This is a genomic window from Sorangium sp. So ce204, assembly GCF_051526795.1.
GTDB classification, from domain to species: Bacteria; Myxococcota_A; Polyangia; order Polyangiales; family Polyangiaceae; genus Sorangium; species Sorangium cellulosum_B.
This window is the reverse complement of record NZ_CP150317.1, coordinates 576,714-692,056: the sequence shown is the minus strand read 5'-3', so window position 1 is coordinate 692,056 and position 115,343 is coordinate 576,714. Positions and strand designations below refer to the sequence as shown.

Below are 115,343 nucleotides of genomic sequence, written 5' to 3'. Positions count from 1 at the left end.
AGGCGCGCTGCCGGCGCTCTACGTGGGCCTCGTCTGGTGCGGCCTGCTCCCGGACACCCATCTCCGGCTCGCGCGGCCCTGGGGCGCGCTGCTCGCGCTGGGCGCCACGTCGTTCATCGCGCTCCGGTACCTCGCGCTCGCGCTCGCCTCGGCGCACGCCCGCCGGCAGGGGGCGTGGCGCTCGCGGCTCGGCGACTCCCTCGCCCCCTTCGCCGCGCTCGCCGCGGCCATGGCCGTGGCCGGGCCAGAGCTTGGCCGGCCACTCGACCGGCTCACCGTCCTGGTCGCAATCGATCGCAGCCGCTCGATCGACCTCGTACCGAGCGCCGATCGGCGCGTCGCGCAGGAGCTCTCCGTCGCCGAGCTCGGCATGCGCGAGGACGATCGGATCGCCACCATCGCGTTCGCCGCGGGCGCGGCGACCGAGGATCCGCCGCGCCCGCGCTCGCAGCTCGCGGCGCCGCAGCGGGTCGCGCTCGGCCGGGACGGGACGGACCTCGCCGCCGGCATCCGGCGCGCGCTCGCCGAGGTGCCGCCGGACTCCGCGGCGCGCGTCGTGCTGCTCAGCGACGGCGTCGCGACCCGCGGCGACACGATGGCCGCGGCCGCCGCCGCCGTCGCCGCCGGCCTCCCTGTCGACGTGATCCCGCTGGAGCAGCGGCTCGTCCCCGACGTCCGCGTGGTCGCCCTCCGCGCGCCCGCGCGGGCCGACGAGGGTGAGGCGCTCGATCTGCGGCTCGTCACCTCGTCTCCGTCGCCGGCCGAGGTCGAGATCCGCCTCCGCCGCGACGGCGAGCTCATCGCCCGCACCGAGGCCTCGATCGCCGCGGGAGAAGACGTGCTGCGCATCCGGGAGAAGGCGCCGGGGCCCGGGCTGCACCGCTACGACGTCGAGATCACCGCGAAGGATCCGAGGCTCGACGAGGCCGCCGAGGACAACGCGGCGAGCGCGTTCCTGCGCGTCCGCGGGGCCGCGGCGGCCCTCGTGCTGGAGGGCGACGCCGGGCAGGGCGCGTTCATCGCGCGGGCGCTCGCGGACGGCGCGTTCCGCGTGGACGAGGGCGGCCTGAGCCGCGTCCCCGCCGATCTCGGGGAGCTCGCCGGCTACGACGTCGTGGTGCTCAGCGACATCCGCGCGTCGGATCTCTCGCCGGGCCAGATCGACGCGCTCGCGAGCTACGTCCGCGATCTCGGCGGCGGGCTCCTCCTGATGGGCGGCGATCGGAGCATGGGGCCGGGCGGCTACGCGCGGACGCCGCTCGAGGAGATCTCGCCCGTCGCGTTCGACCTGAAGCAGGAGCGGCGGCGGGCGAGCCTGGCCGAGGTGATCGGCATCGACATCTCCGGGTCGATGGCGGCGACCGCCGGCGCCCACACGAAGCTCGAGCTCGCCAACGAGGCCGCGGCCCGGTCGGCCTCGCTGCTCGGCGCCGGCGATCGGCTCGGCGTCGCGCACGTCGACACGACGGTGCGGTGGAGCGTGCCGCTCGGGCCGGTCGCGAACGGCGCCGCGATCGAGAAGGCGATCCGCGCCGTGGGCCCGGGCGGCGGCGGCATCTACGTCGACATCACCCTCGAGGCGGCGTACCAGGCGCTCGACCGGGACACCTCGAGCCTGAAGCACGTGCTGCTCTTCGCCGACGGATCGGACGCGGAGAACATGGGGCCGTGCCGCGCGATGGTGGAGGCGGCGATGCGCCGCGGGACGACGACGAGCGTCGTGGCGCTGGGCCAGGGCAGCGACGTGCCCGAGCTCGAGGCGCTGTCGCGCATCGGCGGCGGCCGCTTCTACCTCGTCGAGGACGCCACGCGGCTGCCCGCTGTGTTCACGCAGGAGACCATCATGGCGGCGAAGAGCGCGATCGTGGAGGAGCCGTTCCACGTCGCGCTGGGCGCGCCGTCGTCGATCACCGCCGGCGTGCCGTTCGGCGAGGCGCCGCCGCTCGGGGGCTACGTGGTGACGGTCCCGAAGAGCCGGTCCACGGTGCTGCTGTCCGGGCCGGAGGGCGATCCGGTGCTCGCCGTGTGGTCGGCGGGGCTCGGCCGGGCCGCCGCGTTCACGAGCGATCTCAAGGGCCGCTGGGGCGCCGCGTGGACGCGCTGGCCCGGCGCGGCGCGGATGATCGCGCAGGCCGCGCGCGACGTGACGCGCAAGGAGGAGGATCCGCGCGTGCGCCTGGAAGCGGACGCGTCGGGCGGCGAGCTGTCGGTGCGGGCGAGCGTGATCGGCGACGACGGGCGGGCGCAGTCGTTCCGCCGGCTGGTCGTGCACGTCGCGGGGCCCGACGGCTTCTCGCGAGAGCTCCCGCTCGAGGCGACGGGCGCGGGCGCGTACACGGCGAAGCTGCCGCTGTCGCGGCCGGGGACCTACGTGGCGGTGGCCCGGGACGAGCTCACGGGCGAGGCGGTCGGGACCACGGGGGCGGCGATGACCGCCGGCGAGGAGCTGCGCCCGACGGGCAGCGATCTGTCGCTGCTCGGGCGGATCGCGGAGTTCACCGGGGGCAAGCGGCGCGACACGCTCGCGGGCATCTTCGAGGACCGGGCGTCGAAGCGCTTCGCGTACCGGGACGCGACGCCGAGCCTTGTGTTCTTCGCCGCGCTCGCGCTGCTGCTCGCGGTGGCGGCACGGCGGCTCGCGCTGCCGGAAGCCGCGGCGGCGTGGCTCGCGCGGGCGGGAGAGCGGCTGCGCGCGGCGCGGTGGGGAGCCGCCGTGGAGCCGGCCGCCGCGGGCGCGACCGTGGGGGCGCTGCTGTCGGCGCGAGAGCGGGGGCGCGAGCGGCGCGAGGGCGCGGAGGCGGGACCGGCGCCGCGCGATGACGGGCGCGGCGGGGGCGCGCAGGCGCGGGGGGCGCCCGGGGAGCCGGCGCAGACGGCGCGGGCGCCGGGACCTCAACCTGGGTCGGCGGCGTCGTGGCCTCAACCTGGGTCGTGGCCTCAACCTGGGTCGGCGGCGGGGCCTCAACCTGGGTCGGCGGCGGGGCCTCAACCTGGGTCGGCGGCAGGGCCTCAACCTGGGTCGGCGATGAGGCCTCAACCTGGGTCGGCGGCGGCGGGGCCCCAACCTGGGTCGGCGGTGGGGCCTCAACCCCCGTCCCCGGGGGGCGGACACGCAACGGGCGCGGGCGGCGCGGCGCGCGAGGGGCGGCCGCTCACCGCGGCAGAGAAGATCCTGGCGCGCCGCCGCGGGCGGCAGTGAACGTGTCGCGCAGGCCCCGCCTCGTGAGCTCTCGCCGGCGGCTCGCCCCGCTCGTGAAGGCGGAGGGCGAGCGCGCGCTGAGCGTCGGCGTGAAGGCGCTGCGGAGCGTGCTCGGGGCCGCGGAGGCTGCCGGGATCGACGGGGGCTCGCTCGCCCGAGCGCACGGGCTCACGCCGGAGGAGCTGCGCAACCCCGACTTCCGGCTCTCCTATCGCCGGTGGATCGCGCTCTGGGACGATGTCGTCGAGAGGGCCGGCGATCCGGGCGTCGGGCTCCGCGCCGCGGAGGCGCTCTCGATCGGCCACTGGGATGTGATGGATTACGTCGTCGCGTCGAGCGACACGGTGGGCGACGCCTTCCAGAGGTTCTCGCGGCACTTCGCCGTCATCAGCACGGCCGTGCGCCATGTCCTTCACGTCGATGGCAAGGAGGCCCGGCTCGTCCGGGAGCACGTCCCCGGCGCGGCCCCGCACCGGGTCGCGACCGAGTTCGGCTTCGCGAACATCGTCCTTCGCTTCCGCGCGCTCGCCGCCACGCCGCTATCGCCTTCCTCGATCCAGTTCCGTCACCCGCGCTGCGCCGAGCTCGAGGCGTACACCCGGATCTTCGCTTGCCCGGTTCGGTTTCGAGCGCCCGGCGACGCGATCGTCCTCCCGCGCGCGGCGCTCGCGACGCCGATGAAAGGGGCCGCCCCCGAGCTCTGTGCCGTCCTCGAGCGCCACGCCGCCCTGCTCGTGCAAAAGCTCCCGCCCGCCCACGCGAGCCTCGTGGAGCGCGCGCGGCACGCGCTCGCCCTCGAGCTGCACGGCGGCGCTCCCAAGCTGGCGACGGTGGCGAAGCGGCTCGGGCTGAGCGCGCGCACGCTGCAACGACGCCTCTCGGAGGACGGCTTTCCCTTCCGAGCGCTCGTCGAGAAGACCCGCGAAGAGCTCGCGCTGCGCTACCTGGAGGATCCCGCCATCGGGCTCGCGGAGATCGGCGCGCTGGTGGGCTTCTCCGATGTGAGCGCGTTCTACAAGGCCTTCCGGCGGTGGACGGGGAGCACGCCGGGCCAGCTCCGCGAGCGCTCCATGGCGTAGGGCGTAGCCGAGGGCGCCGCCGGACAATCGATTGGCGTGGCGGCACAATGCCGTGGGCGGCCCGGGTTCGTACGCTCCGGTCATGCGCTCCTTCGTCCGCCGCTCTTGTATCGCTTGCCTCGCGTGCCTCGGGCTCGCCTCGGGCTGCCTGGATCCGGACACGCCTGGAAACCTCGTCCCGAGGACGGTCGCGGAGGACGACTCGCTGCCTCGCTTCACCCTCCGCGACGGCGCCCTCATTCACCTTCGCACGCAAGGGGACCCGAAGAACCCCACCCTCATCACGCTGCACGGCGGCCCCGGCGGCGACATGCGCGGCATGCTCGGCCTCGGCGCGCTCTCCGAGCGGTACTTCGTCGTCCACTGGGATCAACGGGGCACCGGCCTCTCGGAGCGCGTCCCTTCATCGGACTTCACCGCAGAGACGTACACCGCGGATCTCCACGAGCTCGTCCAGCACTTCTCCCCCGACGCGCCGGTCACGCTGTTCGGGCACTCGTGGGGCGCCATGTACGCGGCCCTCTATATCCAGAGGCACCCCGACCGCGTCGGAGAGGCCGTCCTCAGCGAGCCGGGCTTCCTGAACGCGGCGATCGCGAACGAGACCGAGCTCTTCACGTTCGGCCTCACCGCCGAGGGGCTGAACGATCTCGGTTGGTCGGAATGGGCCATGAGCCCCGACGGAGACGCGCGCGCAGACTTCCTCCTCTCGTTGGGACAGGGCTGGTCGCAGCCAGGGTATTACGAAGACCCGGACGACCCCGACAACCTCAAGGCCTTCCGCCTGGGCGCGCGCGCGATGCGGGACCTGCAGCGCTCGGCGAAGACGGACGGAGAGTGGGACTTCGATTTCTCTTCCGGTCTCGATCGCTTCTGCAAGCCGGTGACCCTGATCGGGACGACGATCAACACCGTCATCGGGTTCGAGCAACAAGAGCGCCACCACGCCCCTCTTTTTTGCGACGTCGAGCTCGTCCGCATCGAGGGCGAGGACCACGGCTGGGTGAACAAGCACCCCGATCGTGTCATGGAGGTCCTGCGCGCCCATCTCGGCGCCTACGAGGGGGCGAGATGAGGGCCGCCGCCCTCGCCGCGGCGGTGGCCGCGACGGTGGTCTCCGCTGTCGCGTCGGCCGCGCCCATCAGCGGGTATCAAGGAGAGCAAGAGAACGCGACGCACGTCAATCTCGGATGGAACTCCGCGCCCGCGCTGGAGCTCGCCTACGGGCGGGCGATCCCGGTGGAGCGGCTCGTGCGCCGCCTCGACCTCGAGATCGGGCTGACGCTGCCGGTCTTCCTCGTGCCGGCGCTTGACTCCTTCCGCCTGGAGCCGGCGGCGCGCGCGACGCTCTTGCAGCACGGCGGCTGGGGGCTCGCCGGGCGCCTGGGGCTGCCGGTGCAGACGGGCGACAACCAGACGTTCCGGTTCGCGAGCGTGGGCGCGCACCCCGGGCTCGCAGGCGGGTATTTCCAGCGCGGCTGGTTCATCGCGCTGGAGGTGGAGTACACGGCGATCCTGAGCACGTACATCGCGGCGAGCGACCGCGCGCGCGCGACCTACGAGGGCATCCGCGACGGCTTTTATGCGCCCGCGGGGGGCTACCTCGACGCGAGCCTCGCGTTCGGGCTGTCGATCGGCCCGAGCGTCGAGCTCGGGCTGCGCGCGGGCTATCGCTCCACCCACGGCCTCGAGCCGCCCCCGCTCGTCCCCTTCCGCGCCGAAGTGGGCGTGTCCTACGCGTTCGGAGCGTCGGCGGCGGCGCCGCCCCGGGAGATCACGCAGTAGCGTGGCGCACGGGTGGCTCTCCCCCGCTCGCCTGCGACATGGATTCTCGGCCATCGAGAGGCCGACGCGACGTCGAGGGAGACCGTGTGCTTGCGGCGCCACCCGGGCGGCGGCCGCGCTCACGCCGCAAGGACGTCGGAGTAACGACAGGGGGCGTCCGAGGAGAACGCGTGTGCGATCCGCTCCGCTGGGACGCCGCCGCGGACCAGCGCCTTGCGGACATGCTCGTGCGGGTGAGCTCTGGCCCGCATTTCGCGGCGAAGGCTATCGCGCGCCTCGGCCAGGTCGGCTGCCAGCAACTCCCGGCGCCGTGCCAGCACATCCCGGCGCCGTGCCAGCACATCCCGGCGGCTCCCCAGCGACCCCGGGACGCGTGCCAGCACCCGCTGGTACGGCTCCCCGGTATCCGTCCTGTAGACCCCATCCTCGCGTGGTGCGTGGCGTCGCCGTAGATTCGCGACCCGATGCGAGAGGAAGAGCGGTCTGCGGCGAAGGGTGGCTGGGCCCAGCAGCGAGCGGAGGAAACGGCGGTCGACGCTGAGGTCACCGCCCGCGTGCACGTCGCCCGCAGGCGCGCGGCGGCGAAGCCGCGTGCCGCCGATGCCTCTGCCGGGCCCGAATCGTCGACAAGGCGCCGGAAGCCACGCGTCGACCGCGCAAGCGCCGAAGAGCCGGCACCAGCGCGCCAAAGCCGGCGAGCTGCGCGCCCGGCAGCCGGAAAGCATGCGTCCGTGCCCACGGCAGCGGACGGCGACGCCGACGATCGATCAGCTGGGCGTCGCGTCCGGCGCCCGGGGCCACGGACTGGCCGCGAGCCGCTGCCGAGCGTCGGCGTTCTCGAGGGTCTGCTTCCAGGACTTCGGAGCGAGCTCGATGACCCGCTCGGGAGGCCAGGTGGGCAGCATGATCAGCACGTCGCGCAAGTAGGCCCAGGGCTCGATGCCGTGCAGCGCGCAGGAGGCGATGAGCGACACGATGGTGGCGTTCCACTCGGCGCCGTCCTTGCTGCCCACGAAGAGCCAGTTCTTACGGCCCACGGCTTCACGGCGGAGCTCAAGCTCGCTCCGGTTGTTGTCGAGGCGGAGCCGGCCATCCTCGAGGAAGCGAGTGAGTGCGGTCCATTGGTTGAGCGCGTAGCCGATGGCGCCTGCGATGGGGCTCCTCGGCAGGACGAGCAGGTCCTCTGTCTCAAGCCACGCGCGGAAGGCCACGAGCACGGGCTCGGCATCCGTCCGGCGCTGCTCGGTTCGACGGTTCGGAGCCAGCTCCTTGGTCGCCTTGTCGATCGCGTAGAGCTTGCGAATGAAGCCGATGGCTACCGTCGCGCGGTCCCGGTCGGAGGTCATCGCCTCGAAGAACTTCCGCCGGCAATGGGCCCAGCAACCGACCTCGGTCACCCCCTCGGTGCGGAAGAGCTGCTCGTAGACGTTCGAGGCGTCGGCCTGGACATAGCCCTTGTAGCCGCGAAGGAACTCCTTCGGGCCATCCTGGTTGTGATGCGGCGTGAAACGGAACAGGACGTGATCTCGGTCCGCCACCAGGACCCAGAAGTGGCCCCGCCGACACTTGTCCTTTGCTTGCACGAGCACGCCGGTGGCGTCGATGGCGATGCAGTGCGCGTTCAGGGCGTCCTTGGCCATCGCCCCGACGAGGATCGCGAGCTTGTCGGCGCACGCCTCGACCCAGCCGCACAGCGTCGAGCGCGAGAGGTGAAGGCCCCAGCGCTCGAACATCTTCTCCTGCCGGTGGAGCGGCAAGTGGTCGGCGTACTTGCTGACCAGCACGTGCGCGAGCAACCCCGGACCGGCGAGGCTGCGCGGGACAGGGCTGTCGGGGACGTCGGCGATCGTGATGCCTTGCTCGGGCTCACCTTTGACCGCGAACTTCGGCCTCACGATCTGCAGTCGCACGAAGCTCGCGGGCCGCCACTCCAGCATCTCCGACACCTCCTCGCCGATGCGGACAAGCGCGGTCGCGCGCTCGTCCTGCGCCTCCGGCGGCAACAGCTCGATCCGCTCGACCGGCAGATGCTCGGGCAGCCGTTGCCGCCCGTGCGGGCGAGCCTGGCGCCCCTTGTCCCCGCCTCCGGAGGAGCCGTTCGGCGCCGCGCCATCGCCACCGTCGGGTGAGCCGGTCGCGCCCGCATCCGGCCGCGCCCCGGTGCCCGCGAGCATCTGCACGATCGCATCGAAGGCGAGCTGCATCTGCCCGGGGTCGACGTGCTCGGCCTTCTGGCCGAAGATGTGCCGGCGAAGCCGCTCCAGCTCGATGCTGGCGAGCTCGTAGAGCTTGCGGTACTCGTCCCGCTCGTGGGCAGCGCGCGCGAGCTTGTCCTTGAGCTCGCGAATCTGCTCTTCGACCGGCTTGCTCACGACGCGGTAAGTACTCGTGAGCTCTTGCTTTTTGAAGGGGCTTGTGGAGGAAAATTCATGTCGCTCGAGGCAATGCAACCGTGGGGGCTACCCAGGAGCGTGCGAGGCTGTCAGGCGAGATCAGGGGACCTGCGGCGGTGCGGTCTCGGCGAACGGGACCGCTCGCCGCAACTTCGAGGGCGACAGGGCGATGCCTTCCAGGATCTTCGCGAGCTCGGCGGCGTCAATAAGGACGCTCGTGGCTCCCGGAGTGACGGCACGTGGGGCTCGAAATGCCCCACGCTCGAGCCTTTTGTAAAGTAGACAGTATCCGCTGCGGTCCCACCAAAGGGCCTTGCAGCGATCGGCCGCCCGGTTGAAAAAGAGAAACAGCGCTCCGGAGAGCGGGTCTTGTCGCAGCACCTCGCGCACGACGGCAGCGAGACCATCGAACGAGCGCCGTAGATCGAGCGGCTCGGTGGCAACGTAGATCGAGACGCGGCCAGGGATCATCGTGCCCCCCCGAGCGCACGAACAACGCGCGCCAGCGTAACCTCGTCGAACGACGGCGGGACGCGGACGACCGCCCCGTCCGGCAAGACGATCTCCAGCGCCGCGCCCGAAGAGGGCGTCGTGGCTGCAGGCGGGGCGACCACCACGGGCAGCAGCGCCGGAAGCGTCGCCTTCTCCGAGCGCTGCCGGTGCTCGCTCCGCTTCATGCCCAGTCGGCGGCTCCAGGAGTACAGTGTGCCGGCGTTGACCCCCTCCTGCTCCGCGAACACGCGGGCGGAGTGCCCGCTCTTGTGCCAGCGCGCCACGCGGTCGCGCCAGGTGCGTGTGCTCTCGTCCATCGGTACCTCCGGCGCGGGTTTCTAAGCGGCGCAGAGGCTCGAAGACAGGATGTGGTCCGCAGAACGCGTACGCTCCCCGAACCTGCTGGTATGCTTCCTCGGATCTGCTGGTACGGCTCCCCGGATCAGCTGGTGTGCTCCCTCGGATCTGCTGGTACGGCTCCCCCGACCCGCTGGTACGCTTCCTCGGACCTGCTGGTACGGCTCTCCGAATCTGCTGATACGCCTCCTCGGATCTGCTGATACGGCTCCCCGAATCTGCTGGTACGCCTCCTCGGATCTGCTGGCACGATTCACGGCCGTCTCGGCGGCGCTGGACGCGCTCTCCGACCCGTTGGCTGCGCTCCACGCACTGCTGGGTTCGCGCCCCGGCCTGCTGGGCTCGCGCCCCGGGCACGCCGGCGCAGCCTCCCGGCGTTGATCCGCGCCCCGCGCCAGGCACCGCACGAAGTCGTCGATCCGCGCCAGGTTCTCATCGGCGCGCGCTGGCCGTTTCGGGAACGCCCGCGAGGGGCTGCGGCGCGGGTCTTCGGCCTGGGCGCGGCGCGGGCGGGAGCGGCGGGGAGACCGCGCCTGCGCCGAGGGCGCGCGCTGCGAGCGCGCTCGGTAGAAGCGGCGCGCCGCTGCGCGAAGGCTCGCGACTGCGCGCGACGGCGGGCGGCCGGCGAGCCACGCGCGCCGCGCCGCGGCCGCCTCCTTGTGCGGCCGCCGCGCTCGGATCACGAGGCGCGCAGTCGCCCGTGGCGGGCGCGGGCCGAACGGCCTGGCCATCACCCGCGGCGCGAAGCGCCGTCGGGTGCATGGCGTGGTTGGGCGGCGCATGTGTCGCTCAGCTTGCAGCCCTACTCGGGGCGGGCGACGAGTTCCCGAAAGCGCCGACCCAACTCGCGTCGCCCCTCACGTCGGGGATTGTATTGGCGAGAGAAGGGCCCGTGACGCACGATGACTCGAGGGCGGGCTCCGGTGGCGAGCGTGCCCACCGCGACGCGTGTGGCGAACGCGTCCCCATACAATCCACGCTCCGTGGCAGACATACTCAGGACGAGAGGTCGGAGATCGTCGAGAAGGTTGGCTCGCTCAAGCTGTCGGCGCACCGCGGACGCAAGAACCACGAACGTCGCGTCAGGCCAGAGTTTCACCAGCGCTTCCACACGAGCGGCAAACAGGTCCTTCAGAGCATGGCCGGCGGCCCGGGACGCGCGCGGAACGTGCTCGCATGCATGCATCGGGATGTACGGTAGTTCGATCATGAAGCCGCGAAATGACGCCCACGGTGAGGTCGGGTCAATGCGGGCTGATGACCACCCCTCGCCGAACTCCACCATGTTGCGCCAGTAGGGCTGCACGACGCCGCTGACGACCCGCGGGAACACGTCGAAGTACGACCAGTTCCAGTCGATGTACGACCGAACCGACGGCGCTGCTTGCGCGATCTGCGCCTCGAAGTGGTACGTCCGCAACGGCTCGATGCTGACGGTGATGAGAGGCACCGCCGTGGCGCCTACCCCACCGCCACCAATAAACAGCAACGGCGGGCAATCGGGCGAGTAGTAGCCCCAATCGAGGTCGAGGTGCTTCGGGTCTGACTTCCACCGATCGAACTGCTCGCGGAGCAGAGTCGTAATGCCACAAGGAGGTTCGTGATTGGCCTGCATCTGGTCACCCAGTGAACGCAAGGGAACCGCAGAGCCGACGCCGCGTCAACCGTGTGAAGCGGCCCGGGGTTGCGCGGGCTGACGCGTCTGCTTAGCTCTCATCGGCATCACGGCCCGCCCGCCCAACGCCCTGGCGCTCCCCCGCGGGGCGCCGCGCCGGGCGTAGCCTCGCACAGGTGCGCTGTCGGTGTGCAGCGCCTTGTTGGGCCACGTCTCACCTCTTTCGTGCCATCGTGCTCACCAGTCGCCTCCTCGCGCCGCCGTTGCCCGCTACGACGATGAAACGCGCTCCTCGGCGATAAAGCTGCGTCCCGCGAATGTTCGGTCACTCTCCGCGACTTCCCACCACTCCTGCTGCTCCATTGGATACCCGAGGCGACCAACCTCCCAGCCATTGATGGCGCCGCGGTAGCCGCTTGCCAGCCCAACCAGCGTCACCAGCATGGTTCGCACGAGCGCTACGCGGCGCAGGTCGGCGACCGTGTCATATCCGTTGGGGGCCATCAGTCCTTGATGCACCACGACATCTCGCCCACGCAATTCTTCACGAAGATCCTTGGTGAGCTTCAAGCCGTATGCAAGAAAGGCGCTCGGAACGACATTCCCTGAAGCGAGTCGGCACGCCCCCTTGACCTTCATCACGAGTGCGTCCTCGCGACCGTCTACGGCATGCCCCCGAATCGACTCCTTATTCTCTCGCACCCACGCCTCCCACGCATCCTTGCTCTTGACGTCCAGCGGATCTCCCTGTCCCTTTTGCTTGAGGAGCCAGAAAGCGAACGCTTCCAGTCCGATCTGAAGGTGCATGTAGTCAAAATCAAGATGCATCTGCATTGCATCAAGGTACAGGTCGAGCGCAAGCCAATAGCTCTTGTCCGAGTGAGGCAATTGTCGCCATGCGGCACTGATTCTCTCGAAGAAGAGGGAGGGCCAGGAGACGTCGATCCATTTGTCGTTGTCGCGCTCCAGGGGCACGGGCGGGAAGCTGTGTTTCTCGAGATGCCGTCGCCTGTCGAATCCGATCGTGCACGCGACGGTTCGCCGACTCAAGTCTAGCCCCACCAACATCGGCATGCACAGCTGGCGGCCGAGCACGAACTCGAGCACCAGGAAATCCCGGCCAACGGCCTCCATCTCTGGCATCCCCGTGCCGTTCGTGTCTATGACGAGATGCCAGACGATGCTGCTTCGATCACTACTGCGATGTTGAACAAAGTAGTAATTATACCGTCCGAACAAGGCAAAGTGACGCCGATATCCAGCAAAATGCCAATCCGCACCTCTGCGTTCAATGATGAGATTTCCGCTGGAATTGATCTCTCGCATGCCCTCGACGGCCCCGACCCACAGCGACGGCGCATCTCCTTCGGCAACGGTCCACGTTCCGGCTTCGATCGTGACAACCTCGCGCGTCCCGAACTCTTGGGAGACGCTCATGGACCGGCTTATCCTGAGAATCATGTGCCCGTGGACGCGAACGCCCCCGTCCAGCATCCCGTCAAGCTGGGCATCCATGGGGAAAGGCCTGAGCCCGGCCAATCCATCGCCGCCAACCGTCACTTTCAGCCTGTTGTTGTGCAGAACCAGGTCTTGCACCGAGTCGGAGAGATCGACGCCACCACATCGAAACTGCTCGACGCGCCCGAACTTCATAGGGACTGGCGTCCACCCGTAGGCGAGAGCGCACAGAAGACCGCGAACCCCATCCGGCACGGGAACGGGCGGGGTGAGGTCGGGAACGTTGACGTCTTCTACGTCGCCTTGCTGGTCCTTCATATCCTACCTCTCGACTATCTCCCCCACCATACGCCGGTCGAGACGCAAACACCAGCCACTGGATTGTCGCGGCCCAACGGGAAGGCGCTCATCCGCGGCGCGAAGCGCCGTCGGGTGCTGCGCCGGGTTGGGCGGCTCCTCTCGACTTTGGAGAGGGGCACGGTGCGTCGGGAGGAGAATCACAGCGTAAGATCGGTGAGCCCTCCCGCGGCGTCGCGCGCCCAGCATACCCGTCGCCGTTACTGACAAGCATAGTCACGCAGGACATTCTCCTCTCGTGCGTTTTGGCGAAACGATTCCATCTGTGGCTCAAGACGGGCCAGTCCGCCTACAGCCTCGGCGAGGCACGCTTTCGCGTCATCACGTTGACGCACAACCGCGGTCGTCTCGGTCATCGACAGGCCCGGCTCACGAAGCTTGGCGGTTGCCGCCGACTCGTCTTGCGAGCATCGCTCCGCCTTCGCCTTCAAGCGTTCCATTCCCGTTTCAAACATATCCAGCGTTTTTGATGTGTGCTCCCAACGCTCGGTGAGTTGCTGACATGTTGCTCGGCGCCGTGCGGTCCCATAAACTGCAAGCGCGCTCAGTCCGAGTACGCAAGCGCCTACAATTATCGCTACGCGCTTTGTCCGCGGTCCCATCGACGTCCTTCCGTCCAGACGTAATAACTGTCCGCTAGGGACCCCACGCCGTCAAGCGGTACGCGGACGAGAGTAGCGTCGCCGGGCCGCTGGACTGGTGGGCTGCCAGCACCGGAGCCAGGTCAGCGATGGGCCGACGGGGCGTGCGCGTCCGTCCCCTCCCCGTCGCATGCGGCTCGTGCACGACGAGGCATCGCCGCCGGTCGGGCCGAGTGCGCGGCAGTGCGCTACGCGTCGGTCCGCCCAACGCCTTGCCGGTCTGCCGCGGACTGGGCAGCCCAGTCCGTCGGCAGCACCGGCTTGTTCGGCGGGTGGTCCGGTCGGGGTGCCGTGCCGAGCATAGCGCGCTACAGGCGCACCGTCGCTCGTGCATGCCGGCACGGGTCCGTCCGCCACGGCGTGGGTCCGGTCGCACGGGCCCGGTAGCAATCGCCGCCAGCGGTCCTTCAACGTGGATCTTGGAAATCTCAAAAGCCCGGCCCCTTGTTCCTGTTGCACGCTTCGCACAACAATTGAATGTTTCTCGACGTATTGGATCCACCTCGTGCAGCAGGTACAATATGGTCGAATTCGAGGTCGGTCTTGCTTCCGCAATGCACGCACTGGCCCCCATCACGGTTCCACACAAACGCCTGAACTTCTCGGGGGACGGCCGTGCGCCGGCGATCCGTAGTTGCGTCAGAGCGCCCTTGCAACTCCTCCCTCATTCTTGACACTTGGCTGGAGGTCTTCATTACATGGTAACGAATGCGCGTTGCCGCCTCTTGGTCGGTCGGAGTCTCGCTAGTAAACTCATAGATCTTCCCGCGATAGGCGTAGAGACACTTCTCGTCAAACTGCAGGTACAGCTCACCAAAGTTCTCGCTGCATGCGTGAAACCGAACCACAGTCTTGTCGTCAGACTCTGCGGGAAACCCGACCGCCGAGTACTTGTACGTGTGTCGCCCGATCCGAATATACGAGTCTGAGTAGGTTCCTGGCACCTCCTTCGCGCCGAACGCCCGACCAATCCACGTCGGCGCCTTGCCAGGGGAATAGGTAGCGTACATCACGGTTCCACGCTCTTTCAAAGCCATATACGGCCAGTCTCCCCGTTCCAGTCAGTCGGGCATGCCGGGCACCTGATGTTTGGGGGTACTGTGCCGACCGATGCGCAGGTGCACCGCCGATCCCCGGTCGAACCGTCGCAGTGACCACGCGTTGCGAGGCGGGCACGATAAGCGGCTGCGAGCGAACGCGAGCAGCGGGGCATCCCTGAGCCACGAGCGCCTGGGTCTTGGCAGGACGAGCGCGTCGCGGGGGCGGCACGGCGCCTCGTGCGCATGGCTGGGGCGCCTCGCCACCACGCCCGTCCGCCGAACGATCTGCCAGTGTGCTGCGGGCAGGGCTGCCGAGCGGAGCGAGGCTGCCCGGACCGTCAGCACCAGCGGCTTGTTCGGTAGCGGCGGCGCAGGATGTGAACGTGCATACCTCATACCGGGACCTTGGTCTGCCAGTGCAGCAAGAACTTCATCCACGTTCGTTGGGCTTTGACCAGAACCCGTAGCGTCTCCTCGAAGTATGAGCCGTCGCCAGCTGTCCATGACTGTCCGGGGCGACGCGCAGCCAATCTTGAGAGTGCGTCCACGGCCATGGGCATACACCTGTTGAGTTCCTCGAATTGCGCGATCAGAACACCTGGACCACGTGATGCGTACAGTCCGAGGGCCTCGTTGCACTCGGCTCCGCATTGGTGAAGGCCCGAGATGATCCAGTCAATCCACCGGACGCCTGGTGCGGCGTCGACGTCCACGGCGGGCTCCAGCAATCGCGGAGTAATGATGTGCGCCGCCAGTGGCCTCACGATCGATACGTCAGGGTATTGCGAATAAGGGCCTTCGGGGGGTGTGGATAGCATGAGCCGCGAGAGCATGCCGAACGCGTCGGACCCCGCCGTGCGCGCCAGCATGGCCGCCATCGGCGACGTTGCCGCGATGAGGGCATCCCTCATTCGGTGCGCGATCATCTGCTCCAGAGGATCACGGACCAGAGCACTTGCCCCAGCCGACTGGCTGGGGCGGCCCTGGCGCTCCCTCGCATCAGCTTCGGCATACTGCTTCCACTGGCGCAAAAGGGAGACCGGATAGGTCACGACATCGTCGTCGATCTTCTTCGCGCAGATCTGACAGAGCCAGATGCCATTCTCAGCGGAAGTCCGCTCGGCCTCGGAGAGGGTCTCGTCGTAGCGAGGACCTCCAGGCGCCGCGGCGGTAATGTGGGCGGCAACGCCCACGTCTGACCGCGCCTGAACGGACTCGTCGCTCGGCCCCGCCGTCAGGGCTCGACACAGCGGACTCGAACACGCGTAGCCGGCGCGGTGCGCGAGGCTGCCGCGAACAAGAGAAGTGAAGTTATGCCGGCTCGAGGTCATGGCTGTGTTCCGCGTAGTTGTCGCTTACGAAGGGAAAGCTGCCGAACGATCTGCCCATCTGCTGCCGCACGAAGTGCGGCCAGCAGCATGGGCTTGTTAGACCGCTGGTTTACCAAGCTACTCTCCGGTGCCCTGCAACTGATGGAGGAAGCGCCTGGTCTTCATGAGCGATTCTCGATTCAACTTCAAATTGGCAATGGTGTACTCCGCAGCTCGCGTCCTGGGCCTCCACACGCCTTCGTCTGTTTCCTCGAAGTGGTCGTGGAACCGTTCAACAGGGTCTACGAAGCGATAGCCGGCTTGCTCTTCCCGCGGTGCCGGCCAGCCGGCAGCCTTGGCCGCGTTACATGATCGACATGCGTAAAGCAGGTTTTGGTATGACCACGCGAGCTGTGGGAACAACGCCCGAGGACGAAACGTTTCGATGCTAAACGCATCGATGCCACCGGCGAGCCGATCTGGGGTACGGCAGTACGCACATAGACCCATAAAATCCCGGCGCAGGTGCGCCAGCACCGCTCGTCTCATGCCGCGATCGTAGCTAAAATAGTCGACATCGCTCGGAAGCCCTGGTCCTGCCGAGCGAACAAACTCTACAGAAGTAGGATAAAGAAGGGCGAAGTCCTCAACCTGCACGAGAACCTTAAGCGATCCGTTTCCTTGCACCACGTGAGGTGAGATTGCCCAGCCGGTGACATCAGGGACGCGACGCCGCGTCCGCACATGACTGTCCGCGATGCCCAGCAACTCGTCCACCGTTGTGAGCCAAACGCCGTCCTCTTGCAGGCGCGCCTTGATCTCATCGAAGTGTCCCGGGTTCGAAGCGAATTCGGCGCTGGTGCCCATGACCAAGTACTGCTGCGGCACCCTGATGTCCCAGCCCAGTGTACGGAACAGGTCGCGGTTTTCAGGCACGCGCGTAAGCCAGTGCTTGTACTCGCGTAGTTGCTCCACGGCATGTCTTGCTTCTGGCGATAAGCGCAAGCCGTAGCCGCGTTCGGATATTTTTGTGGCGGCGCTCTTGAGTTCGATGATGTGTGCGGACTTATAGACTCCGCCGCCAGAGGGCGGTTGAATGATGCTCTTTTTGGCGGCGATCAAATCGGCGCGATCACGTTGCCGCGCATCCGTTAGAATGATTTCGTAGCTCTCGTTCAGCTTGTATAGGGGCTGCTCGGACGCGAATTCGCTGAATCCGAGCACCCCGACAAGCGCCGGATGCCGCTCAAGCAGTCTGTGTAGCGCGGCTTCATCGCCGGTGAGGCTCCCGTGAAGGAACTCTTTGAGTTCCCGCACGTCATCTTCAGACACCGGATCGGTTGCATCGAAGATGTTTACGACGGGCGGGGAGGCGGACGGTGCCATGCTCGGATCCTATCACGAGCCAGAGCGCTGCTGCTCAAGTTTGGGCGTCCTGTCTGGCCTCGGTCTAACGTCGCAATCATCTGTGCCGCGCGACATATCTTCGCATTTTTGCATGTAGGCTGCGAACCGCGGTGCCCGATCACCGTGTTCTCGCGGATGAGTCGCGGCACCCCGCAGCATATCTAGATATCCCCGCGGATAGGTCGCGATCTTCCGCAGGCTATCTGCGCATCTCCGGAGATAGGCCGCCGCTACACAACTACGTATCGCCGTTGATGGGCTTCGGACGGCAACGGTGTACCGAAAGGCAAGATGCGTGCCTGTGATTGATTGTCTCGGGCGACTGATGTGCATCCCAAATATCCGCTGGCCGCCACAACTCGCGCCCGCCCTGCGCCGATAAGGGTCAATGCGGGTCCGACGAACCGGCCCCGACCACTCGGAACCATCCCCATGACCCTCATCGAAGCCGTACGCGCCACCATACGACGCCTGCATTACTCTCCGCGTACCGAAGAGGCAATTGTCCACTGGATCCGGCAATTCATCCGCTTCCATCACGGCAAGCACCCACGGCAGATGGGCGCGGAAGAGGTCACGGCCTTCCTCAACGATCTTGCGGTCGCGCGCCGCACCGCGGCGTCCACGCAGAACCAAGCGCTGTGCGCGCTCCTCTTCCTTTCAGACGGGTCCTCGACCTGCAGATACCCCGGCTCGAAGCGCTCGAGCGTGCCCGCCGGCCGGAGCACCTCCCCACGGTCCTCTCGCGACAGGACGCGCTCACCTTGCTCGAGCACCTGATCCGACCTTTTCGACTCATCGGCGAGCTCCTCTACGGAAGCGGCCTCCGCCTCCTCGAAGCGCTTTCGATTCGCGTCAAAGACGTCGACCTCGATCGACGGCAAATCATGGTGCGCCGCGGGAAAGCACAGCACGACCGGCCGGCCTTGCTCCCCGCTCGGGCGCGCGACGAGCTGCAGGCCCAGCTCGACGCCGTGGCGCAGCGGCACAAGAAGGAGCTCGCGGTTGGCCGCGGCGAGGTCGACCTGTCCCACGCGCTGCGAGCGAAGATGCCAGGAGCAGCCACGAGCCTCGCCTGGCAGTACCTCTTCCCCGCCTCTCGCCCTTGCACCGATCCTGCGACGGGTCGACAGGTCCTCTACCACCTGCACGAATCGGCGGTGCAAAGGGCCGTGCACGATGCCGGACGGGCGGCGGGGCTCACCAAGCGCGCGACATGCCACATCCTCCGCCACAGCTTCGCGACCCACCTGCTCGAGGCGGGCACCGACATCCGGACGATCCAAACATTGCTCGGCCACAAGGATGTACGGACCACGATGATCTACACCCACATCGTCGACCGCGGTCCTCTCGGCGTGATCAGTCCTCTCGACCGCTGACCGCCGCTTCCGCGTGGAGCGCCTTGAACTCCGATCCCACCCCCACGTGCCGTCCCCACGCATCGTGGAAAGGTAGCGTAGCCGACGGCTGCCCCATCCTGTCAAGGAGGCCAGCGCAGGACCGTGCGGTCTCTACACCGGACGAAGGCGCGAGCGGGTCCTTAATGCCCTACCCCTCCGAAGCGAAGGAGTGCCCCTGCAACCTCCCGGCCGGTCAGCGACGGGGCTGTTCAGGTTGCCGCAGTTCGCCGAGTTCTCCACCACGCGGGACGGCGTCCGAAGCCGCAACAACGCACGCGCCGGCGATGCGCCAGGTGGAGAAGGGCGCGGATGGCCGCGGGCTGTCGAGGTGCGGATACTGGGGATTGACTGTCAGGTGCCGGCGGGACGTTTGCGCGGCCGACCTCGCTTGATCTCGGGCATCGCGGCGCTGCGGAGAAGAACCCCAGGCGACACATCGAGCGCGTTCGCGAGCCTGACAAGCGTGCCGAGGCTCATGCTCTGCCGCCCAACCTCGATCGCCTGCATCGTCCGCAGCTCGATCCCGGCCGCTTCCGCGAGCTGCTCCTGCGTGATGCCGCGCTGCTGGCGTAGCCGCCGCAGGTTCGCCGCGATGTAGAGCAGGAGGGTATCGAGCGTGAGCGTTCGCACGCCCTTCGCGTACTCCCGCGCCGGGTTCAGAATAACGATCCAGAAGATCGGATTTCCTTGACCTGCCGGCTGTCAGTTCGTAACGTGGCGAGACCACAAAAGTGCCGCCCGCGGGTGCTGCTAACACCCCGGGCGGCGTGGCCGAACCCCGCTTCCACGAGGTCCGACATGGAAACCGTACGTCTACGCTCTGACCAGGGCCAAGAGATCGATCCGTCCTCCCGTCGCCGTCCCCGTCCCGCTGCTCTCAGCCGGCTCGCCCGCCCGACCAAACCCCTCCGTCACCAGCCCCCTCACCCCGCCGTCTACCTCGACCCCACCGCGCTCCTCGAACAGCGCCCGCTCATCCGCAGCGCGCTGCGCGCCCGCGGCGTCCGCGCCGCGGATCTCGACGACGTCACGCAGGAGACCGTGCTCGGCGCCTTTTGCAGCATGCGCGCCGGGCGCTTCCGGCCGTCCCCCGATCAGCCGCCGGGCGACGCGTTGCGCGCCTGGCTGGCCGCGGTCGCCCTGCGGCAGGCTTCGCACCACCGCGACAAGGCGTACCGCCGGCACGAGGTGCCCGCGGTCGATCCCGATCGGCTCGCTCCCCTCGCAGCTCCCTCGCCGGAGGAGCGCATCGTCGCGCGCGGGCTGCTCCGCGCCTTCCACCGTCTCCGCGCGGAGCTCCGCGAGGTCCTGGCGCTCACCGCCGCCGGCCTGACGATGCGCGAGATCGCGGCGGCGCTCGCGATCCCGAGGCCGACGGTGGCCACGCGGCTCCGCCTCGCTCGCCGCCTCTTCGCCCGCTCGCTCACCCGCGCTCGGAGGTGGCCCCGATGAGCGGCGCACCCGTCGACGCCCCCGCCGAGACGGCGGCCGAGATCCCGACCGCGACCGAGGCCGGCCTGATCGAGATGGTGCTCGGCATCCCGGCCGTGGGACCGCGCGTTCTCGGCGCGGCCGCCCTGCCGTCCCTCGGTCGCCTCTCCCCGGCGGCCATCGCCGAGCGAACCCAGATCGCGCTGCTCGACGCGACCCGGCTCGCGGCGGCCTTCGAGCTCGGCCGCCGCGCCCATGCCGCGCGGGCTCGCCGAGGTGCGCTCCTCACCGACGCCGCCCGCGTGGCGCGGTACTTCGGCCCGAGGCTCGCGCACCTCGTCCACGAGGAGCTCTGGATCGCGGCGCTCGACAGCCACGGCCGCGTCCGCGAAGCGCGCATGCTCGCCCGCGGCGTCGACGACGCCCTCCACGTAGGCCGCTCGACCATCCTGCGCACGGCGCTGGACATGGCGGCCGTCGGCTTCGTCCTGGCCCACAACCACCCGAGCGGCGATCCGACGCCGACCGGGGAGGACCAGGCGATGACCCAGGAGCTGCGCCACCTCTCCTACGAGCTGAACGTCCCGCTCCAGGCCCACGTCATCGTCACGCCGAGCGGGCGGTACCACGCCGTCCTGGAGTAGCCATCGCGGAGCCATCTCCGCGACCACGTAGAACCGCGGCGAGCCGCGCGTCTCGCCGATCTCCTCGAGCCACATCTCGGCCCCGCGGCTCCTCGCCTTCTGTCGCTCCAGCTCCTCGAGGCGGTCCCTTCGCCCCCAGGACCAGTGAGGCCGGCGTCGTGTCCGCGTCGTGCGGGCCCCGATTGCATTCCCGGCGGAGCGTGGGTGAACCTGCTGTCGCCATGAGCAAGGTCACTGCGCTGGGTCTGGATACCGTGCACGAGGGCTCCGGCCACCAGATGACCGGCATGGCGGTGAGCGTGTGCACGACGCCGGCCGCGCCGAGCCCTCTTCCGATCCCCTATCCGACGATGGGCACGGTGGCCGAAGGGGTCATCGACGCGCCGATGCGGACGACGATCGAAGGAAAGAAGATCCTGACGGTCGGCGCGTGCATGAAGGCGTGTCACGGCAACGAGCCGGGCACCATGAAGGAGGTGCTGAGCCTCAACACGGGCGGCCCCTGCTTCCCGTGGCTCGGCGCGCCGAACGTGCTCATTGAGCTCGGGATGGCCGGGATCACCGGCAGCATGGGGCAGATGAACAAGTCGGTCACCGCCGGCGCCGGGACGACCGCGAGCGGGGCGGGCGGCGCCGGGGGTGCGGGCGGTGGCGGAGCAGGAGGCGGCGCGGGGGCGCCGGGCGGGCGCGGGCCGAGCGCGCCGGGCGGAGGTGGCGGGGGCGGCGGCGGGCGCAGCCACAAGGGGGCGAAGGCGGGCAAGTCGTCGTCGCCGCCGGTGGACCAGTGCACGACCGAGGGGCACCCGGTCGACGTCACGGACGGCGCGGTGGTCGACGCGGCGACGGACCTCTCGGTCCCGGGGATGATCCCGCTCGTGTGGGCGCGGCATTATCGCTCGTCGCGGTGCAGCGAGCGAGACGCGGCACTCGGGCCTGGGTGGGCTTTTTCCTATGATCAATGGATAGAAGAGGGGGAGCAGGTCCTCGCGCTGCGCGACGGCGAGGGGCGATGGATCTGGTTCGAGAAGGTGGAGCCCGGGGAGACGATGTTCCACCGGCGCGAGCGGATCGAGCTCCACCGCGACGGCGCGCGGGAGTACCGGGTGGTGGAGCTCGGGTCGCGGCAGGTCCGGGTGTTCGCGGCGGAGGAGGGCTCGGCGAGGGCGCTGTTGCGCGCGATCCGCGATGTGCACGGCAACGAAATCCGGCTGGACTACGAGGGCGAGCGGCTCGTCCGGGTCGTCGACACCGCGGGGCGAGAGCTCAAGGTGCGGTGGAGGGAGGGGCGGATCACGCGCCTGGAGCTGTGGGCGGAGCGGCGGCTGGGGCAGTGGGTGGACTACCGTTACGATCGCGCGGGGTGCCTGATCGCGGCCGTCGACGCGGTGGGCGGCGTCGAGGCGTACGAGGTCGACGTCCGGCACCGGATGACCGCGGCGACGCTGAAGAACGGCGAGCGGTTCTGGTACGCGTACGAAGACCACCACGGGCACCGGTGCCGGAGGACCGGCGGGCGAGACGGGCTGCACGAGGTGGAGCTCCGGCGCGACGCGCGAGCCAAAACGACCGAGGTCCGCGGCGAGGAGCCGCGGGTGTACACCTGGAACGCCGACGGCCTGGTGACGCGCGCGGCGCTTCCCGACGGGACGGTGCTGTGGGAGCGGGCGTACGACGAGGACGCGCTCCTCGTCGCGGAGGCGAACGGCGCGGGCGAGGGGGTGCAGCGCTGGTACGACGCGCGGGGCAACGTCATCCGCGAGGTGGACGCGCTCGGCAACGAGACGCAGTGGGAGAGCGAGGGCGACCTCGTGGTGCGCGAGATCAGCCCCGAGGGGCTGCTGACACAGGTGGTACGCGACGCGCGCGGCGAGGTGAGCGCGGTGCTGTTTCCGACCGGCGCGGCGTACTCGTACGCGCGCGACGAGCGCGGGCGGGTCACGGGCGTGTACGGGCACGGGGGCGGGGAGGAAGGCCTGCTGTTCGGTTACGAGCACGACGCGCAGCACAACGTGATCGCGGAGACGGACGCGCGCGGCGCGCGGACGGCGTACGCGCACGACGGCATGGGCCGGTCCGTGTCGCGGACCGACGCGCTGGGGCGGATCACGCGCGTGGCGTACGACCCGATGGGGCGGCCGATCCGCGTGGAGCGGCCCGACGGGACGAGGACCGTCGCGACGTACGACCGCATGGGCAACCCGGCGCGCCTGGTCGATGCGCTGGGGCAGACGACGCAGCTCGCCTACGAGGGCACGGGCGCGCTGGCCCAGGTCGTCGAGCCGGGCGGGGGCGTGTGGCGGTTCGAGTACACGAAGAAGGAGCGGCTGCGCCGCATCACCAACCCGAAGGGCGAGCGGTACGCCTTTCGTTACGATGAAGCGGGCAGGGTCGCGCAGGAGGACACGTTCGACGGGCGCACGCTGCGCTACGGCTACCACGGCTCGGGGCGGCTCGGGCGCATCGAGCAGGCGGCGGACGGGACGTGGCGCAATCTGTTTTACGACCGCGCGGGCAACCTCACGGGCGACGAGACCCCGGACGGGCTGATCGACTACGCGCGCGACCGGATGGGGCGGCTGCATGGGGCCGTGCTGGAGGAGGCGAGCGGGCAGCGCGTCGAGACGTGGTTCGAGCGCGACCGGTTCGGGCGCGTGGTGTGCGAGCGGCAGGGCGACAAGGCGGTGCGGTACGCGTTCGACGCGCGCGGGCGGCGCGTCGAGCGCGTGATGCCGGACGGGGCGAGGACGCGGTATGCGTACGACGCGCTCGATGCGCTGAGCGTGGTCGAGCACGAGGGGCAACGCGTGACGATCGAGCGCGACGCGCTCGGGCGGGAGATCCAGAGGGCGAGCGGCGAGATCGGCGAGGCGGGCGAGGCCGCGATCGCAGTGCGCAGCAGCTACGATGCGATGGACCGGCTCATCGAGCAACGGGCGACGGCGCCGGCGCCGTCGCCGTCGCCAGGGGTGCCGAAGGTGCTGGTCATGCGGCAATGGTCGTATGACGCGCGCGGGCGCGTCGAACGGATCGACGACGCGCGCTGGGGGGCGACGGCGCACCGGTACGACCGCGTCGATCGGCTCTTGTCCGCGCAGCGCGGCGGCAGGCGCGAGGTGTTCGCGTACGATCCGGCCGGCTCGATCACGCGCATGCTCGAAGTGTTCGTGGAGCAGGGCGGCGTGGGCCTGCTGGCGCAGGCGCAGCAGGCGCAGGACGGAATGCAGCCGTCGTGGCAGATCGAGCGCGGCGGCGTGCTGCGCAAGACCGAGACCGCGGCGTACGAGGTCGACGCGCGCGGGCGGCGGACGGCCAAGGTGGAGCTGGCGCGCTATCGGGAGAGCCACCCGAACGGCGGCGCCGTGACCGAGCAGGACATGACCCGCTACCTCTGGGACTGCCGCGACCGGCTGCGCGAGGTACGGCGGCCGGATGGCACGCGGGTCGTCATGACCTATGACGCCTTCGGGAGGCGCGTGCGCAAGGAGGTGATCGGCGCGGCCGCGGTTGGCCTGCCGCGCGTGGTGGAGTTCGTCTGGGATGGCGATGTGCTCGCGGCCGATGTCGACGGCGAGCGAGGGGCGCGGACGTTCGTGCACGCGCCGGGGACGTTCGTGCCGCTGCTCCAGCAGCAGGATGGGCGCGTGCTGACGTATGTCAATGACCACCTCGGCACGCCCAAGGAGCTGCTCGACCCGCGGGGGCTCGTGGCGTGGACAGCGGCGCACTCGGCCTGGGGCAAGGTCGCCGAGGTGTGGCGCGATCCGATCAGCGCCCTCAACCACAGGACTGCCATCGAGTCACCGTTCAGGTTGCTCGGGCAGTATGCCGACGAGGAGACGGGGCTCTGCTACACGAGGTTCAGGTTCTTCGATCCGGAGATGGGAGGATGGTGCAGTCCCGATCCGCTCGGGATACGTGGCGGGCTCAACCTGTTCGCGTTCGACGGCGCTCCCACCGTGAACGTCGACCCGCTCGGGCTGTCCTGCACGCCGACGCTCAAGGTACCTGCCGGCTCGGACAACATCGGTCGCGACATGAACCGAGAAGCGCTCGGTCACCTCGTCGCCGCGCGAAACGACGGAGCGACCGCGGGGGAGATGGCCGACATGTACCAGGGGATGGTGAAGCAGATCCATGGCGCTGCGAACCAGCACGGTCAATCATGGGGCGCAACGCGTCTGGATTGCAGCGATGGCTCGCACGGGTTCGCGGGTGACAAGGGAGGGCGGGAGCTCGTCATCACTCCCGACCGGCAGATCCATGTCGGGCCACCGGGGCTCATCAACAAGACTCCCACACCCCCGTTCATCAACAAGAGCGTTACGCCGCCACGATTCGTCGTAGGGCCGCCCAACCTTCCGGGGCCACCCGGAACGAGAACATTTTGATCCTATGAACGAGACAGACATCATCGTGCACGGACAGGAAGCGTTTCAGCACGCAGAGGCGATCGCCGATCGTTTTACAGGACACCTGGTCCATCAGGGGCTCATCGATCTGCTCGGAACATCTTCCCTGCTTCATACAGATTTTCCGCTTTACCTCGACCTGCTCAAATATGCGCGCTGCCTTGAAGCAATCTACGCCGACCGGACGCGCATCGCGGCGCTCGCGTCGTGCGGCGCGCAGTCCCCGATCGGACCGGGAGAGCTCCGCTCCCGCATCGAAGCGGCTGAGGCGTTGGGGGCGATCAAGCGCGGCGCCGAGGCGTTTGCGCACTGCGAGTCGCTGCCGGAGGGCCCAGTGCGCGAGCTCGAGCGCTTCGGGCTCGGCGTCTCGGCGGAGCTGCTCGGAGCGGCGATGAGCACGCCACCAGTAGACTTTGCTGTGCATGCGCGGATGCTTGAGTGTTCTTTTCGCAAGATCGAGCTCGTGAAGCTATTGGCCGAGGGCAAGGAGCCGACGCCCTTCATCTGACCATGGAAAGGAATGCCGCGTGGTGGAGCTCGAGACGCGGCACGTGCGGGGGCTCGACAGAGGAAAGCGGGCGCTCCGCGAGCGCTACGCGCTCGCTCCCCCGGCGTGTACCGGCGCCTCCGGATGCCCCGGCGGGAGCCCGATGCGCTGCCGCACCTGCGCGATGCCGACGCCCACGCCCCCTGCTGCGAGCGCGAGCGGCCAGGGCTTCCCGGTCGTCTGCCGGATGAAGGCGCGCACCCGCCCGACGTCCTCGAGGACCGCCGTCAGCCGCGCCGGATCGTTGAAGTTGTTCACGAAGGCGTTGGCGAGCGCCTGCTGCCCGCTCGTGTTGTCCGCCCGCCCGTCGCTGCCGTATTGCGCCATGAGGAGGTGGGCCATCGGGGGCGAAACCCCGGCGAGCAGGATGTTGTTGAACCGGTCGGTGGGCCCGCCGTGCCGCGCGTAGAAGCGATCGAAGGTGCGCGTCATCCAGTCGGCGTCGAACGGGCGCTCGCCGTGCTGCACGATGCACTCGACCAGGTTGCGCGCCATCTTGTTGCCGTTGTTGGCGCCCTGGCCGCCGATCGGATCGATCGACATCGCCGTGTCGCCCAGCGGCGTCACGATCCGGCCGGAGGGCAGCCGTCCGACGGGCTTGCGCACCACGGGGACGACCCGCCCGTTCTGCCATCCGTGTTTGTCCGACAGCTCGGCTCCCCTGAACCACTCGTAGTCCCAGGGGATGAGCTCCTTCACCAGCCCCTTCGCGATCGCGATGATCTCCTCGCCCGACTTCGCGCCCTGGAACCTGTCGAGCGGCCCTCCGGGCACCGCCTCGACGAGGCAGTTCCAGCTCGGTCCCACGTCCTTGTGGTGGTAGGGCACCCAGAACGCCTCCCCGATGCCCGCGAACAGGTTGAACTTGACCGGGAGCATGGGGATGCCGTCGAACCCGAGCTTCGGGCCGGTCACGCACATCATGACGACGTTGCGCTGCGCCTCCGAGTGGACGCTGCGCGCGGCGTCTCGCTCGAACAGGTTGCACAGATCGCCCCGTCCAGCAGCGACGACGGTGAGATCGTTCTCGGCGGCGATCGCGTCGAGCCGCGCGATCGTGACGGGCTCGATCACGATCTTGCCGCCTCGCCGCTCGAGCTCGAGCATCCACCGGTGGCTCTGGAGCCGGAGATCGATCGCGAAGAAGTGCTGCTCGAGTCGACCCGCCAGCGTCAGGAGGCGGTTGCCCGGGGCGGCGCACGCGGTCAGCTGGGCGCCCTGGCCCTGGGGCGCGGCGTCCTCCCAGAAGGCCAGGCCGAGCTCGCGCTCGAACGCGAGCGCCACGTCGAACCGCGCCGCGGTGCCTGTCGGCTTCGACTCGTTGAGCCACTGCTCGGGCGTCCGATCCGAGTAGAGCGTCACCTCGTAGCCGGCCTTCACCAGGGCGTGTGCCGCGAGCAGTCCGGCCTGTCCAGACCCCACGATAGCTATCTTCCGCATGAGGAACCCCCGGGTTGGTTTGGTCTGCGCTCGCCTCACGGGCGACGCGCGCCGAGCCATCCGAGTCGGTCCGCCGTCACGGCCACAGCAGGCGTCGCGATCAAGGAAAGCCCAGTCAAGAGAGACCGTATCACCCGAGCCAGCCCCGCAGGAAGCGTCCACCACGCGCGCGCATGCTCCGTCGCCGCGCATCGTTCCCCGCTCCCTCCCCTCGCCCCCACGCGCTCCTCTGCCGCGTTTCCCGCCGGATAGAGCCCTCGGGGGGAGGGGGTGTCGCGCGGGGGGCGAGGGGGAGGGCCCCACGAACCCGAGCGCCGGCCCGCATCGCAGCGACGCCTCATGGACTCGCCACCTCCGTACAGCAGGCCATTGCCGCCAAAAGGCGCGAGTTCGTGGGAGGGCCCCCTCGCCCCCCGCGCGACGCCCCCTCCCCCCGAGGGCTCCGCTGCAGTCAGCCCACAGGGGTCGCCCCCGCCCCCGCCACCGAGCCCGCCCGCCGGTTGCGAGGCGCAGCCGCTTGGAGTAGCGTCCGCGCCGCCGCGGGGCCGGGCGATCCAGTTCGCCCAGCTCCAGCGGACGAGCCGGGCGTCTGGTGCGCGCCCCGGCTCGCGCGGCTCCCTCCGCGCACAGGAGACGAGAATGGCCCGAGGCTCGACAACGACGCGCAGCGAATCGGACGCTGCCGAATCGCTCATCGGACGGGGCGCCCGCATCCGCGGGCGCGTCCATGGCGACGGCTCGCTCCGGGTCGAGGGGAGCGTCGAGGGGAACATCCAGCTGGCTGGCGACCTCGAGATCGAGGACGGAGCGACGGTCACCGGGGACGTCGAGGCGAGCTCGCTCGTCGTGTCCGGCCAGCTCACGGGGGACGTGGTGTCGCGCGGCCCCGTCACGATCCGGGCGACCGCGCAGTACGCCGGAAACGTGGGCGGCAGCGAGGTGATCCTCGAGGAAGGCGCGGCGTTCGCCGGCCGCATCGAGGCGGAGTTCGACCTCCCGGCCGAGCTCTCGGAGCGGACGACCGGCGGTCGCGGGCAGGCCCCCCGGCGCGAACCGGCAGGGCGGTAGCGCGCGTTGACGGACGAAGAATCGCGCCGCGAGGGCGCGGCGAGGAGCACGAACGTGGCGGGTACGATCATCGGAAACGGGCTCACGATCGAGGGCGAGATCACCTCCGACGAGGAGGTGATCGTCGCCGGGACGGTGCGCGGGAAGCTCACCGTCGAGGGGCCTCTCACCATCGACGCAGGGGCGCTGATCGAAGCGGACATCGGGGCGGCGTCGCTCCAGGTGGGCGGCAACGTGACGGGCAACGTCACGGCGGCCGATCGCGTCGATCTCCTCGCCGGCGGTCGCCTCGTCGGCGACGTGAAGGCGTCGCGGCTGACCATCGCGGACGGAGCCTCGTTCAAGGGCAACGTCGACATGGACGTGTAGCCGATGACCGCCCAGTCCTCGATCGGGCCGACGACGGCCATCCGCGGCAACGTGCAGGGCGACGGGGATCTCGAGATCCTCGGCCGCGTCGAGGGGAGCGTCGTCATGACCGGCGACGTGACCATCGGCGAGGGCGCGCTCATCCAGAGCGACGTCCGCGGGCGGCGCGTCGTCGTCCGCGGCGCCGTCGCCGGGAACATCTCCGGCGACGAGGCCGTGATCCTCGAGCCCGGCGCGCGCGTCGTCGGCGACCTCGGCGCGCCGCAGATCGGCATCCACGCGGGCGCCCTTGTGCGCGGCAACGTCACCACCGGCGCGCCGCTCGCCGCGGCCCCCGCCCCCGCCCCGGCGCGGGCCGCCGCCGCTGCACCTGCGCCGCGCGCCGCGGCCGCGGCCGCGCGGCCTGCGCGTCCGCCGGCGGAGCAGCGCGCGCCTGCGCCGCCCGCCCGGCCTGCGCCGCGCGCCGCGCCTGCCCCCGCGCGCCCCGTGCCGGCGGCGCGCCCCGCCCCGGTCGTCGAGGCGAGGCCCGCCCCTGCGCCGGAGCCGCGCCTCGCGGCCGTTCACGACGACGAGGAGGCCGATCTATCGGGCTCGGCGGCCGGCGAGGGTGACGAGCCCGAGGCGGCCGAGAGCGCCGGCGGGCCGCCGCCGCCGGTGGTCCCCGCGCTCCGGAAGGGGGCCGCGAAGGCCTCGCTGCGCAAGCGGGGCGGCCGGTGAGCGCCGCCGGCGCCTCGGAGCGGGACCGGCTCGTCGCGCTGCTGCGCGAGCGCTCGTTCGAGCAGAAGCGCGTCGTCCTCGCGTCCGGCCGGGAGAGCGACTTCTTCATCGACTGCAAGCAGTCGGTGCTGACCGCCGAGGGCCACGCCCTCGTCGGCTCGCTCATGTTCGAGGCGCTCAGCGAGCTGCCGCGGTGTGAGGCCGTCGCCGGCGTCGAGCTCGGGGGGTGCCCCCTCGCGAGCGCTGTGTCGCTCACGAGCTTCCTGCGCGGCCGCCCCCTCCCCGCGCTCTACGTGCGCAAGGAGGTCAAGGACCACGGCTCGCGGCGCCTCGTCGAGGGCGATCGCGGCCTCGTGCCCGGGATGCCCGTCGCGATCCTCGAGGACGTGATCACGACGGGCGGCTCGACGCTGAAGGCGGTCGAGAAGCTCCGCACCGCGGGCGCCTCCGTGGTCGGCGTGATCGCCCTGGTCGACCGCCTCGAGGGCGGCGCGGAGGCGATCCGCGCCGCGGGGCTGCCGGTCGTCGCGATCTGCACCCGCCGCGACTTCATCCCCGATAGCCCGCCCGGCTGAGGCTGCGCGACGCGCGGCCCGTCCGAGGCGACGGCGCGCTGCCCGCCGCCTCGGCTGCGCGCTACTCCGCCGCCTTCGCCTGCTGCTCGCCGAGGAGCGGGTAGCCGAGCGCCTCGCGCTGCGCGACGTACGTCTCGGCGACCGCCCGCGCGAGCGCGCGTACCCGGCCGATGAAGCGCTGCCGCTCGGTGACGCTGATCGCGCCCCGCGCGTCGAGGACGTTGAAGCGGTGGGCCGCCTTCACGACGAAATCGTAGGCCGGGAGCACCAGCGCCTTCCTCGGATCGATCGCCGCCCCCTTCGCCGCCGGATCCGCGCCCCGGTGCAGGAGCCGCTTCACCTCGGCCTCGCAGACGTCGAACGCCGCGAAGTGCTCGGCGATGTCGGCCTCCTCGAAGTTGTAGGTCGACCACTCCCACTCGGCGCGCTGGTAGATGTCCCCGTAGCGCACGATCTTCCCGCCGCGGTCCGAGTAGACGACGTCGTAGATGCTGTCCTTGTCCTGCAGGTACATCGCGATCCGCTCGAGCCCGTAGGTGAGCTCGCCGGACACGGGGCGGCAGTCGATCCCGCCGATCTGCTGGAAGTACGTGAACTGCGAGATCTCGAGCCCGTCGATCCACACCTGCCAGCCGAGGCCCCACGCCCCGAGCGTCGGCGACTCCCAGTCGTCCTCGAGGAACCGGACGTCGTGATCGAGCGGGTTCGTGCCGATCGCCCGCAGCGACTCCAGGTAGAGGTCCTGGATGTCGATCGGGCTCGGCTTGAGGATCACCTGGAACTGGTGAAACTGCTGCATACGGTTCGGGTTCTCCCCGTAACGACCGTCCGCGGGCCGCCGGGAAGGCTCGACGAAGGCCACATTCCAGGGCTCGGGGCCGAGCGCGCGCAGGAACGTCGCCGGGTTGAAGGTGCCGGCGCCGACCTCCGAGTTGTACGGCTGCACGATGAGGCAGCCGCGATCGGCCCAGAACTTCTGCAGGGTGAGAATGAGGTCTTGGAAGGTCATGGGAGGGCCGGTTCTTAGCCTGGATCGCCCGCGCAGGCGACGCCCCGCGTAGCGTCGCCCGCACGGTCCGCCCGGCGCGCTGCCTCCGGGCCCGCGCGCCGGACGCCGCACCGGCGCCCCGCCGCCATCCACCGCCGCCCGCGAGCAACCCCGTCGAGGACGGCCCGCCTCGATCCGCCCACGCCCCTCGAGGGGTCCGCAGACTGCTTGCGGTTGACCGGCGAGCGGCGTAGGTTCCGCGCAATTATATGGGAGCCCATGGTTCCTCGACGGCGCGCCGGAAGAGCCCCGCGCGGCAGGCCCCCGGCGGGCCCGACGCGCAGCGGGTCATGGATGCGATCCGCGCGATCGTGCAGCGCCTGCGCGTCTCGTCGCGCGCGTGCGAGCGGCAGCTCGGCCTGAGCAGCGCGCAGCTGTTCGTGCTGCAGCAGCTCGATCAGGCCGCCGCGTCCTCGATCGCCGAGCTCGCGCAGCGCACGCTGACGCACCAGAGCTCGGTGTCGGTCGTGGTGACGCGCCTGGCCGAGCGAGGGCTCGTCACCCGGCGCGCCTCGCCCGAGGACGCGCGCCGGACCGAGATCTCGCTCACCACGGCCGGCCGCGCGCTGCTCCGCCGCGCGCCCCGCACCGCGCAGGCCGAGCTCGTCATCGCCGTCGATCGCCTGCCCGCCGACGAGCGCGGCGCGCTCGCGCAGAGCCTCGCCACCCTCGCCCGGGCGCTCGGCGCCGGCGACGAGGCCCCCCCGCTGTTCTTCGAAGGCGAGGAGACCCCCGCCAGAGCCGAACCCGAAGCGACAGACCGCGAGGAGAGCTGACTTGTCCAGATCGAACGCCCCACTTCCACCAGTCACCGAGAGCATCCCGGTCGCCCCCTCGATGGGCCCGACCCTCGAAGACCTCCGCGTCCCCGCGCCCAGCGCCGCCGTCGACCGGCGGGTCGTCCTCGTCAGCGGCCTCGCGATCGCGCTCGGCGGCGTGGCCTTCCTCGCTGCGGAGCTGCTCACCACGCTCATCGCCGTCATCACGAACCTCGCGTTCTTCGGCCGGCTGTCCGCCGCCCCCGCGTCGCCCGCCGATCACCAGCTGGGCCTCCTCGTCCTCGTCGTGCCGATCGTCGGCGCGCTCATCGTCGGCGTGATGGCGCGCTACGGTTCCCAGGCGATCCGCGGCCACGGCATCCCGGAGGCCATGGAGCAGGTGCTGTTCAACGAGAGCCGCATCCCGCCGCGGATGACGCTGCTCAAGCCGCTCTCCGCCGCGATCGCCATCGGCACCGGCGGGCCGTTCGGCGCGGAGGGCCCCATCATCGCGACCGGCGGCGCGCTCGGCTCGCTCGTCGGGCAGCTGCTCCGGATCACCGCGGACGAGCGCAAGACGCTGCTCGCCGCGGGCGCGGCGGCGGGCATGTCGGCGACCTTCGGCAGCCCCGTGGCGGCCGTGCTGCTCGCGATCGAGCTCCTCCTCTTCGAGTACCGCCCGCGCTCGGTGATCCCCGTCGCCCTCGCCGCGACGACGGCGACCGCGGCGCGCCTGGCTGCAGGCCACACAGCGCCCGCGTTCGAGATGCCCGCCGTGGCGCCCTCTTCAGGCGCCGCGCTCGCCTTCTACATCGTGCTCGGCGCGGTCCTCGGCCTCGCCGCGATGGGCGCGACCCGCGCGATCTACGCGATCGAGGAGGCGTTCGAGCGCCTGCCCCTCCACTGGATGTGGTGGCCGGCCATCGGCGCCGTCGCGATCGGCGTCGTGGGCTACTTCGCGCCGCGGACGCTCGGGGTCGGGTACAGCAACATCGACGACATCCTGAGCGGCCGCCTGGCGCTCGCCGCGCTCGTGTCGCTCGCGCTGATGAAGTTCATCTCCTGGTCGATCGCGCTCGGCAGCGGCACCTCGGGCGGGACGCTCGCGCCGCTCTTCACCGTCGGCGGCGCGCTCGGCGCGATCCTCGGCCTGGCCGCGAGCGCGCTCCTCCCCGAGCTCGGCGTGGACGCGCGCGTCGCCGGGCTCGTCGGGATGGCGGCGATCTTCGCGGGCGCGTCCCGGGCGCTCCTCGCGTCCGTCGTCTTCGCGTTCGAGACGACCCGGCAGCCGATGGGGCTGCTGCCGCTGCTCGGCGGCTGCAGCGCGGCCTTCCTCATCTCCAGCCTGCTGATGCGGCACTCCATCATGACGGAGAAGATCGCCCGCCGCGGCGCGCGTGTGCCGGGCGAGTACGCGGCCGATCACCTGGCGCAGATCACCGCGGGCGAGGCCGCCTCGCGCCCCGCCGTGACGCTCGCCGCCGACGATACGGTCGAGGCGGCCCGCGCCTTCCTGCTGTCGCAGGGGAAGGGCTCCCGCCACCAGGGCTTCCCGGTCGTGGACGCCCGTGGGGAGCTCATCGGCGTGGTCACCCAGCGCGACGTGCTCAGCGAGCAGGCCGGCACCATCTCCATCCGCCACCTGGTCCGGCGGCCGCCCGCCGTTGTGTTCGAGGACAGCTCCCTGCGCGAGGCCGCCGATCACATGGTCACCGAGGGGGTGGGGAGGCTCCCTGTCGTGTCCAGGCAGGCCCCCCGCAAGGTCCTCGGGATCCTGACGCGCAGCGACCTGCTCGACGCGCACCGGAGCCGGATCGACGCCGGCAAGCGCCGCGAGCAAGCCCTTGCCGCCGCGAGGCGGCGCGGAGGTCCGGCCATCCCGGACCGGGCCACCGTGGGGCAGAGCTAGTCCACGAAGTAATCGCGATCGCCCGCCAGCCCCTGCTCCAGCGCGGCCATTCCCTTGGCGACGTCGAGCTTCACGCCCTCTCGCTGGAAGCTCATCCCCATCGCGTAGAGCGTCTTGAACAGGTTGTGCGAGCGGCACTGCTCGCCCATCTGGCCCACACGCACGATGTTGAGGCCGAAGGCGCCCGAGATCTCGACGCGGAAGGCCTTGGTCATGTACTCGCGGATCCGCGCGCTATCGACGCCGGACGGCAGCTTGATGGCGAGCACGCTGTTGAGGCGCACGTCCTTCGACGCGAACAGCTCGAGCCCCATGGCCTCGAGGCCCGCCTGCATGGCCAGAGAGCTCATCTCGTGGCGACGGAACCGCCGCTCGAGCGTCTCCTCGCAGACGAGGCGCAGCGCCTCGTGCAGCGCGAGCACGCCGGGCACCGGCGCCGTGTAGTGGTACTGCTGGTAGCCCCAGAACCGCTGCGCGCGCGTCGCGTCGTAGCACCAGTGCGGGCGCGGCAGGGGGCGCTCCTCGACGACCTTCCACGCGTCCTGCGAGAACGCGCAGGCCGAGACGCCCGGGATCGACGACAGCGCCTTCTGCCCGCCGACGATGCCGACGTCGATGCCCCACTCGTCCATGTGCACCGGCATGGCCGTGAGCGTGACCACCGCGTCGACGATCGTGAGGGCCCCCTGCGTCTTCGCGAGCTTGCAGATCTCCGGCATCTCGACCATGCGGACGCCGCAGGACGTCTCGCCGTGCGCCATCGTGACCACGTCGTAGCGCTGCTTCTTCATCGCCTCCCGCACGTCCGCGAGCGACACGGGCCGCCCGGGCGGCCCCTCGAGGTAGGTGACATCGGCGCCCACGCCGAGCGCCATCTCGCCGAGGCGCCCGCTGAACGTCCCCACCTTGAGGCAAAGGACCTTGCGCCCGGGCCAGCACAGGTTCGCCACGGCCATCTCCATCGCCGCGGACGCGGGCCCGGCGAGGCCGAGGATCTTGTCGCTGCGCGTCTGGAACGCATAGGCCGCCATGTACTTCACGTTCTGGATGACGCGGTCCATGGTGGGGCCGAGGTGATTGATGATGACCCCGTTCGCCTGGGCCACCGCCTGCGGGATGGGCACCGGACCGGCGCCCATGAGCAGCAGCGGCTCGGACGGCAGGATCGCGGCGAGGGGCGTGATCGGCGGGGGCAGGATCGAGAACGACATGGCCAGGACCTTGGGCAAAAGCGCGGAGCCCGCTAGCAAGCCCAAAGCTTCCTGCGGCGTCAAGCGTTACCCGGCGAGCGGGCGCGACGCCGGCGGAAAAACGCGGAGCCGGCGCAGGAGTCCGCGCCGCAGGCCGCGACAGGCCGCCGAAGGCCCTGCTCGTCGTACGACCCTGGGGGATGGGCCGTGCGACGAGCAGGGCCCCTCCGGCCTGCCGAGCGGGAGGGGAGCGCGCCGCGCCGCCTGAGCCGAGATCGCGCTCACGGACCGCGGCGCCTCCTCCGCGCCTCCTGCTTCTCGGCCCGAGGTGCTCCCGGACGTTACAGATCGGGGCGGCGGATCGAGAGCTCCTTCATGCAGCGCCGTGGGCCTGTATCGGGCGTGGCGCCTCGAGAGAGGATCGCTCCGCTCGCTCATACCGCCGTACGGCGCCGCGCGATCGCCTGATAGCCGGCGGTCAGCAGGATGGCGCCGATGAGCGACATGAAGAAGCCGGCCGGCTCACCTTCACGGTACATGAACAACATGCGGCCGAGCAGCCCGCCGATGAAGGCGCCGACAACGCCGATGATCATCGAGACGACCCACCCGCCCGGCTCACGTCCAGGGACGATGAGGCGCGCCAGAGCACCGACGACGAGGCCAAACAGGAGAAAGAGAATGAACGACATGGTGAACCTCCCAGAAAGGAGCGAAGCGCTCCTCGTTGCTATGCAGGCTGTTCAGCAAACGCCGCGCCATGCCCTGGAGTCCCGGCTCTCCACAGACGCCCAGCCGAGCTGAACGCCGCGGACAGAGCGCTCGCATCGCCGCATTCACCGCGAAATCCGACCGCAGCGCGGTGCGCCCCCGGGAGAGCGGAAGCCGCCCGGTCGGACCGTGGGATTGCTTGCTTGGCCGCCGCGTGGCGTATTGCCTCAGGCGAGCCGAGAGACAGAGCGCGGGCGAGGTAGCCTGCCCCAATCGCCCTTCCGCGTCCTCGAAAACCCCGTTTCCGATGGCATGGCGCACCGGTTGCTAGATCCGGAGGTTGCCAATGCGAGGTCAACCGCGGCGGCGCGCCGCAGAGAGGCGCTGCGGCGGCCACGCCACGAGGAGGATGCAATGAGCAACACAAGCGATCGCAATGAAGGGGCCGCCGAAGAGCTGGGCGGCAAGATCAAGAAGGGCATCGGCCAGCTGCTCGGCGACGAGCAGATGGAAGCGGAGGGCCGCGCCAAGGAGCTCCGGGGAAAGGTACAGAAGGAGGACGCCAAGGCGGAGGAGCGCGCGAAGGGCGCGGTCGAGGAGGCCGCCGGCGCGATCAAGAACCGAGTCGGCAAGCTGGTCGACGACGAGCAGATGGCCGCCGAAGGGAAGGCCAAGGAGCTCAAGGGAGAGGACCGGCAGAAGGCCAATCAGTGACCAGCGAGAGGGCGCGCCCTGGCGCCGCCCGCCGGAGGTCAGGCGGGCCGCCTCCGGCGCCGCCCTGGCCGCTCACCACGCACCAGCCGCGCGCGCGGCCGTCTCCGGCGCTGGCCCGCGGGCCCGGCCGTCACGCCTCCGTCGCCGAGACGCCGTGCCGCTGGAGGAGCTCGCGCAGGTGGCTGCGGTCCATCCGCGCAGCGCGGGCCGCGCGCGAGAGGTTGCCGCCGTTCGCGCGCACGAGCGCCGTGAGGAACGTGCGCTCCCAGCGCGCCACGGCGCGCTCCTTCGCCTCGCGGAACGACAGGCTGAGCTCGTCGTCCCGGGGCGCCGGGAGCGCCGGAGCGCCGCTGTCCGCCCCCTCGGAGCCCATCACGGCCTCGCGGAACAGCGCGGGATCGATCATCAGCACCGCGCGCTCCACCGCGCCGCGGAGCTCGCGGACGTTGCCCGGCCAGTCCTGCCGCATGAAGGCCTCGAGCAGCTCGCCCGGGGGGCTCTGGTCCTGCCCCTGCGCGAGCTGCCGGTAGAAATGCGCGGTGAGCAGCGCGATGTCGTCGGGGCGCTCGCGCAGCGCGGGGACGCGGAGGCGGACGATGTTGAGCCGGTAGTAGAGATCCGACCGGAAGTTTCCGCGGTTCACCTCCTGGCGGAGATCGCGGTTGGTCGTCGCGATGACCCGGATATCGAGCTTGGTCGGCTCGATCGTGCCGATGCGCCGGATCTGCCGCTCCTCGAGCACGCGCAGGAGCTTCGGCTGCATGTCGAGCGGGAGCTCGCCCATCTCGTCGAGCAGCACGGTGCCGCCCCGCGCCGCCTCGAAGGCGCCCGCGCGCGCCGCCTGCGCGCCCGTGAACGCCCCCTTCGCGTGCCCGAAGAGCTCGGCCTCGATGAGCGTCGGCGGGATGGATCCGCAGTCGATCACGACGAACGGCCCCCCCGCGCGCGGGCTGCTCTCGTGGATCGCCTCGGCGAGCAGGCCCTTGCCCGTGCCCGTCTCGCCCTCGATCAGCACCGTCGAGTCCGACGCGGCGATCCGCGGCAGCGCCCCGAAGATGCGGCGCATCGCGGCGCTCTGCCCGAGCACCCGGCCGTACCGCTCCTCGTCGCCGAGCGGCTCGCGGATCTCCTCGGCCAGCGGCTCGAAGCGGAGCGTGGACTGCCCGACCCCGAGCAAGGCGCCCGGCAGGAGATAGGCCGCCTCGACGCGGAAGCCGGAGAGGGTCGTGCCGTTCTTGCTGCCGAGATCGCGGAGAAAGAACCCCCGCGGGGTGACCGAGATCACGCAATGGTGCCGCGACACCGCCCGGTCGGTGAGGATGAGCTGGTTGCCGGGCGCCGTGCCGATCACGAACTCCGTCGCGTCCGACGTCTGGGACGCCCCGGCGTCCGGGCCGGCGGTCACCTGCACGCGGAAGCGGCTGAACGCGATCTCCTTGGAGCGGACCTTGAGGAGCGCCGTCTCGGCGCTCGGGTGGATCTTCGGCTCGGACGCCATTTCGCCAGTCTACCACAGGGAGCGCGGCGCGAGATCGCCCGCCGGTCCGCTCGCCCCTGCGCGCGCAGCGGCGCCGCGTGGCGTCGACGTCAGCGCGTCAGCGCGTCAGCGCGTCAGCGCCGCGCCCCGGCGGCTCGCGCCGGAGATCTCTGGCTCGCCACCGTCAGGGCCTTTGAACCCGTGACGATAACGTGCCGGATAGGGGCGATATGGCCCCCATCGTAAACACAATTTCCTTTGTCGTTCCTCCCGGAAGAATAGGAAGGATGACCGGCGGCCGGGCCCGGCAGCCACGGCCGTCACGGCTGGCGCGCGCTCTCGCCAGCGCCTCGGCGAGCCTGCCTCTCGCGTGCTCCCCTTGTCGCTGCGGCGCGCGGCGGCTAAGAGGTCTCCCCATGATGCGAGGCGCGCGCAGCGATATCACGAAGGCCGTCGGCGACACGCCGATCGTCAAGCTGAACCGGGTCGCGGAGGGGCTCGAGAGCGACATCTATGTGAAGTGCGAGTACCTGAACCCGGGCGGCAGCCACAAGGATCGGGTCGCGCTGAACATGATCCGCGACGCCGAGGCGAACGGGCTCAAGCCCGGCGGGACGATCGTCGAGGCGACCAGCGGCAACACGGGCGCCGCGCTCGCCATGGTCGCGGCCATCCGGGGATACAAGTGCGTCTTCGTCATGCCGGACAAGATGTCGCAGGAGAAGATCGCGACGCTGCGCGCCTATGGCGCCCGCGTCGTGGTCTGTCCCACCGCCGTCGAGCCCGACGACCCGCGCAGCTACTACCAGGTGGCCAAGCGCATCGCCGACGAGACGCCGAACTGCTTCTACGCGAACCAGTACCAAAACCCGTCGAACCCCGAGGCCCACGTCCGGTCCACCGGCCCCGAGATCTGGGCGCAGTGCGGCGACGAGCTCGACGTCTTCGTCGCCGGCATGGGGACAGGGGGCACCCTGAGCGGCATTGGCAAGTTCCTCAAGGAGAGGAAGCCGGAGATCAAGATGGTCGGCGTCGACCCGGTCGGCTCGCTCTATTACGATTACGTGAAGACCCAGCGGATCACGAAGCCGTTTGCCTACAAGGTCGAGGGGATCGGAGAGGATTTCTTCCCGAGCACGATGAACCTCAAGATCATCGACGAGATCATCCGGGTCGACGACAAGGAGTGCTTCCTCATGACGCGGGACCTCGTGCGGCTCGAGGGCCTCTTCGTGGGCGGCTCCGGGGGCGCGGCGGTGGCCGGCGCGATCAAGTATGCGCGGCAGAGCGGGAAGAAGGAGAACATCCTCGTCCTCTTGCCCGACGGCGCGTCCAAGTACATCTCGAAGATCTTCAATGACGACTGGATGCGAGAGAACGGCTTCCTCGAGGAGGACAAGGGCCTCGGGACGGTGCGCGACCTGCTCGCCGTCAAGCCCAGCGGGGCGGTGGTCACCGCCGACGCGAACGCCCGGGTCCGCGAGGTCATCGACATGATGAAATCGCACGGGATAAGCCAGCTCCCGGTGACCCAGGACGGCAAGCTGAGCGGGATGGTCCACGAGATCGACCTGCTCCGGCACCTCGTGACGGGGAGCGGCACGCTCGACTCGAGCATCGGCGGGCTCGTCGAGAGCGACTATGCGACCGTGACGCCCGCGACGAAGGTCGAGCTCCTGAAGGGCGTCCTGAGCGACGCGAAGATCGCGCTCGTCGTCGACAAGGAGACGGTGCTCGGCGTCGTGTCCAAGATCGACCTCATCGACTATCTTGCCCGCAAGGCGACGCCGGCCATCGGCTGAGCGCCCGGGCTCCGGCTGGAAAGGGACGATTGCGGTGACCTACGATCTCGACACGGTGCGGCGCGCGCTGCACGACCATATCGCAAAGGAGATCCTGCTGCGCAAGGCGCCGCTCGCCCTGGACGAGGATCTCTTTGCGGGCGGGTCCGGCTTCGACTCGATGTCGCTGACGCGGGTGCTCGTGTTCATCGAGCAGCGCTTCGGCGTGAAGATCCCGGACGAGGAGGTGGACCTCGACGCGGTGTCGACCGTGGACAGCATGGCGCGCTTCGTCGCCGGCCGCATCGCGGCCGCGCAGGGCTAGCGGGGAGCCGGTGGCCGGCACGTTCCGCCTGCGCGCCCGGGACCTGGCCGCGCGCGGCGACGCCGTCGCGCTCGCGTCGCGCGGCGCCGCGGTGACCTACGCCGAGCTCGCGGCGCGCGCGGCCGCCGTGGGCGCGGCGCTCGCCGGGGCGGGCGTGCGCCCGGGCGACCGGGTGGCGCTGCTCTCGCTGGGCCGGGCGCACGACGAGCCGGTGGCGCTCGCCGGGGTGCTCACGGCCGGCGCCGTGGCGGTCCCGCTCGACGCGGCCGCGCCGCCGGCGCGGCTCGGGCGGATCGCGCGGGCCCGGGGGTGCCGGGCGCTCGTGCTCGACGCCGCAGCCGCGGGCCTCGCGGACGGCATCGACGCCGAGCTCGGCGGCCTGCCGCGCGTCGAGCTCGACGCCGAGGGGCGCACGCTGCGCGGGGCGGCGCGCGCCGACGCGGGCGGCGACGACGGGGCGAGCGGCGACGGCGGCGCTTGCGACGACCGCGCGCACGACGTCGCGTGCATCCTGCACACCTCGGGCAGCACGGGCGAGCCGAAGCCGGTCCCCATCACGTGGGCGGGGCTCGACGCGTTCACGGCCTTCTGCATCGAGCTCGTCGGGCTCACGCCGGCGGATCGGGTCCTCCGCGTGGCCGAGCTCGTCTTCGATCTCGCCTGGTTCGACCACCTCGCGACGTTCCGCGCGGGCGCGACGCTCGCGACGATGGCGCGGCGCGACCTCGCCTCGGGCCGCGCGCTCCGCGACGCGGTGAGCGCGCTCGCGCCGACGGTCATCTACGGCGTGCCGTCGATGTTCATGAAGCTCGTCGCGGCGCTCCCCGCGGCGGACGCGGGCGCGCCGGCTTCAGCGCTCTCGCCCGTGCGCGCCATCCTCTTCGCCGGCGAGGTCTTCCCGCCGCGCGAGCTCGCGGCCCTGGCGGCGCGGGCGCCCGGCGCGGCGCTCTACAACCTCTACGGCCCGACCGAGACGAACGTCTGCACGTTCCACCGGGTCGACCGCGCGGCGCTCGACGGGGCGAGCGAGGTCCCGATCGGCGTCGCGTGCCCCTACGCCGACTGCGCGCTGCGCGCGCTGGACGCGGGCGGCGAGGGCGGCCAGGTCATCGAGGGCCCCGGGACGGGCGAGCTCGTGGTCTCGGGGCCGACGACCGTGGACGGCGGCCCGTACCGGACCCGCGACCGGGTGGAGCGGAAGGCCGACGGGCTCTTCTACTTCCGGGGCCGCATCGACCGGATGGTGAAGATCCGGGGGTATCGGGTCGAGCCGGGCGAGGTCGAGGCCGCGCTGGCGTCGCACCCCGCCGTGCGCCAGGCCGCGGTGATCGCCGTGGAGGACGCGCGCCTCGGCAAGGCGCTGCGCGGCTTCGTCGCCCTCGCAGGGGACGCGGACGATCGCTCGCTCAGGCTGTACCTGGCGGAGCGGCTGCCCCCGTACATGGTCCCGGACACGATCGTCGCGATGGACGAGCTACCGCGGACCTCGACGGGGAAGATCGATTATCGCGCGCTCCCCGGGTGAGCGCGCGTCGCGAGCCGGCGCCGCGGCTTCGTGGATTGCGGCGGTGACAGGCGCGCCCGTCACCGCCGCGCGCCGCATCAATGCATCAATGCCCGATCTTGGCGCCCGCGCTCGCGCGGGCCGACGCCGACGCCTTGAAGGTCGGCTTGGGGATCGAGATCTTCGGCGCCTTGATCTGCACGTTCACGCTCGGCGGCGTCACGCGGACGCTCGGCGCCTTGACGTTCACGTTGGCCTTCGCGTTGGCCCTCGCAGCGGCGCCCGCCCCCGCGTGGACGTGGACCTTCGGGTCGATGTCGGCCTTCGCCTTCAGGTCGGCTTTCGCGAGCGCGTGCACGTGCGCGTCCCAATCGGTCTTCACGCGCACCTTCACGCGCGGGGCGCGCGCGTGAACGGCGAACGCCGCCCCGGCCCGGTAGCCGCACAGGGCCACCGCCGAGCGACCCGCGTTCCGCACCGCGATGGTCAGCTTCAGCGGATCGGCGGCGAGCGCGAGCTTGCCGGTCAGGTACGCCCCCGCCGCCACCCCCGCCGCCGCGGTCGCGTCCACGTCCGCGGTCGCGACCGCCGGAGCGAGGACGACCACCTGCGGCGCCTCGGCCACCACGCCGAGCGTGATCTTGCGCTCGCCGATGTCGATGGGCTTCAGATCGGCGTCGAGCACATAGACGCGGACCTCGCCGGTCACCTCGTCGACCAGGAGCTCGAGGCGGTCGTCGCCCACGATCTCGATGCGCCCGCCGTGGGGGCCGAGCTTGCCCTCGGGCAGCCCGAGCTCGGCCGACGCCTTGGCGTTGGCGAAGAGCTCGGCGGTGCCGCCGGCGGGCACGTGCAGCGTCCCGTTCCACGGCTTGCCGGCGACGCTGAGCGTGTAGCCGATCTCGGTGAGATCCGCCTCGAGCTTGGGGCCGGCGGCGACCAGGAGGCCGGTCTTCGCGTCGAGCGTGAGCGGCACGGTCTTCTCCCCGGAAGCGTCCTTCCACACCAGCGTGCCGCTGACGTCCTCTCGGATCGGCTTGCCGTCCGGACCCGTGACCGCGGCCTTGACGTTCCCGTCGGCAGCGACGTTGAAGGCGGCCTTGCCGCTCTCGTGCTCCTCGACGTAGGCGCCTTCGCCGATCGCCGACTCGGCGGTGGCGGTCACCTCGACCGTCGCGTTCGCCTCGGCCGGCTGCTCGCCCTTGCCGCAAGCAGCCGCGGCGGCGATCAGCAGCAGGGCGAGCACTCCGGAAACCTTGGTGATCTTCATGAAATCCTCCTCTGTGCCAGCGAACCCTCGGCGCGAGCCGCGACTTCGCTTGAGCCGAGACGCCGAGGGTTGAACCTCCCCGGGCGCGCCGGCTGCGGAGCCCATCATACGCCGAGATGCCCTGAAAGGCGCGGACGAGCACGAATATCGGTAGGAATCAAAAGATCCAGGGAAACAGAGGTAGGACAATGGCACTCACGGCCGCCAAGCGGCCGTGTCGTGCCTACCGGCGATTCGTTCAGGCAGCGAGCCGTGCGTCCACGTTGAGCGCGATGATCGATGATCGATCGCCGATGATCGGTGGCCGCCCGCGCCCCGGCGCCGTGTTCAGGGGCTCTCGGCGCCCTGATCTCCGCCCACGTCCAGGATCTGCGGGCACTTGCGCGCCACCGCATCACACTCCGGAGGAGCCGTCTCGAGCGAGCTCAGCTCCGAGTCGCACGTGAGCGCCCGGACCCGCTGCGTCTGGGCGAGCAAGCAGACCTCGTACTCGGCCACCGTGGCGGAGCAGCCGGCGCGGTGCTCGGTCGGAGGCATGCAATCCGCCGCGTGGTCGTCCAGATCCGCGGCCGCCTCGTCGGCCGTGGAGAGGCACTCGTCCTTCACCGTGCCGCACGGCTGCCCGACGGCGGGAGACGCGACGAGGCCCAGGTACTCACAGGCATCTTCCTTGGAGAGCTTCACCCTCGCCGCGAGCGAATCGCAGGCGGACTGGACGTCATCGGCCGTCAGATCCCTGAGCTGCTTGGAGCTCACGGCGCTGTCCGTCGGGGCGGAATCTGCACCTTCGCCGCCGCACGCAGCGAGCAACAGGACGGTCAACAAGGCCCCGAGATGAGTCGAATGCTTCATTCGTTGGTTCCCTTTCTAAGTGCGGCCGCCAGCGCGGGCCGTGAGCGCACCGGGAGCAAACCGTGTACCGCGAGCTCAGCTGTGCACGATGGGATCGCACGGCACGATAGAAGCTCGATGAAACGGGACAACGACATCGGAGATGTCGAATCCACCAAGCGGGGAAAGCAGGCGATCCCCGGCGGTCCGCTCGCCGCGACAGACCGAGACATCCCCGCCCGAGCGCCGCGCCGCGGGGCTCGCCTCGACATCGCGCCTCGACATGCGGCGACGACCGCGGCGGCAGAGCGCGCCTCCGCGGAGTCCCGGGTTCACCGTGTCTCGCGCGGCGCTGACGTCCGGAGGGCGGCCGCGCGCCGGCGCTCCCTCCGTGCACGCGCGGCGCGACGGCGGCGCGAGGCGCGCCGCGCCTCCGCCCCGGCGCGAGCCTCGATAGCCACGCTCCGCCGCCTCATGTGTAGTCGCCTGTCGGTGCGGCAGCCCCGCCGCGCGGCGTTCGTGCGAGGAGCTGGCCTCCACACAGACCTGTTGTACGGTCGGCCGCGCCGTGACATCATCGCGCGCCGTCGGGTGGATGTACTCAGCTCCAGCGTGGATGTCGGGAAGCCGCTTTTGACCTACCACCTGGGGCGAATCCAGGCCCGGGCCAAGGGTGCGCCGGTCCCTCGATGATCACGACGCCGAGCTCGGGGCAGGCCAGGCACCCTCCGGATGTCCCGGTGTCCATCGGGCCGTGGCGGGTGCTCGCGCCGCTCGGCCGCGGTGGGATGGGGGTCGTCTACCGCGCTCAGCACAGCGTCACGGGCGCGCTCGCGGCGCTGAAGACCGTCTGCGTGGGCGACGAGAGCCTCGTCTCCAGCATCCGCCGCGAGATCCACGCGCTCCGGGGCGTCGAGCACCCGGGCGTCGTGCGGGTGCTCGACGAGGGGGTCCAGGGCGGGCTCCCGTGGTACGCGATGGAGCTCATCGAGGGGCGCACGCTGCGCGATCACAACCAGGAGCGCTGGCGCGCCCGCGGGAGCGTGAGCAGCGAGCCGACCGTGAGCGTCTCCACGGCCATGAACGCGCAGGCCAGCACCGCGACGGCGGAGATCGCGCCCGCCTCGATCATCCCGCGCTCGTACCAGCCGTTCGCGCCGCGCCCGTTCCACCGCGCGGCGGGCGGCGCGCTCCGCCAGGCGCTGACGCTCCTCCGCGCGATCTGCCGGCCGCTCGCGTACGTCCACGGCCGGGGCCTCGTCCACCGCGATCTCAAGCCGGACAACGTGTTCATCCGCCCGGACGGCACGCCGGTGCTCTTCGACTTCGGCCTCGCTTTCCAGTTCGAGGGGCACACCGGGCGCGACGTGCTCCAGGCGGGCGGCAGGCTGATGGGCAGCCCCGACTACATGTCCCCCGAGCAGATCCGCGGCGACCTCGTCGACGCGCGCGCGGACCTCTACGCGCTCGGCTGCATGATCTACGAGGCCGTGACCGGGGCCGTCCCGTTCCTCGGCGACTCGAGCTCCGTCGTGCTGTCCATGCACCTCTACGCCGAGCCGCTCCCGGCCTCCGAGCTCGTCGCCGACGTGCCTCCCGCGCTCGACGCCCTCATCGCGCGGCTCCTGAAGAAGCGCCCCGAGGACCGGCTCGGCTACGCCGACGAGGTCGCGACCGCCCTCGCCGAGCTCGGCGCGGCCGACACGCCGCCGGGCGACTGGAGCGGCGCGGCGCGCGCGCGCGTGCGCGTGCCGAACGCGCAGCCGTACCTGTACCGGCCGCGCCTCGCCGGGCGCGGGGAGGCGCTGCAGCAGATCACCGCGGCGCTCGAGCGCGCCCACGAGCGGCGCCAGGGCAGCCTCGTCGTCGTCGGCGGCGAGAGCGGCGTGGGCAAGACGCGCCTCGCCGTCGAGGCGGCGCACCAGGCGGCGCTCAACCGCATGGCCGTGGTCACGGGCGCGTGCGCGGCCGTGTCCGCCGAGGTCGAGCGCGAGGGCGCGGTCAAGGCCGCGCCGCTGCACCCGTTCCGCCCGCTGCTGCTCGCGGTGGCCGACCGGTGCAACGAGCTCGGCCCCGCGGGCTACGACGCGCTGCTCGGCCCGCGCGGCAGGGTCCTCGCGCCGCACGAGCCGTCGCTCGCCCAGCTCCACGGCCACGACCGCTACCCCGAGCCGCCCGAGCTGCCGCCGGACGCGGCCCGCTACCGGCTGCGGACCGCGCTCGCCGACACGCTCGCCGCCTTCGCCGCGACGCGGCCCGTCCTGCTCGTGCTCGACGACCTCCAGTGGGCCGACGAGAACTCGCGCGCCGTCCTCGATCACCTCGACGCCGACTACTTCGCGGCCCATCCCGTCGTCCTCCTGTGCGCGTACCGGACCGAGGAGACGTCGCCCGCGCTCTCCTCGCTCCTCGGCGCCCCCTGGGCCTCGCGGCTCGAGCTCGGGCGGCTCGACCGCGGCTCGGTCGGGCGGATGGTGCGCGACATGCTCGCCCTGGACGAGCCGCCGGAGGCGTTCGTGCAGTACCTCTTCGAGCAGTCGGAGGGGAACCCGTTCTTCATCGCCGAGTACCTCCGGGCCGCGATCCAGGAGCGGGTGATCTACCGGGACGAGGCCTACGCGTGGCGGATCCGCGCGGGCGCCGAGGGCGCCGCCGCGGAGCGGCTCGCCCGCGCCGCGCGCGGGAGCCAGCCGCCCGCGCCGCTGCCGCTGCCGGGCTCGCTGCGCGAGCTCGTGGCGCGCCGGCTGTCGGGGCTGAGCCACGAGGCGCTCGCGCTCGCGCGGCTCGCCTCGGTGCTGGGCCGCGAGCTCGAGGAGCGCCTGCTGCTCGGCGCCGCGGGCCTCGCCGAGGTCGACGCCATGGACGCGCTCGCGGAGCTCGCCCGCCGTCACGTGCTCGAGGAGACGGAGCCGGGGCGGCTCGGCTTCGTGCACGACAAGCTGCGGGAGATCGTCTACGCGGGCATCCCCGAGCCGGAGCGGCGGGCCCTGCACGCCGCCGCCGCACGCGCGATCGAGGGGCTCCACCGCGACGCGCCGGGCCTCGCGCTGTCGTACCCGCTCCTCGCCCACCACTATGGAATCGCGGGCGCCGTCCAGGAGACGCTGGAGTACCTCGACAAGGCGGGCGCCCAGGCCCTCGCGACGGGCGCCTCCGGCGACGCGGTGGATTTTTACAAGAGGGCGCTCGACCTCGACGGCGCGCACCCGCCGGAGGAGCGCGCGCCGCCGATCCGGCGCGCGCGCTGGGAGCGGCGGCTCGGCCAGGCCCACTACAACCTCGGCGATCTGCTCGGCGCGGAGCGGCACTGCGCGGCGGCGCTGGAGCTGCTCTCCCGGGACGAGGCCGCGTGGCTCCGCGCGGGGGAGCGCGCGGCGAGCGGCCGCGCGGGCCTCGGGGCGCGGCTGCGCCCGGCGATGGCCTCGCTGAAGCAGCTCGGCCTGCAGCTCGCGCACGTCGCCGGCCTGCCGGCCCCGGTCGCGCGCGACGCGGCCGCGCGCGAGCGCCTCGCCGAGGCGTCGCTCGCGGCGGAGAAGCTGTCGGAGACCTACCTGTTCCGCAACGAGCCGACGCTCGCCTTCCTGGCCGCGCTGGCGGCGACCAACGCCGCGGCGCGGCTCGGCCCGTCGCTCGCGCTCGCGCGCGGGTACGCGACCCTGAGCGTCGCGTTCGGGTACGTCCCGTGGACGGCCGTCGTCGACGCGTACGCCGCGCGCGCGACGGCGGTCGCCGCGGCGCTCGACGACCCGCAAGGCGTCGCGTTCGTCTCGTGCCTGCGCGGGCTGACGGCGCTCGGCGAGGGCCGGTGCCGCGACGCGCGGGCGCTGCTCACCCAGGCCGAGCGGCTGGCCGAGGCGCTGCACGACCGCCGCCGCAAGGAGGAGTGCATCACGCTGCTCGCCGGCGCGGCGTACTCCGAGGGCCGCTGGAGGGAGGCGCTCGACCTGTACGGCGCGCTGGTGATCGCGTCGCGCGAGAGCGACAACGCGCAGGGCCACATCTGGGCGGAGAGCGGCCGCGCGCAGTGCCGGCTGCTGCTCGGCGACGGCGAGGGCGCGATCGCCATCTTCGACGCGCTTTCGGCCGAGGTGCAGCGGCTCGGCGATCGCACGCAGCAGATCACGCACGGCCAGGTCGCGCTGGGGCACCTGCTCCGCGGCGCGCGGGGCGAGGCGCGCGCGGCCGCCGAGCGGACGCTCCCCATGCTCCGCGAGGGACAGCCGGCGGGCTACCACTGCCTGTACGGGTATGCGGCGACGTGCGAGGTGCTGCTCGCGCTGCTCGAGGACGCCCCTGGCTCGGCGGAGCGGCGCGAGCTCTCCCACCTCGCTGCGGAGGCATGCCGCGCGCTCGGCCGGTACGCGCGCATCTTCCCCCTCGGCCGCTCGACCTCGCTCCGCCTGCGCGGCCTCGCCGCGTGGCTCGCCGGCGGCCACGCGCGCGCGAGGCGGCTCTGGGCCGCGGCGATCGACGACGCCTTGCAGCGCGGCCTGCCCGTCGAGGAGGCGCGCGCCCGCTTCGAGCTCGCGCGGCACCTCCCGCGCCGCGATCCGGAGCGCGAGCGCCAGATCGCGCGCGCCGCCGCGGTCTTCTCCGCGCTCGATCTCCAGCACTGGCGCGACCGGGTGGCCCGGCTGCGCGAGCGCTAGGACCTCGCGTCCCGGACGAAGAGCACAAAAAAGAGCGCCCATTCGACGGCGGGAGGGAAGCCGTCACGGGCGCTCTGCCCCTCGGCTTTAGCACTTAGCAGGATACGGGCCAGGGCCCGACCTTGCTCGATTCATGGAGTCGACCTTAAGGACGCTCCTGACGTCTTTCGAACCTGAGGTCCTCGATCGCAGGTGTGAACACGATGAACGCGCGGGGGCGCGGCTCGATCTCCTCTGTCTGGAGCGGACGCGACCCGGGCGCGCCGGGCGCGGATGACCGCTTTGGATCGTGGTCACAACCACAGTTCGGGGCCGTTCACCGCAGCACGCACGGCGCGATGACAACCGCTGAATCGCCCCTCTCACGAGCGCGTCTAGCATCGCGTCCGATCGCGAGTCGGAGCGTTCCCGCCGCGCCGCTCACCGAGGCAGACCGAGCAGCGGAGAGAGAGGCTCGCCCCCCGGCGCTCACCCGCCCTCACGTGGGGCACAGAGGCCATCCGCCAGGAACTCCGGAATAATCCATGTGCCTAGAACACGTGACCTACCGCCGAGACGGAGCGAGAGAGGCCCGAGGCGTCAGGCCATCACTGACGTTATCCGTTGGACAATGTACCGACCCAGGGTATACACCGACGATCATTGACGGCATGTTCCCAACACACCGGCAAAACACACAGGGAATCCATGCATTATCTCCGGCGCCCGTGCCCTGGACGACGAATTTCCGCGTCGACTGAGGGACGATAAGGCCTCATAAAGGAAGGCGAACAGGCGTCACCGCGCATCTCTCGGAGGATCGGAAAGTTCTACACGGTAGAGAGCCACCATCCATCACCGGCGCAGGCGCCCCAAGCAAACAGGGTGAGCCACGTCCATAATCGCCAGTGACCGCGCGCGAAGCCAGGGCGACACACCGGCGACAAGCACGTTCAACGTGCGGCACTCGACATCGTGAAACCTACTCAACACATCTCCTCTCGACCGCCCTACCTGCCCGCTGCCGCACCGGCATCGGAGCGGACTCCCTACCAGCCGATCTCGGCGATCGTCGGCTCATCGCACTATCGCGCCCTGTCGGACGACGCGTTGAAAGACGAGGACAACGCCGCGTGGGTGCTCGGCCTCGCGCCTGACGTGAAGCGGGCGTGGCTCGATCGCATCCGCTGGATCCGGATCGTCGATCGCCTCGCCGAGAACGAGCGCATCGAGCCCCACGCGCGGCGATTCAGCCGCTTCATGGTGGCGTGGAGGCGCGTCCGTTCCTGCGGCTTCGTCGATCCGTGCTGCCCCTTCGCGCGCGAGCTCTCGGCCATCCACGCGCTGTGGCTCCGCCGCCCCGCGCTCGATCGTCCCGACCTGGACGAGATGCAACCGCGCTCGCTCGCCGCCTGGGACGCCTACTTGCTCGCCCTCGCCGACTACCACGCGCCCAGCCTGCTCATCCGCACCCTGAAGGAGCACGACACGATGCTGGTGCGGCTGTCAGGCCATATCTTTCAGCTGGTTCCGTTCCTGACGAAGGAGCACTGGGACGCTGCCGGGGAGTTCGGTCGGCTCGATCAGTTCTTCAACAACCTGAGGGACATGCAGGAGGACGCCGATCGCGGCATCTGCTACCTGCCCGAGGAGGAGCTCGCGCGCCATGGGGTCGCGCGCGCTCAGGTGATCTCCGGACGGTGCGTCGACACGCCCGGATACCAGGCCCTGATGCGGTACTGGCTCGAGGAGGTCATGCCAGCGCTCTACGCGCGGGCGGCGCCGTTCATCGAGGCGCGCGGCCTCCACCCCTCGCTCCAGATCATGAGGGAGTGGAGCCTGCGCCGTTATGCCCGCATCACACGGGTGTTCCGCGCGACCGGCTTCGATCACCGCCGGTTCCCCGCGCGGTACTGGGCCGAGGTGCGGCGCGACCTCGCCGAGCGGCGGCAGCTCCTCCGCGCTCACCCGGTGTAACGCCTCACCGTCGAGAGAAGCGCGTCCGGCTCGAACGGCTTGCCGAGCCACGCGTCCGCGCCGACCTCGGCCGCCCGCCGGTGCGCATCCGCGGCGGCGGTGAGCACGACGATGGGCGCCTGACGCCCGTGGCGGACCTCGAGCTCGCGCGCGAACTCCGGGCCGTTCATCACCGGCATCTTCATGTCGAGCAGGATGAGATCCGGCAGGTCGTGCTCCAGCTTGGCCAGCGCCTCGCGACCGTTGCACGCGATCTTGACCCGGTAGCCGTCCTCCTGGAGCACGAGGGAGACGAGCGCCACGAGATCCGCGTCGTCCTCCACGAGGAGCACCGTCTTTGCGTGTCTGTCGCTCATCGTCGATCGGCCGCGGGGGCCTCGCTGCTGAGTGGAAGGGTGAAATAAAACGTGCTGCCGCTGTCCTCCTCGCTCTCGAACCAGATGCGACCGCCGTGGCGGGTGATCATGTCCTTCGCAAGGAACAGCCCTATTCCCATGCCGCCGTAGTCGTGTCGCGTGTCCGTGTGCGCGCGGAAGAAGCGCTCGAAGATCCGCTCCTGCCTGTGGGCGGGGATGCCGACGCCCTGGTCGCTCACGGACACGACCGCCTCGAAGCGCGGCGCCGCGCCGTGCCGCTGCGAGAAGAGCGCGGCGTCGCAGGAGGACGGCGGCGACGACGCCGGCGCGCGCTCGGCGACGGCGACACGCACGTCGACGTCGCCGCCTTCGGGCGAGTACTTCACCGCGTTGTCGAGGAGGCTCGCGAGCACCTGGCGCAGCCGCTCCGGATCGGCGCGCACGACGGGCGGCCGCTCGGCGTCGAGCGACAGCCGCACCCGGTGGCGGCTCGCCGACTTCGCGACGCGATCGACCGACTCCTGCGCGAGCTCCTTCAGATCGACGTCCTCCTCGGAGACCTGGAGCACGTCGAGCGTGACCTGCGAGATGGCCAGGAGATCGTCGACGATGCGGTTGATCCTGTCCGCGCCGCGGTCGATGGCCTCCAGCATCTTGCGGCGCGGCGCCGGCAGATCGTTCGAGTTGCGCAGGAGCGCGAGCGCGTATCCCTTCATGATCGCGACCGGCGTCTTGAGCTCGTGCGCGCCGACCCGGATGAACTGATCCTTGACGAGATCGAGCTCCATGAGCTCCGTCACGTCGCGGGCGACCGCGACCGCGCCGAGGACCGCCCCGCCCTCGCTGCGGATCGGCGCCGCGCTGGTCCGCAGGAAGACGTCGCGGCCCGCGCGGCCGTCCGCGAGCACCTGCTCTTCCTGCACGATGGTCTCGCCGGCGAGCGCCCGCACCATGGGCAGCTCGTCGCGCGTGAAGGCGCGGCCGTCGCTGTGGCGCATCCGGCCGAGGTCCATCACCTCCTCGACCATCCGGCCGGCCTGCTCCGAGCGGTCCGAGAGGCCGAGCAGCCTGAGCCCCGAGGCGTTGATCATCGTCAGCCGGCCCTGGCGGTCGCACGCGAACACCCCCTCGACGAGGTTGTCCAGCACGGCCCCGAGCTGCGCCGCGCGCTGCGCCGCGTCCTGCAGCAGGCGCTCGCGCTCCGCCAGGTAGCTCCGCGTGCGCCGGGACGACTCCTCCAGGCGATCGACCATCGCGTTGACGCCGCCCGCCAGCGCGCCGATCTCGTCCTTGAAATAGACCGGGATCCGCTCCAGCCGGTCGACCTCGCCGCGCTGGACGATCTTCTGGATGACCGCGGCGACCTGCTGGAGCGGGCCCGCGAGGGCGCCGGCAAGGAAGCCCGCGCAGACGGGCGCCCAGGTGACAGCGACCATCGAGAAGATCGCCAGGGTGAGCTTCAGGCCGGGCTTGGCCGGCCCCGCCGTCTCGCCGAGCACCATGGCCGCCATCCAGCTCGTCGGCGCGATGGCGAGGCAGGCGCCGAGGATCACGAGGCGGACGGCGAGCGAGTAGCCCTTGCCGGGCATGGAGAGGCCGCGCTCGCGCGCGATGAGCGAGATCACGCCGGCGGCGGGGGCGAGCAGGCGGCCGAGGATGCTGTAGGCGAGCGGCAGCGCGGCCGCGAACAGGGCCAGCGCGAACAGGGCCAGCGCGACGCCGCGCTGGACGCCGAGGGGGCTCTGGTCCGGCGCGATGAAGTAGAGCGCCATCGTGACCGGCAGGTACAGGAGCCCCCACGACACGGCCCAGACCGTCGCGAACGCGAGCGGGGTGTCGTAGGCGGCGTTCGCCGCGGCGAGGACGACCTCCTCCGGGGGCGCCGCGCCGCCGCTGCTCGTGTCCTCGACGCCCGCGCCGCTCTGGAGGCGATGGGCCACGGCGTACTGCCGCAGGCGCTCGATCGGGCGCAGCATGTGGACGAGCAGCGCGATGAGCCCCCCCGTCTTGACGAGGTACATGAGCCCGATCAGCCCGAGCAGCCGCGCCTGGACCGCCGAGTCCACGACGCCGAGGAGGCGCAGGTGAGCGACCGGGACAAGCAGGCTGTACGGCAGCTCGATGCCGAATGCATAGGCCACGACCCGGGGCGTGAACGACAGAGTCCGCGACCTCCCCGGATTCCAGATTCTAGCCCAGGCAGCTCGGCTGATGGCCACGTCCGTCACCCCCCTTGTTGAAGCATGGCTGCGGGGTTCGCGCCCTGAGCCCCTCCGCGCCAAGTTGATGAGTCAGGTCGCCAGGCAGCTTTGCTATGAAAACCAATGAGCGAGTTGTCGACCGTTTTGAGCAGCGGCTCGTGTCGATTCGATCGACTCCCACTCACACGTTCCGTCCGCGCGCGGGCGTTCTGCGATTTTCCTGATCAGCTCAGGGACTGCCTTATGGCATTCCTGGCGATCAGGAAAAGGATGGTGAGCACGTGGCGCGCGCGCAGGCCGCTCGCCTCACCGCGGTAGACGGGACGCACGCTGACCTCGCAGACGCGGAGCCGGCGCGCCGCGAGGGCGGCGAGCAAGTCGTTCGGATAGCCGTAGCGGGGCCAGAGGCCGTCGAGGTCGAGCGCGTCGAGCGCGCGGGCGGAGATGGCGGTGTACCCGCACTGGCTGTCGGAGAGGGCGTCGAGCCCCGCCGCACGGCGGGTGAGCGCGGCGAGCGCCGCCGTCGCGGCGAGCCGCTGGAGAGGCATGACGCGCCACACGTCGGGGTGGCGCAGCCGATCGCCCTTCACGTAATCGGCTTCGCCCGAGGCGATCGGGGCGACGACGCGCGGGAGATCGCGCGGATCCATCTGCCCGTCGCCGGCCATGACCGCGACGGCGGAGGCGCCGAGGGCGCGAGCGCGCCGGTAGCCAGCGACGATCGCCGCGCCGACGCCGCGGCACTCCGGGTGGACGAGCACCTCGAGGCGCTCGTCCCCGAGCGCGCGCGCCACCTCGGCCGTGCCGTCTCGACTGGCATCGTCCACGACGATCACGTGGTCGACGAAGGCGGGGACCGACGCCGCCGCCTCGGAGATCCATCGCGCCTCGTCCCGCGCGGGGATGACCACTGCGACGCGCGCACCGTGGAGCACGCGGATTCCTAGCGGAGCGAGCGGCCTCCGGCAACGCGATCGACGCCGCGACGACGTGCTCGGCGCCGCGCCGCGAGCCGTGCGCGCCGGACGTATTACCTGCCAGCGCTCTTGCGGAGCTCGGCGTAGGAGCCGCCGGGCGTGGCCGTCTCGACGGGCAGCCCGGCCGGCCCCCACCCCGGCTCGGTGATCGCGCCGAACGCGTCGCGCGGCCCCTCGAAGCCGGCGCGTTGCTCGATGACGGCCGTGTAGCCGGCCGACACCATGGCCTCGGCCGCGCGCATCGAGCGCTGTCCGGACTTGCAGCCCACGATGAGCTTCGCGTCCGTGGGATAGAGGGCGCGGACCACATCGAGGAAGTCGGGGTTCTGCTTCATGCCGCCGGCGCCGGCGTGCATGAGCGGCACGTTGTGCGCGCCGCTCGGGTGCCCGGCCGCATATTCGGGCTCGCTCCGGACGTCGAGGTAGAGATACCCCTCCTCGTCGATGAGCTTCTTGGCCTGCTGGGGGGATACACGCTTGATGTCCGCCATGGGGCGCAGTCTACCCCCGGCGCGGCGCGCCCGTCAGAACGTATGAATGAAGAGCCCGCTGCGGAGCTTCGGCTCGAACCACGTGCTCTTCGGCGGCATGAGCAGCCCTGCGTCGCTCACCGCGAAGAGCTCGTCGATCTGCGTGGGATAGAGGTGGATCGCCATCGTGAAGGCGCCCGAGTCGACGCGTCGCTCGAGCTCGGCGACGCCGCGGATGCCGCCGACGAAATCGACGTGTTTGTCCCGGCGGGGGTCGCTGACGCCGAAGATCGGGCCGAGGATCTGGTCCTGGCAGATGGAGCAGTCGAGCGAGGCCACCGGGTCGTTCGCGTCGAACGACCCCGGGCGGACCCTGGCGGTGTACCAGCGGCCGCTAAGGTAGAGCCCGAAGGTCCGCGGCTCGGCCGGGGTCGCGGCCGCGCCGTCCCTCGCCGGCGCGAGGTCGAGCCGCTCGCCGAGGGCCGCGAGCAGCGCCTCCACGCTGCGGCCGGCGAGGTCCCGCACGACGCGGTTGTACGGCATGATGTTCATCTGGTCGTGCGGGAAGACCACGGCCAGGAAGACGTCGTGCTCGCCGCCGTCGCCGCGCAGCTTCCTGTGGACGCGCGCCGCCGCGGCGCTGCGGTGGTGGCCATCGGCGACGTAGAGCGTCGGGATCGCCTGGAAGCGCTCCTCGAGGTCGGCGGTCGCCGCGCGGCCGAGGACCCAGAGCTTGTGCTCGACGCCGTCGGCGGTCGTGAAATCGTAGATGGGCGGCGACTGCAAGGCCTCCGCGACGGCGCGATCGATGCCCGCGTCGGCGCGGTACGTGAGGAACACCGGCTCGTCGTGGGCGCCGAGCTCCTCGATGTGGCGGGTGCGGTCGTCCTCCTTGTCGGGGCGCGTCTTCTCGTGCTTCTTGATGACGTCCTGCTCGTACTCGGCGACCGCGGCGCAGCCGACGACGCCGATCTGCCGGTGATCACCCATCCTCTGGGCGTAGAGGTAGAGGTGCGGATCCGGGTCCTGCGCGAGGTCGCCGCCCGCGATGAGATCGGCGAGGTTCTGCGCGCCGCGGGCGTAGACGGCGTCGTCGTGCTCGTCCGTCCCCTCGGGCAGGTCGATCTCGGGGCGGGAGACGCGGAGGAAGCTGTGCAGGCCTCCCGCCGCGAGGACGCGCGCCTCGGCGGTGGAGATGACGTCGTACGGCGGGCTCGCGACGCGAGCCGCCTGGGCCTGGGGGGGTCGGTAAGCGCGGAAAGGTCGGACGGTAGCCACGGGGAGCGACTAGCCCAGCGGCCTGGGCGCGTCGAGGCGGCTCGCGCGGCGGGAGCCGCGGCAGGCGGGGCGGCAGACCGGCGCGGAGCCCCGGCGACGGCGGTGCTCATGGCCGCGCGCGGCGCGTGCTAGGAGGGGGACTCGCGCCGCGAGCCGCTCGCATCCGCTCGCCGCCGCACCACCCCGCCCGCGCGACCGCGCGCCGCACGAAGAGGAACCTTGTCCAGCTCCGGTGAGTCCTACCCTCCGCCGCGCTATTCGACCCTCCCTCCCGGCTCGGCGGACGACGATCTCCCCCTGCCGGGCGAGATCACCTCGTTCTCCAGCTCGCGATCCCGCCGCGTGATCGCCGTGGGGGGCGGCCGCGGGGGCGTCGGCAAGGCGACGCTCGCGGTCAACCTCGGGGTGTACTTCGCGCAGCTCGGGCGCGACGTGATCATCATCGACACCGACGCTTACAGCCCGGGGCTGCACGCCGCGCTCGGGATCGAGGCGCCGCCGCTCGTCACGCGCGAGGACATCGAGGAGGGCAAGGCCGAGCCGATCGCGACCACGGTGCCCGGGCTCCGGCTCGTCCCGACCGCGTACGACCCGATGACGGCCACGCCGCTCCGGCCGAGCCGCGCCGCCTACTGGATGAAGATGATCCAGGAGCTCGACGTCGACTACGTGATCGTCAGCCTCGGCGCGGCGACCGGCTCGTCGACGCTCGACCTCTTCCTGCACGCCGACGTCGGCATCTGCGCCACCACGCCCGAGCCGCTCGCGGTCGAGCACTCCTACCGCTTCTGCCGCGCGCTCTACCAGCGCACCTTGCGACGGGCGCTCATGAAGGAGCGCTTCAAGATCCGGCTCGTGGAGAAGGTGGCCGCGTCGCTCCCGGCGCTCGCGACGCCGCGCGACTTCATCATGGAGGTGAAGCGGTTCGACGAGGGGGTCGCGTCGCTCGCGGCCGCGCAGCTGCCGCGGGTGAAGCCGCACCTCGTTGTCAGCCAGACCCGGCACCGCTCGGACCTGGAGCTCGGCCCCGCGATGAGCGCCGTCTCGGAGCGCTTCCTCGGCATCTCCCTCGACTACCTCGGCCACATCGAGCACGACGACGCGGTGTGGCTGACCGCGCGCCGGCGCCAGCCGCTCCTCATCGACAGCCCGACGTCGAAGAGCGCGCGCAACCTCGAGCGCGTGGCCCGGCGCATCCTCGCGCTGCTCGCCGCGCGCGACTCCCGCCCGGCCGAGGCGCACGCCCGCGCCCTCGCCGCCGCATCGAAGAGCGCCGCGCCGCCGACGCTCTACGAGGCGCTCGGCCTCGCGCGGACGGCCGCCGACGACGAGATCCGGCGCGCCTACAAGCGCCAGCGCGACACCTACCGGGAGGGGAGCCTGCCCGTGGTCAGCGTGCTGAGCCCCGCGGTGCTCCAGAAGGAGCAGGCGCGCATCGAGGAGGCGCACGACACCCTCCTCGATCCGGTGCGCCGCCGCGCGTACGATCTCTCGACCTACCCGGACGATCCGCGCACGCAGCTCGGCCCGGTGCGCGCCGAGAACGCCGCCGCCGCGGCCGAGCTGGCCATGCTCCAGGCCGAGCTCGCGCGCGAGATCAACGCCGAGACGCAGTTCAGCGGCGCGCTGCTCCGCAAGGTGCGCGAGTCGCAGGGCGTCGAGCTCACCGACATCTCGCAGCGGACCAAGATCTCGCTGGCGCACCTCCAGGCGATCGAGAATGAGGCGATAAGCGACCTGCCCGCGACCGTCTACGTACAGGGATTCGTTCAGGAAATTGCCAAGTACCTGCGGCTCGATCCGGCGCAGGTGGCGAAGACCTACATGCGTCGCCTGCGCGAGATCTCTGCGGGCTCGCGCGCCAAGCCGCATGGCTGAGGCGTCGCGCGAAAGCGACGGGGCGGCGCGGATCGGAGGCGGGCGCGACGGGCGCGGCGGGCGCGGCGGGCGCGGCGGGCGCGGCATGTCAGAGCGCGCCGGCGGGGATCGCGCGTTCTCGGCGCTCGCGTTCGCGCTCGCGCTGCTGCCGCGGCTCTACGTGGCGATCGCGTGGGCGCGCGAGCCGGTGTGGGACGGCCATTACTACGATTTCGGCGCGCGCCGCATCGCCGCCGGGCTCGGCTACTCGGACGATCTCATCGTCGGGGGCCAGGCGGTATGGCACCCGTGGTGCCATTATCCGGTCGGCTACAGCGGGTTCCTCGCGCTCGTCTACCGGCTGTTCGGCGCCGGGCCGCACGCGGCGACGGTCGCGAACGCGGTGATCGGCGCGCTGCTCGTCGTCGTGGTCCACCGCCTCGCCCGGTACGCGACAACGCCGGCGCGCGCCCGCGCGGCGGCGCTCCTCGCGGCGCTCTCGCCGGGGCTCATCGTCTATGCGGCGCTCGTCATGACGGAGCCGCTCGCGGCGCTCGGCCTGGTGACGGCGCCCTGGCTGCTCGCGCGCGACGCCGCGCGTGGTCGCCCGGCCCGCGGCGCGGTCCTCGCTGGCGTGGCGCTCGGGCTCTCGGCGCTGGTGCGGCCCCAGAGCCTGCTCTGCGCGCCGGCGCTCGCGCTGCTGGCCATACGCGGCCCGGAGGCGTCCGCGCCCGGAGGAGCGGCGGCGACGGCGTCTGGAGGGGCGGCCGCGTGGAAACGCGGCGCGCTCGCGGCGGCGCTCGCGGCCGCGACGGCCCTCGCGGTGGTGGCGCCGTGGACGATCCGCAACTGCCGCGTGATGGACGGCTGCGCGCTCGTCTCGACGAACGGCGGCTGGAACCTCGCCATCGGCGCGTTCCCGCGCGCGACAGGCCGCTTCGAGACGCTGCGCGCGGGCGACGGCTGCCCGATCGCGCGCGGCCAGGTGGCGCAGGACCGCTGCTGGATGGCCGCGGGGCTTCAATGGATCAAGAATGATCCAGGTCGCTGGCTGGCCCTGATCCCGAGGAAGCTGGGCTTCACCTTCGATCACGAGTCGTTCCCGATCGGCTATCTCGGCGAGGCGAACCCTGCGGCGTGGCCCGAGGAGCGGCGCGCTGCGGGGCGCCGCGTGCTCACGGCGTCGCACCTCGGGCTCTTGTCGGCTGCGGCGCTCGGGGTCGTGGCGATGCCCCGGCGGGGGCAGCGGCGGGCGCTCGTCGCGCAGCTCCTCGCGCTCGCGGCGGTGCTCGGGCTCGTCGCGTGGGGGGTGCTCGGCGACGGGCACGCGTTCTGGCCGCTCGCGGTGGCGATCCCGCTGATCGCCGCGCTGCCGCTGCCGGGCCGGCCCGTGAACGGGGGTGTCGTCGGCTACCTCGCGTTCGCGGTCGCGTCGGTGGCGCTGACGCACGCCGTGTTCTTCGGCGAGGACCGGTATCACATGGTCGTGACCCCGGCGCTGTGCATCCTCGCCGCGTGCGCGCTGCGGCGAGAGGAGGCGGCAGCCGCCGCGGAGCGGGCGGACGCGCATGAGGCTTGAATGGAGCCTGTCGGAGTGAGCGCGGATGGATGGGCTGTATCACAACCGATCCCGCGGCGTCGCCCAGAGGCGGCAGAGGCAGCCGGACATGAACGGCTCACCGGGCGCCCCGGCGCCGTGATCGCGAGTCGACCACGCTGGCCAGGGAGCGCGCAATATACGATTATCGCTCCTGTCTCGGAACGGACGGCTTATCCTCCATGTCACGTTCCGTCGGAGTCTGGACCGCCGACCACAGTGCCGGCCTCTCTTCTACATGCACATCTTACATGCACATCTATGCCCGCGAACGAGATCGCTCACCGGTGGGGACTCGACGTCGAGGCAGCCATCACCCACAGTTGGTTTGCTGATCCGGAGGACCGACCGGCGCAGCTCCACACGGCCACGGTGGCGCTGCGCGACATGGAGTCATGAGGGGGATTTCCCTATGAGGCATATGCCGAAATCGCATCAATGCCTCCTGGGCGACGTCGGCTGCATGCGCCGATGCTCCCGCGAGTGCGAAGAACGCAGGGAGGCTCGCCTCGGGCCTCCGCGGTGCGTGACGAGGCAGGTTGGGCCGTGCCAGCGCGAAACGGATCGCGCTGAGGTGAGGGACATGCGCGGACGGCGAGGTCCCCCGGAGGGCACGCGGTTCACAGAGGGAAGGGAGGTTTCTGATGGATACACGACGCAATGCACTTCAGCTCTTGCCTCAGCTCGCGCGCATCTTCCGCTATGCGGCCCAGAGCCTCGCCCGTCACCCCGTTCTGCTGGCACTGGCGCTCCTGATCCCATGGTCGACCGCCCGGGCCGAGACGGTGGAGATCGCCGTACCGAAAGCGGCAGTCGCTGCGGCTCTCAACGTCGCCTTGAGCTCGGTCCGGATCCATGTAGACAACTATGGAGATCGGCACGGGACGAGCTGGCACGAGGACAGCAGCTACATCCTGCTGCCCGACGGATCCAGGAGGCGCTTCTCCATACCTGAGTACACCTACAAGGTCACGAGATTCCGACAACTGAAATACTATATCGACGATTTCAACACCGAGAGCATCCAGGCGAGTGTCACGGGTAACCGCATGGAGATCCGGATTGCTTTCGAAAACCATGGCGAGGAAATCAAGGCTCGGTGCGTGCGCAGGCGACTCGGTCGTTGGAATGAGTGCACGTTGGACATCGAGCGGGACATCCATATGAGCAACGCTTTCATCAGCGTCTCGGCGGAACCAGTCGCCCACAAGGGCTCGATCTCGATCGACAACGTCGCAGCCGAGTTCAAGACCGACATCAACATCGCCAATCGACTTTGTCGAGTCTTCCGGGGAGTGTGCGGGGCGATCGAGAGAAAGGTTCGTAACGAGCTGACGAACCAGATCGAAGAGCTCGTCCGTGATAGCCTCTCAACGCAAGGAGCTCGGGATGCGGTGGCCAATGCAGTGAGGCGGGCCGCATCCATCCGGAGCTATATCGATCCGGCGTGGAAGGTGACGCGCGTGGTGAGCCGCGGCGGCAATTTCGTGGTGACCGTCGAGCGCCCCGATTAGAGCGCCGACCGGTCTTCGTGCCAGCGCACCTCACGGGACCATCGCCGCGACACACTCGCGGGGCGGCGTCCGGCCCGCGCGATGCCGGGGGCGTCTGCAAGGCGCGCACCGCGGCTGGACGCCAGATTGTCCGAAGCGGTTGCATCGCGTTCACCACGCGATCGTGATCTGCTGGTGTGCGACCCGGGCCAGATCGCGGCTGGGACGTGCGGTGACGAAGGCTCCTCTCCTGCTCGTCGGTCGCCTCCTGGCCATCGTGCCCCTTAGGGCGGCGTCACCGCTCCTGCCTCGCCCGCCGCCTTCCCCGGCTCTCCCTGCGCGCCTTGCACCTCTTCCTGCTCCGCCACCCACCAGATCTCGATCCGTCGGTTCTTCGCCCTCCCCTCCTCCGCCGTATTCGACGCCACGGGCGCGAACTCTCCATATCCCGCCGCAGACAGGCGTTGAGGCGACACCCCACGCTCGATGAGCACCTCGACGACCGCCACCGCGCGCGCCGCCGAGACGTCCCAGCTCGACGCGCCCTTCGCGCTCCTCGCCTTCCTGTCGTCCGTATGCCCGACGACCTGGAACCGACGATCCGCAATCGTCCGGAGCTCCCCGGCGACCTCGGCCAGAAGCTTCCGCCCGGCCGGCTTGACCTCGGTCCTCGCGCCGTCGAACAGCGCGTCGCTCGAGATCTCGAGCAGCGGCAGCCCACCGCGGATCCCGACGCGGATCTTCCCGCCGTCGACCGCCGCCTGGAGCCGGCCCGCGACGTCGCGCATCCGCGCCGCGCGCGCCTCGGCCGCCGCCTGCTTCCGGCGCAGATCGTCGAGCTTGGCCCGCGTCTCCGCGAGCTCCGCCGACAGGCTGCCCCGCTCCCCGGCGAGCTGCCCCACGCTCTGCCCGGCGCTCCGGAGCCGCGCCGACAGCTCCTCGTTCATGGCGGCGAGCTCGTCGAGCCGTCGCGCGAGCCCCGCCTCGGCCGTCGTCGCCTCGGACAGCCTGAGATCGCGCGCCCGGAGGTCGTCCGAGAGGCGCGCCAGCTCCTCCTCGATGGCGGCGACCTGCGCGGACCGCTGCGCGGCCTCGGCGCGCGCGCTCTGGGCCTCGGCCCGCGCCTTGTCACCCGCCTCGCGCTCTCTCCGGATCTCCGCGCGCGCCTCGTCGTACAGCCCCTGCCGGACGAGGCAGCCCGGCGTCGCCAGCCCGAGCAGGCCGGCCGCGAGGAGCCGCGCCGCCGCAGGCGAGCGCCGCGAGAGCCACGTCGGGATCCTGCCGGACGTCGTCGTGTATTTCATGCGTCGCGCGCACTCTGGCACGAAACCACGGGCGCGACGAAATCGTGGCGAACGTTCCCCACGCGCCGCCGCGCCGCCGCGCGAGCCGTCCCACGGCGCGCGATCCCCTGGTACCCTCGGCGGCGTGATGCCTCGGCGAGCTTGGTTTTCCGTGGGCGCCCTCGCAGCGACGACGCTGGTCGGCAGCGCCGCGGCGGCGTTCCCGCACGTCGTCCGCGAGGGCGAGACGCTCGCGCAGATCGCGGAGCGCACCTACGGGCGCGTGCAGATGGAGCAGGTGCTCGTCGCGGCCAACGCGCTCGACGCGGGCGCCGGCGTGCCGATCATGCCCGGCCTGCGGCTGGAGGTGCCCGCGCTGGGCCACCACCGCGTCACCGCGGGCGAGACCTGGGCGATCCTCGCGGAGCGGCTGCTCGGCACCGCCGACCGGAGCGACGTGCTCTCGATCTCGAACGACACGTGGCCCTGGCTCGAGCCGACCGACGGGCAGGAGATCATCGTGCCGTACAACCTGCGGTACGTCGTCGGCCAGCACGACACCTTGCTCACCATCGCCTATCGCTTCCTGGGCAAGCGGGACCACGCGTGGATGCTCGACAAGTACAACCACCTCAAGCAGCGCCCGCTGCGCCGCGGCATGGTGATCCTCGTCCCGCTCACGGATCTGCCGCTCACGGCCGAGGGCAAGGCCGAGGCCGCGAGCTCCGGCGCCCTGGTGCGCTCCGAGGGGGCCGGCCGCGCGCGCGACGCCCAGCGCCGGGTCGACGGCGAGCTGCCGCAGCTCGCCGGCGACGTGCGGAGCGGCCGCTACATCGACGCCGTCGCGCGGGCGAGCCGCCTGCTCGGCTACGGCGATCTCGCCCGGGTGCAGATCGCCACGGTGCAGCGGCACCTGCTCGAGGCCTACGTCGCGCTCGACGCCACAGGGCTCGCCGAGACCGCGTGCGCCGCGTGGCGCGAGGCCGACCCCGCCGCGCGGCTCGATCCCATCGAGCTCAGCCCGAAGATCGTGCGCGCCTGCACCTCGTCGACGGAGCTGCACCTCAGGGCGCCTTCGCCGGACCCCGCGCCGCCGATCCCGGCGGACGCGGGCGGTGGGCGGTGACCTCGCAGCAGCCCGCGCCCGATCGCCTGCCCGCCGGGCACGGCGTCGCGTCGCGGTACACCGTCGAGTCCGTCATCGGCGAGGGCGCCTCCGGCGTCGTCTACCGCGCCACCCGCGACGAGGACGGCCAGCGCGTCGCGCTGAAGGTGATCCACAGGCACCTCTCGGGCACGCCCCAGATCTTCAGGCGCTATCACCGGGAGGCCGCCATCCTGGAGCGCGTCGAGGGCCCTCACGTCGTCCGGATGCTCGACTTCGTCGAGGAGGGCGGGCTCCTCGTGATCGCGCTGGAGCACATCGACGGCAGCTCGCTCGAGGAGCTCCTGCGGGACCACGCGCCGATCGAGATCGACCTGGCGATCGAGATCGCCCTGCAGATCTGCGCCGCGCTGGAGACCGCGCACGCGGCGGGCGTGGTGCACCGCGATCTCAAGCCGGCCAACGTGCTCGTCGAGCGCCCGGACGGGCACGCGGGCGCCGCGCCGTCACCCTTCGCCGGCCGCGTCCGCGTGGTCGATTTCGGGCTCGCCAAGGTGGTGCACGGCGAGCAGCAGACGACCGGGCTCACCGAGAAGGACATGATCTTCGGGACGCCGGAGTACATGGCGCCGGAGCAGGTGCGCGGGGAGGACGTCGACCCGCGCAGCGACATCTACGCGCTCGGCTGCATCCTCTACGAGATGGCGGTCGGCGCCGTGCCATTCGACAAGCGGACGCCCATCGCCGTGATGACGGCGCAGATCGCCGAGCAGCCGCTGCCGCCGCGCGCCAGCGAGCGCTCCGCGCTCATCTCGGCCGGCCTGGAGGCGGTCATCCTGAGGGCCCTCGCCAAGAGCCCTTCCGAGCGGCACCCGAGCGCCAGGGCATTCGCCGACGCCCTGCGCGCCTGCCGCGAAGAACGGCGCGTCGTGCACCACACCCCCGCGAGCCTCGCGGACGCCGTCTCGATCACCGATCTCGCGCTCGAGCGGACCGGCCTGGATTACGCCGCGCCCCTCCAGGACGGCGCTTCCGCCTCGGGCGTCGGCCATGTTGGCCACGCCGGCCATCCGGCCACGCGTCCGGAGAGCGCGGTGGCGAGCGCGGTCAGGAGAGCGCTGCCCGAAAGCGCGGCCGCGGCGGCCCGCGAGGCGCCCGCTGGCCCTGCGCCGCCGGCGGGCGGCACATCGCGTGAGCTCATCCTCTGGACCGTGGTGGCCATTCTCTGCGCGGCCGCCGGCATCGTGGTCGGCACGCTGTTCGGGGCGCGCTAGGACGCGCTGAACGCAGCTGAAACGCAGCTGGGACGTGCCTTGCGCGCCGCCATGGGGGGCTGTGGCTATGGCGTGGAGCGCGAGGATCGTGGTAATCGTTCTCATGCGTTCCTTGCTGTCCGGCGGCGCTGCCCTCGCGGCTCTCCGCTCTGCTCGGCCCCGGCGGCGGCGCGCTCTCCCCTGCGTCGCCGCCGCGCTCGCCCTCCTCGCCCCCGCGGCCGCTTCGGCTTACGACTCGCTCGCCGTGCCGTGCGCGGACGACCCGCTCCAGTGCGCGCGGGGACCGCTCACGTTCCAGCGCAGAGACGCCATCCCGCTCGATCTCGACTTCGATACAGGGTGGGTCCCGCCGGGCTCACCGCTGCAAGTCAGCCTCGGGGCGGCGGTCTACGCCGACACCCAGATCTCGTTGAGCGGAGCGCTCGAGGCGTCGTGGCCAGAGGCGCTCGCGCTCAAGGCGCCAGGCGCCCCGGACGGAGGCGCGTTCAGCTGCGATGTCGGACTCGATGTCAGCGCACAGGGACGCATCAGCATTTCCGTCCTGGGCCAGGACGTCGACTGGACGGGGGATATCCCCTATGTGCCCCAGATCGATTTCCAGGTGCACGCCCGAGAGCATTTCGACGCCTGGGGCTGGGAGCCGGGCATCACGCTGGAGAGATCCACCGCGCTGCAGCGCGTTGCGTCCGTATCGCTCGGCGACCTCATCGGCGGCTCGATTCCCGGAATCGACGGGAGGTTCGAGCTCGACATCGCGATGGACGTCGCGGCCCGCTACACGACCCATCGCGTGGCCATCGAGACGCTCGATCAGGCGACGGTGAGCGGAGGCGACGTCACCTCCGAAGGCGGAGCCTCCTCCGTGAAGTACCTGGGGGGCCCGTCGGTCGAGCTCAACGTTCGTCCGGAGGGCTCGGTGCGGTACGACGGCACGCTCCACCTGGTCCCCGCGTTCGGCGTCAGCCTGCTGGGCCGCTCGTGGTCGATCCCGCTCGCCGACATCCCGCTCGCCTTCCCGCTCACCGAGCACGAATGGATCTTCGAGAGCGAGCGCGTCCATGTGCCGCTCCCGGACCTCGCGCTGGACAAGCAGGAGATCAATTTCGGCGCCGTGGAGGTGGGGCAGGCCAACGTGGAGCTCGTCCGGCTCTCGAACGCGGGGGAGGCGCTGCTCGACGTCGTCGTGACGACCGACGACCCGGAGAGCTTCGAGCTCGCGGACGCGGCGCTCGGGATCGACCCGGAAACGGAGGTCGACTTCGCGATCCGCTTCGCGCCGAAGGCCAGCGGCGCGTTCGCGGCGACCGTCCTCGTCGAGTCCAACGACCCCGACCGGCCCGTGCAGATGATCGCGGTGCGAGGGATCGGCGTCGGCGAGCCGGAGGCCCCGGCGGGCGGCGAGCTCGCGGAGGAGGACGGCGGCTGCGCCTGCCGCGCGGCCGGGGGCGCGCCGCGCGGCAGCGCCGGCGGCCGGGCCTGGGCGGCCGCCGGCCTGTCGCTCGCCGCGCTCGCGGGCGGCCTCAGGCGCCGGCGGCGCGCGGCCTGAGGCCCACGCCGCGCTCGGCGGGCGGCCTCAGGCGCCGGCGGCGCGCGGCCCGAGGCTCACGCCGCGCTCGGCGGGCCCACGGCGATCTTCCGCCGCGTCGACACGGCGGCGATCTCCTCCAGCTCCTCGCCGCGCAGCGTCTCCTTGAGCACGAGCGTCTCCGCGACCGCCTCGAGGCCCTCGCGGCGATCGACGAGCAGCTGCTTGGCCTTCAGGTACATCTCGCCGAGCCGCTCCCTCACCTCCTCGTCGACCTCGCGGGCGGTCTCCTCGCTGCACGTGCGCTCCTCCTGGATCACGCCGAGCATCGGCGCTCCGACGGTGCGCGCGAGCGCGGCCAGCCCGAGGCGCCGGCTCATCCCGAGGCGGGTCACCATCTCGCGGACGAGCGCCGTGGCGCGCCCGAGATCGTCGTGCGCGCCGCTCGACACCTGCCCCAGCGCGAGCTCCTCCGCCGCCCTGCCGCCGAGCATCACCGTGACGCGCGACTCGATCTCCTGCTCGGTGACCAGCTGGCGCTCGTCGCGGGGCACCTGGATCGTGACGCCGAGCGCGCCGATCGTGCGGGCCACGATGGACACCCGCTCCACCGGATCGGCGGCCGGCAGCGCGAGCGCGACGAGGGCGTGCCCGGCCTCGTGGTAGGCCACGCGCCGCCGCTCCTCCGCGGTCATGATCTGCCCGCGGCGCCGGAGCCCGAGCTGCGAGCGATCGAGCGCCTCGTCGAAATCGGCCTGTCCGATCTCCCTTGCGCCGCGCCGCGCCCCGGCCAGCGCGGCCTCGTTGACGATCTTCGCGAGATCGGCGCCGACCATGCCCGGCGTGCGGCGCGCCACGAGCCCGAGATCGACGTCGCTCGCGAGCGGCACCCGCCGCGCGTGAACGGCGAGGATCGCCTCGCGGCCCCGCAGATCGGGCCGATCCACGATGACCTGGCGATCGAAGCGCCCGGGCCGCAGGAGCGCCGGATCGAGCACCTCGGGGCGGTTCGTGGCGGCCATCAGGATCACGGTGGTGCGCGCGTCGAAGCCGTCGAGCTCGGCGAGGAGCTGGTGGAGCGTCTGCTCTCGCTCGTCGTGGGTCGCGAGGGCGCCGAGGCCGCCCCGGGTCCTGCCCACGGCGTCGATCTCGTCGATGAACACGATGCTGGGCGCGCTCTTGCGCGCCTCCTCGAAGAGCTCGCGGACACGCGCGGCCCCGAGCCCCACGAACATCTCGACGAACTCGCTCGCGTTCAGGGAGAAGAACGGCACGTTCGCCTCGCCCGCCACCGCGCGCGCGAGCAGCGTCTTGCCGGTGCCCGGCGGCCCGATGAGCAGGAGGCCGCGCGGGATCCGCCCGCCCAGCGAGCGGTACCTCGAGGGCTCCTTGAGGAAGTCGACCACCTCGACGAGCTCGTCCTTGGCCTCGTCGACGCCGGCGACGTCCGAGAAGCGCACCGGATCCTGCCTGGATCGATCGTAGATCTTCGCCTTGCTGCGCAGGAACCCGAGCGGCCCGCCGGCCCCCTGCCCCGCCCGCCGCAGCATCATGAAGAACGCCGCGTTGATGAGGATGAGCGGCAACATCCAGATCGCCACCTGCATCCACACCGACGTCTGGGGGCTCTTCGCCTCGATGCGGACCTGCTTGTCGAGCAGCGCCCTCACGAGCGGCTCGTCCTCGACGCCGGGCAGCCGCGTCACGCGGACGCGCTCCTCCGGTCGTTGCGGGCTCTCGCGGCGGATGAGCTCGATCTCGTCGGGCTTCACGATCGCCGCGGAGATCTCCCCGCGCCGCACCTCGGCGACCGCCTCGTCGTACGGCACGAGCGGGCTCCCTCGTGACCTGAAGATCCCGGAAAGGACCAGGATCCCGACCGCGATCAGCAGGTACCCGAGCCACGCGCGCGACGCCGGCCTCTTCTCGTCAGCCATTCCACGGAGCTGATGTGCGGCGGGCGTCGCCTCGGCAAGCCCTCGCCCCCGGAAGAACGGGAAAGCCCACGAGAAAGCCGCGCGAGGGAGGGAGCCCAGGAGCGCCCCCGAGCGCGGCTCGGCGCGCCGCCGGCGCACGGCTGCCGCGCGTCCACCCGCAGCGCCGGCGCGCCGCTGCCGCGCGTCCACCCGCAGCGCCGGCGCGCCGCTGCCGCGCGTCCACCCGCAGCGCCGGCGCGCCGCTGCCGCGAGGTGATCGCCCGGTGGATCCAGGCTAAGAAGCGGGCACCGTGCCGCTCGCCTCCGACCGCGCCTCGCTCGCCGCGTTCCCCATCGACTGGGGCGGGCTCGCCCCGCTCCGCCTCAAGTCGCGCGCCGTCGCCGAGGGCGTCTACGCCGGCATGCACCGGAGCGTCCGCAAGGGCGCGGGCGTCGAGTTCGGCGGCCAGCGGCCCTATGTGCCCGGCGACGATCTCCGCTTCTTCGATCGCCGCGCCCTGCTCCGCCACGATCGCCTCATGGTGCGCGAGTTCGAGACCGAGACCGATCGCGCCCTGTGGCTCTGCGTCGACGCGACCGCCTCGATGTCGTACCGCGGCCGGCGCGCGCCCGGCGCCAAGCTGGCCTACGCGGCGCTCATCGCCGCGGCCATGGCCCGCGTCGCGCTCGCCACCGGCGACCCGGTGGGGCTCGCCTGGCTCGGCGGCGCCGGCACCCACGGCCTGCCCGCGATGGCGGGGCGCGAGGCGTTCGAGCGCATCGTCGGCGCCCTCGAGGCCACCTCCGCCGCCCAGGACTGGAGCGGCGACGCCGGCGCCGTCGAGCGCGCGCTCGCGCCCATCGCGAAGAAGGCCCGCCGCGGCGCCGTCGTCCTCCTCATCTCGGATCTCATCGATCTCGCTCATGAATCCGGCGCGGCCCCGTCGGGCGCCGATCGCGCGCTCTCGGCGTTCACGTCGCTGAGCACCGGCGGCCGCACGCTGATCGCGCTCCAGGTCCTCGATCCCAGCGAGGCGACGCTCGACTTCGAGGGCAACGTGCGCCTGCGCGCCCTGGAGGGCGGCGCTGTCGTGGAGGCCGACGCGGGCGCGGTCCGCGCGCAGTACCAGGCGCGCCTCGCCGCCCTGGCCGAGGTCTGGTCGCGGGCGCTCGCGTCGCGCGGCGGCCGCCTGCTCCGCGCGACGAGCGCCGATCCTCCGACCGACGTCGTCCGCGCGCTCGTGCAGGCGATCGCCGAGGTGCGCCGATGAGCTTCGTCACGCTCGGCGCGCTGCTGGTCGCGCTGCTCGTCGGCGCGCCCGTCGCCGCGCACCTCCTGCGCCGTCGCCGCGCCGAGGAGCGGCCGTTCCCGCCGGCGCGCCTGGTCCCGCCCACGCCGCCGACGGCGCGGCGCCGGAGCCTCCTCGAGGACCGCGCCCTCTTCGCCACCCGGGCCGTCTCGGTGATCGCGCTCGCGGTGCTCGGCGCGACGCCGCTCCTGCGCTGCTCGCACCTGTCGCTCAGCCGCAGGGCCGGCGCGTCGGTCGCGCTCGCCATCGTCGTCGACGACTCGCTCAGCATGCGGGCGCGCCCGGACGGCGCCGCGCGCGATGGGCGTTCGATCGACGCTTCCTCGCACGCGCCCTCGCGGTTCGAGCGCGCGCTCACGGCCGCGCACGAGCTCGCCAGCGGCCTCGCTCCCGGCGACGCCGCGGCGCTCGTCCTCGCGGGCGCCCCGGCCCGCGTCGCCCTCGCGTCGACCACCAACCTCGCCGCCGTCGACGAGGCGCTCGCCGCCGTGGCGCCCTCGGACCGGGCCACCGACATCGACGGCGCCCTCGCGCTCGCCCGCGATCTGCTCCGTGGGCTGCCTCAGAGCGACAAGCGCATCGTGCTCCTCAGCGACCTCGCGGACGGCACGCCCGGCGCCCCGCCCATCTCGGGCACCCCCGACATCGCCACGTGGGTGCCGCTCCAGGAGCTCGAGGCGGCGGGCCAGGACTGCGGGATCGTGCGCGCCGATCGATCCGGCCAGAAGGCGCGCGTCCGCGTCGTGTGCACCGCCGCGTCGACCGCGGCGCGCGGGCCCGACGTCGCCGTCGCGCAGCGAGACGGCGGCGCGGACGCGCCGCCCGCCGCGGGCTCGAGCGCCGCGGGCGCCTCGGCGACAGGCGCCTCCGCCGCGGCGGGGCGATCCCTCGAGGTGCGCGCCGGCGACGCCGTGCTCGGCAAGGTCGCGCTCGATCCGGCCCTGCGCGCCGAGGAGCTCTCGATCGACCTCCCGGCCGGGGCGCCCGAGATCCTGATCGCCGCGCTCACCGGCGGCGACGCGATCGCCGAGGACGACCGCGCCCCGATCATCTCCGCCGGCGGCCCGCTCTCGATCGCGGTCGTGGTCGACCCCGCGACGACGCACGTCGAGACGGGCGGCCCGCCGCCGCTCGAGCAGGCCCTCTCGGCGCTCGATCTGGACGCGCAGATCAGGCCGCTGCCCTCGGTCCCGGAGCACGCGGACGAGCTGGCTGCGCACGCGGGGCTCATCGTCGACGACGCGCCCGGCTTCACGCCGGAGGTGCGCCGCTCGCTCGCCGCGTGGGTCGAGCGCGGCGGCGTCGCGCTGCTGACGCTCGGCCAGCGCGCGGCCGCGGCGCCGCTGGGCGCCGGGTTCGAGCCGCTGGTCCCGGGCGTCGTCCGCTGGTCGGCCTCCCCGGTGCCCGGCGTGGATCCGGCGACGGCGGGCTGGCTCGGCCCGTCCGCGCCCGGCCTCGCCGACGTCGCCCCGCGAGGCCGGGCGACGCTGGGCGCGGAGGCCTCGGAGGGCGCCGAGGTGCTCGCCCGGTGGGCGGACGGCGCCCCGTTCCTCGTGCGCCGCCCGCTTGGGCGCGGCGTGGTGCTGTTCATGACGCTGCCCCTCGGCACGGAGGAGAGCGACGTCGCGCTGCGGCCCGCGTTCCTGTCGTTGCTCGACGGCTTCGTCGGCGCCGCCCGCGCCCGCGGCGGCGCGCGGCGCCTCGCCGCGGGCGAGCTGTGGACGTTCGACGGCTATCACGACGTCAAGGTCGAGCGCGTGCGGGTCGATCGCGACGGGGCCCCGCAGGGCTCGCGCTCACGCGAGGCGCTCCCCGTCGCCGAGGTCGAGCGGCGCCTGCGCGTGTCCCCGCCGCTCGCCGGCCTCTACGAGCTCACCCTGGACGGCGAGCGCTCGACGCGCGTCGTGTCGGTCCCGGAGCGCGAGATCGACCTCCGCCCGAGGCGCGTCGCCGAGAGCGCCCGCGCGGCGGAGCTGGGCGGCATGGCCGCATCCATCGACGGGTCGCCCTACGTCGCGCTCCTGCTGCTCCTGTTGCTCGCGGTCGAGCTCTTGCTGCGCGCCATCGGAGGGCGGCAGGAGCCGGCGGAAGGCCAGGCGAGCTGAGGCCGGCCCCCTCCGGCGCGCTTGCCCGCGCGGAGCGCACGCCTGCCGGCGCGGAGCAGCCGGCGTCGAGTCGAGTCAACCGACCGCACCGCGCCGCACCGCGCTACGTCGCTCAGTGCGTCTGCCAGTGCGGGGGGATCTCGTCCGCCGGCGCGAACTCGGGCTTGGCCGGCGCGGCGGGCACGGTGGCGGCCCGGCGAGGCCCGTTCGGCTTGAAGCTGTGCTCTGCAGCGGGGAACGTGCGCGACTGCACCTCGTCCACGTAGGCGCGCGTCGCCTCCACGATCTGATCGCCGACCTCGGCGAAGCGCTTCGCGAACTTCGGCGTCAGCTCGCGGAACATCCCGAGCAGGTCGTAACAGACGAGCACCTGCCCGTCGCAGCCGGCCCCGGCGCCGATCCCGATCGTCGGGACGGAGACCGCGGCCGTCACCTCCTGCGCGAGATCCGGCGGGATGGCCTCGAGCACGATCGCGTAGACGCCCGCCTCGTCGAGGACGCGCGCGTCGGCGATGAGGCGCTCGGCCGCCTCGTCGCCCTTGCCCTGCACCTTGAAGCCGCCCATCGCGTGCACCGACTGCGGCGTGAGCCCGAGGTGACCCATCACCGGGATGCCCGCGGCGACGATCCGGCGCACGTGCTCGGCGATCTCCTCGCCGCCCTCGAGCTTGATGCTCTCGAAGCTGCCCTCCTTCATCATGCGCCCGGCGTTCTCGAGCGCGTGCATCGGAGAGAGCTGGAAGCTCATGAACGGCATATCGCCCACGACGTGGGCCCGCCGCGCGCCGCGCGCCACCGCGCGCCCGTGGTAACAGATCTCCTCGACCGTCACGGGGAGCGTCGTCGTGTGCCCCTGCACGACCATCCCCAGCGAATCCCCGACGAGCAGCAGATCGGCGCCGCCCTCGTCGAGCAGCCGCGCCATCGTGAAGTCGTACGCCGTCACCATCGCGATCGGCGAGACCCCTTTGCGGGAGCGGATCTCGGGGACCGTGACCTTCGTCGAGCGCTGCGCTGGCCTGCGTGCGCTGCCGCCACCGTTGCCTTGCGGACCGTACATGTGCCTCCGGGTCGCGGCCGCACTCGCGGTCCACGCCTCGGGACAAGCTAGGGCGGCGCCCGCTGCGGGGCAAGACGCGGCGCGCGGCGGTCGCGGGCCGGCAAGCCGCAATCTTCAGCGTTCTCGACGGGTTGCCGGCCGGTCGCCGGCCGGCAGGGGCGTGCAGCCAGGACGCCGCGCGGCGGCGCGATCACGGGAGCGGCCGGATCAACCGTGGCGGGGGCCGGCGCCGCGGACGGGGTGCGCTGCCCCCGTCGTTCGCGAGCCGCCCGGAGGCGCTGGCCTCGGGTTGGTCAGCGCGGTGAGGACGTGGTCGCGCCACGCGCCATCGATGAACAGGTAATCGCGCGCGTACCCCTCGACGGCGAAGCCGAGGCGCCGGAGCAGCCGGCCGCTGCGCTCGTTGTGCGGCAGGTAGTTCGCCATCACCCGGTGGAAGCCGAGCGTGTCGAACATGTACGCGATCGCCGCCTCGATCGCCTCGAACATCAGGCCCGAGCCCACGGCGCGCTGGTCGAGCGAGTAGCCGAGGGTCGCGGCCTGGAAGGCGCCGCGGACGAACTGCGTGAAGTTGCAGACCCCGATCAGCTCGCCGCCGGGGGCGCCGCGCCACTGCAGCGCGAGCCGGAGCGCGCGATCCGCGGCGAAGTCCTCGTGGTCGCGGAGGAGGCGCTCGCGCCAGAACGCCTCGGTGTAGAAGCCCTCGGGGCGCGGCGGATCCCACCGCGCCAGGTGGTCGCGGTTGCGCTCGAAATAGGCGAGGTAGCGGCCAGCGAGCTCGACGGGAGCGATGAAGAGGCGCAGCCGCGGGGTCTCGATGCAGACGGGGCTCTTCAAGCGGCCTCCAGCGCGGCGCGCCTAGGACAAGGTCCCTTCGTCGAGGCGCCGCATCCCTTCGAGGAGCAGCGCCTCGGGTGACGCGGTGATGCTGCGGGTGCTGGGCGAGAAGCTCGGGTCGAGGCGGAAGTCGCCCTCCCGGAGCGTGAGCATCCGGTAGAACGCGTCCTCGCCCTGCGCGCCGGCCCAGAGCGCATGGACGACCTGCCCATCGGCGAAGTGGATCTCGCCGGCCATGGAGTTCGCCTGGATCTTGAGCGCGCACGTCTTCCGGCCGTGCCAGAGGATCTGGATCATGTCCGGCAGGCCCATCTCGGCGAGCGAGCCGGATACGCCGCGGGGGACGGTGGTCGTGGAGCGCCGCTCGATGAGCTGGCGGAGCTTGGCGGCCATGACGTCGGTCGACGCCGGCTTCGAGACGAAGTCGTCGACGCCGAGATCGAAGGCGCGCTGGGCGGTCTGCCGGTCCGTCTTCGCGGTGAGGATGACCCACGTCTTGTCGCGACCGAAGCCGAGCTTCAGCGCGTCGGAGCGGAGCGCGAGGCCGGCGTCGGGCTCCTCGAGGTCGATCTCGCTGACGACCACCTCGATGTCCTTCGTCTCGAGCTCGCGGCGCGCCTGCGCCACGTTGCGCGCGATCGAGACCTCGAAGCCCTGCTCGAGCAGGCGCAGCTCGAGCACCGTCGTCTCCTCGGGATCCGGGTCGACGATGAGCGCCTGGTGCCGATCGGAGAGCAGCTTCGCGCGCATGTCGTCGCCCGTCATGACCTGGCGGAAGAGATCGACGATGTTCGGATCGAAGATGGTGGCGCGGTACTGGGCGAGCACGTCGCAGGCCTCCGGCGGGCGGAGCGCCTTGCGGTACGGGTTGCGCGGGTTCTGCGTGAGATCGGCGTAGGTGTCCGCGACCGCGAGGATGCGCGCGCCGAGCGGGATCTCCTTGCCGGACAGGCCGTCGGGGAAGCCGCTGCCGTCGTAGCGCTCGTACATCATGCTGATCGCCGAGACGACCTCCTGCGGCAGCCCCACCGACTCCATGAGGTGCGCCGGAAGATCGACGCTCTTCGTCGCGGCGAGCCGGTGCCCCTCGTACTCGGCGACGTTGAGCGCGGTGAGGTGGTACGGGCCGTTCTTGCCGAGGTCGTGCAGGTAGGCCGAGGCCACGTAGCTCGCGACCGTCGTCGGCGGCAGGCCGATGCGCTCGCAGAGCTTGCGCACGATGCGGGCGACCGTGGAGGAGTGGCCGCGGAGATCCTGCCGCGCGTTCTCGAGCAGGCTCACGAGGACGTTGAGCGTCTCGACGTACGCGTGGGTCGTCGTCGGGTGCGGCGGCGGGGGGGGCGGCGCCGCGGCGACCGGCGCGGAGATCGGCGCGGGAGCGACGTGCTGCTGGGGGGGCGGCGACGGGGGCACCGGCGTCGGCGGGGGCCCGGCCGGGGCCACGCGGGGCGGCGCGGAGGGCGCCCGCATCACCGCGGGCACCTGCGGCGCCGTGACGAGCGCCGCGGGCACCGGCGCCGCCTGCGCGGGCGCCGCGTGCGCCGGCTGCACGTGCATCGCCTGCGGGTGCATCGGCGCCGCCTGCGCGGGCGCCGCGTGCGCCGGCAGTCCGTGCATCGTCTGCCCGTGCGCCGGCTGCGGGGCCACCGCCGGCACGTGCGTCATCGACGCGCGCTCGTGCGTCATCGACGCGCGCTCGTGCGTCATCGATGCGCGCTCGAAGGGGTTATTGCTGTTGGTGTAGAGGATCTCGTCGAACGAGTTGACCGGGCGCAGCAGCGAGCTGAACGCGGTCGTGTCGCCCCGGTAGTGGTACGCGATGGCCGCGCGGACCGCCGCCGGCCTGGCGACGATGGCGCGTACGTCCCGCACGCCCGCGGCGAGCCGGATCTCGTGCAGCGCGACGTCGTTGTCGGGATCCGCCGTCGCGACCGAGAGCGTCGTGTTCCGATCGTCGAGCAGCACCGGGAAGACGCCGTGCAACGTCGCGGTGATCGCCGAGACCTTGGCGAGCACGCGGGGCTCGATGATCGCCTTCGAGAGCTTCTCGGTCGAGACGAAGCGGGTGTTGTGGACGGTCGCGATGAACTTCAGGAGCTCGGCCTCGTTGACGATGTCGAGCTCGATGATGGCGTCCTCGATACGCCCGCGCGTACGCATCGCGTACTCCACCGCACGACGGTGATCGTCCGGGGTGATGCGCCCCTCGAGGACGAGGCGATCGGCAATCCGCTGGTTCAATCCTTGAACGGAAGCCATCGAAACCCTGATTCTACCCAGAAATTGGAGGTGGCGCGCCCAAGAACCCTCGCGGAACGGGAGCACGCGGGGAGAGCTGGCCAGCCGCTCGCGGCGTATGCAGCCATGGGGTGCGCTCGAGGAATGAGAGCAGAGCTCGGCGCGGCGCGCGAGCCCTGTGAGCATTCCAGCCGACGCCGGTTGGCTGGCGATGCCCGCTCGACCCGATACGCTGCGACGTGGAAGTGAAGACTGGCTCCGGGTAGGCGCGCGCGCCACGTCCGGCGCGGCTCGCCAGGCTGGTCAGCGGGAGAGCGAAGGGCAAAACGCCTCCCGAGCGCTGCGAGCGCGCTTCGGGAGATGGGCGGCGCGCCCGGGGTCGGGGTTGGATCCCGCCCTGGGCGCGCCGGCAGGCCGGCTACTCCTCGTTCACGGCCGTGAGCGTCTCCTCGGGACGCGGCCGGGGGGCGACGTACGGCGCTTGCGCCACCGGCTCGCCCTCGACCACGACCTGGAGGCGCTTGTAGGCGGGCAGCCCCGTCCCGGCCGGGATCAGGCGGCCCATGATGACGTTCTCCTTGAGACCGCGGAGATCGTCCGTCTTGCCGTTGATCGCGGCCTCGGTGAGCACCTTGGTCGTCTCCTGGAACGACGAGGCGCTGATGAACGACTCGGTCGACAGGCTGGCCTTGGTGATGCCGAGGAGGAGCGCCTCGGCGATGGCGGGCTTGCCGCCGCGCTCGAGCACGGTCTCGTTCTCCTTCTCGAAGATGTGCTTCTCGACCTGCTCGTCCACCAGGAAGTTCGTGTCGCCGACCTCGCGCACCCGGACCCGCCGGAGCATCTGCCGGACGATGACCTCGATGTGCTTGTCGTTGATGCCGACGCCCTGGAGCCGGTACACCTGCTGGATCTCGTTCACGAGCCAGGCCGACAGCTCCTTCTCGCCCTTCACCCGGAGGATGTCGTGCGGGTTCGGCGGGCCGTCCTGGAGGGGATCGCCCGCGCGCACCCGGTCACCCGGCTGCACCTGGATGTGCTTGCCCTTCGGGATCAGGTACTCGCGCGCCTGATCGCCGAGCGCGTGCCCGTCCGGCGAGTACGGCGTGATGATCACCTTCCGCTTGCCCTTCGTGTCCTTGCCGAACGTGACCTCGCCGTCGATCTCGCTGATGATCGCGTGATCCTTCGGCTTTCGGGCCTCGAACAGCTCGGCGACGCGGGGCAGACCGCCGGTGATGTCCTGCACCTTCGTCGTGTCGCGCGGGATCTTGGCGATGACCTCGCCGGCCTCGATGAGATCCCCCTCCTGCGCGACGATGTGGGCGCCGACAGGGAGCAGGTAGCGCGCCTCGAGCTCGCTGTTCGGGAGCTTCAGCGTCCTGCCCGACTCCGGGTCCTTCAGCGAGATGCGCGGGCGGACGTCGGCCGCCTTCGACTCGATGACGACCTTTCGCGAGAGGCCCGTCACCTCGTCGAGGCGATCCTGCACGCTGACGCCCTCGATGAGGTCGCCGAACTTCACCACGCCGGAGACCTCGGTGAGGATCGGCGTCGCGAACTGGTCCCACTCGGCGAGCAGCTCGCCGGGCTTGGTGCGCTCGCCGTCGGCCTTCTTGAGGATGGCGCCGTAGACGAGGCGGTTGTGCTCGCGCTCGCGCCCCGTCTCGTCGACGACGACGATCTCGCCGTGGCGGTTCATGACCACCATGGTGCCGTCCTTCTTCTTCTGGACGACCGCGCGGCGGAGGCGGACGGTGCCCTCGGTGCGGGCCTCGAGGTAGCTCGCCTCGATCTTGCCGCGCGCCGCGGTGCCGCCGATGTGGAAGGTGCGCATCGTGAGCTGCGTACCCGGCTCGCCGATCGACTGGGCGGCGATGATGCCCACCGCCTCGCCGATGTTGACCCGGTAGCCGCGCGCGAGGTCGCGCCCGTAGCACAGCGCGCAGACCCCGCGGCGGAGCTGGCACGTGAGCACCGAGCGGATGACGACCTCCTCGATGCCGGCGTCCTCGATGGACCGCACCGCCTGCTCGTCGAGCTCGGTGTTCGCCGTGATGAGCACCTCGCCGGTGAGCGGGTCGACGACGTCCTCCAGCGCGACGCGGCCGAGGATACGGTCCCCGAGCGGCTGGATGACCTCGCCGGCCTCCTCGAGCTTCGCCACGCGGATGCCGTCGAGCGTGCCGCAGTCGAACTCGGAGATGACCGCGTCCTGCGCCACGTCGACGAGCCGCCGGGTGAGGTACCCCGAGTTCGCCGTCTTGAGCGCCGTGTCGGCGAGCCCCTTCCGGGCGCCGTGCGTCGAGATGAAGTACTGGAGCACGCTGAGACCCTCGCGGAAGTTCGCGGTGATCGGCGTCTCGATGATCTCGCCGGACGGCTTGGCCATCAGGCCGCGCATCGCGGCCAGCTGCCGGATCTGCTGCGTGGAGCCGCGCGCGCCGGAGTCGGCCATGATGTAGATCGGGTTGAAGCTCGGCTCGATCGACTCCTTGCCCGTCTCGTGGTCGACGACCGTCTCCTTGCCGATGCCGGCCATCATCTCGGTCGTGACCTGGTCGGCGATGCTCGCCCAGATATCGACGATCTTGTTGTACCGCTCGCCGTCGGTGATGAGCCCCTCCTGGTACTGCTCGACGACGCGCTCGACCTCCTTCTGCGCCTCGCCGAGGAGCACCTTCTTGGCCGGCGGGATCACCATGTGATCCATGCAGATCGAGATACCCGCCCGCATCGCGTGGTCGAAGCCGAGCGTGCGGAGCCGATCCGCGAGGAGGACGGTCTCCTTGTTGCGGTGGATGCGGTAGCAGACGTCGATGAGCGCCGAGAGCGCCTTCTTGTCGAGGGTCTTGTTCGCGTACTCGAACGCGACCCCCTTCGGGAGGACCTCGGAGATGATGACGCGGCCCACCGTGGTCTCGACGATGCGGCGCTTCACGTGGCCGAACTCGTCGAGCTGCGGGTTGCCCTCGTCGTCGATGATCGGGACGCGGACGCGGACGCCGGCGTGCAGCGCGACCTCGCCGTTGTCGTACGCCATCCGCACCTCCTCGAGGGAGGCGTAGACGCCCCGCAGGTAGCCCTGCGCCACGCCGTCCTCGCCGAAGGCGAGGGTGTCCGCGCGGTACGACCCCTTCTCGAACTTCCGCTCGCGGGTCGCGTAGTAGAGCCCGAGCACGATGTCCTGCGTCGGGTTGATGATCGGCTTGCCGCTCGCGGGCGAGAGGATGTTGTTCGTGCTCATCATGAGCACGCGCGCCTCCATCTGCGCCTCGACCGACAGCGGCACGTGGACCGCCATCTGGTCGCCGTCGAAGTCGGCGTTGAACGCCGCGCAGACCAGCGGGTGCAGCTGGATCGCCTTGCCCTCGATGAGGACGGGCTCGAACGCCTGGATGCCGAGGCGGTGGAGCGTCGGGGCGCGGTTCAGGAGCACCGGGTGCTCGCTGATGACCTCCTCGAGGATGTCCCAGACCTCCGGGCGCTCCTTCTCCACCATCTTCTTGGCGCTCTTGATGGTGTTGACGTAGCCGCGCTCTTCCAGCTTGTTGTAGATGAACGGCTTGAAGAGCTCGAGCGCCATCTTCTTCGGCAGGCCGCACTGGTGCAGGCGCAGCGTCGGGCCCACGACGATGACGGAGCGGCCCGAGTAGTCGACGCGCTTGCCGAGCAGGTTCTGGCGGAACCGGCCCTGCTTGCCCTTCAGCATGTCGGAGAGCGACTTGAGCGGGCGCTTGTTCGGGCCGGTGATCGTCTTGCCGCGGCGGCCGTTGTCGAACAGCGCGTCGACCGCCTCCTGCAGCATCCGGCGCTCGTTCCGGATGATGATCTCCGGCGCGTTCAGCTCGAGGAGCCGCTTCAGGCGATTGTTGCGGTTGATGACGCGGCGGTAGAGGTCGTTGAGATCGCTGGTCGCGAAGCGGCCGCCGTCCAGGGGGACGAGCGGGCGCAGATCCGGCGGGAGCACCGGGATCACGGTCAGCATCATCCACTCGGGCCGGTTGCCGCTCTCACGGAACGCCTCGACGACCTTGAGCCGCTTCGCGAGCTTCTTCCGCTTGGCCTCGCTGGTCGCGGCGCGCATCTCCGTCCTGAGCAGCTCCGCCAGGCCGTGGACGTCGACCTGCTTGAGCATCTCGAGGATCGCCTCGCCGCCCATGCCAGCGCTGAACTTGTCGTCACCGTACTCGTCGAGGAGCTGCAGATACCGCTCCTCGCTCAGGAGATCGCCCCGCATGAGGCCAGTCTCCTTGGGATCGATGACGATGTACGCCTCGCAATAGAGCACCTTCTCCAGGTCCTTGAGCGTGATGTCGAGCATGTTGCCGATGCGCGACGGCAGGCTCTTCAGGAACCAGATGTGGGCGACCGGCGTGGCCAGCGAGATGTGCCCGAGCCGCTCGCGCCGGACCTTCGACTGGATGACCTCGACGCCGCACTTCTCGCACACGATGCCACGGTGCTTCATGCGCTTGTACTTGCCGCAGTTGCACTCGTAGTCCTTCACAGGCCCGAAGATCTTGGCGCAGAACAGACCATCGCGCTCCGGCTTGAACGTCCGGTAGTTGATGGTCTCCGGCTTCTTCACCTCGCCGTGCGACCACTCGCGGATCTTCTCCGGGCTCGCGAGCGAGATGCGGATGGCGCTGAACGACAGCGGGTCCTTGGGCTTCTCGAAGAAGCTGAAGATGTCACGCATGGAGACCTCCGGAGACAGAAACGAAACCGATGAACCTGTCCGCGCCCACTGCTTGAGCGTTCGGGAGCGCGCCGCCCGCGCGGCGCGCCTCCCCTGCCGTCACCGAGAAGGCGCGCGGCGCTCGTGACGTGGCGAACTGCATCACTCCTCTTCCTCCGCGGCCGACGCCTCCACCCCTGCGCTCGTCTCGACCAGCTCGACGTTGAGGCACAGCGACTGGAGCTCCTTGATGAGCACGTTGAAGCTCTCCGGCAGCCCCGCCTCCAGGGTGTAGTCCCCCTTCACGATGGCCTCGTACATCCGGGTGCGGCCCATCACGTCGTCGCTCTTCACGGTGAGGAACTCCTGCAGCGCGTAGGCCGCGCCGTAGGCCTCCATCGCCCAGACCTCCATCTCGCCGAGCCGCTGCCCGCCGAACTGCGCCTTGCCGCCGAGGGGCTGCTGCGTGACGAGCGAGTAGGGCCCGATCGAACGAGCGTGGATCTTGTCGTCGACCAGGTGGTGGAGCTTCAGCATGTACATGATGCCCACCGTGACGTTCTGATCGAACGCGTCGCCCGTGCGCCCGTCGAAGAGGATCGCCTGGCCCGAGGTCGGGAGACCCGCGAGATCGAGGGCGCCCTTGATGTCCGACTCGTGCGCGCCGTCGAACACCGGCGATCCCATGAACACGCCCTCATCGACCGTCTTGACGAAGCGCTTGACGTCGCCGTCGTCGAGGTCGTCGAAGAAGCCGTTCATCGTCTCGTCGCCCGCGTAAATGGCCTTCAGGTGCTCCTTGATCTCGGCGCTCGCCCGCTGCTGCTCGATCATCTGCGTCAGCTGGTTGCCGAGCTCGAAGGCGCCCCATCCGAGGTGGATCTCGAGGATCTGACCGACGTTCATGCGGCTCGGCACGCCGAGCGGGTTCAGCACGAGATCGACCGGCCTGCCGTCCTGCAGATACGGCATGTCCTCCTCGGGGAGGATGCGGCTGATGACACCCTTGTTGCCGTGGCGGCCCGCCATCTTGTCGCCGACCTGGAGCTTGCGCTTGATGGCGATATAGACCTTCACCATCTTGATGACGCCCGGCGGCAGCTCGTCGCCCTTGGAGAGGCGATCGATCTTGTCGCGGAAGTGCTCCTCGCGCGTGCGGACGAGCTCCTCGAGGTCGCGCAGGATCTGCTGGACCCGCTCGGCGTCGTCGACGGGGATCTCCCCCCAGTACTTGCGGGGGATCTCGGCGAGCGAGGGCTCGTCGATGATGGCGCCCTTCTGGAAGAGCACCTTGCCCTTGTCGTCGACGAGCTTGCCTGTCGCCTCCTTGCCGAGGAGGAGCTCGCGGATGCGGCGGAAGAACGAGTCGCGGAGGATCTTGATCTCCTCGTCGCGCGTCCGCTCGATCCTGGCCCGCTCCTGATCCTCGATGTCCCGCGCGCGGTCGTCCTTCTCGGTCCCCTTGCGCGAGAACACGCGGGCGTTGATGACGATCCCGCCGACGCCGGGCGGCACCTTGAGCGAGCTGTCGCGGACGTCGCCGGCCTTCTCGCCGAAGATCGCGCGGAGCAGCTTCTCCTCGGGCGAGAGCTGGGTCTCGCCCTTCGGCGTGATCTTGCCGACCAGGATGTCGCCCGGCCGCACCTCGGCCCCGATGCGCACGATGCCGGAGTCGTCGAGGTCCTTGAGCGCCTCCTCGCCGACGTTCGGGATGTCGCGGGTGATCTCTTCCTTGCCGAGCTTCGTGTCGCGGGCGACGCACTCGAACTCCTCGATGTGGATCGAGGTGAACACGTCGTCCTTGGCGATGCGCTCCGAGACAAGGATCGAGTCCTCGAAGTTGTAGCCCTGCCACGGCATGAACGCGACGAGCACGTTCTGGCCGAGCGCGAGCTCGCCCATGTCCGTCGACGGGCCGTCGGCGAGCACGTCGCCCTTCTTCACCACCTCGCCCGTCCTGACGACCGGCTTCTGCGTGTAGCAGGTCGACTGGTTCGAGCGCTGGAACTTCATGAGGTGGTAGATATCGGGCACCTCGGCGCCCTCGCCCTCGGCGCGGACGACGATGCGCGTCGCGTCGACGCTCTCGACGACCCCGGGGCGCCGCGCGATGACGCAGACGCCGGAGTCGCGGGCGAGCCGCTCCTCCATGCCGGTGCCGACGAGGGGCGCGTGCGACACGACGAGGGGCACGGCCTGACGCTGCATGTTGGCGCCCATGAGCGCGCGGTTCGCGTCGTCGTGCTCGAGGAACGGCACGAGCGCGGCGGCGACCGACACCATCTGGTTCGGCGCGACGTCCATCAGCTCGACCATCTCGGGCGTGACGATCTTGAACTCGCCGTTGTAGCGGGCCGAGACCAGCGACTCCTTGAAGCGGCCGCCCTCGTCGAGGTTCACGGTCGCCTGCGCGATGTACTTGCCCTCCTCTTCGAGCGCGGAGAGCCAGATCACGTCCTCCGTCACCCGGCCGTTCTCGACCTTCCGGTACGGCGTCTCGACGAACCCGAACTCGTTCACGCGGGCGAACGTCGACAGCGAGGCGATGAGGCCAATGTTCGGACCTTCCGGCGTCTCGATGGGGCAGATACGGCCGTAGTGGGTCGCGTGGACGTCGCGCACCTCGAACCCGGCGCGCTCGCGGGTCAGGCCGCCCGGGCCGAGCGCCGAGAGGCGGCGCTTGTGGGTGACCTCCGAGAGCGGGTTGGTCTGGTCCATGAACTGCGAGAGCTGGGAGCTCCCGAAGTACTCCTTCACGACCGCGCTGACCGGCTTCGCGTTGATCAGATCGTGGGGCATGAGCGTGTCGATCTCCTGCGACATGCTCATGCGCTCCTTGATCGCGCGCTCCATGCGGACGAGGCCGATGCGGTACTGGTTCTCCATCAGCTCGCCGACCGCGCGCACGCGGCGGTTGCCGAGGTGGTCGATGTCGTCGACCGAGCCGCGCCCGTTCTTGAGCTCGATCAGGTGACGCACGGTCTCCAGGATGTCCTGCGGCGTGAGCACCGTGAGATCGAGCCCCGGCCGCTCGTCCTCGGGGACATCCCGGTAGAACTTGTAGTTCAGCTTCAGCCGGCCGACCTTCGACAGGTCATAACGCTCGGCGTTGAAGAACAGGTTGTGGAACAGGGTCTTGGCGGTCTCGAGCGTCGGCGGATCGCCCGGCCGCAGCCGCCGGTAGATCTCCAGGATCGAGTCCTCCATCGTCTTCACCTTGTCGGTGAGCAGCGTGTCGCGGAGGTACGAGCCGACGTTCAGGCCGTCGATGAAGAGGATGCGGAACTGCTCGATGTTCGCGTCGCGCAGCCGCTCGAGCTTCGCCTCGGTGAGCTCCTCGTTCACCTCGACCACGACCTCGCCGGTCTCCGGGTCGACGATGTCGTGCGCCGCGACCTTCCCGACGAGCTCCTCCGGCTCGAGGCTGAGCCGCTCGAGCTTCGCCTCCTTCATCTTCCGGATGGCGGCGCGGGTGAACTTGGTGTTCTTCTTGACGATGACGTCGTTGCCGATCTTGATGTCGCGCGTCGTCCGCTGGCCGGCCAGGAGATCGTACTCGATGCTCTTCGCGTACTTGCCACCCTTCTCGAGGTACACGGTCTCGGTCGAGTAGAAGTAGTTCAGCAGGTCCTGCGTCGAGTACCCGAGCGCGCGCAGCAGCACCGTCGCGTGCATCTTCCGCCGGCGATCGATGCGAACATAGATGATGTCCTTCGGGTCGAACTCGAAGTCGAGCCACGAGCCGCGGTACGGGATCACGCGCGCGGAGTAGAGCAGCTTGCCGCTCGAGTGCGTCTTGCCCTTGTCGTGATCGAAGAAGACGCCGGGGCTCCGGTGCAGCTGGCTGACGACGACGCGCTCGGTGCCGTTGATGATGAACGTGCCCGTCTCGGTCATCAGCGGGAGCTCGCCGAAGTAGACCTCCTGCTCCTTGATGTCGCGCACGATCCGCTCCCCGCCGTCGCGGGTGTCGTAGATCATCAGCTGGTTCGTGACCTTGATCGGCGCCGAGTAGGTCATGCCGCGCTGGCGGCACTCATCGACGTCGTACTTCGGCGGCTCGAGGTTGTACGAGACGAAGACGAGCTCGCTCGTGCCGTTGAAGTCTTTGATCGGGAAGACCGAGCGGAACACCGCCTGCAGCCCGACCTCCTCCCGCTCGTTCGGCGGAACGCTCATCTGGAGGAATTTGTCGTAGCTCGACTTCTGGATGTCGATCAGGTTGGGGACGTCGATGATGCGACGAACGCGACCCAGGTTCTTACGGACGCGGAAGTTGGATTGGACGACCGACGGCATCGATTTCCTCCGGCTCACACGAGCAGTGCGGGGCGGGCGCACGGCTCGAACCGAGCAACGAACACGAAGCTACGCACGAATGGCGAGCGAGCGTCCCCAGGGAATGAGGACCCAAAACATCTTGGTTGTGGGGGCAGAGCGGACCGCGTGGCGACCCATTGAGCTCCGACGTTGGCCGAGGACCCGCACCCGCGGTCCTCTTCAGGATTGACCGAGGACCCGTACTCGCGGCCCTCTTCAGCGTTGCGCGAGGGCCCGCAAACGCGGTCCCGTTCATCAGACAAAAGCGGGACGTGCGGCAGGGACGACCGCCCCTGCCGCCGTCCGCCGGCGGATCCCGATTTCCCTTGCAGGGAGCGGTGATCGTTACTTGAGCTCGACGGTAGCACCTGCCTCGACGAGCTTCTTCTTCATCTCCTCCGCGTCCGCCTTGGAAACCTGCTCCTTGACGGTCTTCGGCGCGGCCTCGACCAGGTCCTTCGCCTCCTTCAGGCCCAGACCGGTGATCTCGCGGATCGCCTTGATGACGCCGATCTTGTTGCTGCCCGCGTTCGCGAGGATGACGTCGAACTCGGTCTGCTCCGGGGCCTTCTCGGCCGGAGCGGCGGCCGCGGGGCCGGCAGCGACGGCGACGGCCGCGGGGGCAGCCTTGACGCCCCACTTGTTCTCGAGGTCCTTGATGAGCTCGGCGATCTGGATGACAGGGAGGTTGGAGAGGTAATCGACGACCTGCTCGCGCGTGATCTCAGCCATTGCAAGACTCCTTCAAACTCTTCTGCGCGCCCCGGGGAGGGGGCCATGTAAACCAAAACCAGACGGGCGCAAGGCCCAATTGATACGAAAGCACCCTCTCAGGCCTGCTTGCCCGCTTCCTCTTCCTTCGCCTTCAGGAGATAAGCGAAATTCTGGAGAGGCGCGTTGAGCTGCTGCACGAACTGCTGGAGCGGCGCCTGCAGCGTCGCGAGCAGCGTGGCACGAAGCTCATCCTTGCCGGGCATCGTCGCGAGCTGCGTCTCGACGGCGTCCCCCGAGAGGATCTGCCCCTCGATGAGCCCCGCCTTGATCTGCAGCTTCTGGTTGTCCTTGCGGAACGCCTTGACGACCTTGGCCGCTGCGCTCGGATCCTCGTAGCTCCAGGCCACGCCGGTCATGCCGGTCAGGCTCTTCGAGAGGGTCTTCGCCCAGGGGTGCTCCTTGATGGCGTGGCGGACGAGCGTGTTCTTCACGACCCGATACTCCACGCCGGACTTCCGGAACTCATCGCGAAGCTTGGTGACCGCCTCGACGTTCATCCCCTTGAAGTCCAGGAAGACCGCGGAAGACATCCGCTCGAACTTCTGCCGGACGGAGCCGATCAGCACTTCCTTCTGGGACCGTTCCATGGGCTACGCCTCCTCCGTCTTGCCGATGAAGTGGACCGGGTCGATGCGAACCCCGGGGCCCATCGTCGAAGACATCGTGATGCTCCGGAGGTAGATGCCCTTGGCCGTCGCCGGCTTGGCCCGGACGAGCGCCTGGATCAGCGCGTCCGCGTTCACGTGGAGCGCGTTCTCCGCGAAGGAGACCTTGCCGATCCGCGCGTGCACGATGCCCGCCTTCTCGACACGGTACTCCACCTTGCCGGCCTTCGCCTCCGAGACGGCCGTCTTCACGTCGAACGTCACGGTCCCGACCTTCGGGTTCGGCATCAGGCCGCGCGGACCGAGGATACGGCCGAGCTTGCCCACCAGACCCATCATGTCAGGGGTGGCGATCACGCGATCGAAGTCCATGAAGCCTTCCTGGACCTTGTTCACGAGATCCGCCTCGCCGACGAAGTCGGCGCCGGCCGCTTCGGCCTCCTTGGCCTTCTCGCCCTTGGCGAAGACAAGGACCCGGAGCGACTGCCCCGTCCCATGCGGGAGCACGACGGCGCCACGGACCATCTGGTCCGCGTGCCGCGGGTTGACACCCAGCCGGACCGCGAGGTCCACCGTCTCGTCGAACTTGGCGGGCGCCGCTTGCTTCACGAGCGCGCACGCCTCCTGCAATGTGTACTTTCGAGCGCGGTCGACGACTGCCCGCGCTGCGACTTTTTTCTTGGCGACTTTCGGCACATGCCCTCCTTCTTAACGGCTCTCGCCTCCCACGGTGCGCCTCAAACTACCGTGGTAAGTCTTGCTTCTGGCCCGCTGGACGCCCTCCGGGGCGCCCGGCGCGGCGGGGCGCATCCCCGGGCGGCGGGGAGCGCCAACGACCACCTCAGTCGACGACGTCGATGCCCATCGAGCGCGCCGTGCCCGCCATGCTGCGCATCGCGGACTCGAGGTTCGTCGTGTTCATGTCCTGCATCTTGAGCTGGGCAAGCTCCTTCAGCTGCTTCTGCGTGACCTTGCCCACCTTGACCTTGTTGGGCTCCTTGGAGCCCGCGCCCGGCTTCTTCTTCGTCTCGAGCCCCGCCGCCTTCTTGAGGAGCACGGAGGCCGGCGGCGTCTTCATGATGAACGTGAACGAGCGGTCCGAGTAGACCGTGATCACCACCGGGATGATCATGTCGCCCTGCGCCGCCGTCCGCGAGTTGAAGTCCTTGCAGAACGCCATGATGTTGACGCCGTGCTGGCCGAGCGCCGGACCGACGGGGGGCGACGGGTTGGCCTTGCCCGCCGGAAGCTGCAGCTTCACGTACCCTGTGACTTTCTTCGCCATGATGAATCTCGCACCCTATCGAACCGCCGCCCGACGGGCGGTCTACTATTCAGAGAAACAGCGGAGCACCGCGGAGGCGCGGTGCTCGCCCGCAGGTTTGCAGCCGTCCGTTCCTGGCTAGCGCTTCTCCACGGCTGAGAAGTCGAGCTCAACGCTGGTGGGTCGGCCGAAGATGCTGACCTTCACCTTGAGCTTCTGCTTGTCCATCTTCACGTCATCGACCGTGCCGGTGAAGTTCGCGAAGGCGCCGTCGAGGACCCGCACCTCCTCACCCACCTCGAACGTGAGCCGCGGCTTCGGCTTGACCGCCCCTTCGACGATCCCCCGCCGGAGATTGTCGATCTGAACGATCGGGACCTCCTGCGGCGTCTGGTTGCCGATGAAGCCGGTCACCTTGGGCGTGTCCTTGACCAGGTGCCAGACCTGCTCGTTCATCTCCATCTCCACGAAGATGTAGCCGGGCAGGCTGAGCTTCTGACGAACGCGGGTCTTACCGCCAGGACGGTTCTCCGTGACCGTCTCGCTCGGGATGAGGATCTCGCCAAACCGATCTTCCAGGCTGTACTGCTTCACGCGCTGCTGGAGCGCGTCGCGCACCTTCGCCTCGTATCCCGAGTAGGTATGGATGACGTACCACTTCTTGGCCATGGCGCTTGATTCCCTCAGGGTCTCCCTGCTTCAGCTTCCATCGCCGTAAACGATGTTGGTCACGAATGCCCAGAAGCGGTCGAGCAGCGCCAGGTAGAGGGTCGCCACGGTGGTCGTCGCGATGACGACGAACGTCGCATTCGTCACCTCTTTCTTGGTCGGCCACTTCACCTTCGCCAGCTCGGCGGCGACGTCGTCGCTCCAGGCGCGAAGCTCGGGGTTGCGGAACGCGCGCAACACGACGACCAGCGCGACGACGCCGCCGACGATCATGCCGTACGTCGTCTTGTCGTCGTCACCCACCGCGGAGAGCGCCGGCAGCGCCCGGCTGAACCAGTCCTTGTTGGCGAGGGTCGCCCAGACGCCATGGACGACCTTGCCGAGCAGGTAGGCGAGCAGCATCCCCGCGGCGAAGAAGCCGGCGAGCACGTAGCGCTCCGACCCGAGCTGAGCGGCCGCGACCTCCTCGTCCTCGGCCTCGTCGGCGTCGTTCGATTCATCGGCACTCGGCGCCTCGGCGTCCTTCGCGTCAGCAGCCCCCGTCCCCTCGCTCCGCACCACGAGGGACGAGTCCTCGGCAGGCGAGCTCGGTCCGGATTCTTCCGGCTCCTCGTCCTCCGCGACCTTCGTCGGCGGCTTGTCTTTTTGACCCTTCGCCATAACAACACCAAACGCGCCGACCCGCGGCAGACAATGGCCTGCTCGGTGAGGATCCAGGGGCGGCCCTGAGGCGCCCACATCCCCCGGCAGGGGCAGAGAGGCTCGAACTCCCGACCTGCGGATTTGGAATCCGCTGCTCTACCAACTGAGCTATACCCCTAGAATCGCTGCGCCTTCCTGAGCACTCGTTCACTTCGTCTCGTCGTGAACCGTGTGCTTCTTGCACTGCTTGCAGAACTTCTTGAGCGACACCACCTGGTCCGGCGCCTTCGTGGTCTTGTAGTTCCGCGACTTGCACTCGCGGCAGGCCAGTGAGACGGCGATGCGCGCCGCACGCCACCCACCGGCCTGCTCGCCCACGTCGGCCTCCTACGCGAGGATCTTGGTGACGACGCCGGCGCCCACCGTCTTGCCGCCCTCGCGGATGGCGAAGCGCATCTGCTCCTCCAGCGCGACCGGGGCGATGAGCTCGATCGTCATCGTGATGTTGTCGCCCGGCATCACCATCTTCACCCCCTCGGGGAGGTTCACCGTGCCGGTCACGTCCGTCGTCCGGATGTAGAACTGCGGCCGGTAGTTGGTGAAGAACGGCGTGTGGCGCCCGCCCTCCTCCTTCTTGAGGACGTACACCTCACCGGTGAACTTCGTGTGCGGCGTGATCGACCCGGGCTTCGCCAGCACCTGGCCGCGCTCGATTTCTTCCTTCTCCACGCCGCGGAGCAGACACCCGACGTTGTCGCCCGCCTGCCCCTGATCGAGCAGCTTGCGGAACATCTCGACGCCCGTCACGACCGACTTCTTCGTGTCCTTGAAGCCGATGATCTGCACCTCGTCGCCGACCTTGATCACGCCGCGCTCGATGCGGCCCGTGGCCACCGTGCCGCGGCCCTTGATCGAGAACACGTCCTCGACCGCCATCAGGAACGGCTTGTCGATGTCGCGCACCGGCTCGGGGATGTAGCTGTCCAGCGCGCTGAGCAGCTGCTGGATCGTCTCCTCCCACTTCGGGTCGCCCTGAAGCGCGGGCAGCGACGCGCCGCGGACCACCGGCGCGTTGTCCCCGTCGAACTTGTACTTCGACAGGAGCTCGCGGACCTCCATCTCGACAAGGTCGAGCATCTCCGGGTCGTCCACCGCGTCGCACTTGTTGAGGAACACGACGATGTGGTTCAGGCCGACCTGCCGGGCGAGCAGCACGTGCTCGCGCGTCTGCGGCATCACGCTGTCGAGCGACGACACGACGAGGATCGCCCCGTCCATCTGCGCCGCGCCGGTGATCATGTTCTTGATGTAGTCGGCGTGCCCGGGGCAGTCGACGTGCGCGTAGTGGCGGTTCGCCGACTCGTACTCGACGTGCGCCGCCGCGATGGTCACCGTCTTCGTCTCGTCACGGACCGTCCCGCCCTTCGCGATGTCGGCGTACGAGATCGCCTTCGCCAGGTTGCGCTTCGACTGCACCTTGACGAGCGCCGCCGTGAGCGTGGTCTTGCCGTGGTCGATGTGGCCGATGGTGCCCACGTTCACGTGCGGCTTCGTACGAGTGAATTTCTCCTTGGCCATCGAGATGTCTCCTGCCGAAATGAAGTTCGCGACTGCGTTGCGCTGTCCTCGCTGGAGCCCACCATCGGGATTGAACCGACGACCTCGTCCTTACCAAGGACGTGCTCTGCCAACTGAGCTAGGTGGGCAAACGACCGACCACGGAGCGGGCGACCGGGTTCGAACCGGCGACGTTCAGCTTGGAAGGCTGACGCTCTACCAACTGAGCTACACCCGCGGGCTTCCGTCGGGAGAGACCCCGGCGGATCTGGTTCCTGGTCGGACCGCCTTCGGAGCGAGACGTCGCTCCGGTGGAGGGTGATGGATTCGAACCATCGTAGGCATTGCCGGCAGATTTACAGTCTGCTCCCTTTGGCCGCTCGGGCAACCCTCCAGATTTTCTCTATTTATTAGATTTTACCGGCTTTGTCTCTGCCCTGACCTCCCGAACCACCGATCTGTTGCCGTGCATCGCCTTGCATCGGAGCTGACGAGGGGACTTGAACCCCTAACCCCCTGCTTACAAGGCAGGTGCTCTACCGATTGAGCTACGCCAGCGGCATCCACCCGCTGCCCGTCCCCGGGCTCCGGGAAACGTGCGTGCTGACCTAGCGAAATGTCCCAAGACCGATCACTTCTGTGCGAGCAATCAACTCCCGGCCCTGCTGGACCGCCTGCCTGCACGGTTCGGAGTGTCCCGACCGAGCTGGACCGCAGCGAGGTGAAGCTGTTGGTGCCGCTCACGTCGCTCCGAAGGTAGACGAGTCCCGCGAAGGGAGGAGGCTCTTAGCCCCCTGCAAGAGACGTGTCAAGCGGTGTGCATCGTTTTCGTCCGTTTCGCTGGAATCGGCTGCGAGAGCGCGGTCTGACCGCGCGGTCGAGCTGGGCGCTCGAGAGCACCGGCGTCCTCCGACGGCGCCGATCTCGCTCGAGCGCTCCCGGTTTTCAAGTGCGGACGTCGAGGAGCACGCTCCCGCGGCGCGCGGAGCGCGGCGGCGAGGCGCTCACGCAGCTGCGCGCCCGGGTCCCTTGCGCTCCGCTCGCGGCTGCTGCGATCCTGCGCGGCGCACGCTCGCCCGGGCGCGCCGCGGAGCGGCCCGAGGCGACGATCGCGTTCCGTCATGCTTTGGGGGTAGAGGTTCGATCGCATGGAATGTCCCGCTTGCCATCAGCCAAACATCGATGGGGCGCGCTTCTGCGCCACGTGCGGCGCGCTCCTCCCTGTCGCGCCGGTGGAAGCAGACCCGCTCATCGGCGCCATCGTCGGCGGCCGGTTCCGCATCATCGGCGTGCTCGGCGAGGGCGGGATGGGCCGCGTCTACAACGGCGAGCAGCCGATGGGCACGTCGGTGCGGAAGGTCGCCATCAAGACGCTCCTCTCGCAGCACGCGAAGGATCCGCAGGTGGTCGCGCGCTTCATGCGGGAGTGCGGCACGGTCAGCGAGCTCGAGCACCCGAACACCATCAAGGTGTACGACTTCGGGCAGACGAACACCGGGGAGCTCTACATCGCGATGGAGCTCCTCAACGGACAGTCGCTGGAGACGGCGCTCGAGCGGGGCGGCGCGCTCTCTCCCGAGCGCGTCGATCGCATCATCGCGCAGACGTGCGGGTCGCTCCAAGAGGCCCATGAGAAGGGGATCGTCCACCGCGACCTGAAGCCCGCCAACATCTTCTTGACCAGGCGCGCCGGCGAGGAGGACTACGTCAAGGTCCTCGACTTCGGCATCGCGAAGCGCGACGAGCGCAGCGCCAAGGCCGAGCAGAAGCTGACACAGCAGGGGACGGTGCTCGGCACCCCGCCGTACATGAGCCCGGAGCAGTTCACGGGGACCGAGCTCGACGCGCGGAGCGACGTCTACTCGCTCGGCGTGCTGACCTACGAGATGCTCACCGGGCGCCTGCCGTTCGACGCCGACACGCCGTGGGCATGGGCGACGCAGCACATGACGGCGCAGCCGTTCCCGTTCGAGGCGGTGCCGATGGGCGCCGCGGCCCCGCCGAAGATGAAGGCGGCCGTCATGAGGGCCCTCAGCAAGCGGCGCGAGGACCGGCAGCAGTCGGCGCGGGAGTTCTACGAGGATCTCACGATCGGCGCGGGCGCCCGCCTCTCGGTGCTCGCGGCGGCGCCGCGCACCCTCGTCGGGAGCGAGGCGCCGACCAGCGGGACAGCGCTGATGCCGTCGCGCTCGGGTCAGACGCAGCTCGGGGAGCCGCTGTTCGTCGCGGGGCCGCCCACGGGCTCGGGGCCGGTGAGGACCGTCGTCAACCATCAGGCCCATCAGGCCCATCAGGCCGCGACGGTCATGGATCAGGCTGTCGTGCCGGCGCACCCGGCCGTGCCCACGGGCAGCGGCCAGGTGTTCCCCGCGCCGCCGCCGGCGCCGCAGAAGAGCAAGGCAGCTCCGATCCTCGCCGCGGTCGCGGCCGTCGCGGTGCTCGGCGTCGTGGGCATCGTCATGATGACGAAGGGGAGCGGCGGGAGCACGACGGAGGAGAGCACGTCGACAGCGATCCCGCTGCCCACGGGCGCGCCGTCGGTCACCGTGGCGTCGGATCCCGTGGGCACGCCCACGACCACGACCACCCAGGAGCCTCCCCCGCCCGAGCCCACCGGCCCGGACAAGGCGCCTCCGGACACCCCGAAGAACACGCCGACGCCGACGACCCCGACCCCGACCACCGGGCCCAAGGCCCCGCCGCCCGGCAACGAGAAGGCGGAGCAGGAGTGCAGGGCCGCGATCAACCTGGCGAACGGCGGCAACACGGATCTCGCGGTGAAGCGCTTCGCGTCCTGCGATGGCCCCAAGAAGGCCGAGGCGAGGGCCGCCATCGGCGCGAGCGCCAAGCGGGCGGTCGCGTCCAAGGGGTGCGCGGCGAAGTCCCACGCCCTGGCCGCCGCGCGGATCGGGGCGGGCGAGGCGATGTCCCAGCTGCCAGCGCAATGTCGATGAAGGAGGTGGGCCGGATCGGGCACAACGTTCAGCGGGTCCGGGCTGTTCCAGGCTTGCCTTGACGCCCGATTTTGACCGGTGCTAGATCCTGCCCCGACAGTTCTGAAAGTTCACTGCACGCCGCGCCCTGGCTTTGTTTGGTCGGCGCTTGACTTTGGAACATGGGGGAGAAGGTCGCTCACGGGAAATGGGCAGTAAGATTCGTTTGGCCGCGCCTCGAATGAGCTGGCGCGACATATGTCGATCCAAAGAGTTCGCTGGGCGATGGATCGCCCTTGACAATGTCAAATACGTTCAGGGCTGTTCCCAGCCGGCCGAAGCCGACGTTGTGGACGCCGACGATGACCTGGCCGACTTATGCGCGAGGATGCGCGAGGCCGACCGCACGGCATGTGCGATCCTCTTCGTCGAGGACGACGCCGGAGTACCTGCGCGGGTCCAGCGACTGCCGCAGCTTTGGCGCCGCGTCGCGCATCACTGATCCGCCGGAACATCCTCACCCGCCCAGTCCAGCCGTCTGACGAGGCGAGCGCCCTCGGGAGCGTCTCCGCCAGCGCGGTGTGCAGGCTCGTGGGATACGGGCTCAGCCGCTAGGCAGGCGAGTGAGGCGTACGAAAGTACGCCTCAGCGAGCCGAACGACGCGGCTGAGCTCGTGTCGCGCGTCGGCCCCCGCCTCGGACGTCGCGCCCGCCCTGCCGCCAGCCGCTCTTCGGCTACTTGAGGATCGGCTTCAGCAGGGTCTTGCCGTCCTTGACGACGACATCGTAGTCGACGGACTTGGCCGGGTTCGTCGCCCGCAGCTTCGCTGCCTGCGCGCGGAGGCTCTCGGCCAGGCGCTCGTAGGTGACGCCGGCCGTCGACTCACGCGCGGCGCGCTTTGTCTCGACGTACTTCGCGTAGATCTGACGCAGCCGCTGCTCCGGGAGCTCGTCGTCGCGCGCAGCAGATCGCTGCGGGGGCGCGGGTCGCGCGCGCACCGCGGCGTCGAGGCCGGCGCGCGCGGCCTCCGGGGGGCGCGACGGCGTCCGCGGCGCCGTCTGCCGAGCGCCGCCCGCCGCGCCGGTCTCCGCGGCAGGCGGCGCGGTGGAGCGACGGCGCCGGGCCGACGGCGGGCGCTCCGAGTGGACGCGCTCCTGCCGCTTCGCTCCGGCGCCCTTCGCTTCGCCCGCCGTGGCGGCGGCAGCGACCGCTGGGGCTTCGGCCGGAGCGCCAGGAGAAGGCTTGACGGGGCTCGGGGGCGGCGGTCGCTTCGGAGCAGGCGGGGGCTCGGACGCGACGTTCGTCAACGCGTCTGGAAGCCCGGCCGCGGCCTTCGCCGCGTCGCCGGTCTTGGTGCGCTGAGCGCGCATCTCCGCCGCGAGCTCGGCGAGCCGCTGACGGCTGCTCGCGCCCGCCGCAGGCTGGGCCTTGTCGGCGGCAGGGCGCGCCGGCGACTTCGCGCCTGCTGGCGAGGCCTCGGCCGGCTTCGCCTCTGCCGCCTTGCTCTCCGCCGGCTTCTGCTGGGGCCTGGTCAGGCCGAGCCCTCGGGGCAGCCCTCCCAGCGGCGCGGGCTTCACGGCCGCGGCGGCCTGCGGCATGGCAGGCGGCGCGAGCGCAGGGCGCACCGGCGCGCTGGCGGGCGCCGCGCTCGACGCCTCCGGTGCGGTCGGCGGCGCGACCGCGGCGCGAGGCGCGACCTCCTCGACGGCCAGCGCGGCCAGCGATCGCTTTCCCAAGAGCGACGCGGCGGGCAAGGGCGGGGGCGCCAGCGTGACCGCCTCGTCGTCGACGTCGATCGCCTCGAGATCGCCGCCTTCATCGGCGCGGTGGACCGGCTCGCGCGCCGTCTCCTGCTGCTCGGCGAGCTCCGCGTAGCGCTCTGCCCGCTTGCGGCCGACGACCGTGAGCGCTTCCTTCGCCCCGACCCGCTTCGCTGCGCGGATGACGTCGCGGCGGTACGTGCCGTTCTCGATCTCGCGCGAGATGCGGCCCCAGTACTGCTGGAACGTGTTGTAGCGCTGGATCAGCATCTGGAACTTGAACCGGAGCCCGGTGTTCCTGATCTGCTCCCGCCGCATCACCCAGATGCGACGCTCGACGTCCTTGCGCGGGATGAGCGGCTCCAGCCGTTCGATCCCCATGAAATACTGCTCGTAGAGCGCGCGCAGCCGCTCGATGCGCGTCTCCAGCTCCTCGAGCTCCCGCTCGACCTCACCCGATTCCATCGCGGCTAGAGGGGCGTGATGCGCAGGTTGTCGAAGCAGACCGGCGCATCCCATGCGTTGAAGCCCATGTGCTCGTGCCCTGGACCGGAGAGCGGAGCAGGGTCGCTGAGCTCCAGGTACTCGACGTCGTTCACCGACCAGGAGAGGGTCCTGCCGTCACGACGCTCTATCCGGAAGCGATACGGTTGCCCCGGCGCGACCGGCCGCGCGCGGTCGTCGTCGCTGTCCGGATCCACGTCGATCTCCAGCCGTTCGGCGCTGTGCTCGTCGAGGCGCGCGAGCACGTGCTTCGTGTTCTTCCACCCCCCGAGGATCACGAGGTAGCTCGTCGCGTTCGTGTAGCTCGCCGCCGTCGCCCCGCTCCGACCGTCTCCCCAGAGCTCGGCCTTGAGATCGCCGTCCGGGGCCTCGGCGATGGCGTCGAACTCGATCCGGGCGTTCTCCGGCAGCGGCCGCTTCAACCACACGCCGCGGTTCCTCGCGGCGCGCACGCAGAGCCGCCCCTCGTCGATGGTCCACTTGGAGCTCAAGGCGTTCCAGTCGGCGCCGAGCGCCGGCCGGTTGAAGTCGTCCTCGAACACGCCCGCCCCCTGCGCTCCCGGAGCGGCGCCCGCGGTCGGCGAGGAGACCGACGACGCGACCGTCCCGGCTGGCCGCGCGCTCGCGTCCCCCGTGGCCGGCCCTTCGGGAACACACGCCGCGCTCACGAGCAGTCCAGGCACTGCGAAGACCCCGACGGTGGCACGGCCAGAGAGCACGGAATCGATGCTAGCAGCGGCGCGCGCGGACTTCGAGAGCCGCTTCGCGGGCGCCGTCGACAGAATGGAGAGAACGTCGCGCTGCGCTGACGGCCCGGGCACATCGCGATCGCCCGGCGCGGTTGGACCAGCGTCAGCGAACGCCTTGGCTCGCTGCGTCATGCGCGAGAGACGATGCTTGATGGTCCCCAAGCCCAGGCGTAAGGAGAGGCGCCATGCATCCCATCCTGTTCCGCGTCCCGCTGCCCGCCTGGACCGTGCCCCTGCTCTGGGTCTTCCTGATCGCTGCGGGCATCGCTTTCGCGGGCGCGATCGGGCTGCTCATCGCGAAGAACAAGCCAGGCGCGACGGCCGCGGGCATCGCAGGCGTCGCGCTCGCGGCGATCGCCTCCCAGGTCAAGGAGCAGACCTACACCCTGGGTCCGCTGCCCATCTACAGCTACGGTGTCATGCTCGGGCTCTCGCTCGTGGTCGGCTGGTACCTGACGCTCGGGCTCTCGGAGCGCGACGGCCTGCCGAAGGAGACGATGGCCAACTGCTACGTCGTCACCGCCGCCGCCGCGGTCGTCGGGTCGCGCGTGCTCTACATCCTCACGAACCTCGACGAGTTCGACTCGTTCGGCGCGATGTTCGACATCCGCCGCGGCGGGCTGGTGGCGTACGGCGGCTTCCTCGGCGGCTTCCTGGGCTCGTACCTGTTCCTGCGCTCCCATCGCATCCCGCTGCTCCCCTGGGCCGACGTCGCCGTCCCGAGCCTCGCCTCGGGCCTGATGATCACGCGCATCGGGTGTTACCTGTTCGGCTGCGACTTCGGCCGGCCGCTCGGCGAGACGGCGCCCGCCTGGCTGAAGAAGCTCGGCACGTTCCCGCGCTGGGCCGAGGGCACGCTGGACCACGGCAGCGGGTCCCCGGCGTGGGTGCAGCACGTCAAGGAGCGCGGGCTGGATCCGAGCTCCGAGGCGTCGCTCGCCGTGCACCCGACGCAGATCTACGAGGCGCTCGTCGGCGCAGGGCTGCTCGCGCTCCTGCTCCTCGCGCGCCGCCGGCAGAAGTTCCGTGGCGAGATCTTCCTCATCTTCACGTTCTCCTACGGCGTCTGCCGCTACCTGCTCGAGCTCCTCCGCGACGACGCGGAGCGCGGCTCGATCCCGCCGTCGCTCCCGGAGCACGTGTTGCTCCCGGCCGGCCTCGTGATCTTCGCCGTGGGGTACACGATCGGGTTCTCCCACCTCCTCCGCGACAACACGGTGCGCAAGGTGACGCAGGTGCTCTCCTTCGTCCCCGCGGTCGCCCTGTACCTGGCCCTCAGGCCCGAGACGTTCGCCGCCTCCGCGACCCTCCAGTACTCGACCTCCCAGGCCGTCGCGCTGGCGACCGGGCTCGCCGCGTCGATCGCGTTCGCGGTCTATTACAAGGCCGCCCTGGACCACCCGGAGCAGGCGATGGCGCTCAGCCTCCCGGACAGCCCCGCCGCGGCCGCCGACAGGCAAGCCGATGGCGACGACGAGGACCAGGACGACGAGGACGAGGACGAGGACGACGCGCCGAGAAAGAAGCGGAGCGCGCCGCCGAAGGCCGGCGACGCGCCGCCGCGGGCCAAGCGCGGCAGCGCAAAGGACGAGGGCCGGGCGACGGCCCGCGAAACCGGCGCCGCCGAGGCGCCCGACACCACCGGAGAGGCATAGACCGTGAAGATCGCATTCGGAGAGGGCAAGCTCGTACCGGCCGTCGTGCAGGATCGGCTGACCGGGCAGGTCCGGATGCTCGCGTACATGACGCGGGAGTCGCTCGCCAGGACGCTCGAGACGGGGCGCGCCACCTTCTTCAGCCGATCGCGCGGCGAGCTCTGGGAGAAGGGGGCGACGAGCGGCAACACGCTCGCGGTGACGAGCGTCCACGCCGACTGCGACGGGGATGCGCTCCTGATCCTCGCGGAGCCCCGCGGCCCGACGTGCCACACGGGGAGCCCGAGCTGCTTCTTCCGGCAGGTCGATGCCCGCGGCGACGGGGAGCCCGAGGCCGCCGACGAGGGGCAGGACGCGTCCGCGCTGCTCGAGTCCCTCGAGCGCGAGCTCGAGGCGCGCAAAACGTCGTCGGCGACGAAGAGCTACACCCGGAAGCTGCTCGACGGAGGCGCGGCGCTCATCGGCGCAAAGCTCCGCGAGGAGGCCGGCGAGCTGGCCCAGGCGATCGCCGGGGAGAGCGACGAGCGCGTCGCGTCCGAAGCGGCGGACGTCATCTACCACCTGCTGGTCGGCCTCGCGTCGCGCGGCGTCCCGCTGCGCGCGGTGCTCTCGGCGCTCGCGTCGCGCATGGGCACGAGCGGCCTCGTCGAGAAGGCGTCGCGGGCACAGAAGGACAGCGCGGGAAAGCCGTGATGCGCCGCGCGCCGCCGCTTCGATGTGGCGGCGGCCCACGCTTCGTGATCCGCCGCGCCGCGCTGTCCGCGGCGCTGCGCTGTCAGCAACCGCAGAGCCCGTTGTAGACGGACGAAGCCCTGTCACCGCAACATCGCAACCGCACTGCCGATCGGGATCACCCCGATGGCGGCGGCGCCCGCGAGGGCGAGGCGGCAGACGGCGAGGCTTCGCCGCCGCAGCTGCGCGCCGGCCCCCGCCCTCCGTGAGGGCGGCGGATGGGCTATTCTGGATGGATGAGCCCGTTCCGTGAGCCGCCCGGCATCGAGCTCGGCCCGCTGGAGGTCGGCCTCGGGCGTGCGGCGCGGCGGGCGATGGTGGGCCTCATCCCGAGCGGAGGACGGCTCATCGCGCCGGACGGCTACGCGCGGCCCCTCCGCGGCGAAGGCGGCTCCTGGCGCGGCCGCTCGCACACCGCAGGCGCGCTGGGCTCCCTGGGGCTCCTGCTGGCGTCGGCCTGCGCCTTCGTCGCGGCGACCGGCGGCTTTCAGCTGCGCGGCCTCGAGGCCACGGCGGTGACGGTCGCGCTGGTGATCGCGGGCGGGGTCTCGCTGGCCGCGGTGCTGCGCGCCATCGATGCGCCGCGCGAACGGCTCACCGTGCACGGCGCAGTGGTCGGCAGGGCGGCGAGGCGCGCGCTCCGCAGGGCAGGGCGCCTCGCGCGCCACGCGGAGCGCGCGCCGGACAGGTTCGGCCCTCGCCGCGTCACCGCGCTGCGCAAGACGTTATCCATGCTCGCGGATCCGCTCATCGCGGACTGGATCCCCGCGGACGTGCGCGGCCGCGCCGAGCTCCTCCTCGCCCGCGCCATCGCCGCGAGCGTCGGCGCGCGCTTGGCGCGCGAGGCCAGCGTCCGGACCGAGGTCCGGGCGCTGCTGCTCGCCGCGGCCGATCACCTGATCGAGCCGACGCCGGCCCGGCTGGACCTGCTCGTGCTGGCAGAGCACACCGAGCCCGCCCCGACGCCGCGCGATGCACGTTGGCCACAGCGCGTGACCGCTGCGGCGCACGTCCGCTGCGGGGCGCCGTCGCCCCCTGTCCCCTCCGACGCCGTCGCCGAGGACGCCGCGGCGGGGGTCGATCTCGACGCGACCGATTCCTCCGGCGAGGCGATCGATCGTGCTAGGGTGCGCGGCTGAAGGGCGCGCCGCCGACGCCTCGGGAGGCTTCGGCGGCGTTGCAGGAACCCCGTGAATCCACCTCGATTCCGGAGCTCTTCACGCTCCCGGGCCATCCCCCTGCCCTCTGCGCTCGGCCGCGCCCGCCTCGCGCTCTGGTGCGCGTTGCTCCTGGGGACGTGCCCGAGGCGCGCGCTCGGGCAAGGCGCGGTGGCCGCCGGCGCAGAAGCCACGGCGCAGGAGCGAGCGCCGCACGCGTCCGCGCCCCCCCACGCGGCGGCGCTGTCGCCCGGCGCGGCGCTCCAGGAGAGGCATCGCGTCCGGTACACCCTCGACGGCATCGAGATCCGAGGCAACGTGCGCACCGCCGCGCGCGTGATCCTCCGCTACGTCAGGTTCCGCGCGGGGGACCTGCTCGACGTCGAGGATCCGGAGATCGAGCTCACGCGCTACCGCCTCCTCGGGACCGGGTTCTTCTCCTCGGTCGGGTTCTCGCTCCGCAAGGGGGTCGAGCGCGGGAGCGCGACGCTCGTGATCGACGTCGTCGAGCGCAACACGTTCGTCGTGCAGGACCTCTGGCTCGGCATCGCGGCCGACGAGGACACCGCGGGCAACGCGAAGCCGCTCTCCGCGTTCACCGGCGTGCAGGTCGCCGAGACCAACCTCGCCGGCACGGGGATCACGCTCGGCGCCGGCGTCGGGCTCGCGGCCGACCAGCTCGCGCTGAGGACCCGCTTCGTCGACCCCGCGTTCGTCGGGACCCGCTGGTCGGCCGCGGTGACGGTGCTCTACAACGACGCGCGTGACTTCTTCGGCAACCGGGACGTCGTCTTCGAGTCCCCGTTGCTCGAGCAGCGCGAGGTCACGGGCTACGCCGTCGTCGCCTACAAGCGGTTCGGCGCGACGCTCGGCACAGGTCACGACGTCTCCTCCTCCTCGCGGCTGTCGCTCGACTACCACCTGGAGCAGATCGACGCGACCGTGCCCACGGTCGCCTCGCACATGCGCGGCGACAGCCGCGAGCCCATCGCGTTCGACATCCTGGGCGGCAAGACGGTGCTCTCGTCGCTGCACGCCGCGTTCGATCACGACACGCGCGACGCGCCCTTCCTCGCGACGCAGGGCACGCTCGCGTCGGTCTCGGTCACGGTGGGCGTACCGCCGTTCGGCAGCGACTACGGCTACCAGAAGCTCGAGTTCGGCGCGCAGCGCTGGTTCCGCCTGCCGCTGCGGCACGTGCTCCGCCTCGAGGCGTTCGCCGGCGCGATAGCCGGGGACGCGCCTTTCTTCGAGAAATTCTACGTCGGCGATCTCACCGACCTCCTGCCGGATCGGCTGCTCGATCTCGCGCCCGATCGGAGGCAACCGCCGAACTTCCTCAGCACGGACATCATCGAGGTCCGGTACGGAGACTTCGCCGCGAAGCTGGAGGCGGAGTACCGGATCCCGGTCTACGCCGGCCGCGGATCCATCTACGGCGTCGATCTCTTCGGCGCCGTGGGCCTGTACGGCCTCGCGACGCGCCGCGAGTTCACCGACGCGCCGACCGGATACGAGGGCTTCGCCCGCGTGCCCGTTGACGTCACCTACAACCTCGGTCTGCGGGTCGACACGGCGGTCGGCGGGGTGACGCTCGCGTTCTCGAACCTGCTCGGGCTGATCCCGGCGCGGCGCGGTGCGCGGAAATGATCTGCTCGATCTGCTCCAATGCACACGCACATCGCGGACCGAAGCGCGCGACGCGCGATGCGCGACGCGCGGGCGGCGGCCGCCGTGCCTGGCACCTCCGAGAGGCGCGGCGAGCGCTCGTGGCGCTCGGCCGCGGAGCGGCGCGCTGGCTCGGGATCGCGCTGCTCGCGACGCTCGCCCTCCGGGCGAGCTGGTCGATGGCCCAGGAGGGGCCGGGGCCCAAGGAGATCGCCGACGCGGACGCGCAGCAGGCGCTCGGCGCGCCGGCCGCGCTGCCCACCCGGGTGGCGAGCTTGACGCTCGACAAGACGATCGTTCAGCTCACCGTGGGCTTCCGCGACGTCGTCGACGGCGAGATCTCGAAGAAGCTGCTCAGCGGGCTCCCCACCGTCATCACGATGCGCGGCTACCTCTTTCACGAGAGCGGAGGCAACCCTGTCGCGCTCGCCGCCAAGAGCTGCCGGATCGTCTACGACCTCTGGGATGAGGTGTTCCGGATCCAGCTGATCCAGGCCGGAGGTCAGTCGAGCACGGTCGCGATCAACGTCGAGGGCGTGCTCCGCAACTGCGCCGAGGCCCGGCGGCTGCCGCTCGTGGAGCGGTCGCTCGTCCGCGACGGCAGCCGCTATTTCGTCGCCGTGCTGGTCGAGGTGAACCCCATGAGCGCCGAGATGCTCGATCGCATCAAGCGGTGGGTGACCCGGCCGCCCGGCTCGACGGCGATCGGGCCGGGCGACTCGCTGTTCGGCTCCTTCGTCGGCCTGTTCGTGACGCGCATCGGCAACGCCGACCGGAGGCTCGCCTTCCGCACGCAGCCCTTTTTACCGCCGGTGCCGCCGCCCAGCCCGCCTCCTCCTCCCCAGAGGTCTCCCGGCCGCTGAGCCACGCGCGGCGGCCTCGCTCGACGTCACGCCCCTCGCCCGCCGGGCGGCGCGTCGGTCTACACTCGTCGCGCGGACGCGCTGTTCGTGTCGGCTCCACCCCCATGCGCCTCTTTCCCATCGCGCTCGATCTCAACGGCCAGCGGGCGCTCGTCATCGGCGCGGACGGCGACGCGCCGTACACGGTGGAGCGCCTCCTGTCGGCGGGCGCTCGCGTCACCGTCGTCGCGCCAGGGCAGGTCGACGGGTCCATCGAGCAAGCCAGCCGGGAGGGGCGGCTCGATCTGCACCGGCGAGCATTCTTCGAGGCCGACCTCGCCGGGGCGGCGATCGTGTTCCTCGTGCCGGGCGACGAGGCGCTCTCGCGGCGCCTCCACGGCGAGCTCGCGGGCGCCGGGCGCCTCGTCTGCACGCTGGATCGCCCGGAGGTGTCGAACTTCGTCAATCCTTCGGTGGTCTCTGCCTCCGGACTGACGATGAGCTTCAGCAGCCATGGCGTCAGCCCTGGAACGATACGGCGCATCCGGGAGGACCTCGGCGCCCTCTTCTCGGATCCTCGGTTCGCCCGCTACATCGAGGCGCTGCGCAGGCTCCGCGAGAGCCTCCCTCGGGGCCCCGAGCGGGCCGCGCGCATGCGCCGGGCGACCCTGGGCTTCGGGCTGGAGGCGAGGCTCCGGTTCCCTGCGTGGCTGGAGCGGGGCGGCGAGCCTTGATGTCCGAAGAGGCCGCGCCGGAGCGGCGGGGGCGCCGCGGGGGGCGCGAGCCTCGGCGCGGGCCTCGGCGCGGGCCTCGGTCAAGACGCGCGCGCCCCCGGATGAACGCGAAACCCCTTGTGTAGAGCGGCCTTCAAGGCTTAAGTGGGCGCCCACGCGACACTATCCGCGGAGGAGGGCTTACGGTATGCGTTCACGATCGGGCCGGCTGACGATGTTGACCTCGGCGGCGATGGTCTCTGGGCTCCTGACGCTGACGAGCGTCAGTCCGGCATCTGCGCAGACGGATGCCAAGCCGGCAGCGCCCCCGGCAGGTAAGCCGGCCGCTGCGGCGGCTCCTGCGAAGCCAGCCGCACTTGCGGCGCAAGCGCCCACCCCCGCTGCCACGCCGCCCGCGGCCGGCGCGACACCTCCCGCGGCCGGCGCGACGCCGCCCGCGGCCGGGACGCCCGCCGCGGCTCCCGCGAAGGCCGGTGAGCCCACGACGAAGGTGACCACCACCAAGCCGAAGAAGGCGCTGACCGAGAAGCAGAAGAAGGACGAGGCGAAGAAGCTCTACAAGGAGGCCGAGGCCAGGTTCGACAAGGGCGAGTACGCCGTCGCGGCCGACCTGTACCGCCAGGCGGACGAGCACGTGCCCGGCGCCGCACCGAAGTACAAGCTCGCCCTCTCGCTCGACAAGCAGGGCCTCGTCACCGAGGCCGTCGCGGCCTGGCAGGCGTTCCTCGATTCGAAGCCGGACGCCGAGAAGTTCAAGGAGAAGATCGCCGAGGGTCAGGCGCGCGTCGAGGCCCTGAAGAAGACGCCGGCGAAGGTGAAGGTCGCGACCGTCCCGGAGGCGCCGCCTGGCCTCAAGGTCGCGGTCGACGGCGTGGCCCAGACCGGCAAGGAGCTCTCGGTCCCGCCCGGCAAGCACACCCTCACCGTCTCCGCCGAGGGGTTCGCCGACGCGAGCCAGGAGCTCGAGGTCACCTTCGCCGAGGCGCGCGAGGTCAACGTCACGCTGACGCCGCAGGCGCCGGCGCCGGTCGCTGCGACGCCGGCCCAGCCCCCCACCCCGCCGCCGCCCGCCGACGTGCCGCCCGCGCAGCCGCCGCCGCCGGCGGCGCCGATCGAGCCGCGCTCTCCGGTGCCGGCCTACGTCACCCTCGGGCTCGCCGGCGCCGGTGTGGTGGTCGGGACGATCTTCGGCATCCAGGCGCTCGGCGCGAAGAGCGACTTCGATGACGCCCCGACGACCAAGACCGCGGACAAGGTCGATCGCTTCGCGCTCATCGCGGACATGTCCTTCGCGGTGGCGCTCACGTTCGGCGTCACCGGCGCGGTCCTGCTCCTCAGCGACGACCCGGCCGAGGCGAAGGCCGCAGCGTCGAGCGTGACGAAGAAGGCGTTCGTCACTCCGTTCGTCAGCCCGACAGGCGGCGGCGCCGCCGCGCGGTTTACCTTCTAAGGGGACTACTATGTGGAAGAAACAGCACCTTCTCGCGATGGCGCTCTGCGCTGGCGCGCTCTCGACGCTCGGGATGGGCTGCGAGCTCATCGCCTCGGTCGATCGTTCGCGCATCCCGGGGGACGAGGACGTCCCCAACGACGGATGTTCTGACGGCACGAAGAACAACGAAGAGACCGACGTCGACTGCGGCGGTTCCATCTGCCCGAAGTGCGAAGCCGCCAAGGCGTGCACCGCAGCCGCCGACTGCGCGAGCGGCTTCTGCGCCGACGACGTCTGCTGCGACGCCGCCTGCGACGCGGAGTGTGACGCCTGCACCGCCGCGCTCAAGGCGTCGGGCGACGACGGCGCGTGCGGCCCCGCGAAGGCCGAGACCGAGTGCGGCGAGCCGACGTGCTCCGAGGGCGTCGAGACGAGCCGCGGCACCTGCGACGGGGAGAGCGTGGACTGCGGGCCCGGCGAGGAGAAGGCGTGCGAGGAGTTCGCGTGCGATGAGGCGGCCAACGCCTGCTTCACCGAGTGCACGGAGGACGCGCATTGCTCGAAGTGCCACGAGTGCGCAGACGGCGCCTGCGTGCTGGCCGCGGCCGGTACGGAGGATCTGGGCTGCGACGAGGGCCAGGCGTGCGACGCCGCGGGCGAGTGCAAGCCCGCGAACGGCGTGGAGTGCACGGAAGCGAGCGAGTGCGCCACCGGGCTCTGCGTCGACGGCGTCTGCTGCGACACCGCCTGCGACACGGCGTGCATGGCCTGCAATGTGAAGGATCTGGCGGGCACGTGCTCGAACATCCCGCTCGGCGGCGAGGACGCGGCGGACTGCAGCGGCATCAACGTGTGCGATGGCAAGGGCGCTTGCAAGCTGGTGGGTGGCGAGGAGTGCACCACCAACGAGCAGTGCGCGAGCGGCAAGTGCCTCCCCAGCCCCCTCTTCAGGTGCGAGGAGATCCCGGAGACGCCTTGAGCTCTCTCCGGCTCCCGCCGGGCTCCCCAGGGAGCCCGGCGGAGCTCACGCCTCGAACGTCCCTCTCACACGCGCGCTGATCTCTCCTGCCCCGGCGCTCGAAGGCGGGCCCAGCACCGTCATCGACTCGGCTTCTCCCTCGAACAGTCCGCCGTCCCCGAGCTCGTCCTCCGCGGCTTCCGCCTCGTAGGCAGGCACCATCGCGGCCTCTTCCCAGCGGCTCTTGAGCCGCTCCGCGAGCTTCGCGAGCAGCTCCCGCGTCGTCTCCCGGTCCGTGGCGGAGAGGACCACCGCGTCCGGGTGCCCGAGGAGCAGCCGACGCCCCTCCGCCGGGGCGATCAGGTCCGCCTTGTTGAACACCACGATGCGGGGGATGCCGATGAGATCGAGCTCGGTCAGCAGCGCCTCGGTCGTCTCGATGTGCTGGTCGCGCGCGGGATCGCTCGCGTCCACGACGTGGAGCAGGAGGTCGGCGTCGGCGGCCTCCTCGAACGTCGCCCGGAAGGCCGCGAACAGGTCCTTCGGCAGCTCCCGGATGAAGCCGACGGTGTCGGTGATCACCACCTCGCGCTCCTCGGGGAAGCGCAGCCGCCTCGAGCGCGTGTCGAGGGTCGCGAACAGCTTGTTCTCGGCGAGCACGTCGGCGCCGGTCAGCGTGTTCAGCAGCGTGCTCTTGCCGGCGTTCGTGTAGCCGACGATCGAGACCACCGGCACGCCGAGCCGGGCGCGGCGGCGGCGGCGCTGCTCGCGCTGGCGGGAGAGCCGCTTCAGCTGCGCCTCCAGGAAGCTGACGCGCTCCTTCGCGCGGCGGCGCCCGATCTCGAGCTTCGTCTCGCCCGGACCGCGCCCGCCGATGCCGCCCGTCAGGCGGGACAGGGAGTCGTCCTTCTGCCCGAGGCGAGGGAGCGTGTACTTCAGCTGGGCCAGCTCCACCTGGAGCTTGCCGTCCGACGACTCGGCCCGCTGGGCGAAGATGTCGAGGATGAGCTGCGTCCGGTCGAGCACCTTGAGATCCGTGTGCTTCGCGATCGCCGAGGCCTGGGAGGGGGTCAGATCCCGGTCGAAGACCAGCGTCTCCGCGTCGAGCTCCGAGGCGCGCAGCACGACCTCGTCCAGCTTGCCCTTGCCGAGCACGAGCCGCGGGTCGAGCCGATCGCGCAGCTGGAGGACCGTGTCCGCGACGTCGACGCCCGCGGTGCCGGCGAGCTCGGTCAGCTCGCGCAGGCTCTCCTCGGCCCGGGCGAGCGCGCCCGCCTTGGATTTCTCGGCGACGTGGACGAGGATCGCGCGGCCGTCCTTCGCCGCGACCGACCGCGTGCGCGAGCGCTTCGTGAACTCGTCCTCGAGCGCCTGGATGAGCGCGCCGAAATCGACGTCGGCGCGGCCGATCGCGACGGGGCCCACGGTCCGATACGGAAGCGCCGCCGCCCCGCGGCTGTCGCCGCGCCCCTCGGCCTCGTCCACGGTCACCGTGACCGCTTCCTTGCCGTGGACCGGCACGTTGTACGCGTAGTGGAGGGTCCGCGGCTCGCCCTGCGGGGTGAGCTGCACGGCCGCGACCAGGTCGAGCCGGAGGCGGACGAGATCCACGAGATCGTCCCGGGTGAGCGGCTCGTTGAAGAGGTGCGTGTGGACGAGCCGGAGCGCCCTGAAGCGGCCCTGCGCGGCGCGGAGGCGCCCGATGTCCGGCAGCATCAGCCGGGTCGCGTCGCCGACGATGACGTAGTCGATCTCGCCCGAGCGGTGCACCAGCGCGCCGACCTGGCGCCCCGTCTCATGCGACGCCTCGGCGAGCGCCTTGATGAGCTCGGGCGTGGCGATGCTGGCGAGCGGGACCTTGCGTCGGTAGATGCGCTCGAGGGTCTTGGTGGCCTGGGGGCTGAGTCCGGTGGTGTTTCCGTAGAGGGTGGGCATTCGATGATCGAAGGGGGATGTCGCTCCCGCTCACGATTTCATAACGCACGCGGGGCCGGTCCGCGACCAGGGGCGCCGCGGATCTTCGTGCGGAGCGCGCATTTTCTCGTCGCTCGTCCCCCTTCCGTCGCCTCCCTGTCCCTCCTCGCCTCCCGCTCGGCGCGCTCCTCCAGGTTCCTGTGGAGGCCGCGCGCGAGACGAGGCTACCCTGCGCCGCGATGGCCATCCTGACCCCCCTCTCGCTCGCGGATGCCCGCCGCATCGGCGCGCTCTACGGCCTGGAGATCGCCGACGTGCGCGGCCTGCTCGCCGGGAGCGTCAACTCCAACTTCGCGTTGACGCTCGCCGACGGCCGCGGACAGGTGTTCCTGCGGGTCTACGAGGAGCAGCAGCTCGGCGCGGCGTCACGCGAAGCGCGCATGCTCGAGCACCTCGCGGCCGGGGGCGTCGCCACCCCGCAGCCGCTCCGGCGCCGCGACGCGGCGCCCTCCGCGACGAACGCCGCGTCGGAGGGCGCCGCGTTCGTCGCGGAGCACGCTGGAAAGCCGGTCGCGCTGTTCCCGTGGGTCGGGGGAGCGTCGCTCTGCCAGGCGCGCGTCACGCCGGACGCGACCCGCCGCGTCGGCGCGGCCCTGGCGCGGGTGCACCTCGTCGGCGCCTCGTTCGAGGGGGCGAACGCCAGCCGGTTCGACCTCGACGGCCTCGACCAGCGGCTCCGGGGGCTCCGTTCCCCTGCGGGCGCGAGCTCGACGGCTCCCGCCCCGGCCCTCCCGCCCGACGTGGCCGCCGCCGTCGACGAGCTCACCGGCCGGCTCGAACGGATCCGCGCAGCGGCGCCGCGGACCCCCGGCCCCCAGACGCTGATCCATGGCGACCTCTTCCGCGACAACGTGCTCTGGGAGGCCGGCGAGATCTCGGCGCTGCTCGATTTCGAGAGCGCCTCGCGCGGGAGCGCCGCGTTCGACCTCGCCGTCACGATGCTCGCGTGGTGCTTCGGCGACGATCTCGACCCGGATCTCGTGTCCGCGCTCGCCGCCGGCTACACGGCGGTGCGGCCGCTCTCAACCGAGGAGCGCGACCGTTTGTTCCACGAGAGCGTGATCGCGGCGCTGAGGTTCTCCATCACGCGCATCACCGATTTCGAGCTCCGCCCGAAGGGCAGCGGTGTCTACAAGGACTTCCGGCGCTTCCTTGCACGGCAGCGGACGCTCGAGCGCCTCGGCCCGGAGGGGCTCCTCGCGCTGCTCGGCGTCTGATCCGCGTCGACTCGCGCCCTGATTCAGGTCCGATTCAGGTCCGATTCAGATGTGAGCGGAGGTCGTCTGTGATTTTGCGTTAACTTCGCTGCGCCTGGCGATGGCGGCGTTGCGCGGTCCCGGCTAGGCCGTTACCTTCGCCGAATGGCACAGGTCGGAACGCTCGATTTCAAGGGCTTCATCGAGAGACGGAAGGGCCAGCGCGCGGGCGGCGGGGACGGCGCGGGCAACGCGTATGCCTACGTGTCCGACAAGAACACGCGGCTCGCCTTCGAGAAGATGCGTCCGGTCGAGCTCGCCGTGACCGCCGCGGTCAGGCTGTTCAAGACGGTCGGCAAGAACGAGCTGCTCGGCCACGCCGTCAAGGTCGGCCCCGCGCAGTTCCCGCGCGTCCACAACCTCGCGGTCCACTGCGCCGAGACGCTCGGGATCGCGACCCCGACGATCTACATCGTCAACAGCCCCACCCTCAACGCGGCCACCTACGGGACGAACGACGACTCGTTCATCATGGTGCACTCGGCGCTGGTCGATCATTTCACCGACGACGAGCTGCTCAGCGTCATCGGCCATGAGTGCGGCCACATCCACAACAGCCACGTGGTCTACCTGACCGCCATGCACTACCTGACGCGGATGGCGTCGGTCTTCGTGAAGTGGATCGTCGGCCCGGCGATGCTCGCGCTCTCCGGCTGGTCGCGCAGGGCCGAGGTCACCTGCGACCGCGCCGGCCTGCTCTGCGCGAAGAGCCTCGACGTCTCGACGCGCGCGCTCACCAAGCTCGCGCTCGGCTCGACCAAGCTGTACGAGGAGCTCAACCTCGAGGCGTTCATCGCCCAGCACGAGGAGGGCAAGGGCGGCGTCGGCAGGTTCGCCGAGTTCACGGCCAGCCACCCGTGGCTGCCGAAGCGCGTCCTCGCGCTCCGGGCCTTCGCCGAGAGCGAGCTCTACAAGCGCCACGCCGGGCTCGGCGCGGGCGGCCTCTCCATGGAAGAGGTCGACGAGAAGGTGCACGAAGTCATCAAGATCTGGGGCTGAGGGGCTCCCGCTCCTGGCAAGGCGCAAGGCCGAGGTAGACGCACATGCTCGAATCCTTCCACAGCCGCAAAGACGACGTGACCGGGGCGCTCAGGGATCTCGTGACGTTCGCCGAGTCCCTCGGCGCCAAGAGCGTCGCCACGCGCATCACGAACGATCTCGTGAAGAAGCTCGACGCCGATCGGTTCCACCTCGTCGTGGTCGGCGAGTTCAACCACGGCAAGACGACGTTCGTGAACGCGCTGCTCGGCGCCTCGATCCTCCCCGTCGGCGTGACGCCCACGACGGCGGTGATCCACCACCTCGAGTACGCGGCCGATCCGCGCGCCGAGGTGGTCTACGCGTCGGGCGAGCGCATCGGCCTGCCGTTCGAGGACGTGCGGGCCTTCACCGTCGGCGGCGAGCGCTCGTCGAGCGCCGGCGAGGTGAAGTTCCTCGAGGTGGGGTACCCGGCCGAGCTCCTGCGCGAGCGCGTGGTCCTCGTCGACACCCCCGGGGTGAACGACCTCTCGCTCCAGCGGGCGGACATCACCTACAGCTACATCCCGCGGTCGGACGCCGTGCTGTTCCTCATCGACGCAGGCCAGCCGCTCAAGGAGAGCGAGCGGGTCTTCCTCCAGGAGAAGCTGCTCGGCCAGTCGCGCGACAAGATCCTGTTCGTCGTGACGAAGCGCGACATCTGGAGCCAGGACGAGGAGGTCGAGGCGCTCGCGTACATCCGGAGCGAGCTCGGGAAGCTCGTGAAATCGCCCGTGGTCTTCCCGATCTCGAGCGAGCGGGCGCTGGAGGGTGATCGGCCCGGCAGCGGGATGCCGGAGCTGCTCGATCACCTGACCCGGTTCCTCGCCGAGGAGCGCGGGCGCATCCTGCTCGACAACGCGCTCGGCGAGGGCCTCGAGTCCGCGCGCCTGCTCGGCAAGGGCGTGGACGCGCGGCGGCGGGCGACCGCGATGTCGCGCGACGAGCTCAGCCGCCGCATCGAGATGATTGAGAAGGATCTGGCCGGCCAGTCGCGCACCATCGAGGAGCGGCGCGCCGGCATCCGCGAGGAGGTGAGCGCCATCCGGGCGTGGGTGCACCGCGACCTCGATCGGTTCGTCGACGACGTGCTCCGGCAGCTCCCGGCGATCATCGACGAGGCCCACACCGACGAGATCAAGGTCTACCTCGGGGCGTTCCTGGAGCGCACGTTCGCCGAGTGGGCGCAGGCCGAGACGAAGGAGATCGCCACGGCGCTCGAGGCGCTCGCCGAGAAGACGATCGCGCTCGTGCGCGAGGACGCGCACGACGTGGCGAAGCGGGTCAGCGAGGCGCTCGGCGGCGACGTGAAGCCACCGAACGTCGAGGTCGACACGTTCGGCTACGACGTCGGCGTCTTCGCGCTCTTCACCATCGGCCTCGGCGTGATGTTCACGAACGCCCTGCTCGGCGGGATCCTGGCGCTCGCGGCGCCTGTCCTGGCCGTGTACGTGAAGGAGAAGGTCGAGGCCGAGACCCGCAAGAAGGCGAAGGAGATGGCGCCAGCCGCGCTGCGCGAGGCCGCCACCCGGATCGGGCCGAAGCTCGACGAGATGATCCAGGAGTTCGCGAGCCGGCTCGACGCGTGGGTGGTCACGGCCGGCCAGGAGCTGCACCGGGAGGTCATCGAGGTCCTCAAGGCGGCGCGCGAGGAGCGGGTCCAGGCCGAGCCGAGCAGCGAGAGCCAGCTCAAGGCGTGCGACGCCCAGGCCGAGGCGCTGAAGGCGCTGACGTCGCGCCTGGAGGGGCTGCGGAGCACGCTCTGGACCGTCGAAAACGGCGAGAGCAGGCCGATCCCCCCGCCCGTGTCCAGCGTGCCCAACGCGCCGGGCGGCTCGGCCTGAGCGGGGCGCACGCCTCCTGACAAGGGAGGAGACCCGGCCCAGCCCGGCCTCCTCCGCCCTGCGCCGTGGCCATATCCAATCGTCGGGCGCTCATGCGAGAATGCGGCCGTGCAGCTCGACTTCGCAGCCCGTGAAGTGACGATCAAGCTCGTCTATTACGGCCCGGCGCTCAGCGGCAAGACGACGAACCTCGTCTCGCTGCACGGCCTCGCCGGGTCAGACGCTCGCGGACGGCTGATGACGCTCGAGACGCAGGACGATCGCACGCTGTTCTTCGATCTCCTGCCGCTCACCTTCCGCGCGAAGGACGGCGACGTCTCGCTCCGCATCAAGCTGTTCACCGTGCCCGGCCAGCCGATGCACGCCGCCACGCGGAGGCTCGTGCTCCAGGGCGCGGACGGGGTCGCGCTGATCGCCGACTCGCAGATCTCCGAGACGCAGCGCAACGCCGAGGCGTTCTTCGATCTCCGCCAGAACCTGCGAGAGAACGGCCTCGATCTCGCGAGGATGCCGCTCGTCATCCAGTTCAACAAGCGCGATCTGCCCGACATCCGGAGCGACGAGGAGCTGGCGCGGCTCGCCGCGCGGGGCAAGGAGCCGGTGTACAAGGCCGTCGCGACCCGCGGCGTGGGCACGGTGGAGACGCTCATGGGTCTGCTCCACCTCACGTGGGAGACGCTCGATCAGACGCATCAGCTCTCGAAGCGGCTGTCGATCAGCGGCGAGGAGCTCCTGAACAGCGCGGCGCGCCAGCTCGGGGTGACGAGCTCGGTGAACGACCTCCTGGCGCGGCGAATGGGCGGCAGCCTCGAGAAGAGCTCCCGGATCGTTCCATGAGGCCCGACGCCCACAAGGGGACGCCGGCGGATTTCGGTCTCGACGACGAGGATCTCCTCAGCATGCCGGGCTCCGCGCCGATCCCGTCGGCGCGCGTCGCGGACGGGCCCAGCTCCTCGAAGCGCGACGGCGCGTCCAGCGCGCCCGAGCCCTCGACGCTGCCTCCCCCCGCGGCGGCGCCGGTGGTCGACCTGGTCGGCATCGGCCCCCTCTCGCTCGAGGATCTGGTGGATCGCCAGGCCCTCGGGGAGATGGCGGCGTCATTTCACAAGCTGTTCGGCCTGCCGATCCGGATCCAGTCGATCAACGGCGCCACGCTCGCGGAGTCGGGCGCGCCCGCGCCGCTCCCGCCGCTCGGCGGCCTGACCGGCGAGCCGGAAGGCAGGCGGGCGAGCGTGGCGCCGGCGGATCGGACGGCGAGACAGGGCGCGTCGGCCGGCAGCGAGGTCGCGGATCCCTGCTTCGAGGGCGCGCTCTACCAGGTGTTCCCGATCGAGTACGACGGGCGCGCGATCGGCCGGTCGATCCTGGGCCCCTACCTCCCGGACGGCCTCGACGATCCCCCTGTCGCGCAGATCGAGGCGGCGTCCCAGCTCGATCTCGCGCCTGCGGCGGAGGGGCGGCCGCGGATGCCGCGGCTCCGGCCGGAGCGGCTCGGCGCGATCGCGGACCACCTCCGCTCGGTCCTCGATCTGATCCTGTTCAGCGGGCACAAATCGCTCCTCACCTCGACGATGCACGTCGCGTCGATCCGCGAGAGCTTCCGTGAGCTGTCGCAGAAGAACGCGGAGCTCGAGCAGGCGTACGAGCGGCTGAAGGAGCTCGACCGGCTCAAGTCGAACTTCCTGGCCACGGTGTCGCACGAGCTCCGGACCCCGCTCACGTCGATCATGGGGTACAGCGAGATGCTCGCCGAGGGCATCGGCGGGCCTCTGACCGATGAGCAGCGCGAGTTCATCGATACGATCCGGTCGAAGAGCGAGCAGCTGCTCGGGCTCATCATGAGCCTCCTGGACCTCTCGAAGCTGGAGAGCGGCACGTTGATCGTGCATCGCACCGAGGTGGCCGTCGGCCCGGTGCTCGTCGAGGCGGCGTCGACCATCGCGCCGGCCGCCTCGAAGAAGGGCGTCGAGCTCCGGATCCAGGCCGAGGACGATCTCCCGCCGGTGCTGGGGGACGGCGACCGGCTGCGCCAAGTGTTCATCAACCTCGTCGAGAACGCGGTGAAGTTCACCGAGGCGGGGGGCGAGGTGCTGCTCGTCGCGCGCGCCGTGAGCGAGGACATGGACGACCTCCCCGGGCTGGTGCTCGTCGCGCCTCTCCAGCAGGCGGTCGAGATCCGCGTCGTGGACACGGGCATCGGCATCCCTGCGGGCGAGCGGCTGAAGGTCTTCGACCCGTTCTACCAGATCGATCAGAGCTCGACCCGGGAGCACGGCGGCACGGGGCTTGGCCTCTCGATCGTCAAGCGCCTTGTCGAGGCGCACAGCGGCACGGTCCGCATCGAGCCGAACGACCCGCGCGGCACCGTCTTCGTGGTCAAGCTGCCCACGGTCGCCGGCTCGCCGGCGAACAGCGTGCTGCCGCCCATCTTCCAATGAGCGGGCTCCCATGAGCGGGCGCTCCGAGTGGAAGCGCATCGACATGCTGCGCGCCGTGCTCGGGGGCGCGGCGGGTGATCATGTTCTGTGCGGCATCGGCGATGACGCCGCGATCCTCGCGCCCGCGGCCCCGCGGGGCGGCGCCCTCCCGGGCGCCCCGGAGCCGCTCGTCTGGACGGTCGACAGCGCCGTCGAGGGCGTCCATTTCCGGCGCGATCTCCTGGGCTTCGAGGATCTCGGCTACCGCGCGACGATGGCCGCGGCGAGCGATCTCGCGGCGATGGGGGCGCGCCCTGTCGGCCTGCTGGCCGCGCTGGTGCTTCCTCCGAGCGTGAGCGACGACGAGCTCGGCGCGCTGGCGAGGGGTCAGCGCGCCGCGTGCGACGAGATCGGCACGGCGGTCATCGGCGGGAATCTCTCGCGGGGCGGCGAGATCTCGATCACCACGACGGCGCTCGGCGTCGCGGCGCTGCCGCTCCGGCGCGACGGCGCGCGGCCCGGCGACGCGCTCGCGGTGGCGGGGCCTGTCGGCCTCGCCGCGGCCGGGTTTGCGCTGCTCGACCGCGGCATCGCGCCGGCCGGCGCCGCGGCCGAGCAGGCGATCCGCGCGTTCCGCCGCCCGGTGGCGCGCATCGACGCGGGCCTCCGCGCGGCGGCGCGCGCCCGCGCGGCGATCGACGTCTCCGACGGCCTCGTCGCGGACGTGGCGCACCTCGCGCGCGCGAGCGGCGTGCGCGCGCTGCTCGATCCCGCGGCGCTCGTGGGCGCCGACCTCCGCGACGCCGCGGCGTTGCTCGGCATGGACGCGCTGGATCTCGCGCTCTACGGCGGCGAGGACTACGCGGTCGTTGTCGCGGGCCCCGACGTCGGGGAGCTCGCCGGCTTCGTGGCGATCGGCGGCTGCGCGCCGCGCGAGGAGGGCGCGAGCGACGTCGCGCTGGTCGGACCGGACGGGCAGCTCACGAGCCTCGTGGCGCGGGGGTACGACCACTTCGCCTGACGCCGCTTGCCGCGCGCGGGCAAAGTGACACTTTTGCGATACATGAAGGCGCCCACCGTCAAGCCGGTGACCGAGATCAAGCGCCACGCGACGGAGATCATCGCGCAGCTTCAGGCAGATCACGTGCCGGTGCTGATCACGGAGCACGGGCGCTCGGCGGCGGTCCTCCTCGTCCATGTGCTCCGCTCGGAGCGGTTGCTCCGGGCGGACCGGCTGTTCTGACTTCTTGCGGCGCTCGCTCCTGGCGCTGCTCCGCCTGTTCCATCGGCGGCGCTCGCGAGCGCGCCTGGCGTTCTTCCCGGAGCAGGGCACAGCCAGCAGCAGCGGGCGATCAGGTACCGGGCCGGCGGGGGCAGGCGGCGAGCGAATTGCGGCAGGTGAGCGCTCATGGTCGCTCGGGCTGTCCGCCGCCGGCGCGCTCGATTCCGATGCGCAGCACGACCTCGCCGGCGCCCAGGTCGACGCCGAGCAGCACAGCGTCGCCCACGGCGAGCAGGAAGCGCAGCGCGTGCGGGGCGATCCGGAGCGGCGGCGACAGGCGCAGCGCGTCGCTCCCCTCGTCCACCCACGCGATCCGGCAGGCGTCGCCGACGTCGAGCGCGAGCGCGAGGTGCGACGCCGAAAAGGCGTGCAGCACGGCGCGCCCGGGCAGCGGGATCCGCCGGGGCGGCGCGCCGGCCACGCCGCGGCGGACGATCGCGCGCCCGCCCGCCTCAAGGTGATCGCGCCCCACGGCCCGCGCCGAGGGCGGCGCGCCGAGCCCGAGGTGCGCGAGCGCCTCGATCGCCTCGCGCTCCTCGGGCGTGGGGCCGAGCGGCTCGCCCAGGGGCGGCGCCGCGGCCGGCGCGGACCAGGCGGCGGTGATCGCGCGCGCCGCGGCCGCCTGCTCCGGGGTCGCGGCGGGGTGCACGGCCACGACGTTCCCTCGCGCGTCGAGCTCCTGCACGCCGCCGCCCTTGCCCACGAGCAGCCGGCCCTCCCGGACCGCAAGGACGGCATCGCCAAGGAGCTTGCCGAGGACGGTGCGCGCGCCGCTCTCGAGCCGCACGATGTCCTGGAAATCCACCGCGTATACCGCCGCGTCGCCAGCGGCCACCGGGCGGCGCAGGTGCAGCGTGCTCGATGCGCCGACCAGCGAGGTGGGCTCCGGCAGGGCGAACGGCGCCGGGAAGAGCCGCTCGCGGAGCAGATCCGCGTCCTCGCTGGACGCGAGCCGGCGCACCGCGTCGATGATCGCCTCGCGGAGCCTCCCGTCGAGCGGCGCGAGCTGGGCGCTGGCGGCTGGGGAGAGCGGCCCGAGGTCCAGGAGATGGCGCCCGGCGCCCGCGAGCGCCTGGTCGCTCGGACGGGACTGGAGCGCGCGCTGGAGATCCTCGCCGAGGAAGCGGCCGAGCAGGCGCCGCGGGAGCAGCTCGTAATCGGGCCGGCGCGCGAAC

At 71.0% G+C, this 115,343-nt stretch carries 87 protein-coding genes, 5 tRNA genes and 1 pseudogene (2 of these 93 cut by a window edge); 47 read left to right on the top strand and 46 right to left on the bottom strand.

Annotated features, from left to right (window positions below):
- The 5 genes from WMF22_RS02555 to WMF22_RS02535 form a co-directional block, all read left to right on the top strand.
- Nucleotides 1-3,199, top strand: the 3' portion of a protein-coding gene (locus tag WMF22_RS02555; protein ID WP_438034715.1) for a VWA domain-containing protein. The gene continues 8 nt to the left of window position 1, outside the view; the window shows 3,199 of its 3,207 coding nt (coding positions 9-3,207); the start codon falls outside the window, past its left edge; its stop codon occupies nucleotides 3,197-3,199.
- A 23-nt stretch (nucleotides 3,200-3,222) separates the two neighbouring features.
- Nucleotides 3,223-4,278 carry an AraC family transcriptional regulator gene (locus tag WMF22_RS02550; protein ID WP_438034714.1) on the top strand — a complete coding sequence of 352 codons (1,056 nt, stop codon included), beginning with the start codon at nucleotides 3,223-3,225 and terminating at the stop codon, nucleotides 4,276-4,278.
- Nucleotides 4,279-4,360: 82 nt separating this feature from the next.
- Nucleotides 4,361-5,353: an alpha/beta fold hydrolase gene (locus tag WMF22_RS02545; protein ID WP_438034713.1), complete on the top strand. Its 993-nt coding sequence runs from the start codon at nucleotides 4,361-4,363 to the stop codon at nucleotides 5,351-5,353.
- A complete protein-coding gene (locus WMF22_RS02540; protein WP_438034712.1) occupies nucleotides 5,350-6,063 on the top strand; it encodes a hypothetical protein in 714 nt (237 codons plus the stop codon). The genes WMF22_RS02545 and WMF22_RS02540 overlap by 4 nt, the downstream gene beginning before the upstream one ends.
- Before the next feature lie 170 nt (nucleotides 6,064-6,233).
- The gene (locus WMF22_RS02535; RefSeq protein ID WP_438034711.1) at nucleotides 6,234-6,515 is read left to right on the top strand and encodes a hypothetical protein; all 282 of its coding nucleotides are present in this window, start codon (nucleotides 6,234-6,236) and stop codon (nucleotides 6,513-6,515) included.
- Nucleotides 6,516-6,830: 315 nt separating this feature from the next.
- Here WMF22_RS02535 and tnpC read toward each other — a convergent pair whose 3' ends face one another.
- The 9 genes from tnpC to WMF22_RS02490 all read right to left on the bottom strand — a co-directional run bounded on the left by tnpC (nucleotide 6,831) and on the right by WMF22_RS02490 (nucleotide 17,112).
- Nucleotides 6,831-8,513 (bottom strand): IS66 family transposase, encoded by a 1,683-nt coding sequence (gene tnpC / locus WMF22_RS02530; RefSeq protein ID WP_438034710.1) that lies wholly within the window; start codon nucleotides 8,511-8,513, stop codon nucleotides 6,831-6,833.
- 42 nt (nucleotides 8,514-8,555) lie between these two features.
- A complete protein-coding gene (tnpB, locus tag WMF22_RS02525) occupies nucleotides 8,556-8,927 on the bottom strand; it encodes an IS66 family insertion sequence element accessory protein TnpB (protein WP_437296052.1) in 372 nt (123 codons plus the stop codon).
- Nucleotides 8,924-9,265, bottom strand: a complete 342-nt coding sequence (tnpA, locus tag WMF22_RS02520) for an IS66 family insertion sequence element accessory protein TnpA (protein WP_437296051.1) — start codon at nucleotides 9,263-9,265, stop codon at nucleotides 8,924-8,926. The genes tnpB and tnpA overlap by 4 nt, the downstream gene beginning before the upstream one ends.
- An 842-nt stretch (nucleotides 9,266-10,107) precedes the next feature.
- A complete protein-coding gene (locus WMF22_RS02515) occupies nucleotides 10,108-10,920 on the bottom strand; it encodes a hypothetical protein (RefSeq protein WP_438034709.1) in 813 nt (270 codons plus the stop codon).
- A gap of 270 nt (nucleotides 10,921-11,190) precedes the next feature.
- Entirely contained in the window at nucleotides 11,191-12,696 is a 1,506-nt protein-coding gene (locus WMF22_RS02510) for a hypothetical protein (protein WP_438034708.1), read from the bottom strand.
- Nucleotides 12,697-12,935: 239 nt separating this feature from the next.
- Nucleotides 12,936-13,175, bottom strand: a complete 240-nt coding sequence (locus tag WMF22_RS02505; protein WP_437297533.1) for a hypothetical protein — start codon at nucleotides 13,173-13,175, stop codon at nucleotides 12,936-12,938.
- Nucleotides 13,176-13,804: 629 nt separating this feature from the next.
- Nucleotides 13,805-14,044 carry an HNH endonuclease gene (locus WMF22_RS02500; RefSeq protein ID WP_438037230.1) on the bottom strand — a complete coding sequence of 80 codons (240 nt, stop codon included), beginning with the start codon at nucleotides 14,042-14,044 and terminating at the stop codon, nucleotides 13,805-13,807.
- 764 nt (nucleotides 14,045-14,808) lie between these two features.
- The gene (locus tag WMF22_RS02495; protein WP_438034707.1) at nucleotides 14,809-15,747 is read right to left on the bottom strand and encodes a hypothetical protein; all 939 of its coding nucleotides are present in this window, start codon (nucleotides 15,745-15,747) and stop codon (nucleotides 14,809-14,811) included.
- Nucleotides 15,748-15,864: 117 nt separating this feature from the next.
- Nucleotides 15,865-17,112, bottom strand: coding sequence for a Shedu anti-phage system protein SduA domain-containing protein (locus tag WMF22_RS02490; protein ID WP_438034706.1), 1,248 nt, complete (start codon nucleotides 17,110-17,112; stop codon nucleotides 15,865-15,867).
- Between the two features lie 453 nt (nucleotides 17,113-17,565).
- Here WMF22_RS02490 and WMF22_RS02485 point away from each other — a divergent pair.
- Nucleotides 17,566-18,515: pseudogene (locus WMF22_RS02485) on the top strand (integron integrase).
- Nucleotides 18,516-18,887: 372 nt separating this feature from the next.
- Here WMF22_RS02485 and WMF22_RS02480 read toward each other — a convergent pair.
- Complete coding sequence (locus tag WMF22_RS02480) at nucleotides 18,888-19,166, bottom strand: helix-turn-helix domain-containing protein (RefSeq protein ID WP_012233090.1); 279 nt, start codon at nucleotides 19,164-19,166, stop codon at nucleotides 18,888-18,890.
- A gap of 168 nt (nucleotides 19,167-19,334) precedes the next feature.
- Between WMF22_RS02480 and WMF22_RS02475 the strand changes: the two genes are divergently transcribed.
- The 4 genes from WMF22_RS02475 to WMF22_RS02460 all read left to right on the top strand — a co-directional run bounded on the left by WMF22_RS02475 (nucleotide 19,335) and on the right by WMF22_RS02460 (nucleotide 25,528).
- Nucleotides 19,335-19,988, top strand: a complete 654-nt coding sequence (locus WMF22_RS02475) for a sigma-70 family RNA polymerase sigma factor (RefSeq protein ID WP_438034705.1) — start codon at nucleotides 19,335-19,337, stop codon at nucleotides 19,986-19,988.
- Nucleotides 19,985-20,611, top strand: coding sequence for a JAB domain-containing protein (locus WMF22_RS02470; RefSeq protein ID WP_438034704.1), 627 nt, complete (start codon nucleotides 19,985-19,987; stop codon nucleotides 20,609-20,611). The genes WMF22_RS02475 and WMF22_RS02470 overlap by 4 nt, the downstream gene beginning before the upstream one ends.
- 221 nt (nucleotides 20,612-20,832) lie before the next feature.
- Entirely contained in the window at nucleotides 20,833-24,999 is a 4,167-nt protein-coding gene (locus WMF22_RS02465; protein ID WP_438034703.1) for a PAAR-like domain-containing protein, read from the top strand.
- A 4-nt stretch (nucleotides 25,000-25,003) separates the two neighbouring features.
- Nucleotides 25,004-25,528: a hypothetical protein gene (locus tag WMF22_RS02460; RefSeq protein WP_438034702.1), complete on the top strand. Its 525-nt coding sequence runs from the start codon at nucleotides 25,004-25,006 to the stop codon at nucleotides 25,526-25,528.
- Nucleotides 25,529-25,612: 84 nt separating this feature from the next.
- Here WMF22_RS02460 and WMF22_RS02455 read toward each other — a convergent pair whose 3' ends face one another.
- Complete coding sequence (locus WMF22_RS02455) at nucleotides 25,613-27,007, bottom strand: styrene monooxygenase/indole monooxygenase family protein (protein WP_438034701.1); 1,395 nt, start codon at nucleotides 27,005-27,007, stop codon at nucleotides 25,613-25,615.
- Nucleotides 27,008-27,646: 639 nt separating this feature from the next.
- Here WMF22_RS02455 and WMF22_RS02450 point away from each other — a divergent pair.
- From WMF22_RS02450 to pyrE, 4 genes are read left to right on the top strand one after another with little or no spacing between them, the layout of a single operon-like run.
- Nucleotides 27,647-28,075, top strand: a complete 429-nt coding sequence (locus tag WMF22_RS02450) for a bactofilin family protein (protein ID WP_012233084.1) — start codon at nucleotides 27,647-27,649, stop codon at nucleotides 28,073-28,075.
- A 54-nt stretch (nucleotides 28,076-28,129) separates the two neighbouring features.
- Entirely contained in the window at nucleotides 28,130-28,444 is a 315-nt protein-coding gene (locus WMF22_RS02445; RefSeq protein ID WP_012233083.1) for a bactofilin family protein, read from the top strand.
- A gap of 3 nt (nucleotides 28,445-28,447) precedes the next feature.
- The gene (locus tag WMF22_RS02440) at nucleotides 28,448-29,161 is read left to right on the top strand and encodes a bactofilin family protein (protein WP_438034700.1); all 714 of its coding nucleotides are present in this window, start codon (nucleotides 28,448-28,450) and stop codon (nucleotides 29,159-29,161) included.
- Nucleotides 29,158-29,736, top strand: coding sequence for an orotate phosphoribosyltransferase (pyrE, locus tag WMF22_RS02435; RefSeq protein WP_438034699.1), 579 nt, complete (start codon nucleotides 29,158-29,160; stop codon nucleotides 29,734-29,736). Before WMF22_RS02440 ends, pyrE begins: the two co-directional genes overlap by 4 nt.
- A 61-nt stretch (nucleotides 29,737-29,797) precedes the next feature.
- On the opposite strand, the gene glyQ is transcribed toward pyrE, so the two are convergent.
- Nucleotides 29,798-30,745 carry a glycine--tRNA ligase subunit alpha gene (glyQ, locus tag WMF22_RS02430; RefSeq protein ID WP_437297520.1) on the bottom strand — a complete coding sequence of 316 codons (948 nt, stop codon included), beginning with the start codon at nucleotides 30,743-30,745 and terminating at the stop codon, nucleotides 29,798-29,800.
- Nucleotides 30,746-30,993: 248 nt separating this feature from the next.
- On the opposite strand from glyQ, the gene WMF22_RS02425 reads away from it, so the two are divergent.
- On the top strand, nucleotides 30,994-31,560 hold the full coding sequence (locus tag WMF22_RS02425) for a MarR family winged helix-turn-helix transcriptional regulator (RefSeq protein WP_438034698.1): 567 nt from the start codon (nucleotides 30,994-30,996) through the stop codon (nucleotides 31,558-31,560).
- A 61-nt stretch (nucleotides 31,561-31,621) separates the two neighbouring features.
- Nucleotides 31,622-33,451 (top strand): chloride channel protein, encoded by a 1,830-nt coding sequence (locus WMF22_RS02420; protein ID WP_438037229.1) that lies wholly within the window; start codon nucleotides 31,622-31,624, stop codon nucleotides 33,449-33,451.
- Here the strand turns inward: WMF22_RS02420 and WMF22_RS02415 are convergent.
- A complete protein-coding gene (locus WMF22_RS02415; RefSeq protein WP_437297518.1) occupies nucleotides 33,448-34,662 on the bottom strand; it encodes a pyridoxal-phosphate-dependent aminotransferase family protein in 1,215 nt (404 codons plus the stop codon). The genes WMF22_RS02420 and WMF22_RS02415 overlap by 4 nt on opposite strands.
- A 413-nt stretch (nucleotides 34,663-35,075) precedes the next feature.
- On the bottom strand, nucleotides 35,076-35,333 hold the full coding sequence (locus WMF22_RS02410) for a GlsB/YeaQ/YmgE family stress response membrane protein (RefSeq protein ID WP_437297517.1): 258 nt from the start codon (nucleotides 35,331-35,333) through the stop codon (nucleotides 35,076-35,078).
- Between the two features lie 433 nt (nucleotides 35,334-35,766).
- Here WMF22_RS02410 and WMF22_RS02405 point away from each other — a divergent pair, with 433 nt between their 5' ends.
- Nucleotides 35,767-36,066, top strand: a complete 300-nt coding sequence (locus WMF22_RS02405; RefSeq protein ID WP_438034697.1) for a CsbD family protein — start codon at nucleotides 35,767-35,769, stop codon at nucleotides 36,064-36,066.
- Nucleotides 36,067-36,196: 130 nt separating this feature from the next.
- On the opposite strand, the gene WMF22_RS02400 is transcribed toward WMF22_RS02405, so the two are convergent.
- Nucleotides 36,197-37,564 (bottom strand): sigma 54-interacting transcriptional regulator, encoded by a 1,368-nt coding sequence (locus WMF22_RS02400; protein WP_437992283.1) that lies wholly within the window; start codon nucleotides 37,562-37,564, stop codon nucleotides 36,197-36,199.
- A gap of 395 nt (nucleotides 37,565-37,959) precedes the next feature.
- Between WMF22_RS02400 and WMF22_RS02395 the strand changes: the two genes are divergently transcribed.
- Genes WMF22_RS02395 through WMF22_RS02385 form a run of 3 tightly spaced genes read left to right on the top strand, consistent with a single transcriptional unit; the run spans nucleotide 37,960 to nucleotide 41,174 of the window.
- The gene (locus WMF22_RS02395; protein ID WP_438034696.1) at nucleotides 37,960-39,345 is read left to right on the top strand and encodes a cystathionine beta-synthase; all 1,386 of its coding nucleotides are present in this window, start codon (nucleotides 37,960-37,962) and stop codon (nucleotides 39,343-39,345) included.
- A gap of 34 nt (nucleotides 39,346-39,379) precedes the next feature.
- Nucleotides 39,380-39,649, top strand: coding sequence for an acyl carrier protein (locus tag WMF22_RS02390; RefSeq protein ID WP_012233072.1), 270 nt, complete (start codon nucleotides 39,380-39,382; stop codon nucleotides 39,647-39,649).
- A gap of 10 nt (nucleotides 39,650-39,659) precedes the next feature.
- On the top strand, nucleotides 39,660-41,174 hold the full coding sequence (locus WMF22_RS02385) for an AMP-binding protein (RefSeq protein ID WP_438034695.1): 1,515 nt from the start codon (nucleotides 39,660-39,662) through the stop codon (nucleotides 41,172-41,174).
- 85 nt (nucleotides 41,175-41,259) lie between these two features.
- Here the strand turns inward: WMF22_RS02385 and WMF22_RS02380 are convergent, their stop codons facing one another.
- Together WMF22_RS02380 and WMF22_RS02375 are read right to left on the bottom strand one after the other, a co-directional pair.
- Nucleotides 41,260-42,423 carry a hypothetical protein gene (locus WMF22_RS02380; protein ID WP_437297512.1) on the bottom strand — a complete coding sequence of 388 codons (1,164 nt, stop codon included), beginning with the start codon at nucleotides 42,421-42,423 and terminating at the stop codon, nucleotides 41,260-41,262.
- A 327-nt stretch (nucleotides 42,424-42,750) separates the two neighbouring features.
- Complete coding sequence (locus tag WMF22_RS02375; protein ID WP_438034694.1) at nucleotides 42,751-43,275, bottom strand: hypothetical protein; 525 nt, start codon at nucleotides 43,273-43,275, stop codon at nucleotides 42,751-42,753.
- A gap of 668 nt (nucleotides 43,276-43,943) precedes the next feature.
- Between WMF22_RS02375 and WMF22_RS02370 the strand changes: the two genes are divergently transcribed.
- Both WMF22_RS02370 and WMF22_RS02365 read left to right on the top strand, forming a co-directional pair.
- Entirely contained in the window at nucleotides 43,944-47,903 is a 3,960-nt protein-coding gene (locus WMF22_RS02370; RefSeq protein ID WP_438034693.1) for a serine/threonine-protein kinase, read from the top strand.
- A gap of 954 nt (nucleotides 47,904-48,857) precedes the next feature.
- Entirely contained in the window at nucleotides 48,858-49,859 is a 1,002-nt protein-coding gene (locus WMF22_RS02365; protein ID WP_438034692.1) for a squalene/phytoene synthase family protein, read from the top strand.
- Here WMF22_RS02365 and WMF22_RS02360 read toward each other — a convergent pair.
- The 5 genes from WMF22_RS02360 to WMF22_RS02340 form a co-directional block, all read right to left on the bottom strand.
- Nucleotides 49,847-50,215, bottom strand: a complete 369-nt coding sequence (locus WMF22_RS02360) for a response regulator (RefSeq protein WP_012233064.1) — start codon at nucleotides 50,213-50,215, stop codon at nucleotides 49,847-49,849. The genes WMF22_RS02365 and WMF22_RS02360 overlap by 13 nt on opposite strands.
- A complete protein-coding gene (locus WMF22_RS02355) occupies nucleotides 50,212-52,356 on the bottom strand; it encodes a HAMP domain-containing sensor histidine kinase (RefSeq protein WP_437297509.1) in 2,145 nt (714 codons plus the stop codon). Before WMF22_RS02355 ends, WMF22_RS02360 begins: the two co-directional genes overlap by 4 nt.
- 284 nt (nucleotides 52,357-52,640) lie before the next feature.
- Entirely contained in the window at nucleotides 52,641-53,351 is a 711-nt protein-coding gene (locus WMF22_RS02350) for a glycosyltransferase family 2 protein (RefSeq protein WP_437297508.1), read from the bottom strand.
- A gap of 95 nt (nucleotides 53,352-53,446) precedes the next feature.
- A complete protein-coding gene (locus WMF22_RS02345) occupies nucleotides 53,447-53,884 on the bottom strand; it encodes a rhodanese-like domain-containing protein (RefSeq protein ID WP_438034691.1) in 438 nt (145 codons plus the stop codon).
- Between the two features lie 33 nt (nucleotides 53,885-53,917).
- Entirely contained in the window at nucleotides 53,918-55,141 is a 1,224-nt protein-coding gene (locus tag WMF22_RS02340; protein WP_438034690.1) for a DUF1015 domain-containing protein, read from the bottom strand.
- A gap of 219 nt (nucleotides 55,142-55,360) precedes the next feature.
- Between WMF22_RS02340 and WMF22_RS02335 the strand changes: the two genes are divergently transcribed.
- The 3 genes from WMF22_RS02335 to WMF22_RS02325 all read left to right on the top strand — a co-directional run bounded on the left by WMF22_RS02335 (nucleotide 55,361) and on the right by WMF22_RS02325 (nucleotide 60,109).
- On the top strand, nucleotides 55,361-57,019 hold the full coding sequence (locus WMF22_RS02335; RefSeq protein ID WP_438034689.1) for a helix-turn-helix domain-containing protein: 1,659 nt from the start codon (nucleotides 55,361-55,363) through the stop codon (nucleotides 57,017-57,019).
- 85 nt (nucleotides 57,020-57,104) lie between these two features.
- A complete protein-coding gene (locus WMF22_RS02330) occupies nucleotides 57,105-58,577 on the top strand; it encodes an ArnT family glycosyltransferase (protein ID WP_438034688.1) in 1,473 nt (490 codons plus the stop codon).
- A gap of 662 nt (nucleotides 58,578-59,239) precedes the next feature.
- A complete protein-coding gene (locus WMF22_RS02325; RefSeq protein WP_438034687.1) occupies nucleotides 59,240-60,109 on the top strand; it encodes a hypothetical protein in 870 nt (289 codons plus the stop codon).
- Nucleotides 60,110-60,372: 263 nt separating this feature from the next.
- Here the strand turns inward: WMF22_RS02325 and WMF22_RS02320 are convergent, their stop codons facing one another.
- Nucleotides 60,373-61,392, bottom strand: a complete 1,020-nt coding sequence (locus tag WMF22_RS02320) for an OmpA family protein (protein WP_438034686.1) — start codon at nucleotides 61,390-61,392, stop codon at nucleotides 60,373-60,375.
- Between the two features lie 151 nt (nucleotides 61,393-61,543).
- Here WMF22_RS02320 and WMF22_RS02315 point away from each other — a divergent pair, with 151 nt between their 5' ends.
- The 3 genes from WMF22_RS02315 to WMF22_RS02305 all read left to right on the top strand — a co-directional run bounded on the left by WMF22_RS02315 (nucleotide 61,544) and on the right by WMF22_RS02305 (nucleotide 65,296).
- Nucleotides 61,544-62,497, top strand: a complete 954-nt coding sequence (locus WMF22_RS02315) for a LysM peptidoglycan-binding domain-containing protein (RefSeq protein WP_438034685.1) — start codon at nucleotides 61,544-61,546, stop codon at nucleotides 62,495-62,497.
- Nucleotides 62,494-63,750 (top strand): serine/threonine-protein kinase, encoded by a 1,257-nt coding sequence (locus tag WMF22_RS02310; RefSeq protein WP_437297500.1) that lies wholly within the window; start codon nucleotides 62,494-62,496, stop codon nucleotides 63,748-63,750. The genes WMF22_RS02315 and WMF22_RS02310 overlap by 4 nt, the downstream gene beginning before the upstream one ends.
- Nucleotides 63,751-63,853: 103 nt before the next feature.
- A complete protein-coding gene (locus tag WMF22_RS02305; protein WP_438034684.1) occupies nucleotides 63,854-65,296 on the top strand; it encodes a choice-of-anchor D domain-containing protein in 1,443 nt (480 codons plus the stop codon).
- Between the two features lie 56 nt (nucleotides 65,297-65,352).
- Here WMF22_RS02305 and ftsH read toward each other — a convergent pair whose 3' ends face one another.
- Entirely contained in the window at nucleotides 65,353-67,212 is a 1,860-nt protein-coding gene (gene ftsH, locus WMF22_RS02300; RefSeq protein ID WP_438034683.1) for an ATP-dependent zinc metalloprotease FtsH, read from the bottom strand.
- 290 nt (nucleotides 67,213-67,502) lie between these two features.
- Here ftsH and WMF22_RS02295 point away from each other — a divergent pair, with 290 nt between their 5' ends.
- On the top strand, nucleotides 67,503-68,462 hold the full coding sequence (locus tag WMF22_RS02295) for a DUF58 domain-containing protein (RefSeq protein WP_437297497.1): 960 nt from the start codon (nucleotides 67,503-67,505) through the stop codon (nucleotides 68,460-68,462).
- Nucleotides 68,459-70,606, top strand: coding sequence for a VWA domain-containing protein (locus tag WMF22_RS02290; RefSeq protein WP_438034682.1), 2,148 nt, complete (start codon nucleotides 68,459-68,461; stop codon nucleotides 70,604-70,606). The genes WMF22_RS02295 and WMF22_RS02290 overlap by 4 nt, the downstream gene beginning before the upstream one ends.
- A gap of 112 nt (nucleotides 70,607-70,718) precedes the next feature.
- On the opposite strand, the gene panB is transcribed toward WMF22_RS02290, so the two are convergent.
- The 18 genes from panB to WMF22_RS02200 all read right to left on the bottom strand — a co-directional run bounded on the left by panB (nucleotide 70,719) and on the right by WMF22_RS02200 (nucleotide 89,811).
- Nucleotides 70,719-71,666 (bottom strand): 3-methyl-2-oxobutanoate hydroxymethyltransferase, encoded by a 948-nt coding sequence (gene panB / locus WMF22_RS02285; protein WP_437297495.1) that lies wholly within the window; start codon nucleotides 71,664-71,666, stop codon nucleotides 70,719-70,721.
- A 207-nt stretch (nucleotides 71,667-71,873) separates the two neighbouring features.
- Nucleotides 71,874-72,503, bottom strand: coding sequence for a GNAT family N-acetyltransferase (locus tag WMF22_RS02280; RefSeq protein WP_438034681.1), 630 nt, complete (start codon nucleotides 72,501-72,503; stop codon nucleotides 71,874-71,876).
- A 21-nt stretch (nucleotides 72,504-72,524) separates the two neighbouring features.
- Complete coding sequence (locus tag WMF22_RS02275; RefSeq protein WP_438034680.1) at nucleotides 72,525-74,762, bottom strand: HD domain-containing phosphohydrolase; 2,238 nt, start codon at nucleotides 74,760-74,762, stop codon at nucleotides 72,525-72,527.
- Between the two features lie 397 nt (nucleotides 74,763-75,159).
- Nucleotides 75,160-79,443: a DNA-directed RNA polymerase subunit beta' gene (gene rpoC, locus WMF22_RS02270; protein ID WP_437297493.1), complete on the bottom strand. Its 4,284-nt coding sequence runs from the start codon at nucleotides 79,441-79,443 to the stop codon at nucleotides 75,160-75,162.
- Nucleotides 79,444-79,584: 141 nt separating this feature from the next.
- Nucleotides 79,585-83,721, bottom strand: a complete 4,137-nt coding sequence (gene rpoB / locus WMF22_RS02265; RefSeq protein ID WP_437297492.1) for a DNA-directed RNA polymerase subunit beta — start codon at nucleotides 83,719-83,721, stop codon at nucleotides 79,585-79,587.
- Between the two features lie 366 nt (nucleotides 83,722-84,087).
- Nucleotides 84,088-84,474, bottom strand: coding sequence for a 50S ribosomal protein L7/L12 (rplL, locus tag WMF22_RS02260; protein WP_437297491.1), 387 nt, complete (start codon nucleotides 84,472-84,474; stop codon nucleotides 84,088-84,090).
- A 98-nt stretch (nucleotides 84,475-84,572) separates the two neighbouring features.
- A complete protein-coding gene (gene rplJ / locus WMF22_RS02255) occupies nucleotides 84,573-85,103 on the bottom strand; it encodes a 50S ribosomal protein L10 (protein WP_012233043.1) in 531 nt (176 codons plus the stop codon).
- 3 nt (nucleotides 85,104-85,106) lie between these two features.
- Complete coding sequence (rplA, locus tag WMF22_RS02250; RefSeq protein ID WP_012233042.1) at nucleotides 85,107-85,817, bottom strand: 50S ribosomal protein L1; 711 nt, start codon at nucleotides 85,815-85,817, stop codon at nucleotides 85,107-85,109.
- A gap of 145 nt (nucleotides 85,818-85,962) precedes the next feature.
- Nucleotides 85,963-86,406, bottom strand: a complete 444-nt coding sequence (gene rplK / locus WMF22_RS02245; RefSeq protein WP_437297490.1) for a 50S ribosomal protein L11 — start codon at nucleotides 86,404-86,406, stop codon at nucleotides 85,963-85,965.
- A gap of 117 nt (nucleotides 86,407-86,523) precedes the next feature.
- Nucleotides 86,524-87,054, bottom strand: coding sequence for a transcription termination/antitermination protein NusG (nusG, locus tag WMF22_RS02240; RefSeq protein ID WP_012233040.1), 531 nt, complete (start codon nucleotides 87,052-87,054; stop codon nucleotides 86,524-86,526).
- 30 nt (nucleotides 87,055-87,084) lie between these two features.
- Nucleotides 87,085-87,714 carry a preprotein translocase subunit SecE gene (gene secE, locus WMF22_RS02235; RefSeq protein ID WP_437297489.1) on the bottom strand — a complete coding sequence of 210 codons (630 nt, stop codon included), beginning with the start codon at nucleotides 87,712-87,714 and terminating at the stop codon, nucleotides 87,085-87,087.
- 87 nt (nucleotides 87,715-87,801) lie between these two features.
- Nucleotides 87,802-87,874: transfer RNA gene (locus tag WMF22_RS02230), tRNA-Trp, on the bottom strand.
- Between the two features lie 29 nt (nucleotides 87,875-87,903).
- Nucleotides 87,904-88,074, bottom strand: a complete 171-nt coding sequence (rpmG, locus tag WMF22_RS02225) for a 50S ribosomal protein L33 (RefSeq protein ID WP_012233038.1) — start codon at nucleotides 88,072-88,074, stop codon at nucleotides 87,904-87,906.
- A 9-nt stretch (nucleotides 88,075-88,083) separates the two neighbouring features.
- Nucleotides 88,084-89,274: an elongation factor Tu gene (gene tuf / locus WMF22_RS02220; protein WP_437297488.1), complete on the bottom strand. Its 1,191-nt coding sequence runs from the start codon at nucleotides 89,272-89,274 to the stop codon at nucleotides 88,084-88,086.
- Nucleotides 89,275-89,326: 52 nt separating this feature from the next.
- Nucleotides 89,327-89,402: transfer RNA gene (locus WMF22_RS02215), tRNA-Thr, on the bottom strand.
- Nucleotides 89,403-89,418: 16 nt separating this feature from the next.
- Nucleotides 89,419-89,491: transfer RNA gene (locus WMF22_RS02210), tRNA-Gly, on the bottom strand.
- 74 nt (nucleotides 89,492-89,565) lie between these two features.
- Nucleotides 89,566-89,647, bottom strand: a tRNA-Tyr gene (locus WMF22_RS02205).
- 91 nt (nucleotides 89,648-89,738) lie between these two features.
- Nucleotides 89,739-89,811, bottom strand: a tRNA-Thr gene (locus tag WMF22_RS02200).
- Nucleotides 89,812-90,401: 590 nt separating this feature from the next.
- On the opposite strand from WMF22_RS02200, the gene WMF22_RS02195 reads away from it, so the two are divergent.
- Together WMF22_RS02195 and WMF22_RS02190 are read left to right on the top strand one after the other, a co-directional pair.
- The gene (locus WMF22_RS02195; protein WP_438034679.1) at nucleotides 90,402-92,207 is read left to right on the top strand and encodes a serine/threonine-protein kinase; all 1,806 of its coding nucleotides are present in this window, start codon (nucleotides 90,402-90,404) and stop codon (nucleotides 92,205-92,207) included.
- A gap of 187 nt (nucleotides 92,208-92,394) precedes the next feature.
- Entirely contained in the window at nucleotides 92,395-92,688 is a 294-nt protein-coding gene (locus tag WMF22_RS02190; RefSeq protein WP_157906390.1) for a hypothetical protein, read from the top strand.
- Between the two features lie 233 nt (nucleotides 92,689-92,921).
- On the opposite strand, the gene WMF22_RS02185 is transcribed toward WMF22_RS02190, so the two are convergent.
- Nucleotides 92,922-94,412, bottom strand: coding sequence for an MXAN_5187 C-terminal domain-containing protein (locus WMF22_RS02185; protein ID WP_438034678.1), 1,491 nt, complete (start codon nucleotides 94,410-94,412; stop codon nucleotides 92,922-92,924).
- Nucleotides 94,413-94,417: 5 nt separating this feature from the next.
- The gene (locus WMF22_RS02180; RefSeq protein WP_437297485.1) at nucleotides 94,418-95,170 is read right to left on the bottom strand and encodes a hypothetical protein; all 753 of its coding nucleotides are present in this window, start codon (nucleotides 95,168-95,170) and stop codon (nucleotides 94,418-94,420) included.
- A 215-nt stretch (nucleotides 95,171-95,385) separates the two neighbouring features.
- Here WMF22_RS02180 and WMF22_RS02175 point away from each other — a divergent pair, with 215 nt between their 5' ends.
- From WMF22_RS02175 to WMF22_RS02140, 8 genes are all read left to right on the top strand, one after another.
- A complete protein-coding gene (locus WMF22_RS02175; protein ID WP_438034677.1) occupies nucleotides 95,386-96,855 on the top strand; it encodes a prolipoprotein diacylglyceryl transferase in 1,470 nt (489 codons plus the stop codon).
- Nucleotides 96,856-96,858: 3 nt separating this feature from the next.
- The gene (gene hisIE / locus WMF22_RS02170) at nucleotides 96,859-97,548 is read left to right on the top strand and encodes a bifunctional phosphoribosyl-AMP cyclohydrolase/phosphoribosyl-ATP diphosphatase HisIE (protein ID WP_438034676.1); all 690 of its coding nucleotides are present in this window, start codon (nucleotides 96,859-96,861) and stop codon (nucleotides 97,546-97,548) included.
- A 275-nt stretch (nucleotides 97,549-97,823) separates the two neighbouring features.
- Entirely contained in the window at nucleotides 97,824-98,726 is a 903-nt protein-coding gene (locus WMF22_RS02165; RefSeq protein ID WP_438034675.1) for a hypothetical protein, read from the top strand.
- A gap of 51 nt (nucleotides 98,727-98,777) precedes the next feature.
- Nucleotides 98,778-100,394, top strand: a complete 1,617-nt coding sequence (locus tag WMF22_RS02160; RefSeq protein ID WP_438034674.1) for a BamA/TamA family outer membrane protein — start codon at nucleotides 98,778-98,780, stop codon at nucleotides 100,392-100,394.
- A 119-nt stretch (nucleotides 100,395-100,513) separates the two neighbouring features.
- Nucleotides 100,514-101,275: a hypothetical protein gene (locus WMF22_RS02155; protein ID WP_437297480.1), complete on the top strand. Its 762-nt coding sequence runs from the start codon at nucleotides 100,514-100,516 to the stop codon at nucleotides 101,273-101,275.
- A gap of 104 nt (nucleotides 101,276-101,379) precedes the next feature.
- The gene (locus WMF22_RS02150) at nucleotides 101,380-101,988 is read left to right on the top strand and encodes a precorrin-2 dehydrogenase/sirohydrochlorin ferrochelatase family protein (RefSeq protein ID WP_438034673.1); all 609 of its coding nucleotides are present in this window, start codon (nucleotides 101,380-101,382) and stop codon (nucleotides 101,986-101,988) included.
- A gap of 187 nt (nucleotides 101,989-102,175) precedes the next feature.
- Nucleotides 102,176-103,438: a PEGA domain-containing protein gene (locus WMF22_RS02145; protein ID WP_437297478.1), complete on the top strand. Its 1,263-nt coding sequence runs from the start codon at nucleotides 102,176-102,178 to the stop codon at nucleotides 103,436-103,438.
- 10 nt (nucleotides 103,439-103,448) lie between these two features.
- Nucleotides 103,449-104,399: a hypothetical protein gene (locus WMF22_RS02140; protein ID WP_437297477.1), complete on the top strand. Its 951-nt coding sequence runs from the start codon at nucleotides 103,449-103,451 to the stop codon at nucleotides 104,397-104,399.
- A 45-nt stretch (nucleotides 104,400-104,444) separates the two neighbouring features.
- Here WMF22_RS02140 and hflX read toward each other — a convergent pair whose 3' ends face one another.
- Complete coding sequence (gene hflX / locus WMF22_RS02135; RefSeq protein ID WP_437297476.1) at nucleotides 104,445-106,313, bottom strand: GTPase HflX; 1,869 nt, start codon at nucleotides 106,311-106,313, stop codon at nucleotides 104,445-104,447.
- 218 nt (nucleotides 106,314-106,531) lie between these two features.
- On the opposite strand from hflX, the gene WMF22_RS02130 reads away from it, so the two are divergent.
- From WMF22_RS02130 to WMF22_RS02100, 7 genes are all read left to right on the top strand, one after another.
- On the top strand, nucleotides 106,532-107,569 hold the full coding sequence (locus WMF22_RS02130; protein ID WP_437297475.1) for a homoserine kinase: 1,038 nt from the start codon (nucleotides 106,532-106,534) through the stop codon (nucleotides 107,567-107,569).
- Nucleotides 107,570-107,713: 144 nt separating this feature from the next.
- The gene (locus WMF22_RS02125) at nucleotides 107,714-108,607 is read left to right on the top strand and encodes a M48 family metallopeptidase (RefSeq protein WP_012233023.1); all 894 of its coding nucleotides are present in this window, start codon (nucleotides 107,714-107,716) and stop codon (nucleotides 108,605-108,607) included.
- Between the two features lie 44 nt (nucleotides 108,608-108,651).
- A complete protein-coding gene (locus WMF22_RS02120; RefSeq protein WP_438034672.1) occupies nucleotides 108,652-110,469 on the top strand; it encodes a dynamin family protein in 1,818 nt (605 codons plus the stop codon).
- A 108-nt stretch (nucleotides 110,470-110,577) separates the two neighbouring features.
- Entirely contained in the window at nucleotides 110,578-111,306 is a 729-nt protein-coding gene (locus WMF22_RS02115) for a GTP-binding protein (RefSeq protein WP_012233021.1), read from the top strand.
- The gene (locus WMF22_RS02110) at nucleotides 111,303-112,907 is read left to right on the top strand and encodes a sensor histidine kinase (RefSeq protein WP_437297473.1); all 1,605 of its coding nucleotides are present in this window, start codon (nucleotides 111,303-111,305) and stop codon (nucleotides 112,905-112,907) included. Before WMF22_RS02115 ends, WMF22_RS02110 begins: the two co-directional genes overlap by 4 nt.
- Nucleotides 112,908-112,917: 10 nt before the next feature.
- Nucleotides 112,918-113,907: a thiamine-phosphate kinase gene (gene thiL / locus WMF22_RS02105; protein WP_438034671.1), complete on the top strand. Its 990-nt coding sequence runs from the start codon at nucleotides 112,918-112,920 to the stop codon at nucleotides 113,905-113,907.
- Between the two features lie 42 nt (nucleotides 113,908-113,949).
- The gene (locus tag WMF22_RS02100) at nucleotides 113,950-114,129 is read left to right on the top strand and encodes a type II toxin-antitoxin system prevent-host-death family antitoxin (protein WP_437297471.1); all 180 of its coding nucleotides are present in this window, start codon (nucleotides 113,950-113,952) and stop codon (nucleotides 114,127-114,129) included.
- A gap of 163 nt (nucleotides 114,130-114,292) precedes the next feature.
- On the opposite strand, the gene WMF22_RS02095 is transcribed toward WMF22_RS02100, so the two are convergent.
- Nucleotides 114,293-115,343, bottom strand: partial view of a hypothetical protein gene (locus tag WMF22_RS02095; RefSeq protein ID WP_438034670.1) — the 3' portion only. 617 nt of this gene lie beyond the right edge of the window; only the last 1,051 of its 1,668 coding nucleotides appear in the window; its start codon lies off the right edge, out of view; it ends in the stop codon at nucleotides 114,293-114,295.

Coding starts and splice junctions, on each gene's coding strand:
- WMF22_RS02305 (WP_438034684.1), top strand. CDS start 63,854: ATGCGTTCCTTGCTGTCCGGCGGCGCTGCCCTCGCGGCTCTCCGCTCT.
- WMF22_RS02410 (WP_437297517.1), bottom strand. CDS start 35,333: ATGTCGTTCATTCTCTTTCTCCTGTTTGGCCTCGTCGTCGGTGCTCTG.
- WMF22_RS02450 (WP_012233084.1), top strand. CDS start 27,647: ATGGCCCGAGGCTCGACAACGACGCGCAGCGAATCGGACGCTGCCGAA.
- rpoB (WP_437297492.1), bottom strand. CDS start 83,721: ATGCCGTCGGTCGTCCAATCCAACTTCCGCGTCCGTAAGAACCTGGGT.
- rplL (WP_437297491.1), bottom strand. CDS start 84,474: ATGGCTGAGATCACGCGCGAGCAGGTCGTCGATTACCTCTCCAACCTC.
- WMF22_RS02545 (WP_438034713.1), top strand. CDS start 4,361: ATGCGCTCCTTCGTCCGCCGCTCTTGTATCGCTTGCCTCGCGTGCCTC.
- WMF22_RS02425 (WP_438034698.1), top strand. CDS start 30,994: ATGGGAGCCCATGGTTCCTCGACGGCGCGCCGGAAGAGCCCCGCGCGG.
- WMF22_RS02175 (WP_438034677.1), top strand. CDS start 95,386: ATGCATCCCATCCTGTTCCGCGTCCCGCTGCCCGCCTGGACCGTGCCC.
- WMF22_RS02505 (WP_437297533.1), bottom strand. CDS start 13,175: ATGGAACGCTTGAAGGCGAAGGCGGAGCGATGCTCGCAAGACGAGTCG.
- WMF22_RS02510 (WP_438034708.1), bottom strand. CDS start 12,696: ATGAAGGACCAGCAAGGCGACGTAGAAGACGTCAACGTTCCCGACCTC.
- ftsH (WP_438034683.1), bottom strand. CDS start 67,212: ATGGCTGACGAGAAGAGGCCGGCGTCGCGCGCGTGGCTCGGGTACCTG.
- WMF22_RS02370 (WP_438034693.1), top strand. CDS start 43,944: ATGATCACGACGCCGAGCTCGGGGCAGGCCAGGCACCCTCCGGATGTC.
- WMF22_RS02460 (WP_438034702.1), top strand. CDS start 25,004: ATGAACGAGACAGACATCATCGTGCACGGACAGGAAGCGTTTCAGCAC.
- WMF22_RS02100 (WP_437297471.1), top strand. CDS start 113,950: ATGAAGGCGCCCACCGTCAAGCCGGTGACCGAGATCAAGCGCCACGCG.
- WMF22_RS02540 (WP_438034712.1), top strand. CDS start 5,350: ATGAGGGCCGCCGCCCTCGCCGCGGCGGTGGCCGCGACGGTGGTCTCC.
- WMF22_RS02495 (WP_438034707.1), bottom strand. CDS start 15,747: ATGACCTCGAGCCGGCATAACTTCACTTCTCTTGTTCGCGGCAGCCTC.
- WMF22_RS02145 (WP_437297478.1), top strand. CDS start 102,176: ATGCGTTCACGATCGGGCCGGCTGACGATGTTGACCTCGGCGGCGATG.
- WMF22_RS02465 (WP_438034703.1), top strand. CDS start 20,833: ATGAGCAAGGTCACTGCGCTGGGTCTGGATACCGTGCACGAGGGCTCC.
- hflX (WP_437297476.1), bottom strand. CDS start 106,313: ATGCCCACCCTCTACGGAAACACCACCGGACTCAGCCCCCAGGCCACC.
- rplJ (WP_012233043.1), bottom strand. CDS start 85,103: ATGGAACGGTCCCAGAAGGAAGTGCTGATCGGCTCCGTCCGGCAGAAG.
- WMF22_RS02190 (WP_157906390.1), top strand. CDS start 92,395: ATGGGCAGTAAGATTCGTTTGGCCGCGCCTCGAATGAGCTGGCGCGAC.
- WMF22_RS02475 (WP_438034705.1), top strand. CDS start 19,335: ATGGAAACCGTACGTCTACGCTCTGACCAGGGCCAAGAGATCGATCCG.
- glyQ (WP_437297520.1), bottom strand. CDS start 30,745: ATGACCTTCCAAGACCTCATTCTCACCCTGCAGAAGTTCTGGGCCGAT.
- WMF22_RS02150 (WP_438034673.1), top strand. CDS start 101,380: ATGCGCCTCTTTCCCATCGCGCTCGATCTCAACGGCCAGCGGGCGCTC.
- WMF22_RS02455 (WP_438034701.1), bottom strand. CDS start 27,007: ATGCGGAAGATAGCTATCGTGGGGTCTGGACAGGCCGGACTGCTCGCG.
- rpoC (WP_437297493.1), bottom strand. CDS start 79,443: ATGCGTGACATCTTCAGCTTCTTCGAGAAGCCCAAGGACCCGCTGTCG.
- WMF22_RS02330 (WP_438034688.1), top strand. CDS start 57,105: ATGTCAGAGCGCGCCGGCGGGGATCGCGCGTTCTCGGCGCTCGCGTTC.
- WMF22_RS02395 (WP_438034696.1), top strand. CDS start 37,960: ATGATGCGAGGCGCGCGCAGCGATATCACGAAGGCCGTCGGCGACACG.
- WMF22_RS02165 (WP_438034675.1), top strand. CDS start 97,824: ATGAGCCCGTTCCGTGAGCCGCCCGGCATCGAGCTCGGCCCGCTGGAG.
- tnpA (WP_437296051.1), bottom strand. CDS start 9,265: ATGGACGAGAGCACACGCACCTGGCGCGACCGCGTGGCGCGCTGGCAC.
- WMF22_RS02195 (WP_438034679.1), top strand. CDS start 90,402: ATGGAATGTCCCGCTTGCCATCAGCCAAACATCGATGGGGCGCGCTTC.
- WMF22_RS02275 (WP_438034680.1), bottom strand. CDS start 74,762: ATGGCTTCCGTTCAAGGATTGAACCAGCGGATTGCCGATCGCCTCGTC.
- WMF22_RS02440 (WP_438034700.1), top strand. CDS start 28,448: ATGACCGCCCAGTCCTCGATCGGGCCGACGACGGCCATCCGCGGCAAC.
- WMF22_RS02400 (WP_437992283.1), bottom strand. CDS start 37,564: ATGGCGTCCGAGCCGAAGATCCACCCGAGCGCCGAGACGGCGCTCCTC.
- WMF22_RS02120 (WP_438034672.1), top strand. CDS start 108,652: ATGCTCGAATCCTTCCACAGCCGCAAAGACGACGTGACCGGGGCGCTC.
- tnpB (WP_437296052.1), bottom strand. CDS start 8,927: ATGATCCCTGGCCGCGTCTCGATCTACGTTGCCACCGAGCCGCTCGAT.
- WMF22_RS02375 (WP_438034694.1), bottom strand. CDS start 43,275: ATGAAGCATTCGACTCATCTCGGGGCCTTGTTGACCGTCCTGTTGCTC.
- WMF22_RS02185 (WP_438034678.1), bottom strand. CDS start 94,412: ATGGAATCGGGTGAGGTCGAGCGGGAGCTCGAGGAGCTGGAGACGCGC.
- WMF22_RS02290 (WP_438034682.1), top strand. CDS start 68,459: ATGAGCTTCGTCACGCTCGGCGCGCTGCTGGTCGCGCTGCTCGTCGGC.
- panB (WP_437297495.1), bottom strand. CDS start 71,666: ATGTACGGTCCGCAAGGCAACGGTGGCGGCAGCGCACGCAGGCCAGCG.
- WMF22_RS02515 (WP_438034709.1), bottom strand. CDS start 10,920: ATGCAGGCCAATCACGAACCTCCTTGTGGCATTACGACTCTGCTCCGC.
- WMF22_RS02500 (WP_438037230.1), bottom strand. CDS start 14,044: ATGAGGGAGGAGTTGCAAGGGCGCTCTGACGCAACTACGGATCGCCGG.
- tuf (WP_437297488.1), bottom strand. CDS start 89,274: ATGGCCAAGGAGAAATTCACTCGTACGAAGCCGCACGTGAACGTGGGC.
- WMF22_RS02490 (WP_438034706.1), bottom strand. CDS start 17,112: ATGGCACCGTCCGCCTCCCCGCCCGTCGTAAACATCTTCGATGCAACC.
- WMF22_RS02130 (WP_437297475.1), top strand. CDS start 106,532: ATGGCCATCCTGACCCCCCTCTCGCTCGCGGATGCCCGCCGCATCGGC.
- WMF22_RS02420 (WP_438037229.1), top strand. CDS start 31,622: ATGGGCCCGACCCTCGAAGACCTCCGCGTCCCCGCGCCCAGCGCCGCC.
- secE (WP_437297489.1), bottom strand. CDS start 87,714: ATGGCGAAGGGTCAAAAAGACAAGCCGCCGACGAAGGTCGCGGAGGAC.
- WMF22_RS02470 (WP_438034704.1), top strand. CDS start 19,985: ATGAGCGGCGCACCCGTCGACGCCCCCGCCGAGACGGCGGCCGAGATC.
- WMF22_RS02325 (WP_438034687.1), top strand. CDS start 59,240: ATGGATACACGACGCAATGCACTTCAGCTCTTGCCTCAGCTCGCGCGC.
- rplK (WP_437297490.1), bottom strand. CDS start 86,406: ATGGCGAAGAAAGTCACAGGGTACGTGAAGCTGCAGCTTCCGGCGGGC.
- WMF22_RS02110 (WP_437297473.1), top strand. CDS start 111,303: ATGAGGCCCGACGCCCACAAGGGGACGCCGGCGGATTTCGGTCTCGAC.
- WMF22_RS02380 (WP_437297512.1), bottom strand. CDS start 42,423: ATGAAGATCACCAAGGTTTCCGGAGTGCTCGCCCTGCTGCTGATCGCC.
- WMF22_RS02140 (WP_437297477.1), top strand. CDS start 103,449: ATGTGGAAGAAACAGCACCTTCTCGCGATGGCGCTCTGCGCTGGCGCG.
- thiL (WP_438034671.1), top strand. CDS start 112,918: ATGAGCGGGCGCTCCGAGTGGAAGCGCATCGACATGCTGCGCGCCGTG.
- WMF22_RS02125 (WP_012233023.1), top strand. CDS start 107,714: ATGGCACAGGTCGGAACGCTCGATTTCAAGGGCTTCATCGAGAGACGG.
- WMF22_RS02360 (WP_012233064.1), bottom strand. CDS start 50,215: ATGAGCGACAGACACGCAAAGACGGTGCTCCTCGTGGAGGACGACGCG.
- WMF22_RS02405 (WP_438034697.1), top strand. CDS start 35,767: ATGAGCAACACAAGCGATCGCAATGAAGGGGCCGCCGAAGAGCTGGGC.
- WMF22_RS02415 (WP_437297518.1), bottom strand. CDS start 34,662: ATGTCGTTCTCGATCCTGCCCCCGCCGATCACGCCCCTCGCCGCGATC.
- WMF22_RS02320 (WP_438034686.1), bottom strand. CDS start 61,392: ATGAAATACACGACGACGTCCGGCAGGATCCCGACGTGGCTCTCGCGG.
- WMF22_RS02345 (WP_438034691.1), bottom strand. CDS start 53,884: ATGGCGGACATCAAGCGTGTATCCCCCCAGCAGGCCAAGAAGCTCATC.
- nusG (WP_012233040.1), bottom strand. CDS start 87,054: ATGGCCAAGAAGTGGTACGTCATCCATACCTACTCGGGATACGAGGCG.